The sequence below is a fragment of the Prescottella subtropica genome (genome assembly GCF_005434945.1).
GTDB lineage: Bacteria > Actinomycetota > Actinomycetes > Mycobacteriales > Mycobacteriaceae > Prescottella > Prescottella subtropica.
In genome coordinates this window covers 57672-173014 of record NZ_SKCH01000001.1, presented here as the reverse complement: position 1 = coordinate 173014, position 115343 = coordinate 57672, and the positions used below count along the sequence as shown (strand labels likewise).

Annotated in this window: 110 protein-coding genes and 1 tRNA gene (2 of these 111 cut by a window edge); 52 read left to right on the top strand and 59 right to left on the bottom strand. The window is 68.8% G+C overall.

Features of this window, described 5'->3' with window-relative positions; translation table 11 throughout:
• Positions 1 to 610: the end of a TetR/AcrR family transcriptional regulator gene (locus tag E0497_RS00730; protein WP_241665642.1), read on the top strand. 650 nt of this gene lie to the left of the window's left edge; only the last 610 of its 1260 coding nucleotides appear in the window; the start codon falls outside the window, past its left edge; the stop codon is at positions 608 to 610.
• A 29-nt stretch (positions 611 to 639) separates the two neighbouring features.
• Here the strand turns inward: E0497_RS00730 and E0497_RS20365 are convergent, their stop codons facing one another.
• Positions 640 to 798: a hypothetical protein gene (locus tag E0497_RS20365; protein WP_161987371.1), complete on the bottom strand. Its 159-nt coding sequence runs from the start codon at positions 796 to 798 to the stop codon at positions 640 to 642.
• A 59-nt stretch (positions 799 to 857) separates the two neighbouring features.
• Here E0497_RS20365 and E0497_RS00725 point away from each other — a divergent pair, with 59 nt between their 5' ends.
• Together E0497_RS00725 and E0497_RS00720 are read left to right on the top strand one after the other, a co-directional pair.
• Positions 858 to 1379 carry a peptidylprolyl isomerase gene (locus E0497_RS00725; protein ID WP_137722868.1) on the top strand — a complete coding sequence of 174 codons (522 nt, stop codon included), beginning with the start codon at positions 858 to 860 and terminating at the stop codon, positions 1377 to 1379.
• An 11-nt stretch (positions 1380 to 1390) separates the two neighbouring features.
• Positions 1391 to 2359 (top strand): rhomboid family intramembrane serine protease, encoded by a 969-nt coding sequence (locus tag E0497_RS00720; protein WP_137722867.1) that lies wholly within the window; start codon positions 1391 to 1393, stop codon positions 2357 to 2359.
• A gap of 6 nt (positions 2360 to 2365) precedes the next feature.
• Here E0497_RS00720 and E0497_RS00715 read toward each other — a convergent pair whose 3' ends face one another.
• Both E0497_RS00715 and crgA read right to left on the bottom strand, forming a co-directional pair.
• On the bottom strand, positions 2366 to 2836 hold the full coding sequence (locus tag E0497_RS00715) for a PH domain-containing protein (protein ID WP_137722866.1): 471 nt from the start codon (positions 2834 to 2836) through the stop codon (positions 2366 to 2368).
• 81 nt (positions 2837 to 2917) lie between these two features.
• The gene (crgA, locus tag E0497_RS00710; RefSeq protein ID WP_137722865.1) at positions 2918 to 3181 is read right to left on the bottom strand and encodes a cell division protein CrgA; all 264 of its coding nucleotides are present in this window, start codon (positions 3179 to 3181) and stop codon (positions 2918 to 2920) included.
• Positions 3182 to 3358: 177 nt separating this feature from the next.
• Here crgA and E0497_RS00705 point away from each other — a divergent pair, with 177 nt between their 5' ends.
• A complete protein-coding gene (locus E0497_RS00705) occupies positions 3359 to 4123 on the top strand; it encodes a DUF881 domain-containing protein (protein WP_137722864.1) in 765 nt (254 codons plus the stop codon).
• Positions 4124 to 4146: 23 nt separating this feature from the next.
• A complete protein-coding gene (locus E0497_RS00700; RefSeq protein ID WP_137722863.1) occupies positions 4147 to 4812 on the top strand; it encodes an aminodeoxychorismate/anthranilate synthase component II in 666 nt (221 codons plus the stop codon).
• A 62-nt stretch (positions 4813 to 4874) separates the two neighbouring features.
• On the opposite strand, the gene pknB is transcribed toward E0497_RS00700, so the two are convergent.
• From pknB to E0497_RS00665, 7 genes are all read right to left on the bottom strand, one after another.
• Complete coding sequence (gene pknB / locus E0497_RS00695) at positions 4875 to 6803, bottom strand: Stk1 family PASTA domain-containing Ser/Thr kinase (protein ID WP_137722862.1); 1929 nt, start codon at positions 6801 to 6803, stop codon at positions 4875 to 4877.
• Positions 6800 to 8164, bottom strand: coding sequence for a serine/threonine-protein kinase (locus E0497_RS00690; protein WP_137722861.1), 1365 nt, complete (start codon positions 8162 to 8164; stop codon positions 6800 to 6802). Before E0497_RS00690 ends, pknB begins: the two co-directional genes overlap by 4 nt.
• Before the next feature lie 4 nt (positions 8165 to 8168).
• A complete protein-coding gene (locus tag E0497_RS00685) occupies positions 8169 to 9656 on the bottom strand; it encodes a peptidoglycan D,D-transpeptidase FtsI family protein (RefSeq protein ID WP_137722860.1) in 1488 nt (495 codons plus the stop codon).
• Positions 9653 to 11098 carry an FtsW/RodA/SpoVE family cell cycle protein gene (locus E0497_RS00680; RefSeq protein WP_137722859.1) on the bottom strand — a complete coding sequence of 482 codons (1446 nt, stop codon included), beginning with the start codon at positions 11096 to 11098 and terminating at the stop codon, positions 9653 to 9655. The genes E0497_RS00685 and E0497_RS00680 overlap by 4 nt, the downstream gene beginning before the upstream one ends.
• Positions 11098 to 12543 carry a PP2C family protein-serine/threonine phosphatase gene (locus E0497_RS00675; RefSeq protein WP_137722858.1) on the bottom strand — a complete coding sequence of 482 codons (1446 nt, stop codon included), beginning with the start codon at positions 12541 to 12543 and terminating at the stop codon, positions 11098 to 11100. Before E0497_RS00675 ends, E0497_RS00680 begins: the two co-directional genes overlap by 1 nt.
• A complete protein-coding gene (locus tag E0497_RS00670; RefSeq protein WP_137722857.1) occupies positions 12540 to 13007 on the bottom strand; it encodes an FHA domain-containing protein FhaB/FipA in 468 nt (155 codons plus the stop codon). Before E0497_RS00670 ends, E0497_RS00675 begins: the two co-directional genes overlap by 4 nt.
• Before the next feature lie 163 nt (positions 13008 to 13170).
• Positions 13171 to 14424, bottom strand: a complete 1254-nt coding sequence (locus E0497_RS00665; RefSeq protein WP_137722856.1) for a DUF3662 and FHA domain-containing protein — start codon at positions 14422 to 14424, stop codon at positions 13171 to 13173.
• A gap of 196 nt (positions 14425 to 14620) precedes the next feature.
• On the opposite strand from E0497_RS00665, the gene E0497_RS00660 reads away from it, so the two are divergent.
• The 7 genes from E0497_RS00660 to E0497_RS00625 all read left to right on the top strand — a co-directional run bounded on the left by E0497_RS00660 (position 14621) and on the right by E0497_RS00625 (position 27307).
• Positions 14621 to 14703, top strand: a tRNA-Leu gene (locus tag E0497_RS00660).
• Between the two features lie 332 nt (positions 14704 to 15035).
• Positions 15036 to 15626 carry an MFS transporter gene (locus E0497_RS00650; RefSeq protein WP_137723137.1) on the top strand — a complete coding sequence of 197 codons (591 nt, stop codon included), beginning with the start codon at positions 15036 to 15038 and terminating at the stop codon, positions 15624 to 15626.
• Positions 15627 to 16208: 582 nt separating this feature from the next.
• Positions 16209 to 20795 carry a glutamate synthase large subunit gene (gene gltB, locus E0497_RS00645; protein WP_137722855.1) on the top strand — a complete coding sequence of 1529 codons (4587 nt, stop codon included), beginning with the start codon at positions 16209 to 16211 and terminating at the stop codon, positions 20793 to 20795.
• Positions 20788 to 22254 carry a glutamate synthase subunit beta gene (locus tag E0497_RS00640; RefSeq protein WP_137722854.1) on the top strand — a complete coding sequence of 489 codons (1467 nt, stop codon included), beginning with the start codon at positions 20788 to 20790 and terminating at the stop codon, positions 22252 to 22254. Before gltB ends, E0497_RS00640 begins: the two co-directional genes overlap by 8 nt.
• Before the next feature lie 283 nt (positions 22255 to 22537).
• Positions 22538 to 24361 (top strand): Ig-like domain-containing protein, encoded by a 1824-nt coding sequence (locus tag E0497_RS00635; protein WP_137722853.1) that lies wholly within the window; start codon positions 22538 to 22540, stop codon positions 24359 to 24361.
• A gap of 21 nt (positions 24362 to 24382) precedes the next feature.
• Positions 24383 to 26119: an Ig-like domain-containing protein gene (locus E0497_RS00630; RefSeq protein ID WP_137722852.1), complete on the top strand. Its 1737-nt coding sequence runs from the start codon at positions 24383 to 24385 to the stop codon at positions 26117 to 26119.
• 273 nt (positions 26120 to 26392) lie between these two features.
• Positions 26393 to 27307 (top strand): cutinase family protein, encoded by a 915-nt coding sequence (locus E0497_RS00625; protein WP_137722851.1) that lies wholly within the window; start codon positions 26393 to 26395, stop codon positions 27305 to 27307.
• A gap of 7 nt (positions 27308 to 27314) precedes the next feature.
• Here the strand turns inward: E0497_RS00625 and E0497_RS00620 are convergent, their stop codons facing one another.
• A complete protein-coding gene (locus tag E0497_RS00620) occupies positions 27315 to 27905 on the bottom strand; it encodes a DUF732 domain-containing protein (protein WP_137722850.1) in 591 nt (196 codons plus the stop codon).
• Between the two features lie 336 nt (positions 27906 to 28241).
• Here E0497_RS00620 and E0497_RS00615 point away from each other — a divergent pair, with 336 nt between their 5' ends.
• Positions 28242 to 29135 (top strand): hypothetical protein, encoded by an 894-nt coding sequence (locus E0497_RS00615; protein WP_137722849.1) that lies wholly within the window; start codon positions 28242 to 28244, stop codon positions 29133 to 29135.
• A 56-nt stretch (positions 29136 to 29191) separates the two neighbouring features.
• Here E0497_RS00615 and E0497_RS00610 read toward each other — a convergent pair whose 3' ends face one another.
• The 3 genes from E0497_RS00610 to E0497_RS00600 are packed head-to-tail and all read right to left on the bottom strand — an operon-like array spanning position 29192 to position 32270.
• Positions 29192 to 29995, bottom strand: coding sequence for an SDR family oxidoreductase (locus E0497_RS00610; protein WP_137722848.1), 804 nt, complete (start codon positions 29993 to 29995; stop codon positions 29192 to 29194).
• Positions 29992 to 31653: an FAD-binding dehydrogenase gene (locus tag E0497_RS00605; protein ID WP_137722847.1), complete on the bottom strand. Its 1662-nt coding sequence runs from the start codon at positions 31651 to 31653 to the stop codon at positions 29992 to 29994. Before E0497_RS00605 ends, E0497_RS00610 begins: the two co-directional genes overlap by 4 nt.
• A complete protein-coding gene (locus E0497_RS00600; protein ID WP_137722846.1) occupies positions 31650 to 32270 on the bottom strand; it encodes a TetR/AcrR family transcriptional regulator in 621 nt (206 codons plus the stop codon). Before E0497_RS00600 ends, E0497_RS00605 begins: the two co-directional genes overlap by 4 nt.
• Positions 32271 to 32458: 188 nt before the next feature.
• Here E0497_RS00600 and E0497_RS00595 point away from each other — a divergent pair, with 188 nt between their 5' ends.
• On the top strand, positions 32459 to 32752 hold the full coding sequence (locus E0497_RS00595; RefSeq protein ID WP_137722845.1) for a putative quinol monooxygenase: 294 nt from the start codon (positions 32459 to 32461) through the stop codon (positions 32750 to 32752).
• 91 nt (positions 32753 to 32843) lie between these two features.
• Here the strand turns inward: E0497_RS00595 and E0497_RS00590 are convergent, their stop codons facing one another.
• Together E0497_RS00590 and lysX are read right to left on the bottom strand one after the other, a co-directional pair.
• The gene (locus E0497_RS00590; protein ID WP_137722844.1) at positions 32844 to 33515 is read right to left on the bottom strand and encodes a DUF998 domain-containing protein; all 672 of its coding nucleotides are present in this window, start codon (positions 33513 to 33515) and stop codon (positions 32844 to 32846) included.
• A 1-nt stretch (position 33516) separates the two neighbouring features.
• Positions 33517 to 36864 carry a bifunctional lysylphosphatidylglycerol synthetase/lysine--tRNA ligase LysX gene (gene lysX, locus E0497_RS00585; protein ID WP_137722843.1) on the bottom strand — a complete coding sequence of 1116 codons (3348 nt, stop codon included), beginning with the start codon at positions 36862 to 36864 and terminating at the stop codon, positions 33517 to 33519.
• An 80-nt stretch (positions 36865 to 36944) separates the two neighbouring features.
• Here lysX and E0497_RS00580 point away from each other — a divergent pair, with 80 nt between their 5' ends.
• Positions 36945 to 37166, top strand: a complete 222-nt coding sequence (locus E0497_RS00580) for an RNA-binding S4 domain-containing protein (RefSeq protein WP_137722842.1) — start codon at positions 36945 to 36947, stop codon at positions 37164 to 37166.
• A gap of 30 nt (positions 37167 to 37196) precedes the next feature.
• Here the strand turns inward: E0497_RS00580 and E0497_RS20675 are convergent, their stop codons facing one another.
• From E0497_RS20675 to E0497_RS00560, 5 genes are all read right to left on the bottom strand, one after another.
• Positions 37197 to 37352 carry a hypothetical protein gene (locus E0497_RS20675; RefSeq protein ID WP_206663612.1) on the bottom strand — a complete coding sequence of 52 codons (156 nt, stop codon included), beginning with the start codon at positions 37350 to 37352 and terminating at the stop codon, positions 37197 to 37199.
• Entirely contained in the window at positions 37331 to 37894 is a 564-nt protein-coding gene (locus tag E0497_RS00575) for an alpha/beta fold hydrolase (protein ID WP_194150303.1), read from the bottom strand. Before E0497_RS00575 ends, E0497_RS20675 begins: the two co-directional genes overlap by 22 nt.
• A gap of 23 nt (positions 37895 to 37917) precedes the next feature.
• On the bottom strand, positions 37918 to 38388 hold the full coding sequence (gene rraA / locus E0497_RS00570; protein ID WP_137722841.1) for a ribonuclease E activity regulator RraA: 471 nt from the start codon (positions 38386 to 38388) through the stop codon (positions 37918 to 37920).
• A gap of 54 nt (positions 38389 to 38442) precedes the next feature.
• On the bottom strand, positions 38443 to 38832 hold the full coding sequence (locus E0497_RS00565) for a DUF5313 family protein (protein WP_137722840.1): 390 nt from the start codon (positions 38830 to 38832) through the stop codon (positions 38443 to 38445).
• Positions 38833 to 38913: 81 nt separating this feature from the next.
• On the bottom strand, positions 38914 to 40407 hold the full coding sequence (locus E0497_RS00560) for an MFS transporter (RefSeq protein WP_161987370.1): 1494 nt from the start codon (positions 40405 to 40407) through the stop codon (positions 38914 to 38916).
• A gap of 322 nt (positions 40408 to 40729) precedes the next feature.
• On the opposite strand from E0497_RS00560, the gene E0497_RS00555 reads away from it, so the two are divergent.
• Together E0497_RS00555 and E0497_RS00550 are read left to right on the top strand one after the other, a co-directional pair.
• On the top strand, positions 40730 to 41623 hold the full coding sequence (locus E0497_RS00555) for a transketolase (protein WP_137722838.1): 894 nt from the start codon (positions 40730 to 40732) through the stop codon (positions 41621 to 41623).
• Positions 41620 to 42594, top strand: a complete 975-nt coding sequence (locus E0497_RS00550) for a transketolase family protein (RefSeq protein WP_137722837.1) — start codon at positions 41620 to 41622, stop codon at positions 42592 to 42594. Before E0497_RS00555 ends, E0497_RS00550 begins: the two co-directional genes overlap by 4 nt.
• A 65-nt stretch (positions 42595 to 42659) precedes the next feature.
• Here E0497_RS00550 and E0497_RS00545 read toward each other — a convergent pair whose 3' ends face one another.
• Together E0497_RS00545 and E0497_RS00540 are read right to left on the bottom strand one after the other, a co-directional pair.
• A complete protein-coding gene (locus E0497_RS00545; protein ID WP_137722836.1) occupies positions 42660 to 43697 on the bottom strand; it encodes a phosphotransferase family protein in 1038 nt (345 codons plus the stop codon).
• Between the two features lie 15 nt (positions 43698 to 43712).
• A complete protein-coding gene (locus tag E0497_RS00540; RefSeq protein WP_137722835.1) occupies positions 43713 to 44297 on the bottom strand; it encodes a TetR/AcrR family transcriptional regulator in 585 nt (194 codons plus the stop codon).
• A gap of 136 nt (positions 44298 to 44433) precedes the next feature.
• On the opposite strand from E0497_RS00540, the gene E0497_RS00535 reads away from it, so the two are divergent.
• The 15 genes from E0497_RS00535 to E0497_RS00465 all read left to right on the top strand — a co-directional run bounded on the left by E0497_RS00535 (position 44434) and on the right by E0497_RS00465 (position 58333).
• The gene (locus E0497_RS00535; RefSeq protein ID WP_241665640.1) at positions 44434 to 45264 is read left to right on the top strand and encodes a sugar phosphate isomerase/epimerase family protein; all 831 of its coding nucleotides are present in this window, start codon (positions 44434 to 44436) and stop codon (positions 45262 to 45264) included.
• Positions 45265 to 45339: 75 nt separating this feature from the next.
• Positions 45340 to 46203, top strand: coding sequence for a CoA transferase subunit A (locus E0497_RS00530; protein ID WP_137722834.1), 864 nt, complete (start codon positions 45340 to 45342; stop codon positions 46201 to 46203).
• A complete protein-coding gene (locus tag E0497_RS00525) occupies positions 46200 to 46973 on the top strand; it encodes a CoA-transferase subunit beta (RefSeq protein ID WP_137722833.1) in 774 nt (257 codons plus the stop codon). The genes E0497_RS00530 and E0497_RS00525 overlap by 4 nt, the downstream gene beginning before the upstream one ends.
• The gene (locus E0497_RS00520; protein ID WP_137722832.1) at positions 46970 to 48058 is read left to right on the top strand and encodes an NAD(P)H-dependent flavin oxidoreductase; all 1089 of its coding nucleotides are present in this window, start codon (positions 46970 to 46972) and stop codon (positions 48056 to 48058) included. Before E0497_RS00525 ends, E0497_RS00520 begins: the two co-directional genes overlap by 4 nt.
• Before the next feature lie 41 nt (positions 48059 to 48099).
• Positions 48100 to 48975 (top strand): SDR family oxidoreductase, encoded by an 876-nt coding sequence (locus E0497_RS00515; RefSeq protein ID WP_137722831.1) that lies wholly within the window; start codon positions 48100 to 48102, stop codon positions 48973 to 48975.
• Positions 48976 to 49004: 29 nt separating this feature from the next.
• Positions 49005 to 49454 (top strand): FAS1-like dehydratase domain-containing protein, encoded by a 450-nt coding sequence (locus tag E0497_RS00510; RefSeq protein ID WP_137722830.1) that lies wholly within the window; start codon positions 49005 to 49007, stop codon positions 49452 to 49454.
• Entirely contained in the window at positions 49451 to 49861 is a 411-nt protein-coding gene (locus E0497_RS00505; protein ID WP_137722829.1) for a MaoC/PaaZ C-terminal domain-containing protein, read from the top strand. The genes E0497_RS00510 and E0497_RS00505 overlap by 4 nt, the downstream gene beginning before the upstream one ends.
• Entirely contained in the window at positions 49858 to 50841 is a 984-nt protein-coding gene (locus tag E0497_RS00500; protein WP_137722828.1) for an NADPH:quinone oxidoreductase family protein, read from the top strand. Before E0497_RS00505 ends, E0497_RS00500 begins: the two co-directional genes overlap by 4 nt.
• On the top strand, positions 50841 to 52040 hold the full coding sequence (locus E0497_RS00495) for an acyl-CoA dehydrogenase family protein (RefSeq protein ID WP_137722827.1): 1200 nt from the start codon (positions 50841 to 50843) through the stop codon (positions 52038 to 52040). Before E0497_RS00500 ends, E0497_RS00495 begins: the two co-directional genes overlap by 1 nt.
• 33 nt (positions 52041 to 52073) lie before the next feature.
• Complete coding sequence (locus E0497_RS00490; protein ID WP_137722826.1) at positions 52074 to 53276, top strand: ABC transporter substrate-binding protein; 1203 nt, start codon at positions 52074 to 52076, stop codon at positions 53274 to 53276.
• Complete coding sequence (locus E0497_RS00485) at positions 53273 to 54148, top strand: branched-chain amino acid ABC transporter permease (protein ID WP_137722825.1); 876 nt, start codon at positions 53273 to 53275, stop codon at positions 54146 to 54148. Before E0497_RS00490 ends, E0497_RS00485 begins: the two co-directional genes overlap by 4 nt.
• A gap of 101 nt (positions 54149 to 54249) precedes the next feature.
• Positions 54250 to 55194: a branched-chain amino acid ABC transporter permease gene (locus E0497_RS00480; RefSeq protein ID WP_241665637.1), complete on the top strand. Its 945-nt coding sequence runs from the start codon at positions 54250 to 54252 to the stop codon at positions 55192 to 55194.
• Positions 55191 to 55970, top strand: coding sequence for an ABC transporter ATP-binding protein (locus tag E0497_RS00475; protein ID WP_137722823.1), 780 nt, complete (start codon positions 55191 to 55193; stop codon positions 55968 to 55970). The genes E0497_RS00480 and E0497_RS00475 overlap by 4 nt, the downstream gene beginning before the upstream one ends.
• A 46-nt stretch (positions 55971 to 56016) precedes the next feature.
• Positions 56017 to 56694, top strand: a complete 678-nt coding sequence (locus tag E0497_RS00470; protein WP_241665636.1) for an ABC transporter ATP-binding protein — start codon at positions 56017 to 56019, stop codon at positions 56692 to 56694.
• Positions 56695 to 56701: 7 nt separating this feature from the next.
• The gene (locus E0497_RS00465; RefSeq protein WP_170312822.1) at positions 56702 to 58333 is read left to right on the top strand and encodes a class I adenylate-forming enzyme family protein; all 1632 of its coding nucleotides are present in this window, start codon (positions 56702 to 56704) and stop codon (positions 58331 to 58333) included.
• Here E0497_RS00465 and E0497_RS00460 read toward each other — a convergent pair.
• The 4 genes from E0497_RS00460 to E0497_RS00445 form a co-directional block, all read right to left on the bottom strand.
• Entirely contained in the window at positions 58296 to 60167 is a 1872-nt protein-coding gene (locus E0497_RS00460) for an AMP-dependent synthetase/ligase (RefSeq protein ID WP_137722820.1), read from the bottom strand. The genes E0497_RS00465 and E0497_RS00460 overlap by 38 nt on opposite strands.
• Before the next feature lie 90 nt (positions 60168 to 60257).
• Positions 60258 to 61892 carry an ABC transporter permease gene (locus E0497_RS00455; RefSeq protein WP_137722819.1) on the bottom strand — a complete coding sequence of 545 codons (1635 nt, stop codon included), beginning with the start codon at positions 61890 to 61892 and terminating at the stop codon, positions 60258 to 60260.
• A complete protein-coding gene (locus tag E0497_RS00450) occupies positions 61889 to 62788 on the bottom strand; it encodes an ABC transporter ATP-binding protein (RefSeq protein WP_137722818.1) in 900 nt (299 codons plus the stop codon). The genes E0497_RS00455 and E0497_RS00450 overlap by 4 nt, the downstream gene beginning before the upstream one ends.
• Before the next feature lie 73 nt (positions 62789 to 62861).
• A complete protein-coding gene (locus E0497_RS00445; protein WP_137722817.1) occupies positions 62862 to 63518 on the bottom strand; it encodes a TetR/AcrR family transcriptional regulator in 657 nt (218 codons plus the stop codon).
• A 162-nt stretch (positions 63519 to 63680) separates the two neighbouring features.
• On the opposite strand from E0497_RS00445, the gene E0497_RS00440 reads away from it, so the two are divergent.
• On the top strand, positions 63681 to 65234 hold the full coding sequence (locus E0497_RS00440) for a succinic semialdehyde dehydrogenase (RefSeq protein WP_137722816.1): 1554 nt from the start codon (positions 63681 to 63683) through the stop codon (positions 65232 to 65234).
• A gap of 21 nt (positions 65235 to 65255) precedes the next feature.
• Here E0497_RS00440 and E0497_RS00435 read toward each other — a convergent pair whose 3' ends face one another.
• From E0497_RS00435 to mmsB, 4 genes are all read right to left on the bottom strand, one after another.
• The gene (locus E0497_RS00435) at positions 65256 to 65714 is read right to left on the bottom strand and encodes an SPW repeat protein (RefSeq protein ID WP_137723135.1); all 459 of its coding nucleotides are present in this window, start codon (positions 65712 to 65714) and stop codon (positions 65256 to 65258) included.
• 162 nt (positions 65715 to 65876) lie between these two features.
• Positions 65877 to 67352 (bottom strand): CoA-acylating methylmalonate-semialdehyde dehydrogenase, encoded by a 1476-nt coding sequence (gene mmsA / locus E0497_RS00430; RefSeq protein ID WP_137722815.1) that lies wholly within the window; start codon positions 67350 to 67352, stop codon positions 65877 to 65879.
• 43 nt (positions 67353 to 67395) lie between these two features.
• Positions 67396 to 68769 carry an MFS transporter gene (locus tag E0497_RS00425; RefSeq protein WP_137722814.1) on the bottom strand — a complete coding sequence of 458 codons (1374 nt, stop codon included), beginning with the start codon at positions 68767 to 68769 and terminating at the stop codon, positions 67396 to 67398.
• On the bottom strand, positions 68766 to 69725 hold the full coding sequence (gene mmsB / locus E0497_RS00420) for a 3-hydroxyisobutyrate dehydrogenase (RefSeq protein WP_137722813.1): 960 nt from the start codon (positions 69723 to 69725) through the stop codon (positions 68766 to 68768). The genes E0497_RS00425 and mmsB overlap by 4 nt, the downstream gene beginning before the upstream one ends.
• Positions 69726 to 69813: 88 nt before the next feature.
• Here mmsB and E0497_RS00415 point away from each other — a divergent pair, with 88 nt between their 5' ends.
• On the top strand, positions 69814 to 70710 hold the full coding sequence (locus E0497_RS00415) for a LysR family transcriptional regulator (RefSeq protein ID WP_137722812.1): 897 nt from the start codon (positions 69814 to 69816) through the stop codon (positions 70708 to 70710).
• A gap of 21 nt (positions 70711 to 70731) precedes the next feature.
• Here E0497_RS00415 and E0497_RS00410 read toward each other — a convergent pair whose 3' ends face one another.
• The 8 genes from E0497_RS00410 to E0497_RS00375 form a co-directional block, all read right to left on the bottom strand.
• The gene (locus E0497_RS00410; protein ID WP_137722811.1) at positions 70732 to 71589 is read right to left on the bottom strand and encodes an SDR family NAD(P)-dependent oxidoreductase; all 858 of its coding nucleotides are present in this window, start codon (positions 71587 to 71589) and stop codon (positions 70732 to 70734) included.
• Between the two features lie 52 nt (positions 71590 to 71641).
• On the bottom strand, positions 71642 to 72412 hold the full coding sequence (locus E0497_RS00405) for a hypothetical protein (protein ID WP_137722810.1): 771 nt from the start codon (positions 72410 to 72412) through the stop codon (positions 71642 to 71644).
• The gene (locus tag E0497_RS00400; RefSeq protein WP_137722809.1) at positions 72405 to 73235 is read right to left on the bottom strand and encodes a hypothetical protein; all 831 of its coding nucleotides are present in this window, start codon (positions 73233 to 73235) and stop codon (positions 72405 to 72407) included. The genes E0497_RS00405 and E0497_RS00400 overlap by 8 nt, the downstream gene beginning before the upstream one ends.
• 280 nt (positions 73236 to 73515) lie before the next feature.
• Positions 73516 to 74451, bottom strand: a complete 936-nt coding sequence (locus E0497_RS00395) for a copper resistance D family protein (RefSeq protein ID WP_137722808.1) — start codon at positions 74449 to 74451, stop codon at positions 73516 to 73518.
• A gap of 17 nt (positions 74452 to 74468) precedes the next feature.
• Positions 74469 to 75008 carry a copper resistance CopC family protein gene (locus tag E0497_RS00390; protein ID WP_137722807.1) on the bottom strand — a complete coding sequence of 180 codons (540 nt, stop codon included), beginning with the start codon at positions 75006 to 75008 and terminating at the stop codon, positions 74469 to 74471.
• Positions 75005 to 75640, bottom strand: a complete 636-nt coding sequence (locus E0497_RS00385; protein WP_137722806.1) for a YcnI family copper-binding membrane protein — start codon at positions 75638 to 75640, stop codon at positions 75005 to 75007. The genes E0497_RS00390 and E0497_RS00385 overlap by 4 nt, the downstream gene beginning before the upstream one ends.
• A 35-nt stretch (positions 75641 to 75675) precedes the next feature.
• Complete coding sequence (locus E0497_RS00380; RefSeq protein WP_137722805.1) at positions 75676 to 76200, bottom strand: hypothetical protein; 525 nt, start codon at positions 76198 to 76200, stop codon at positions 75676 to 75678.
• A 13-nt stretch (positions 76201 to 76213) separates the two neighbouring features.
• A complete protein-coding gene (locus E0497_RS00375; protein ID WP_137722804.1) occupies positions 76214 to 76843 on the bottom strand; it encodes a DUF6474 family protein in 630 nt (209 codons plus the stop codon).
• Positions 76844 to 76918: 75 nt separating this feature from the next.
• On the opposite strand from E0497_RS00375, the gene E0497_RS00370 reads away from it, so the two are divergent.
• The gene (locus tag E0497_RS00370; RefSeq protein WP_137722803.1) at positions 76919 to 78520 is read left to right on the top strand and encodes a TM0106 family RecB-like putative nuclease; all 1602 of its coding nucleotides are present in this window, start codon (positions 76919 to 76921) and stop codon (positions 78518 to 78520) included.
• A gap of 424 nt (positions 78521 to 78944) precedes the next feature.
• Here E0497_RS00370 and E0497_RS00365 read toward each other — a convergent pair whose 3' ends face one another.
• Positions 78945 to 79712, bottom strand: coding sequence for an SDR family NAD(P)-dependent oxidoreductase (locus E0497_RS00365; protein ID WP_137722802.1), 768 nt, complete (start codon positions 79710 to 79712; stop codon positions 78945 to 78947).
• Between the two features lie 249 nt (positions 79713 to 79961).
• On the opposite strand from E0497_RS00365, the gene E0497_RS20360 reads away from it, so the two are divergent.
• Genes E0497_RS20360 through E0497_RS00350 form a run of 4 tightly spaced genes read left to right on the top strand, consistent with a single transcriptional unit; the run spans position 79962 to position 84363 of the window.
• A complete protein-coding gene (locus E0497_RS20360) occupies positions 79962 to 80606 on the top strand; it encodes a hypothetical protein (protein ID WP_161987369.1) in 645 nt (214 codons plus the stop codon).
• Positions 80603 to 82108, top strand: a complete 1506-nt coding sequence (locus tag E0497_RS00360) for a DUF4407 domain-containing protein (protein WP_161987368.1) — start codon at positions 80603 to 80605, stop codon at positions 82106 to 82108. The genes E0497_RS20360 and E0497_RS00360 overlap by 4 nt, the downstream gene beginning before the upstream one ends.
• Before the next feature lie 19 nt (positions 82109 to 82127).
• Positions 82128 to 82748, top strand: a complete 621-nt coding sequence (locus tag E0497_RS00355; protein ID WP_137722800.1) for a hypothetical protein — start codon at positions 82128 to 82130, stop codon at positions 82746 to 82748.
• A gap of 31 nt (positions 82749 to 82779) precedes the next feature.
• Positions 82780 to 84363, top strand: a complete 1584-nt coding sequence (locus tag E0497_RS00350) for a hypothetical protein (protein WP_137722799.1) — start codon at positions 82780 to 82782, stop codon at positions 84361 to 84363.
• Here the strand turns inward: E0497_RS00350 and E0497_RS00345 are convergent.
• Genes E0497_RS00345 through E0497_RS00325 form a run of 5 tightly spaced genes read right to left on the bottom strand, consistent with a single transcriptional unit; the run spans position 84318 to position 91519 of the window.
• Positions 84318 to 85520, bottom strand: coding sequence for a VWA domain-containing protein (locus tag E0497_RS00345; protein ID WP_137722798.1), 1203 nt, complete (start codon positions 85518 to 85520; stop codon positions 84318 to 84320). The two genes, E0497_RS00350 and E0497_RS00345, sit on opposite strands and share 46 nt — an antisense overlap.
• On the bottom strand, positions 85517 to 87730 hold the full coding sequence (locus E0497_RS00340) for a DUF5682 family protein (RefSeq protein ID WP_137722797.1): 2214 nt from the start codon (positions 87728 to 87730) through the stop codon (positions 85517 to 85519). Before E0497_RS00340 ends, E0497_RS00345 begins: the two co-directional genes overlap by 4 nt.
• A complete protein-coding gene (locus E0497_RS00335; protein WP_137722796.1) occupies positions 87709 to 88830 on the bottom strand; it encodes an ATP-binding protein in 1122 nt (373 codons plus the stop codon). The genes E0497_RS00340 and E0497_RS00335 overlap by 22 nt, the downstream gene beginning before the upstream one ends.
• Positions 88827 to 90242, bottom strand: coding sequence for a DUF5691 domain-containing protein (locus E0497_RS00330; RefSeq protein WP_137722795.1), 1416 nt, complete (start codon positions 90240 to 90242; stop codon positions 88827 to 88829). The genes E0497_RS00335 and E0497_RS00330 overlap by 4 nt, the downstream gene beginning before the upstream one ends.
• On the bottom strand, positions 90239 to 91519 hold the full coding sequence (locus tag E0497_RS00325; RefSeq protein ID WP_137722794.1) for an SWIM zinc finger family protein: 1281 nt from the start codon (positions 91517 to 91519) through the stop codon (positions 90239 to 90241). The genes E0497_RS00330 and E0497_RS00325 overlap by 4 nt, the downstream gene beginning before the upstream one ends.
• A 151-nt stretch (positions 91520 to 91670) precedes the next feature.
• Here E0497_RS00325 and E0497_RS00320 point away from each other — a divergent pair, with 151 nt between their 5' ends.
• Positions 91671 to 92030, top strand: coding sequence for a RidA family protein (locus E0497_RS00320; protein WP_137722793.1), 360 nt, complete (start codon positions 91671 to 91673; stop codon positions 92028 to 92030).
• A 3-nt stretch (positions 92031 to 92033) separates the two neighbouring features.
• On the opposite strand, the gene E0497_RS00315 is transcribed toward E0497_RS00320, so the two are convergent.
• A complete protein-coding gene (locus E0497_RS00315) occupies positions 92034 to 92405 on the bottom strand; it encodes a hypothetical protein (RefSeq protein WP_137722792.1) in 372 nt (123 codons plus the stop codon).
• A gap of 16 nt (positions 92406 to 92421) precedes the next feature.
• Positions 92422 to 92955, bottom strand: a complete 534-nt coding sequence (locus E0497_RS00310) for a DUF3558 domain-containing protein (protein WP_137722791.1) — start codon at positions 92953 to 92955, stop codon at positions 92422 to 92424.
• A gap of 151 nt (positions 92956 to 93106) precedes the next feature.
• On the opposite strand from E0497_RS00310, the gene E0497_RS00305 reads away from it, so the two are divergent.
• From E0497_RS00305 to E0497_RS00290, 4 genes are all read left to right on the top strand, one after another.
• A complete protein-coding gene (locus tag E0497_RS00305) occupies positions 93107 to 94612 on the top strand; it encodes a flavin-containing monooxygenase (protein WP_137722790.1) in 1506 nt (501 codons plus the stop codon).
• A gap of 30 nt (positions 94613 to 94642) precedes the next feature.
• Positions 94643 to 95224, top strand: coding sequence for a hypothetical protein (locus tag E0497_RS00300; protein ID WP_137722789.1), 582 nt, complete (start codon positions 94643 to 94645; stop codon positions 95222 to 95224).
• A 1-nt stretch (position 95225) separates the two neighbouring features.
• On the top strand, positions 95226 to 95861 hold the full coding sequence (locus tag E0497_RS00295) for a DUF6308 family protein (RefSeq protein ID WP_137722788.1): 636 nt from the start codon (positions 95226 to 95228) through the stop codon (positions 95859 to 95861).
• 125 nt (positions 95862 to 95986) lie between these two features.
• Complete coding sequence (locus tag E0497_RS00290) at positions 95987 to 96619, top strand: PadR family transcriptional regulator (RefSeq protein ID WP_137722787.1); 633 nt, start codon at positions 95987 to 95989, stop codon at positions 96617 to 96619.
• Between the two features lie 3 nt (positions 96620 to 96622).
• Here E0497_RS00290 and E0497_RS00285 read toward each other — a convergent pair whose 3' ends face one another.
• The 5 genes from E0497_RS00285 to E0497_RS00265 all read right to left on the bottom strand — a co-directional run bounded on the left by E0497_RS00285 (position 96623) and on the right by E0497_RS00265 (position 101197).
• The gene (locus E0497_RS00285) at positions 96623 to 98050 is read right to left on the bottom strand and encodes an amidase (protein WP_137722786.1); all 1428 of its coding nucleotides are present in this window, start codon (positions 98048 to 98050) and stop codon (positions 96623 to 96625) included.
• Between the two features lie 53 nt (positions 98051 to 98103).
• Positions 98104 to 98589 (bottom strand): heme-binding beta-barrel domain-containing protein, encoded by a 486-nt coding sequence (locus E0497_RS00280; RefSeq protein WP_137722785.1) that lies wholly within the window; start codon positions 98587 to 98589, stop codon positions 98104 to 98106.
• A 27-nt stretch (positions 98590 to 98616) separates the two neighbouring features.
• Positions 98617 to 99315: a TMEM165/GDT1 family protein gene (locus tag E0497_RS00275; RefSeq protein ID WP_137722784.1), complete on the bottom strand. Its 699-nt coding sequence runs from the start codon at positions 99313 to 99315 to the stop codon at positions 98617 to 98619.
• A gap of 273 nt (positions 99316 to 99588) precedes the next feature.
• A complete protein-coding gene (locus E0497_RS00270) occupies positions 99589 to 100455 on the bottom strand; it encodes an SMP-30/gluconolactonase/LRE family protein (protein WP_137722783.1) in 867 nt (288 codons plus the stop codon).
• Between the two features lie 112 nt (positions 100456 to 100567).
• Complete coding sequence (locus E0497_RS00265; protein ID WP_137722782.1) at positions 100568 to 101197, bottom strand: superoxide dismutase; 630 nt, start codon at positions 101195 to 101197, stop codon at positions 100568 to 100570.
• Positions 101198 to 101476: 279 nt separating this feature from the next.
• On the opposite strand from E0497_RS00265, the gene E0497_RS00260 reads away from it, so the two are divergent.
• Both E0497_RS00260 and msrA read left to right on the top strand, forming a co-directional pair.
• Entirely contained in the window at positions 101477 to 102592 is a 1116-nt protein-coding gene (locus tag E0497_RS00260; protein ID WP_137723134.1) for an acyltransferase family protein, read from the top strand.
• A 9-nt stretch (positions 102593 to 102601) separates the two neighbouring features.
• Positions 102602 to 103261, top strand: a complete 660-nt coding sequence (gene msrA, locus E0497_RS00255) for a peptide-methionine (S)-S-oxide reductase MsrA (RefSeq protein WP_137722781.1) — start codon at positions 102602 to 102604, stop codon at positions 103259 to 103261.
• 36 nt (positions 103262 to 103297) lie between these two features.
• Here msrA and E0497_RS00250 read toward each other — a convergent pair whose 3' ends face one another.
• A complete protein-coding gene (locus E0497_RS00250; protein WP_137722780.1) occupies positions 103298 to 104182 on the bottom strand; it encodes an Ig-like domain-containing protein in 885 nt (294 codons plus the stop codon).
• A 162-nt stretch (positions 104183 to 104344) separates the two neighbouring features.
• On the bottom strand, positions 104345 to 105271 hold the full coding sequence (locus E0497_RS00245) for an LLM class F420-dependent oxidoreductase (protein ID WP_137722779.1): 927 nt from the start codon (positions 105269 to 105271) through the stop codon (positions 104345 to 104347).
• Positions 105272 to 105605: 334 nt separating this feature from the next.
• Here E0497_RS00245 and E0497_RS00240 point away from each other — a divergent pair, with 334 nt between their 5' ends.
• Genes E0497_RS00240 through E0497_RS00225 form a run of 4 tightly spaced genes read left to right on the top strand, consistent with a single transcriptional unit; the run spans position 105606 to position 108606 of the window.
• Positions 105606 to 105953: a rhodanese-like domain-containing protein gene (locus tag E0497_RS00240; RefSeq protein WP_241665634.1), complete on the top strand. Its 348-nt coding sequence runs from the start codon at positions 105606 to 105608 to the stop codon at positions 105951 to 105953.
• On the top strand, positions 105953 to 106897 hold the full coding sequence (locus tag E0497_RS00235) for a DUF4328 domain-containing protein (protein WP_137722778.1): 945 nt from the start codon (positions 105953 to 105955) through the stop codon (positions 106895 to 106897). Before E0497_RS00240 ends, E0497_RS00235 begins: the two co-directional genes overlap by 1 nt.
• Positions 106894 to 107658: a glycerophosphodiester phosphodiesterase gene (locus E0497_RS00230; RefSeq protein WP_137722777.1), complete on the top strand. Its 765-nt coding sequence runs from the start codon at positions 106894 to 106896 to the stop codon at positions 107656 to 107658. Before E0497_RS00235 ends, E0497_RS00230 begins: the two co-directional genes overlap by 4 nt.
• Before the next feature lie 33 nt (positions 107659 to 107691).
• Entirely contained in the window at positions 107692 to 108606 is a 915-nt protein-coding gene (locus tag E0497_RS00225; RefSeq protein ID WP_137722776.1) for a DUF5926 family protein, read from the top strand.
• Positions 108607 to 108688: 82 nt separating this feature from the next.
• On the opposite strand, the gene E0497_RS00220 is transcribed toward E0497_RS00225, so the two are convergent.
• The 5 genes from E0497_RS00220 to E0497_RS00200 form a co-directional block, all read right to left on the bottom strand.
• Entirely contained in the window at positions 108689 to 109240 is a 552-nt protein-coding gene (locus E0497_RS00220; RefSeq protein ID WP_137722775.1) for a ferritin, read from the bottom strand.
• Between the two features lie 169 nt (positions 109241 to 109409).
• Positions 109410 to 109940 (bottom strand): ferritin, encoded by a 531-nt coding sequence (locus E0497_RS00215; RefSeq protein WP_137722774.1) that lies wholly within the window; start codon positions 109938 to 109940, stop codon positions 109410 to 109412.
• Positions 109941 to 110003: 63 nt separating this feature from the next.
• Positions 110004 to 111332: an LCP family protein gene (locus tag E0497_RS00210; protein WP_137722773.1), complete on the bottom strand. Its 1329-nt coding sequence runs from the start codon at positions 111330 to 111332 to the stop codon at positions 110004 to 110006.
• A gap of 37 nt (positions 111333 to 111369) precedes the next feature.
• On the bottom strand, positions 111370 to 112182 hold the full coding sequence (locus tag E0497_RS00205; RefSeq protein ID WP_137722772.1) for a CPBP family intramembrane glutamic endopeptidase: 813 nt from the start codon (positions 112180 to 112182) through the stop codon (positions 111370 to 111372).
• A gap of 26 nt (positions 112183 to 112208) precedes the next feature.
• Positions 112209 to 113435: a serine hydrolase domain-containing protein gene (locus tag E0497_RS00200; RefSeq protein WP_137722771.1), complete on the bottom strand. Its 1227-nt coding sequence runs from the start codon at positions 113433 to 113435 to the stop codon at positions 112209 to 112211.
• A 238-nt stretch (positions 113436 to 113673) separates the two neighbouring features.
• Here E0497_RS00200 and E0497_RS00195 point away from each other — a divergent pair, with 238 nt between their 5' ends.
• Both E0497_RS00195 and pheA read left to right on the top strand, forming a co-directional pair.
• Positions 113674 to 114393: a hypothetical protein gene (locus E0497_RS00195; protein WP_137722770.1), complete on the top strand. Its 720-nt coding sequence runs from the start codon at positions 113674 to 113676 to the stop codon at positions 114391 to 114393.
• Positions 114394 to 114438: 45 nt separating this feature from the next.
• Positions 114439 to 115343, top strand: partial view of a prephenate dehydratase gene (gene pheA / locus E0497_RS00190; protein ID WP_137722769.1) — the 5' portion only. Its footprint extends 10 nt past the window's final position; 905 of the gene's 915 nt are visible here — the first part of the coding sequence; it begins with the start codon at positions 114439 to 114441; the stop codon falls past the right edge of the window.

Sequence of the window (115343 nt, the reverse complement as noted above, 5' to 3'; positions counted from 1 at the left end):
GGACGTGATCGCGTCGTGGGATCGCGACGACGAGGCCGGGACGATCGGGGTGTCCGACAAGCAGGACCACATCCTCGACGCCGCCCGCTACGTGTTCGCCGAACGTGGTTTCGATGCGACCACCACCCGGGACATCGCCAACTCCGTCGGATTGACGCAGGGCAGCCTGTACCACCATTTCGAGTCGCGGGAGGCGATCCTCGTCGCGATCGTCCGGAGTTTCTCGGCGCGGATGCGGGAGGCGCACGAGGCGATCGGTGCGGCCGGTGGCACCCCGCTCGAAACCCTGGACGCGCTGATCCGGATGCGCACGGCCGCCGGGAAACGGTTCGAACCGGAGGTGATGATCCTCAAGTCGTGGGCGATGCTCGTCGACAGCGGCAACTTCGACTTCCTGCTGCGCGACGGCCGCAAGGTCCTCAAGGTGTGGGAGCGCGCGTTCAGTGCCGGTGTCCGCGACGGCAGCGTCGCGATGCCCGGGTCGGCGCGACTGGTGTTCCAGTGCCTGGGATCGATCCTGTGGTCCACGCACGGGCTGCCGCGGGTGTCCGTCGACCGACTCACCCGCTACAACCTCGAGACGGTGCTGTGGGGTGCGTCGCCCAAGTAGTGCGGTGGAGGACGGTGGTGGGGCGCCGGTCAGTGCGGCCGAGGATCGGACAGCGACGGCGGCCGCGGCGCGACCGGCGGCATCTCCGGGCGGCGGGTGGCGGCGACTGCGGCGGCACCCGCCGCGGCGATCGCGGCACCGATCCCGATCAGGACTCGACGGGAAGCCGTCTTGCTCGTACGCGTCATGGCCTCCACTCTTGCACAGGACGTGCACACCCGGCCGACGGCAATGGCACGATAGGGGAGTGACTTCACAGACTGCTACCGCCACGCTGCACACCAATCGCGGCGACATCACGATCGCGCTGTTCGGCAACCATGCGCCGAAGACCGTCGAGAACTTCGTCGGCCTCGCGAACGGCTCCAAGGAGTACTCGACGCAGAACGCACAGGGCGGTGCCACCGGCCCGTTCTACGACGGCGCCGTCTTCCACCGCGTCATCGACGGCTTCATGATCCAGGGCGGCGACCCGACCGGTACCGGTCGTGGCGGCCCGGGCTACAAGTTCGGTGACGAGTTCCACCCCGAACTGCAGTTCGACCGCGGCTACCTGCTGGCCATGGCGAACGCCGGCCCGGGCACCAACGGTTCGCAGTTCTTCATCACCGTGGGCCCCACCCCGCACCTGAACCGTCGCCACACCATCTTCGGTGAGGTGCTGGACGAGGAGTCGAAGAAGGTCGTCGACGCCATCGCCACCACCGCGGTCGACCGCGGCGACCGCCCGGTCGACGACGTCGTCATCAACAGCATCACCGTCGCGTAAGGAACTCTCGAATGACGAACCCCGGCTGGGGTGGTGCGGCGAGCGAGGGCACCCCGCCACCTCAGCCGAGGTGCGTCCGCCACCCCGCTCGTCCCACCGCGCTGTCCTGTACCCGCTGCGGCCGCCCGGCCTGCCCGGACTGTCTGCGTTCGGCGTCCGTCGGCCACCAGTGCGTCGACTGCGTCGCCGCCGGGCAGCGCGACGTGCCGCAGGCCCGTACCGTCGCGGGCGCCCCGATCCGGTCGCAGCTGCCCACCCCGATCGTCACGTACGTGCTGATCGCACTCAACGTGGTGATCTTCGCGGTCACCGCGTTGCAGGCCGGCTCGCTCATGGACAACGGCGCCGGCCGGATCAACCTGCGTACCGGTGCCGCCGTCTTCGACTCGCCGGTGTTCGGGTGGCTGGTCCTGGACCCGAACGCGGTCGCGCAGGGGGACTGGTTCCGGATCCTCGGCAGTGGCTTCCTGCACTTCGGCCTGATCCACCTGGCCGTGAACATGTTCGCGCTGTGGATCCTCGGCCGTGACACCGAGATCGTGCTCGGCCGCAGCCGCTATCTCGCGGTCTACCTGATCGCGCTGCTCGGCGGGTCCGCGTCGGCCCTGACGTTCGAATCGCTGAACTCGTTCACCGCGGGCGCGTCCGGTGCCATCTTCGGCATCATGGGCGCCCAGGCGGTTCTGCTCCTCCGGATGCGACGCAGTCCCGGCCCGATCCTCGCAGTCATCGGTCTCAACGTCGTCATCAGCGTCACCGTGCCCGGCATCTCACTGTGGGGGCACATCGGTGGTCTCGTCGCCGGTGCCGCCGCCACCGCCGTCCTCGTGTACGCGCCGGTCGGTGACCGCACCCCGGCGTCGGTCGCGCGGGCTCGGCAACTCGGCTGGGCCGGGCTCGGGGCCGTCACCGTCCTCGTCGTCGGGCTGATCGCACTGCGCGTCGTCGGCCTGCGGGAGCAGATTCCCGGTCTCGTCTGAGCCCGGTCACTCCGGTGCGGGAGTCAGCCCCCGCACCGCGAGTGCGTCGAACACGATCGTCGGGTCGGCACCGAGATCCCACCGACCGAAGATCAGCAGGCGTTCGGTGCCGTCGGGGTCGACGGCGTCGATCTCGAGCATCGGCACCCGCCGGCCCATCCGCGGATATGCCACGATCCGAACACGGGTCAGATCGTCGCGCCGGTAGACGCGCCGCCCCCGCAACCGGGTCGCCGCGAGCGCCGGAATCCCGTCGACGTCCACGACGGCGAGCCGGGGCCGCTGCCGTGCCCCGAGACCGGCGAGCACCAGCATCGCGACCGCCGCCAGGGTCACCAGGAACAGCCCCGCGGCGTCGATCCCCAGGAGCAGTGCCGCCACGATCAACGCGACCCCGCCGACCGTCAGCGCGACCACCGCGCCGAGCGGTGTCGACCAGGAAAGTGGCGACTCCGGCCGGTATCCGTCCTCAGGCATGTGCACGAACCCCCGAGTTGTCCACAGGGGTTATCCACAATGGGGATGAATAACACGTGTGTAATTGGACGTGCGGGCCGGTCAACGCCATTTCATGGTCATGACGAGGCCGACGACCATGAAACCGAAACCGATCAGGAAGTTGTACGCCCCCAGATCGTTCATCCAGGTGAGGTTCTCGGCGGCCAGGTAGTACACGATCAGCCAGGCCAGACCGACGAGCATGAACCCGAGCATCACCGACACGTACAGCGCACTCGACGGCCCGGCCTTCACCTTCACCGGGGTGCGGTTCGCAGGATTGATCGTGTAATCGGTCTTCTTCCGGACCTTCGACTTCGGCATGACGTCCTTGTTTCGTGTGGATGCTTCGTACGGGTGGAGAACACGTTCGGGTGCCCGGACCGAACCGGACGGACAGGGTAGATTCGCTCTACCTGTTGTGCAGTACACGCTAGCCGAAACGAGCGCGACCAGGACCGGTCACGCACCGAATGTCCGTGGTGGGAGTGGGGATCGAGGGTGCCGGACGTCGACGAACGGCCGCCGGGCAGCCGTCCGCGGTTCGGATTCTGGCCCATCGCGGTCCTGGTGGTGTGCCTCGTCGCCGGACTGCTGCTGGCGACCACCCGCGAGGTGTCCCACGGCAACGAACTGCGCGCCGCCGACTCGACCCGGCTGTCCGACCTGGTGCGCCGCGCCCAGGTCGACGTCGATCGGGCCGCCGCCGCCCGCGACGACCTCGCTGCCCGCGTGCAGCACTTCCAGGAGGCGGCGGCCGGTGTCGACACCCGGGTCGCGGAGATCCTCGACCGGTCCGGCGGTCTCGCCGACGCCGCCGGACTGACCCCGCTCACCGGGCCCGGTATCGTCGTCACCCTCACCGACGCACCCCGCGACGCCGACGGCCGCTACCCGGCCGGCGCGTCCCCCGACGACCTCGTCGTGCACCAGCAGGACGTGCAGAGCGTCCTCAACGCGCTGTGGGCCGGGGGTGCCGAGGCGATCGCCATGCAGGACCAGCGGATCGTGAACACGTCCGCGCCCCGCTGTATCGGCAACACCCTGCTGCTGCACGGCCGCACCTACAGCCCGCCGTACGTGGTCACCGCGATCGGCGACCCGGCCCGGCTCGCGGCGACCCTCGCGAACGAACCCGGCATCAAGATGTTCAAGCAGTACGCCGTCCGATACGGACTCGGCTACACCCAGCAGGAATCCGGGCAGCTCACCGTGCCCGGCTACACCGGGCAGTTGCACACCGAGTACGCGCACCCCGTCACCTGACAGGTACGGGTTACCCTGCTCCCATGCGCATCCTCGTCGTCGACAACTACGACAGCTTCGTGTTCAACCTGGTCCAGTACCTGGGCCAGCTCGGAACGCAGGCCGAGGTGTGGCGCAACGACGACCCCCGGTTGACCGGGGACGACGCGATCGAGGCCGCGGCCGCCGACTTCGACGGCATCCTGCTCAGCCCCGGCCCCGGCACCCCGCAGCGGGCCGGTGCGACGATGCCGCTCGTCGGCGCGTGTGCGGCCGCGAAGACCCCGCTGCTCGGTGTGTGCTTGGGCCATCAGGCGATCGGTGCCGCGTTCGGCGCCACGGTCGACCGCGCCCCGGAACTGCTGCACGGCAAGACCAGCACCGTCCACCACAACGATCGAGGTGTCCTGGCCGGGCTCCCGGACCCGTTCACCGCCACCCGCTACCACTCGCTGACCGTCCTCGAAGACACCGTCCCCACGGAACTGGAGGTCACCGCCCGCACCGACAGCGGCATCGTGATGGCGATGCGGCACCGGGAACTGCCCATCCACGGCGTGCAGTTCCATCCCGAGTCGGTGCTCACCCAGGGCGGGCACCGGATGCTCGCGAACTGGCTCGGGGTGTGCGGGCAGGCGCCCGCCGAGACGCTCGTCGCGACCCTCGAGGACGAGGTCGCCCGCTCGCTCGGCGACGCCCTCGCCCGCTGACCGGCGGAACACGACAGGAGCGGCCCCCGTTTCACGGGGGCCGCTCCTGTGTTCCGGGGCTGCTATCGGGGGATACCGAGTTCCCCGACGAGCACCGTCAGCTGCTCGTTCTTCGCGACGTCGCTGCCCGGCGCCTGCTGCTGCCCGACGATCTTGCCGACCAGGGCGGTGTCCAGAGTGGGCTGCTTCTTCTGCGACAGCTGGTTCGACGATCCGGTCCAGCCGGCGCGGCGCAGCGCGTCCACCGCCTGCGACAGCGACATCTGCGTCAGATCCGGCATCGTGAACAGTTTGCCGTTCGACACCTGCAGACGGATCGTGTCCCCCTTCGCGGCGGCCGACCCGCCGGTCGGGGTCATCGCGACCACCTGGCCCTCCGGTTTCCCGGAGTCGACCTTCTCGACCTCCACCGTGAAGCCGGCACCCTCGATGTTCGGCTGCGCCACGTCGACGGTCTGACCGACGACGTTCGGCACCCGCACCTGCTCGGGTCCGGACCCCAGGGTGATCGCCACCGTCGAATCCAGATTCACCTTCGCACCCGTCGACGGCTCCTGACCGGTGACCTTGTCGAGCTGCTTCGGGTCCGACGGGGCCCGGTCGACGGCCGCGTCGAGTCGCAGACCGGCCGCGGCGAGGGCCGCGGCCGCATCGTCCTGGCTCAGACCCGTCAGCTTCGGCACCTGCACCTGCTCGGGACCCGACGACACCTGCAGCGTGACCTTGCTGTTCTCGTCGACCGACGTACCCGCCGACGGGGTGGTGCCGATGGCATTGCCGACCGCGACGACCGCATCCGGCCGGGACTGGATCGTCGAATCGAGTTTCGCGTCGCGCAGCATCGCGGCGGCCTCCGCCTGACTGCGGCCCGCCACGTTCGGCACCGTCACCTTCGACGGAGCGGACAGCACCGAGAACGTGAACGCGCCGATGATGCCGACCACGATCAGCGCCGCGACCGCCAGCAGCACGGTGCGGGTGGTGTTCGACTTCTTCGCCGGCTTCGACGGCGCGATCACCTGCGGGGTGGCCGTCACGGGCGCCGGACGGGCCGGTTCCGGGGTGTATCCGGAACTGGTGTCGCCGTCGGCGGCGGCTCCGAACATCGTGGTCCGTTCCTCGTCGGTGAGGACCATCGGTGCGCTCGGACGCTGCCCGCCGAGCACCCGCACCAGATCGCTGCGCATCTCCGCGGCACTCTGGTAGCGGTTGGCCGGGTTCTTGCTCATCGCCTTGAGAATCACCGAATCGAGCACCGTCGGAATCGACGGGTTCACCAGCGACGGGGTCTTCGGATCCTCCCGCACATGCTGGTAGGCGACCGCGACCGGGGAATCACCCGTGAACGGCGGCCCACCGGTGAGCAGTTCGTACAGCACACAGCCGAGCGCGTAGACGTCCGAGCGGGCGTCGACCTGCTCGCCGCGGGCCTGTTCCGGCGACAGGTACTGTGCCGTCCCGATCACCGCGGCCGTCTGCGTCATCGTGCTGGCACCGTCCGCGATGGCGCGGGCGATACCGAAATCCATCACCTTCACCGCGCCGGCACGGTTGATCATGATGTTGGCGGGCTTGATGTCCCGGTGCACGATGCCGTTGCGGTGACTGAAATCGAGTGCCGCGCACACGTCGGCGATGATCTCCATCGCCCGCCGCGGCGCCAGCGGGCCCTCGGCGCGCAGGATGTCGCGCAGCGTGTCGCCCTCGACGTACTCCATCACGATGTACGGCAGCGGACCGCTGTCCGTCTCGGCCTCACCGGTGTCGTAGACGGCGACGATCGCCGGATGGTTCAGGGCTGCCGCGTTCTGCGCCTCACGACGGAACCGCAGGTAGAACGTGGGATCACGGGCGAGATCGGCGCGCAGCACCTTCACCGCGACATCCCGGCTCAACCGCAGATCGCGGCCGCGATGCACCTCCGACATGCCACCGAAGCCCAGGGTCTCGCCCAGTTCGTACCGGGAGGAGAGATTGCGCGGCGTCGTCATTGCTGTCCTTGAGTGGCCGTGGTCGTCTCGGCCGTCGTGGTTTCGGTCGGGGTCGTCGTCGTGGTGGTTTTCGCGGTGGTCGTCGTCGTGGTCGGCGGCGGCGTGGTGGTCGTGGTTTTCGCGGTGGTCGTCGTCGTGGTCGGCGGCGGCGTGGTCGTGGTGGTGGGCTCGGCCGTCGTGGTCGTGGGCGGCGGTGTGGTGGTCGTCGTCCGCGGTGTCGTGGTGGTCGTCGTCGGCTTCGCGGTGGTGGTCGTCGAGGTCACCGCCGGTGGTGTGGACGGTCGATCCGATCCGCCACCGAAGAACAACAACCCCAACGCCACCAACGCGGCCAGGGTGAGCAGCCCGCCCCCGGCCCACGCGAGCGCCTTCTGCCCGGGCGTCCACCCGGCGGCGGCGTCCGGTGCAGGTGCCGGTTCCGGGACCTGACTGTGCTGCTGCGACGCGATCATCGCGGTCGGTGCGGCCGTCGGAACGGGGGCCACCACCCGGGTCGCGGCCGTCGGCACCCGACCGGGCGGCGGCCGGTGCCCGGACCGCACCGCGGCGACCGCGTCGGCGAACTCGCCGCCGCTCCCGTACCGGTGCGCCGGATCCTTCGTCAGCGTGATGTCGATCAGTTCCCGGATCGGGGCCGGCAGATCGACGGGCATCGGCTCCGGCGGTTCCTGCACGTGCTTCATCGCGACCGTCAGGGTGCTGCCCCCGCCGAACGGGCGCCGACCCGACAGGGCCTCGTAGCCGACGACACCGAGCGAGTACACGTCGCTCGCCGACGTCGCCTCCTGGCCGAGGGCCTGCTCCGGGGCGATGTACTGGGCGGTGCCCATCACCATGCCGGTGCGGGTGACCGGGGAGGCGTCCACGGCCTTCGCGATCCCGAAGTCGGTGATCTTCACCTGCCCCGACGGGGTGATGAGGATGTTGCCGGGCTTGACGTCCCGGTGCACCACCCCGGCCGAATGCGCGACCTGCAGGGCCCGCCCGGTCTGCTCGAGCATGTCCAGGGCGTGCGGAATCGACAGTCGCCCCACCCGCGCGAGGACCGCGTTGAGCGGTTCCCCCGCCACCAGCTCCATCACCAGGTAGGCGAGGCCGGCACCGGCGTCGTCGTGGGTCTCCCCGTAGTCGTAGACGCCGGCGATGCCGGGATGGTTGAGCTGCGCGGTGGTGCGGGCCTCCACCCGGAACCGTTCGAGGAACTCCGGATCCGACGAGAACTCGGCCTTGAGTACCTTCACCGCGACCCGGCGGTCGAGACGGCCGTCGGTGGCCTCCCACACCTGGCCCATACCGCCGGTCGCGATCAACCGTTGCAGGCGGTAGCGGCCGCCGATCACCGATCCGTTCGTCAACGACACTGCCTCATCCCCTCTGCAAACCGGCCGCGATGACGGCACGTCCGATCGGTGCGGCCACCGACCCACCCGTCGCCGCGAGCGCCCGGTCCCCGCCGTCCTCGACGATGACGGCGATCGCGACGGTCGGATTCTGGGCCGGGGCGAACGCGATGTACCAGGCGTGCGGCGGCGTGTTCCGCGGATCGGTGCCGTGCTCGGCGGTGCCGGTCTTGGACGCGATCTGCACACCCGGGATCTTGCCGCCACCGGCAGTGTTGTTCTCCGAGCCGATCATCAACTGCGTCAACGTCTCCGCGACCTGCGGCGACACGGCCCGGCCCACCGATTTGGGGCTGGTGGTCGCCAGGTCGGACAGGTCCGGGGCCTGCAGTTGCGACACCAGATGCGTCTCCATCCGCATGCCGCCGTTGGCGATGGTCGCGGCGATCTCCGCGTTCTGCAGCGGTGTCAGTGCGACGTCCCGCTGCCCGATGCTGGACTGGCCGAGCGCCGCGGTGTCGGGAATCGAGCCGATCGTGCTGTCGGCGACCGGGATCGGGACCCCGGGCGTGTTCGGGCCGATCCCGAACGCCTTCGACTGCTCGGCGAGCGCGTCGGTGCCGGTCTTGATACCCAACTCCACGAACGCGGTGTTGCAGGAGCGGGCGAACGCTTCCCGCAGCGACGCCGTCGGACCGCCCCCGCACGTGGTGCCGTTGTAGTTCTCCAGCGTCGTCGACGTGCCCGGCAGTGTGATGTTCGGTGCCGCGGTGAGCTGCTCGTCCGGGTTGGCGCCGTTCTCGAGCGCGGCCGCCGTGACGACCACCTTGAACGTCGACCCCGGCGGGTACGTCGCGGACACCGCCCGGTTGAGCATCGGCCTGTCCGGGTCGGCGTTCAGTTCGTCCCAGGCGTCGGACGTCTGCGCGCCGTCGTGCCCGGACAGCCGGTTCGGATCGTAGCTGGGGGTGCTGGCCATGGCCAGGATGTTGCCGGTGCTCGGCTCGATCGCGACGACCGAACCGGTGTAACCCTTCGCGGTCAGTTCGTCGTACGCGACCTGCTGCATCACCGGGTCGATGGTGCTGACGACGTTGCCGCCGCGCGGGTCCCGACCCGACACCAGATCGAAGAACCGCTTGCTGAACAGTCGGTTGTCGGAGCCGTTGAGGACCGGGTCCTCGGCCCGCTCCAACCCGGCGCTGCCGTACTGCATCGAGTAGAAGCCGGTGACCGGGGCGTTCGCGAGCGGACTGGACGGTGCCGCCTGGTTCGGTGGGTACACGCGCAGATACTTGTACCGGTCGTCGGTGGGCACCGACGCGGCCAGCACCTGACCGCCGGCGGAGATCTGGCCGCGCTGCCGGGAGTACTCGTCGAGCAGCACCCGCGAGTTGCGGGGATCGTTCCGCAGGTCGTCGGCCTTGATGACCTGCACGTAGGTGGCGTTGGCGAGTAGCGCCACCACCATCACCATGACGGCGAGCGCGACCCGGCGCAGTGGTGTGTTCATTTCCGGCCCAGCATTTCGGTGGGGGCGTCCGCGATGGGGGCGGGCCCCTTCTTCTTCGGGGCCGCGGGGGTGCGGGCGGCGTCGGAGATCTTCATGAGCAGCGCCAACAGCAGATAGTTCGCGAGCAGGGACGACCCACCGTACGACATGAACGGGGTGGTCAGTCCGGTGAGGGGAATCAGTTTCGTGACACCGCCGACGACGACGAACAACTGGATCGCGATCGTGAACGACAGGCCGGCCGCGAGGAGCTTGCCGAAACTGTCGCGGACCGCCAGGGCCGTCCGCAGCCCACGGACCACCAGGATCAGGAACAGCATCAGGATCGCGGCTAGGCCGATCAGGCCCAGTTCCTCACCGATCGCGGCGACGATGAAGTCGGTCTTGGCGAACGGCACCTGCGACGGGCGTCCGCTGCCCAGTCCGGTACCGGCGACACCGCCGGTCGCCAGCCCGAACAGCGACTGCGAGATCTGGTAGCCGGTGTTCTGGTAGTCGCCGAGCGGATCGATCCACGTGTCCACCCGCACCCGGACGTGCCCGAACATCTGGTACGCGAAGAAGAACCCGACGAGCAGCAGACCGGCACCGATCAGCAGCCAGCCGACCCGTTCGGTCGCGATGTACAGCATCACCAGCACGGTGCCGAAGATCAGCAGCGACGTGCCCAGATCCTTCTCGAACACCATGATCGCGACCGAGACGATCCACGCCACCAGGATCGGGCCCAGATCACGGGCCCGCGGCAGGTCCATGCCGAGGAAATGCCGGCCCGCGGTGGTGAACAGGTCACGCTTGGCGACCAGGACCGCCGCGAAGAAGATGATCAGCAGGATCTTCGCGAACTCGCCCGGTTGGATACTGAACCCGGGCAGCTTGATCCAGATCTTGGCGCCGTTGACCTCGGAGAACTGCGACGGCAGCAGCGCCGGGATCGCGAGCAGCACCAGACCGGCCAGGCCGACGGTGTACCCGTAGCGGGCCAGCAGTCGGTAGTCGCGGAGCAGCACGAGGACCGCGATGAACCCGCCCAGGGCGAGTGCCGTCCACAGCACCTGCTGGTTCGCGTCCGGCGACGGGATCGGCAACCCCTGATAGACCGCGGAATCGGCGTCCGCGAGATCCAACCGGTGGATGATGACCAGGCCCAGCCCGTTGAGCAGCGCCACGATCGGCAGCAACAGTGGGTCTGCGTGCGGTGCGAACCGGCGCACCGCGAGATGCGCGACGAGGAACATGACCGCGTACGCGAGACCGTACTTGGCCAGATCCCACGTGAGCGACTGCTCCTGGCTGGCCTCGACCAGGATCAGCGACACCGTCGTGATCGCGATCGAACCGCACAGCAGGAACAGCTCGGTGCTCCGCCGGTTCGACCGGGCGGGCGCGGCCGCGAAACCGCCGGCCGGGCTCGGGAAGGGGGCGTCGGACGTCGTGGACATCAGCTACCGGCCCTGCAGTTCTGGCCGGGAATCTGTTCGACGGGCGGCGGCGCCGGCACCGTTTCGGCCGGGGCGGGTTCCGGCGCGGCTGCCGGGGCGGGCACCGGTTCGGCCGGCGCGGGGGGTGCCGGTGCGGGTGGCACCGGGGCGGGTGCCGGTGCCGGTAGGGGTTCCGGTTCCGGCGGGGTGCACACCGGCAGCAGATCGTTCGCGGCGAGCCGGCGCATCTGGTCGGTCGCGTCGGTCTCGGTGCCCGACGGCAGACCGGCCCGCACCTGTTCCCGTGCGGACGGCTGCAGATCGTCGACCATCAGCATCCGGCAGTCGCCGGGCAGCGCGTTCGGGTCGGCGGCGGTGAGTGTCCCGTCGTCGGCGACGCAGCCGACCAGGGCGCTCTCCTGCAGCGAGAACCCCAGCACGGAACCGGGGATGCCGCGCAGCACTGTGACCCGATCCGCGGCCGCCCCCACGTAGTAGTAGCTGCGGATCATCGCGCGACCCACCACGAGACCGCCCGCGAGCAACGCGATCAGCGTGACGGCGAGCAGCGTCCACCGCAGTTTGTGGGACTTCTTCGGCGTCTCCTCGGCCGGCGGAGTGACCCGTTTCGGTGCGGCCCGCGGCGGCCGTATCGCCGCCGCCCGGCCCGCGGCCGTGTTCGGCGGGGGAGCGTCGTCCTCCTCGTCGTCGGACGCGGCGCCCCCGACGATCGGATGCCGCTGCCCGTAGCCGTAGTCGATGACGTCGGCGACGATCACCGTCACGTTGTCGGGGCCGCCGCTGCGCAGCGCCAACTCGATGAGCCGGTCCGCGCACTCGTCGTGCGTGCCCTCGCGCATGGTGTTCGCGATCGTCTCGTCGCTGACCGGGTCGGACAGGCCGTCCGAGCACAGCAGGTAGCGGTCGCCGGCACGGGCCTCCCGCATCGTCAGCGTCGGCTCCACCTCGTTACCGGTGAGCGCCCGCATGATCAGCGACCGCTGCGGATGGGTGTGCGCCTGTTCGGCGGTGATCCTGCCCTCGTCGACGAGGGACTGCACGAACGTGTCGTCGCGGGTGATCTGGGTGAGCTGATCGTCGCGCAGCAGGTAGGCGCGGGAATCACCGATGTGGACGAGACCCAGCCGGCTGCCCGTGAACAGCATCGCGGTCAGCGTCGTGCCCATGCCCTCGAGTTCGGGATCCTCCTCGACCTGGTCGGCGATCGTCGCGTTGCCCTCGCGGGTGGCGGCGTCGAGCTTGCCGAGCAGGTCCTCACCGGGTTCGTCGTCGTCGAGATGTGCCAGCGCCGCGATCATCAGCTGCGACGCGACCTCCCCGGCCGCGTGACCGCCCATACCGTCGGCGAGCGCCAGCAGGCGCGCACCCGCATAGACGGAGTCTTCGTTGTTGGCGCGGACCAGGCCGCGGTCGCTACGGGCCGCGTAGCGCAGAACCAGGGTCACGGGCGCAGCTCGATCACGGTCTTACCGACCCGCACCGGGGTGCCGAGGGGCACCCGGACAGCCGTCGTGACCTTGGCGCGGTCCATGTAGGTGCCGTTGGTGGAGCCGAGATCCTCGACGTACCAGTCGGTACCACGCTGTGACAGGCGGGCATGCCGGGTGGACGCGTAGTCGTCGGTGAGGACCAGCGTCGAATCGTCGGCCCGGCCGATCAGCACCGGCTGACTGCCCAGCGTGATCCGGGTACCGGCCAGCGCGCCCTGCGTGACCACCAGGAACTTCGCGACCTTCTGCTTACCGAGCGACGGCAGCACCGCCGGGCGGCGCACCGGCCGTGTACCGACCCGCGCACCACCGGCACCGGCATAGATGTCGCTGCGGAGTGTCCGGATCACCGCCCACACGAAGAGCCAGAGCAACAGCAGAAAGCCAGCTCGCGTCAGTTGGAGTATCAGTCCCTGCACTGCTCGACACCTCCTTCGGGGGCACGGCTACGCGGACGCGCGGCCGGGGCAATCTCGGTTGGCTGCATCATATGTGGAAGCCACCGACAGTGATCATGATCCGACGCCGCACCCGATGTCCCGGGGCGCGGCGCCTGTCGGTGCGGCGCAGCGTCTGCCGTGGTCAGAGGATGCGCACCAGGATCTCGGAATGTCCGGCACGCACCACGTCGCCGTCGGCGAGCTGCCAGTCCTGCACGGGCGCGCCGTTGACGGTGGTGCCGTTGGTGGACCCGAGATCCGACAGCATCGCGACCTGCCCGTCCCAGCGGATGTCGAAGTGCCGCCGGGAGACGCCGGTGTCGGGGAGCCGGAACTGGGCGTCCTGGCCGCGGCCGACGATGTTGTTGCCCTCACGCAGTTGGTGGAAGCGGCCGCTGCCGTCCTCGAGTTGCAGGGTCGCGGTGAACGTGCGGCCCGCCTCGGGTGCGTACCCGGCCTGATAGCCCTGGTCGTAGCCCTGCTGGGCGTACGCCTGGTTGTAGCCGGCCTGCTCGTACTCCTGCTGGTAGCCGGCCTGGTTGTACCCGGCCTGCTGGTAGTCGCCCTGCTGGTAGTCGTAGTCGGCGTAGCCCTGCTGGCCGTAGCCGCCCTGGTGGTTCGGGTCGTACCCCTGGTCCTGGTAACCCTGACCCTGGTAGTTCGGGTCCTGATACCCCGGCTGGTGGTAGCCCGGGTACTGGCCGGGATACGGCTGCTGGGCGTCGTAGTTCTGCTGGTCGTAGTTCTGCTGGTAGTCGCCCTGCTGGCCGTAGCCGCCCTGGTGCGCCGCGCCGTACCCCTGCCCCTGGTCGTAGTACGGCTGCTGGTAGCCCTGCGGCGGGTGGTCCTGCCCCTGATCGGGTCCCGGATGCGCGCTGCCGTTGCGGGACTGCTCACGATCCTTCGGGTCGCGACCGGGCTCGTGTCCGGAGTTCTGCGTCATGGGGCCTGCTCCTGGGGTCGGGGAAACGGGGGATTGTCCCGCGCGGGGGTCGGGTCCGGGCGCACCGCCGGTGCGGTGCGCGTCCGGATCGACCGACCCCGCCGTGCGGAACTGACCGGTGTGCAGCGTCGAGGACGGCTCGAAACGGACATCGATGTCACCGTACGTCTGCCAACCCTGTTCGCGGATGTATCCCTCGAGATGTTTTGCGAAAGATGTCACTGTCAGTTCGTGATCCGACGCCAGCTTCCGGTGATCCGATTCGTTGATCGTGATCACGTAGCGGTTGGGGGCCAGATAGTGGCCGCCGTCGAGTTGCTGGACGTGGTCGGTGGCTTCGCGTTGCAGCGCGGCTTCCACTTCCTGGGGTACGACGCCGCCACCGAAGACGCGGGCGAAGGCGTCGCCGACGGCCCCCTGAAGCTTGCGCTCGAAACGTTGAACGATCCCCACGGCATGAACCTTGCTGTTGTCTGTTCGCGGTCAGTCTGCGTGTCGCGGCGGCAGGAGTCCGTACCGCTGCTCCTGCATGATATCCGGACACTCCGTCCGAACGGTTCCGGTCGCGTCCATTGAGTCCATTTTATGGTCACTACCTGCACGAATCGTCGTTTTCGAAAGTGGCATGCTACTGTTTTCAGCGTCGCTCGGGCGAGTGGCGGAATGGCAGACGCGCTGGCTTCAGGTGCCAGTGTCCTTCGGGACGTGGGGGTTCAAGTCCCCCTTCGCCCACAACGGAAAGCCGCGAGTTCTTCGGAACTCGCGGCTTTCGTCGTTTCCGGGGCCCTACGCGTGGTGTCACACCCCTTTTGCCGGCGCCACACGTGTATTCGACGCCGGAAACGTGTGTGCACTCGGGAGAAGGTGTGTGGCTTCGCCGGGCGCCGCAGTCACGGCCGCGGCCAGGGCCGTCCGTCGAGCCGTTCGATGTCGATGTTGAACCGTTTCAGGTAGCCGGCGAACGTGGCGACGTCGTCGGGGCTCCACTCGGTGAGGACTCGGTCGAGGCCGTCGAGGGTGGCGTCGTCGCGGTGCTGGCAGTGGCCGGCATCGTGGCCGCCCTCATGCAGACGCTGGTGGTGCCGCTCATCGGCGACCTGCCCCGCATCCTGGACACCACCGCGTCCGACGCGTCGTGGGTCATCACGATCACGCTGCTGGTGGGTGCCGTCGCGACACCGGTCACCGGCCGGCTCGCTGACCTGCTGGGCAAGCGGAAGATGTTGCTGTTCTGTGCGGTGCCGCTCGTCGTGGGTTCGGTGCTGTGCGCGCTCGCGTCGTCCCTGCTGCCGATGATCGTCGGACGTGGCCTGCAGGGCCTGGGTATGGGCATGGTGCCGTTGGGGATCAGTGCCCTGCGGGAGCTGGTGCCGCCGTCGGAGACCGGGTCGGCGAACAGCTTCAACACCCTGATGCGGTCGGTCGGCACGTTGGTGGCGGCGGCCGTGGTGGGTGTGGTGCTGGCGCAGATGAGCATGGACATCGGGGGCGGTCACACCGTTCCGACCGAGGCGGGTTTCCGGACCGGCATGCTCATCGGCTGCGCGGTGGCGCTCGTCGCCGCGGCGGTCGCGCTGGCGATCCCCGGGCGGGGGTCCGCGGCGACGCGGGCGGTACCGTCCGAGCCCGTCGAATCCGTTCCGGCGAGGGTGTGACCTGGGGTTCTTCCTGTCGGGACGGTGCCTGCGGCGAGATTTGCCGATCCGCATGAGTCAAACGTTCAACTGGTGCTAATGTTCGTCCTGCACTGGCCGCAGCTGTCCACTCGCTGCGGCCAGTAGCTATTTTCGCACCCGGTTGCCCCACGGCCCGGGTTTCCCGGGAAACCGATTCCGAGACCGCCGCGTCACCGCGCTGTCATCGCGCCGTCGGCGGATCGTGCGAAGGCTGCAATCAGACGCTCTGCCGGCACCCGAATTCGCGCTCTAGGCTGTGACGTGGATTGCAGTCGCTCGATCACCGGTCGCAAATCCGCAGGTCATCTGGCGGAAAGGGGAACCTTGCTTGCGTTTCCGCCGGGTGCGTGAATTAACCTTTTCTCAACACGGTGGACTCGTCGACGTATGAAACCCCCTGAGCAACGTCGCCAGGGCGGACGTCAGTCCCGTGTCGAGGCTCAACGAGGAGCCCTTCTCGGTCGGTACCGAACACAGCGTCGTGGCGGTACATGCTCTGCAGTTGGATGGCCATCAGCGCCGCTGGTCGTCGATGCATTCACGCATACGAAGGCAGTTGGTATGAAGCATCTTCCCGGGCCCCAGGGGCTCTATCACCCGTCGAACGAGCACGACGCGTGCGGCGTCGCGTTCGTCGTCGACATGCACGGTCGCCGCAGTCGGGACATCGTCGAGAAGGCGATCACCGCGCTGGTCAACCTCGAGCACCGTGGTGCCGCGGGTTCCGAGCCCAACACCGGTGACGGTGCCGGCATCCTGCTCCAGGTCCCGGACCGCTTCCTGCGTGCTGTCGTCGACTTCGACCTGCCCGCCGCGGGCGCGTACGCCACCGGTATCGCGTTCCTGCCACAGGGCGACGCCGCCGCCGACACCGCTGCCGCGGGCGTCGAGAAGATCGTCGCCGAGGAGGGTCTGACGGTTCTCGGCTGGCGCGCGGTCCCCACCGACGACTCGTCGCTCGGCACGCTGGCCCGCGCCGCGATGCCGACGTTCCGTCAGGTGTTCGTCGGGTCCGCCGGTGATGCGGTCACCGACATGGACCTCGAGCGCCGCGCCTACGTGATCCGCAAGCGCGTCGAGCACGAACTCGGCACCGCCGGGGCCGGCGAGGACGGTCCGGGACACGAGTCGGTGTACTTCCCGAGCCTGTCCGGGCAGACGTTCGTCTACAAGGGCATGCTCACCACGCCGCAGCTCAAGGGCTTCTACCTGGATCTGCAGGACGACCGGCTCGAGAGTGCGCTGGGTCTGGTGCACTCGCGCTTCTCCACCAACACGTTCCCGTCGTGGCCGCTGGCGCACCCGTTCCGCCGGGTCGCCCACAACGGTGAGATCAACACGGTCAGCGGCAACGAGAACTGGATGCGGGCCCGTGAGGCGCTCATCCGTTCCGAGGTTTTCGGTGAGGGCGCGCTCGAGAAGATCTTCCCGGTCTGCACGCCGGGCGCCTCGGACACCGCCCGGTTCGACGAGGTCCTCGAACTGCTGCACCTCGGTGGCCGCAGCCTGCCGCACGCGGTGCTGATGATGATCCCGGAGGCGTGGGAGCGGCACGAGTCCATGGACCCGGCCCGCCGCGCGTTCTACGAGTACCACTCGACGCTCATGGAGCCGTGGGACGGTCCGGCGTCGGTGTGCTTCACCGACGGCACCGTCGTCGGCGCCGTCCTCGACCGCAACGGTCTGCGCCCGTCGCGGGTGTGGGTCACCGACGACGGTCTGGTCGTCATGGCGTCCGAGGTCGGTGTCCTCGACATCGCACCGGAGAAGATCGTGCGCCGCATGCGGATGCAGCCGGGACGGATGTTCCTGGTCGACACCGCGCAGGGCCGCATCATCTCCGACGACGAGATCAAGTCGGAGCTCGCCGCCGCGCAGCCGTACCAGCAGTGGATCGACGACAGCCTGGTCCACATCGACGACCTGCCCGAGCACAAGTACACGTACATGACGCACGACCGGGTCGTGTTGCGCCAGCAGATCTTCGGCTACACCAACGAGGAGGTGAACCTGCTCGTCAAGCCGATGGCCGTCTCCGGTGTCGAGGCGCTGGGTTCGATGGGCACCGACACCCCGATCGCGGTCCTCTCGGCCCGGCCGCGGATGCTGTTCGACTACTTCCAGCAGCTGTTCGCGCAGGTGACGAACCCGCCGCTCGACGCGATCCGCGAGGAGATCGTCACCAGCCTCGGTGGCACCATCGGCCCCGAGGCGGATCTGCTGAACCCGTCGCCGCTGTCGTGCCGGCAGATCCTGGTGCCGCAGCCGATCCTGCACAACGACGACCTGTCGAAGCTGATCCACCTCAACGACAACGGCGAGTTCCCGCGCTTCCGCAGCGTCGTGGTCCGCGGCGTGTACCCGGTCGCCGAGGGTGGCGAGGGCCTGCGCCGCGCCCTGGACACGGTGCGGGACAAGGTGTCCGAAGCCGTCGCCGGCGGCGCCCGTCTGGTCGTGCTGTCGGACCGCGAGTCCAACGAGAAGTACGCGCCGATCCCGTCGCTGTTGCTCACCGCGGCGGTGCACCACCATCTGGTGCGGGAGAAGACCCGCACCAAGGTTGGGCTGATCGTCGAGTCCGGTGACGCCCGCGAGGTGCACCACATGGCGGCGTTGCTCGGCTGCGGTGCGGCCGCGGTCAATCCGTACATGGCGTTCGAGACCATCGACGAGCTGATGCAGTCCGAGCAGCTGCCGGGCCTGACCCGGGACAAGGCCGTCGCGAACTACATCAAGGCCGCCGGCAAGGGCGTGCTGAAGGTGATGTCGAAGATGGGCATCTCGACGCTCGCGTCGTACACCGGTGCCCAGCTGTTCCAGGTGATCGGCCTGTCGCAGGAACTCGTCGACGAGTACTTCACCGGCCTGCACTCGAATCTCGGTGGTATCGGCCTCGACGAGATCGCGTCGGATGTCGCTGTGCGCCATGCTGATGCGTACCTGGATCGTCCGGAGCTGCGGGCGCACCGCGAGCTCGAGGTGGGCGGCGAGTACCAGTGGCGTCGGGAGGGCGAGTACCACCTGTTCAACCCGGACACGGTGTTCAAGCTGCAGCACGCGACCCGCACCGGCCAGTACTCGATCTTCAAGGAGTACACGACCCTGGTCAACGACCAGTCGGAGCGGCTGGCGTCGCTGCGCGGCCTGATCACGTTCAAGGACGGTGTGCGCGAGCCGATCTCGATCGACGAGGTCGAACCCGCCAGCGAGATCGTCACGCGCTTCTCGACGGGCGCCATGAGCTACGGCTCCATCTCGGCGGAAGCCCACGAGACGCTCGCCATCGCGATGAACCGTCTCGGTGCTCGCTCGAATTCCGGTGAGGGCGGCGAGGATCCGCGTCGTTTCGAGGCCGACGAGAACGGTGATCGGCGTCGGTCGGCGATCAAGCAGGTCGCGTCGGGTCGCTTCGGTGTCACGGCGCACTACCTGACCAACTGCACCGACATCCAGATCAAGATGGCGCAGGGCGCCAAGCCCGGTGAGGGCGGACAGCTGCCGCCGCACAAGGTGTACCCGTGGATCGCCGAGGTCCGTGGCTCCACCCCGGGCGTCGGCCTCATCTCGCCGCCGCCGCACCACGACATCTACTCGATCGAGGATCTGGCACAGCTGATCCACGACCTGAAGAACGCCAACCCGGCGGCCCGGATCCACGTCAAGCTGGTCTCGGAGATCGGTGTCGGCACCGTCGCCGCGGGTGTGTCCAAGGCGCACGCCGACGTCGTGCTCATCTCGGGTCACGACGGTGGCACGGGTGCGTCGCCGCTGACGTCGCTCAAGCATGCCGGCGCACCGTGGGAGCTCGGCCTGGCCGAGACCCAGCAGACGCTGCTGCTCAACGGACTGCGTGACCGGATCGTCGTCCAGGTGGACGGTCAGATGAAGACCGGCCGCGACGTGATGATCGCGGCGCTGCTCGGCGGTGAGGAGTTCGGTTTCGCGACCGCACCGCTGGTGGTGTCGGGTTGCATCATGATGCGCGTGTGCCACCTCGACACCTGCCCGGTGGGGGTGGCGACGCAGAACCCGGTGCTGCGCAAGCGTTTCGCGGGACGTCCGGAGTTCGTGGAGAACTTCTTCCTGTTCATCGCCGAGGAGGTGCGTGAACTGCTCGCCGAGTTGGGCTTCCGCACCCTGCAGGAGGCGGTCGGCCAGGTCGACGCCCTCGACACCACCGCGGCCGTCGAGCACTGGAAGGCGTCCAAGCTGGACCTGACGCCGATCCTGCACAAGGTCGAATCCGCGTTCGCGGATCAAGACCTGTACTGCTCGGGCACGCAGGAACACGGCCTGGAGAAGGCGCTCGACCAGCAGCTGATCGAGCAGGCGCGTCCGGCGCTCGACAAGGGTGAGGCCGTCGCGTTCGCGTCGGAGATCACCAACGTCAACCGCACGGTCGGCACCATGCTCGGGCACGAGCTGACCAAGGCCTACGGCGCGGAAGGCTTGCCGGAGAACACGATCGACATCACGTTCACCGGGTCGGCCGGCAACAGCTTCGGTGCGTTCGTGCCGAAGGGCATGACGCTGCGACTGCACGGCGACGCCAACGACTTCGTCGGCAAGGGTCTGTCGGGTGGACGCATCGTGGTGCGGCCGCCGCTGCGCACGGCCGACGGCTTCGTCGCCGAGGAGAACGTCATCGGCGGCAACGTGATCCTGTTCGGTGCCACCGGCGGCGAGATCCTCGTCCGCGGCATCGTCGGGGAACGTTTCGCGGTCCGCAACTCCGGCGCCACCGCTGTCGTCGAGGGGGTGGGCGATCACGGGTGCGAGTACATGACCGGCGGCAAGGTGGTCGTCCTCGGCAGGACCGGACGCAACTTCGGTGCCGGCATGTCCGGTGGCGTCGCGTTCGTCTACAACCCGGACCGTGATTTCCGGACCGACCTCAACACCGAGTTGGTCGATCTCGAGGACCTCAGCGTCGCGGACTTCGAGTGGCTGCAGGGCGCGATCGAGCGCCACCGTGACGAGACCGGATCCGAGGTTGCGGCCCGGATCATCGCCGACTGGGCGCACCAGAAGGCGCATTTCGCGAAGGTCATGCCACGCGACTACAAGAAGGTCCTCGTCGCGATCGAGACCGCGAAGAAGAACGGAACCAACGTGGACGACGCAATCATGGAGGCAGCTCGTGGGTGATCCGAACGGCTTTCTGAAGCACACGTCGCGGGAACTGCCGCTGCGCCGACCGGTGCCGCTGCGCCTGATGGACTGGAAGGAGGTCTACGAGGATTTCGACCCCTCGACCCTCCGGAAGCAGGCCAGCCGGTGCATGGACTGCGGTATCCCGTTCTGCCACAACGGTTGCCCGCTCGGTAACCTCATCCCCGAGTGGAACGACCTGGTCCACAAGGACCGGTGGCACGACGGCATCGACCGGCTGCACGCGACCAACAACTTCCCCGAGTTCACCGGCCGGCTGTGCCCGGCACCGTGTGAGGCGTCGTGCGTGCTCGGCATCAACCAGGATCCGGTGACCATCAAGCAGGTCGAGGTCGAGCTCATCGACCGCGCCTTCGACGAGGGCTGGGTGCAGGCGGTGCGCGCGTCGCACATCACCGGTAAGAAGGTGGCCGTCGTCGGGTCCGGTCCTGCGGGTCTGGCTGCGGCACAGCAGCTCACGCGTGCCGGGCATTCGGTGACGGTGTTCGAGCGGGCGGACCGCATCGGCGGTCTGCTGCGCTACGGCATCCCCGAGTTCAAGATGGAGAAGCGGCACATCGACCGCCGGTTGGCGCAGATGGAGGCCGAGGGCACGGTGTTCCGCGCCGGCGTGAACGTCGGCGTCGACATCACCGCCGAGCAGTTGCGTGAGCAGTTCGACGCGGTCGTCCTCGCGGGCGGGTCCACCGTGGCCCGCGACCTGCCGATCCCGGGCCGTGAACTCGACGGCATCCACCAGGCGATGGAGTTCCTGCCGATCGCCAACCGCGTCCAGCTCGGTGATCCGATTCTCGATGCCGCAGGGGAGCCTCCCATCTCTGCGAAGGGCAAGAAGGTCGTCATCATCGGCGGCGGCGACACCGGAGCCGACTGCCTCGGCACCAGCCACCGGCAGGGCGCCGAGAGCGTGCACCAGTTCGAGATCATGCCGCGGCCGCCGGAGTCCCGCGCCGACCAGACCCCGTGGCCGACATACCCGCTCGTGTACCGCGTGTCGTCCGCCCACGAGGAGGGCGGCGAGCGGGTGTTCTCGGTCAACACCGAGAAGTTCGTCGGTCGTGACGGCAAGGTGACCGCGCTGAAGGCGCACGAGGTCGCGATGGTGAACGGCCGCTTCGAGAAGGTCGAGGGCTCGGACTTCGAGATCGACGCCGACATCGTGTTCCTCGCGATGGGTTTCGTCGGACCCGAGAAGTCGGGCCTGCTCACCGATCTCGGTGTCGACCTCGACGCGCGCGGCAATGTCGCCCGCTCGTCGGACTGGGAGACCAGCGTCCCCGGTGTGTTCGTCGCCGGTGACATGGGTCGTGGTCAGTCGCTCATCGTGTGGGCCATCGCCGAGGGCCGCTCGTGCGCGTCCGCGGTCGACGCCTTCCTCGAAGGCGCGACGTCGCTGCCGTCGCCGATCCGCACCACCAGCGCACCCCAGCGCTGATCCCCGGCGGGGGCCGGCGTCGTCCCCGCAATCAGGGCTCGAAGGCCCCGTTCCACGCATCGCCTCGCGTGGGACGGGGCCTTCGTCTGTTTCATCCGGTCTCACGCCGAAATCTTTTGCGAGAGAAACTTCCTGAACTGCGTCAACGACGCCACCGAGCCATTTCTGTCGAAACGGGGACGGAACCGAATGCCGTGGGCCATAGTGATCCGGATCGCATCTGTACAACTGTCCAACAGCAACGGTGTCGGGGGTTGTTGAGGACGTCTTTCAAGGAGAATCCATGGCAACTCGCGTGTCCAAGCGACTCGCAGCGCCGCTCGTGACCCTGGTCAGCGCCCTCGCGTTGGTCTGGGGCACGGCCGGTGCGGCGACCGCAACTCCCACCGACCCGCCGCCGCCGCCTCCGGCGTGGTCGGGTGACAAATCGGCCGACAACCTCGGGTGGAACCTGAGCCTGGCCAAGGTGAACGGTGTCGACGTCAACCGTGCCGAGGCGGGCGTCAACGTCGTCGATCCCGGAGACACCATCACCTACCGGGCCAAGATCTGGAACAAGGGCGGCAGCGATCGCACGGCGACCGCTATCCGACTGATCGGTCCGTCCGGCCTGGAATATGTTTCCTCGTCCACGAGTAAGTCTGCGAACGTCTCCAACGAGGGCGCTGCCGGCGTCAAGGCCGTCTGTTCCGGAGGAGGCTGCGGCACGATCTGGGGCCTGGGTAGCGGCTTCAAGAACGACGTGACCTTCGATGTCACCTACAAGATCCCCGCGACCTTCGCACCCGGTGACTACGACGCGGGTTTTGTGTTCGACGTGTACTCGTTCAACACCGGGCAGGGAAGCAACCCGGCCGGTGCGTGGATCCGGGTCAACGACAACCGTGCCGCGACCACCACCACGGTGACCGCCCCGGCCACGGTCGGCAAGGGCAGCGAGACGACGCTGACGGCCACGATCACGCCGTCCGACGCGACGGGTGAGGTGCAGTTCTACGAGGGCACGAACCCGATCGGCACGCCGGTCACGGTCAGCGGCGGAACCGCCACGCTGGCACACACGTTCGCCGAGATGGGCACGTACAACATCTCCGCGAAGTACACGGCCACGGGCCTGTTCCACGATTCCGAGGGTGCGGCGACGCAGGTCGAGGTCGGCAACGTCGTGACCCAGACGTCCCTGAACGTCCCGGCCACGGCCGAGGCGGGTACGACGGCGCCGCTCGAAGCAACCGTCACCCCGGCCGACGCGTCGGGCACGGTGCAGTTCGTCGTCAACGGCGCCAACGTCGGTAACCCGGTGCAGGTCGTCGGCGGCAAGGCCACGCTGAACCACCGTTTCGACGATCCGGGCACCTTCTCGGTGGCCGCGAACTTCGCCGGAAGCTACGGCTACGCCAACTCGGATGCCACCGCGCAGCAGGTCGCTGTCGACTACGGCGCCTGGCAGACCACCACCGTCGTCGTCGAACCGGTGAACGCCGAGGCCGGCAGCCCCACCAACCTGATGGCCACCGTCCGCCCGATCCCGACCGGTGGTGACATCGTCTTCCGTGTCGAGGGCACCGAGGTCGGACGCGTCGCGATCGGCACCGCCGACGGTGTCGCTGTTCTCGAGCACACGTTCGCTACCGCCGGCAGCTACCCCGTCGTCGCGGCCTTCGAAGGTACCCAGGGCTTCTCGACGTCGACGTCCGCGGAGTTCACCGCCACGGTCGCCCCGACCGCACCGGTTCTCACCGCGGTCGACGCGAACCTGAGCATCCAGGGCCTGTCGGTCGCGGGCCAGACGGTCACGCTGATCGCCACCGTGAATCCGGCCGGCGCCGCCGGCACCGTGCAGTTCTACCGCGGCACCGAGGCGATCGGTACGCCCGTCGCGGTGGTCGACGGCAAGGCGACCGTCACCACGACCCTCGACTTCGAGGGCACCCAGCTGCTCAGCGCCAAGTTCCTCGGCGGTGACGGCTACCGCGACACCGTCTCGAACACGGTGGTGCTCAACGTGTCCGCGGCCCCGACCGCTCCTGAGGGCGGCGCCGGCAGCCTCGGCTCGCTGCTGGAAGGCCCGATGGCCGGGCTGCTCGCCGGATCGCTGGGGGGCTGACCCATGAGTGCAGGAGGATCGATGAGTTCCAAGCTGTACCGCACCATCGCGCCGCTCGCGGTGGGCGCCATGGTCGCCTCGGGTGCGGCACTGTTCGCGGCCCCCGCGTCGGCGGACACGACCACGACGACGTTCAAGAACGCGTGCCGGGCCACCCCGTCGATCGGTGGCGGGGCGCAGGACCAGGTGCAGGAGGCGTCGGTGACGGTCGACGCCCCGGCGACGGTGGTACCCGGTGAAGAGTTCGTGGTGACCATCAGTCCGCCGCCGATCTCGGTGCCGAACGATCTGGGATCCGGGGCATCCCTGAACAACGTGTCCCGTTTGAAGATCGACGTGGCGATGCCGGAGAACGCCCAGTTCCTCGGTGGTGAGATCGTTCCGGGTACCAGCTCGGGCCTCACCGGTGTGGCACCCAACGTGCTCGTCGTCAACGAGCAGGGCAACGTGGATCCGAACGGCACGATCATCCGGTTGTCGGGCAACAACCAGATCATCGGCAACGGCCCGAGCACTTCGAAGAGCTCCGAGGGCGGTATCCGGGCGAACGCGGTCGGCGGTGCGAACACGACCTTCCAGCTACCGCAGGTCAAGGCTCGACTCAAGGCCGGCGCCACGGGTGAGATCCACATGAAGCTGCGTACCGCCGGTGCCGCGGGCAACTTCGCCAACGACGCCAACTTCCTCACCTTCCTGCCCCGGGCGAACGCGCCGCTGGGGATCACGGCGTGGGCACCGACCCAGTGCACCCCGCGGGACACCACGGGTGGACCTCTCAACACCGGCGGTGGCCCTATCGCGACCGTGCAGATCAAGCGTGCCGTCGTCGACACCGTCACGCATCTGGACGGTCCGAGTGCGGTGACCAACGGCGGCGAGTTCACGCTCAACGCGACGGTGGTGCCGACGCCGGACAGCGGTCAGGTGCAGTTCACGCTGGCCGGTGAGGATGTCGGTGCGCCGGTGGATCTGGTGAACGGCAAGGCGTCGCTGACGCAGACGCTGACCACCGACGGCGACTACGCGTACGGGGTGAAGTTCCTGGGTGCGGAGTTCTCGAACGCGTCGGCGGGTACGAAGACGGTGACGGTGACGTCGCAGGACATCGCGACCACGACGTCGGTGACGGGTCCAGCTCAGGACGCCTACCGGGGTGAGCCGGTGAACCTGACGGCGAAGGTGGAGCCGGGTGTCTCGGGCGGCACGGTGACGTTCGAGGTGAACGGCAGCGCGGTCGGTACGGCGGATGTGAAGGACGACGGTGCCGCGGTGCTGCCGCACACGTTCGACGTGAACGGCACGCATCGGGTGATCGCCCGTTACTCGGGTGCCGACGGTGTCTCGCCGTCGGTGTCGGCGCAGTACCCGGTCAGTGTGACGGAGGCGCCGGCCGCGGATGTGGCCACCACGATCACGGTCGACGCGGTTCCGTCGACCGCGAAGGGCCAGCAGGTGACGCTCACTGCCCGCCTCGCTCCGGGTGATGCCCGCGGCACGGTGCAGTTCAAGCTCGGTGACGTGCTGCTCGGTGGTCCGGTGCGGGTGGATCAGAACGGTGTCGCGACTCTGGCGACGTTCTTCCAGAACCCGGGTGAGTTCGTGGTCTCCGCGCAGTTCGCGGCCGATGCCGGCTTCATCGACTCGGCGGCCGATCCGGTGAACGTCACGGTGACCGGTGATCCGGACACGGTTCCGACGCCCGGTGGCCAGGGCGGCCTCGGCAGTCTCGGTGACCTGTTCGGGGGCTTCGGTTCCTGACGGGCGGTAGCTGCCACCGGCAGTGCTGAACACGGGCGGGGTGTCGTCGCGCATGCGGCGGCACCCCGCTTTGTCACCCAGCGGAACAAGACCCCCACATTCGCGCGGCACTCCGGTAGCGTGCGTTTACCGACCGTGCATCGGGCCGCAATGTGGACCTGTCAAGATCTATCCGGCGCGTTCACCGGACACGAATGCGCGCTCGGGGGCGTCGAAGCAGGTGGTCGCGGGAGCCGTGGCCACTCGGAAGTGGATGAGTGGGGTGCGGTACCGATGGGCGTGAAGAAGTCGCTGACGGTTCTGGGAGCATGCGCTGCAACGATTTTCGGATCGATCGTCAGTGTGGGGGCGGGGACGGCGCAGGCCGCACCGGAATGCCCGAACCTGCAGGTCGTCGCGATCCCCGGAACATGGGAGACCACCACTGATCCCGGTGAGCACCGTGGCCCGGGCATGCTGGCGGCCGTCACGAACCCGTTGCCGTCGTCGGTGGGGGTCACGTACGTGCCGTACGCGGCCACGGCGTTCCCGTGGGAGACCGAGGTGTACGGCGCGTCCAAGCGTCAGGCCGTCGACAACGCGCGCGGTGTCATCGCCGACGTCGCGCAGCGCTGTGGCAACACCCGCTTTGCGATCGTCGGCTACAGCCAGGGCGCCGACGCGGCCGGCGATCTCGCCGCCGAGATCGGCACGGGTACCGGGGTGGTGTCGCCGACGCGGCTCGCCGCGGTCGGTCTGCTGTCGGATCCGCGCCGGTCGGAGACCGACATCCTGGTGGGTCCGTCGGTGGTCGGCAACGGTGCGGGCGGTCCTCGTGTCGGCGGCTTCGGTTGGGCCACCCCGCAGACCCGCACGTTCTGCGTCGTCGGCGACCTCTACTGCTCCACCCCCAAGGACGATTTCGTCACCCGACTCGCCGGGTTCCTGGCGCAGAACTCGTCGCCGCAGGCGCAGCAGTCCGGACGCTACATCCAGGAGGCGGTCTCGATCGTGCAGGACCTCATGGCCGCCGGCGGTATGCCGACGCTGCAGGCCGAGTCGTCCGACACCGCCCAGGAGGATCGCGCCGAGAAACTCGACCGGTTCTACCGCTCGCAGGCACACCAGGACTACGCGAACTACGTCGTCGACCGCAACGGCGCCACCGCGACGTCGTGGCTGACGAACTGGCTGCGTTCGATGGCCTGATCGGCCGTCAGCAGTACGTCTGTTCCGCGGTGGAGACATAGATTTCGGCGACCCGATCCGCGGTGATCGGCAGGAACTGCGCGTACGCCCTTCCGACGGAATCGAATTCGGCGAGCACACTCGCGCGCGAATCACCGCGCGCGAGTGCGTCGCACGTGCCCTGCGCGTACAGCACCTCCGCGGAGTCCATACCGGTCGGTGGAAGCCCGGCCACCCGGAGCGCCGCGAGATAGCGTCGGCCGCGCTCACCGGAGTCGGCCACGACCTGCTCGGGGGAGCGGGCGTCGATGCCGGCGGCGGGTGCCGCGGCACGTGACGTCGGCGGCGGCATCGTCGTGACCGATGCTTCCACCGTCGTGGACGGTGCCGGGGGCGCAGCGGATTCGATCACGGGTGCGGACGCCGGTGCTGCCACCCCGGTCGCGACCGCCGGAGGGGTTGCCGCGGTCGAGGTGGGCGTCGTGGACGGCGCTGTGGCCCCGGTCGACGTGGTCTCGAATGCGGCAGTTGCGGTGTCGGAATCCGGACTCCCGCACGCCGTCAACAGCAGCGCTCCGGCTGCGACGACGGTGGCGGCAGCGACACGTGTTCTCGACATGGTGCATCAGTGTGGCACGGGAGACTGCCGACCGGTAGGGCATCGGGACGTGTCGGATCCATGTCGCGATTCCCCCATATCCCGCCGGACTCCCGTGATATAAACCGTTCGTCTGTTACCGAACGTAACAGTGGGTTACGTGCCGAACCGGATCTCGGAAGCGTTGATGCAAGCCCGCTTTCGATTCGAGTTCACGTATGCCGTGGAGCATCCACCGCGACCTCGGCATGCCGCTTCACCGTGGTTCGCGGCGAGCGCGAGCGCCCGCCGCTGTTCATCGAACAGTGCGCACGAACAGTCCTGCGCACAACGAGGTTTCGACAACCGAGGAGTACAGTGAACAACGATTCGAACAATTCCTGGCGACGCCGCGGTCGGCGTTCCGCCGTGGTGGGAGGCGTCGCCGGCGCCTCGATGCTCCTGTTGGCGCCGCTGGCGTCGGCGGCACCGCAGCCGATTCCCGGTGGTGGCGTGTGTGATCCGAACCTGACCGAGGGGTGCCTGACCGTGCAGGTCAACAGCGGCACATTCGACAACAACGGATTCACACTGCCCATCGGTGACGGCGACATGATCATCGCCGGGAACTCCGGCTTGGAGGGTTTCATCCCCCGCGACGACGGTCACCACGGCGTCTACAGCAAACCGATCACCGTTCCCGGCGGCGTGCTCGGGGTGGATCTTCCGTTCGGGAATCTCTTCGGGTTGGCCGGAGTGACGGCCACGGTCGAGGCCGTGGACGTGCCGGTGTTCAACGGAGACCTCTTCGAATTCGACATGACGTTGCCGGTGCGGATGAAGATCGACAATCCGTTCCTCGGAGACCGGTGCTACATCGGCACCGAGTCGGCCCCGGTCGAGTTGAACCTGCACAAGTCGAATCCGGTCGACGATCCGTCGGACATCGCTATGGGCACCGGTGACCCGTGGCCCGCCGATACCGCTGTGGCGTCCAACATTCAGAACACGGCCACCGATTTCGCGTTGCCGGGGGCCACCGGGTGCGGCCCGTTCGGTGTCCTGAACCCGATCGTCAACTGGCGCGCCAAGGTGCCGAACAGCACCGGCACGTCACTGACGACGAAGTCGACCGGTTTCATTTCCCCGACTGTCAACGGCGGTACCGATCCTCTCGACGGCGCGGACGAGGGGACGGGCGGGTCCAGCGGCTCGAGTGGCTCCTCCGGCTCGAGCGGTTCGAGCAGTTCGAGTGGTTCCAGCGGTAGCTGATCGACTCGGGGTGTTCTGCCGGTCCTGCGGGGTACCGGCAGAACACCCCGGCCCGCTCACCTCAGCCCGTGGAAGCGGGCCGTCATGGCCTCGGTGACGGCACGCGGCGCGAGTCGTCGGACGGTGAACACGAGCGGTGCCATGTTGCCGCGGGCGTACAGCGGTTTCGGCTTGTCGGCTTCGATCGCGGTCACCACCAGGTCGGCCACCTTCTCGGCGCTGATGCCGCGGTGCTCGTTGCGGGACATCGCCTTCGACACGGTCTCGTAGTCGCCGGCGTAGGGGGAGCGGTCGGCGAGGTAGCGGGTGCGGCGGTCGCCGATGCCGGTGGCGACGGTGCCGGGTTCGACGGTCGTCAGCCACACCCCGAACGGACGCAGTTCGCGTCGGGCGGCCGTTGCGAAGCCCTTCAGTGCGCACTTGGCGGCCACGTACGACGACCGGAACGCGAGCGGGAAACTCGCGAGCATCGACCCGACCATGACGATCCGTCCGTAGCCGCGGTCCCGCATGCCGGGCAGTACCAGCTGCGTCAGCTGGATCGCGCCCAGCACGTTCACCTGGAACAGTCGGTCGATCGCCGAGAGGGGCAGTTCCTCGAGCGGCCCCATCTGACTCTCCCCGGCGTTGTTGACCAGGACGTCCACCGCGCCGACGGTTCGGGCGCAGTCCTCGATGCTCGCCCGGTCCTCGAGATCGAGGCGCACGTATTCGACGCCCGGGATTCGTGAACCCTCCGGCAGTGCAGCGGGATTGCGGGTGGTGCCGTAGACGCGGTAGCCGCGGGACACCAGCGCCCGCGCCACCTCGAGGCCGATCCCCGACGACGCCCCCGTCACCAGTGCGGTGCGGCGGCTCATCCGAGGCTCCGTCCGAGTGCGCGGCCGGCGGCGCGTCCGGAGAAGATGCAGCCGCCCAGGAACGTGCCCTCGAGGGCGTTGTAGCCGTGCACGCCGCCGCCACCGAAACCGGCGACCTCCCCGGCCGCGTACAGGCCGTCGAACACGGTGCCGTCGGGGCGGATCACCTGCGCGTCCAGGTTCGTCTCGAGCCCGCCGAGGGTCTTGCGGGTGAGTAGGTTCAGGCGCACCGCGATGAGCGGTCCGTGTGCCGGGTCGAGCAGTCGGTGCGGTTTCGCGACACGGATCACCTTGTCCGGCAGATAGGTTCGCGCATTACGGATAGCCATCACCTGCATGTCCTTGGAGAAGGTGTTGTCCGTCTCGCGGTCGCGGGCGATGACCTCGCGCTCGACCTGCTCGTACGTCACGGGTGCGTCGGGGGTGAGCGCGTTCATGCCCTCGACGAGATCGCGCAGGTTGTCGCGGACCACGAAGTCGACGCCGTGACGTTTGAACGCCTCCACGGGTCCGGGTGCACCCTTCTTCACCCGTCCGAGAAGGAGTTTCATGTCCTTGCCGGTGAGGTCGGGGTTCTGTTCGGAGCCCGACAGCGCGAACTCCTTCTCGATGATCGACTGGGTGAGCACGAACCACGTGTGGTCGTGCCCGGTCCCGAGGATGTGCTTCAGGGTGGCGAGGGTGTCGAAGCCGGGGAACAGCGGGACCGGCAGCCGCTTGCCGGTGGCGTCGAGCCACAGCGACGACGGTCCGGGAATGATCCGGATGGCATGGTCGGGCCAGATCGGATCCCAGTTGACGATGCCCTCGGTGTAGTGCCACATCCGATCCCGGTTGACGATGTTGCCACCCGCGTTCTCGGTGATCTCGAGCATCCGGCCGTCGACGTGCGCCGGCACCCCGGTGATCATCTTCTCGGGGGCGCGCCCCAACCGGTCGACGGGCCAGTTCTTGCGCACCAGTGCGGGATTGCCGCCGATGCCGCCGGATGTCACCACCACGGCCTGCGCGCGCAACTCGAAGTCGCCGGTGGGGGTGCGGGACGACTGCACGCCACGCGGTGTGGTGGACGGCTCGAGGATCGTGCCGCGGACACCGACGACGGCGCCGCCCTCGACGATCAGCTCGTCCACCTGGTGCCGGTAGCGGAAGGTGACCTGCCCGCGGGCGACGGCGTCGAGGACGGGTTCGCGGAACACGCGCACCACCTCGGGTCCGGTGCCCCACGCGATGTGGAAGCGGGGCACCGAGTTTCCGTGCCCGGTGGCCAGTCCGCCGCCGCGTTCGGCCCAGCCGACGTTGGGCATCACCCGCAGCCCCAGATCGTGCAGGTAGGTACGCTTCTCACCGGCCGCGAAGTCGACGTACGCCTCGGCCCACTGCCGCGGCCAGTGGTCCTCGCGGTCCCGGTCGAAGCCGGCGCTGCCCAGCCAGTCCTGCAGGGCCAGGTCGCGGGAGTCCTTGATACCCATCCGTCGCTGCTCGGGGCTGTCGACGAGGAACAGTCCACCGAGCGACCAGAATGCCTGCCCGCCCAGGTTTTCCGCGTTCTCCTGGTCGACGACGAGGACGCGTCGGCCCGCCTTCACCAGTTCGTGGGCCGCGACCAGACCCGCCAGACCTGCTCCGACGACGATGACATCGGCTTGTTCCGTCACGACCTGTCTCCTGTCCGTTGCGTGCTGTAGTTGCTGACGACGGTGACGAACAGGCTCCGACGAGCCTGCCGGACCACCGTGCTGTCGGGTTCCATGAGGACCTGGACTGCGGTGCCGTCGTGGACCGCGACGAGGGCCCGACCCAGTCCGTCGCGGTCGGTGATGCGGCGTCCGGTGGCGGCGAGTGCGTCCTCGACGATCGGCAGGATCGCCGCCTGGATCGCGTCCTCGCGGGCGGCCATGACGCGCCGCAGTGCCGGGTTGCGCAGCGCGTGTGCGGTGAATTCGGCGGTGATCCGGTACCAGGCGTCGTCGACGGGGATCGCGGCGAGGACGCGGTCGACGGCATCCTCGAGGCCGGTCGGGGCGGTGCGATCGGCGTCGGCGAGGGCGGCGGCGATGCCGTCCAGCATCGCCGCCGACCGCTGCTCCCACATCGCGAGGAACAACTCGTCGAGGGAGGTGAAGTTCGAGTAGAAGGCGCCGCGGGTGAAACCGGCGCGTTCGCACACCTGCTCCACGCTGGCCCGTCCGAAGCCCTCCTCGGCGAACACCTCGCCGGCGGCGTCGAGAAGTCGGCGACGGGTCTCGGCGCGGCGCGGGCTGATGGTGGGCATCGTTGCTGGTCACCCCCTGTATCGGGCGCATCGGCCCATTCGATACAGGACTGTATCGAACGGTGGGTGCAGTCGTGGCGGAAACGAGTGGATCCCGGGGGCGGGAGCAATTGCGGCATTCGCGACCGTGGCCGGGGTACGGTCGGGGTCGTCGCGCACTGTGGCGGCACTCACAGAAGAGGAAGTCGATGTCGAATCTGCATGTCGTAGCCACCCTGCCGGCCAAGTCCGGTTCCGAGAACACGGTGCGCGCCGCGCTCTCCACGCTGGCCGAGGCCAGCCGCAAGGAGGACGGGTGCGTCTCCTACGACCTGTACGAATCCGCGGCGGCCCCGGGCACGTTCGTCGTCGTCGAGGTGTGGCAGGACCAGCACGCCCTCGACGCCCACATGAAGTCCGATCACATGCGGGAGGCGGCCGGCGCGTTCGGTGCCCACCTCGCCGCGGCCCCCGGCATCCACCCGCTGCGCCCGGTGGCCTGACGCCCCTGCCGCACCACTGGCTCCCCGCGTTTCGCGCACTTGCCGCGACTTCGAAGGCTCGAAGTGCCGCGACAAGTGCGCGAAACGTGTTTCACGTGGAACCGGGCATCCCGTGCAGATCCCGCCACGCTCGGTTGTTCAGAAGCGTCGCCGCGACGAGCACCATCCATCCGCTCATCGACAGCAATTCGATGCGCTGCGCGAACCCGAGCCATACGTGGCTGCCCGAGGTTTCGTCGACGCCGACGAGCATCCACACCGTGCCGATCACGAACAGCACCACGACGGTCACGCCGGCGGCGCGCATCCCGGCCGGCGCCCGGTACACGTAGAGCGCGGCGATGAACGCGAGGGCCGACACCACCGCCGCGGTCACCGACACCGTGCTGGTGAGCGCATGCCACTGGTGGGCCAGCGGTTCCTGTGTCTCCTCACACACGGTCGTCGAACACCGCAGTGGCAGACGAGAATCGGCGATCGTGCCGAACCCGAACACGCCGAGCGCGAGCCAGCCGACGGTGGTGAGCATGCGCCGCGGCGTGAACGTCAGTGCCACCGCCGCGGCGACCACCAGCACGATCCCGGTGAGCAGATCCCCGGTGCGGTAGACGATCCCGTACCGCTGGTCGGTCGCGGCGAGCTGGCTGGCGAACCCGTCGAACGGTCCCTCACCGGAGTTCAGGACGACCGCCAGCACCCACGACGAGTACAGCAGCGCGCCCGCGATCAACAGTGCCGCAACGGTGTACCGGCGTATCGGCATGTCAGCTTCTCGGCTTGGCGAACGGGAACGCCAGCGATTCGCGGATACTGCCACCGGTGACGAGCATGACGACCCGGTCGACACCCATCCCGAGGCCACCGGTGGGCGGCATCGCGTGTTCGAGGGCCTGCAGGAAGTCCTCGTCGAGTTCCATCGCCTCGGCGTCGCCGCCGGCCGCGAGCATCGACTGCTCGGTGAGCCGTTGCCGCTGGTCGATCGGGTCGGTCAGCTCGCTGTACGCGGTGCCCAGTTCCATGCCCCACGCCACCAGGTCCCACTTCGCGGCCACCCCGGGGATCGTCGGGTGCGGCCGGGTCAACGGCGACATCGACGTCGGGAAATTGGTGTAGAAGGTGGGGAACTCGGTCTGTCCCTCCACCAGATGTTCGTACATCTCCTGTGCGAGAGCACCTGCGTCCCAGCTCTTCTGATAGTCGATCCCGTGGTCGTCGCACAGTGTCTGCAGCACCGCGAGCGGGGTCTCGGGGGTGACGTCCACGCCGAGGGCCTCGGCGACGGCGCCGTGCATGGTCTTGACGGGCCACTCGCCGGAGATGTCGACGGCGACGAGGTCACCGTCGGGGCCGGGACGCATGATCGTCGGACTGCCGTGTGCGGCGATCGCCGCGTTCTGGATCAGTTCGCGGCACAGCACCATCATCTGCTCGTAGTCGCTGTGCGCCTCGTACGCCTCGAGGATCGTGAACTCCGGGTTGTGCTTGAAGCTGACGCCCTCGTTGCGGAACACCCGCCCGATCTCGAACACCTTCTCCATGCCGGCCACACACAGCCGTTTGAGGAACAACTCCGGCGCGATCCGCAGATACAGGTCGAGGTCGTACGCGTTGATGTGGGTGACGAACGGGGCCGCGTTGGCGCCGCCGTGGATGCGCTGCAGGATCGGCGTCTCCACCTCGAGATAGTCGCGTCCGGACAGGGTGTCGCGCAACGACTTCACGATCGCGGTACGGGCCGTGAGCAGACGTCGCGCGTCCGGGTCGATCGCGAGGTCGACGTACCGTTGCCGCACCTTCGCCTCGGCGTCGGTCAGACCCTTCCACTTGTCGGGCAGCGGGTGCAGGCACTTGCCGGTCATCCGCCAGTCCGTTGCCAGCAGCGACAACTCGCCCTTGCGGCTGCGTCCCACGACGCCGGTGACCTCCATCAGGTCACCGAGGTCGAAGTCGGCGGCGAACTCGTCGAGACGGTCACCGACGGCGCCGCGGTCGATGAGGACCTGGATATCACCGGACCAGTCCCGCAGCACCGCGAACGCGACACCGCCGTACGTGCGGATCCGCAACAGCCGTCCCGCGACTCGCACCTCGGCACCCTCCGACGCCGTCGCCGCGGCGATCGTGTGCGTCGGGGGGCAGGCCACCGGGTAGGCGTCGACACCGTCGTCGGTGAGCCGGGCCAGCTTGTCCATCCGCACCCGCACCTGCTCGGGCCGGCGCGGACCGGACGCCTCGAGCGCCGGGGACGGCTCGGAGGCGGCGTCGGGAAGAGGGACGGTGTCCGGGGCGCTGCCGTCGGCGTGCAGGACACCGGAACCGACCAGTGCGTCGGGGACGGCGGTGTGCACGCCGGTGTGGGTGGGGGCGCTCGCACGATGCCGGAACGACGGCAGCGTCAGGAAGCCCTCCGCGACGGCCGACGCGATACCGACCCGCGGCAGGTGCCGGTTGTCGTCGAAGCACAGGTAGCGCGGCGCCCACTCCGGCTGATACTTCACGTTGGACCGGTACAGGGCCTCGAGCTGCCACCAGCGGGAGAAGAACAGCAGCAGGCCACGCCACATCCGCAGGATCGGGCCGGCGCCGATGCGGGCACCCTCCTCGAACGTGGACCGGAACACCGCGAAGTTCAACGAGATCCGTGTGACACCGACCTCGTCGGCGCGGGTCGCGAGCTCGGTGACCATCAGTTCGACGACGCCGTTGGGGGCCTGCGGGTTGCGGCGCATCAGGTCGAGGGACACGCCGCTGCGGCCCCACGGCACGAACGACAGCATGCCCAGCACCTCGCCGTCCGGGCCGATCGCCTCGACGAGCAGACAGTCGCCGTCGAGACCGTCACCGAGCCGACCGAGCGCCATCGAGAAGCCGCGTTCGGTTTCGGTGTCCCGCCAGTCGTCGGCGTGGGTGACGGCGTCGGCCATCTCCTGGTCGGTGAGGTCGCGGTGCCGGCGCATCCGGACGGTCACCGCCTGTTTGCGGACCCGGTTGACGGCCTGCCGCACCTGCCGCATCTCGCGGCCGTTCAAGGTGAAGTCGCGGGTGTTCAGGATCGCCTCGTCGCCGAGTTGCAGCACCGTCAGCCCGGCCCGATGGTAGGCCGTCGCACCGGTTTCGCTCGCCCCCATCACGGCGGGCGCCCACCCGTACTTCGCGCACAACGTCAGCCAGGCGTCGATCGCGTGCGGCCACGCCTCCGGATTGCCGATCGGGTCGCCGCTGGCCAGGCACACCCCGATTTCGACGCGGTAGGTCACCGCGGCCTTCCCGCTCGGCGCGAACACGACCGCCTTGTCGCGGCGCGTCGCGAAGTAGCCGAGGGAATCGTTGCCGCCGAAGTCGTCGAGCAGGCCGCGCAGCGCGGATTCGTCGTTGCCGGTCAACGCGTTCGACGCGCGCTGCGACCGGAACAGGGTGATCACCGCGGCCAGCAGTGCGAGGGCACCGAGCAGACCGAGAAGTGTGTTGACGAAGGCGCGCGGATGGCCGTCGAACTGTTCGTTCTCGACGACGACGAGGGCGGTGACCCGGTTGAGTGCCCACAGGAAACGCTCGTTCGACGGCAGAGTACCGGGGAACAGTTCCACCAGGCCCCAGCCGAGCAGGGTGCCGGCGGTCAGTCCGGCGACCAGTACCCCGAGGGCTTTCCAGCCGGCGCCGCGTCGCACCCGCGTGTAGAACTCGCCGCGGGACGCGACCAGGATTCCCGCCACCGCGACGTGCACGACGAAAGCGACTGCGGCACTGAGATCCCGATCCGCGACGGCCATGACCGCGTTGATGATCGCGAAGAGGACCATATACGTGGTCAGCAACCACCACGCGATCCGTTTCCGGCTCGCGAGCGCGGCCGCCACCAGGGCCACGACCAGGGCCCACGACAAGCTCGTGTCGGGGGCGTCGAAGTAGTAGTTCGCAACGTACCCGCGCGGGGTGTGGACGAGATGCCGCAGCGACGGAGACAGGCTCCACAAGAAGACCAGTACGGAGAACACCCCGAGGACCAGTCCCGCGACGTGCGGAACCTCCGACAGCCGACCGCGTTTCGTCGGCGTCCCGTGCGGCTTCCGTTCGTCGACCGCGTCCTCCGGTCTCCCGGTACTCGTGACCATGCCCATCCCTTCACCGTGTCGTGTGTCACTCCAGTGTGCGGCGTCGAGGCTACGTCCGGGGAATGGAGGAAGATATCGGTATGTCTGATTCTGTGGACGAGGTCCCCATCCGTGACGAGACGATCCGGCTGGGCCAGTTCCTCAAGCTCGCGAACCTCATCGAATCCGGTGCCGAGGCGAAGGAAGTGATCGCCGACGGCCTGGTCAGCGTCAACGGCGAGACCGAGACCCGCCGCGGGCGCCAACTCCGCGCCGGCGACGTCGTCGAGATCGGCGGCACGAAGGCACGCGTAGGCGCCTGATGCACCTGTGCGCCTTTTTGGTAGCAGTTACTACCAAAAAGGCGCACAGGTGTGCAGCGCCTCCCGGGACACGCTGCGGTCACCGGCGGTTCCGGTGAGCGTGTACAGCCGCCACCGGTCGGGGACACCCTTGAGGTCGTGCTCGCCGCAGTCGTCGAACACGCTCAGGGTGCCGTCACCGGCCACGTTGACCAGCAGCCCGCGCTCGTCCTCGACGGCGTTGCGGACCTGACGTTCGTGGGTGGCCCGCAGGTCCCGATAGCGGGCGTCACCGATGCGGGCGAGGGTTTCGGTGGACGCGACCCCTCCCGGAGCGCGCCCTCGACGAACGGTTGGTGGAGCACCAGACCGGTCGCCCGGTCGGGGTTCCGGGCCGCGATCAATACCAGCGCCCCGCACGTGCTGCCGATCCGGACGAGCGTGGCGCGACGCATCCCGACGGCGTCCATCACCGCCCACACGTCGTCGGCCTGCTCCTCGAGCGTCGGCACGTGATCGACCGGATCGGACAGGCCGAAGCCGCGGCGCTGGAAGTACACCATCCGGCAGAATGTCGCGGCCCGCTCGAACACGTAGTGGATGTGCGGATCGGTCCACAACAGGTCCGGGTGCAGGCCGATCTCGAGGAACACGACCACATCGACCGCGTGGTCACCGCCGTCCCCGACGACCTGGTAGGCGAGGGCGTGACCGTCACGCTCGACGTACCGCGTTCCCGGCGGGTACATGCCCTCGATTTTAGGCGCGGACGCTACCGCACGACGATGCCGTCGTCGTCGCTGTAGACCGTTTCACCCGGATTGAAGGTGACGCCGCCGAAGCTGACCGGCACGTTCTTCTCCCCGGACCCGGTCTGCGTGCTCTTGCGCGGATTGGTGCCCAGCGCCTTGACGCCGATGGCGAGGGTGCGCAGGATCGCCGAATCGCGGACCGCACCGTTGACGATGACGCCGGCCCAACCGTTGGAGACGCCGCGCCCGGCGATGATGTCGCCGACGAGGGCAGTGTGCACGCTCGCATCGCCGTCGACGACGAGGACACCGCCGTGGCCCGGCTCGCTCAATGCCTGCTTGACCAGCAGATTGTCCTGGAAGCAGCGGATCGTGGTGATCGGCCCGGAGAATGCGGCGCGGGCGCCGAACTGGATGAACTGGGTGTCGCAGCTGCGGATGTCCGGGCCGATCTCGTCGGCCAGATCGGCGGTCGCCACCGGTTCGCTCATGATGTGCCTCCTGTCGTCGGTTCGCCCGCTCACGATAGTTGACCGACGGGTAACTTAGCTGCGTCCGTGTCGGCGTTCGTAGTCGTCGCGGACCTGATCGGCCCGGCGCTGCACCTTCTCCGCAACCAGGTCCGGATCCAGCCCGTGACCGTGCAGCCGATGCCGCCGATACACCTGCATGAGCGCCACCGCGAAGTACACCAGCGGCAGGAACAACAGCGCCATCATCGCCAACGGCACCCACACCGGACCCGGAATGAGCAGGAACAGCGCCAGCAACGGCACGACCGGCAGCGTGAACCGGATCAGATACCGCACCGACGCACCCGGACCCACCAGATCGCGGCGCACCCAGTCCCGCAACGACTCCGGCAACGTCCGCCCGAACTGATAGCCCACGTACTGCCCGAACGTGGGACGCGGCAGTTTCTGCGATTCCGGCATGGGGCCAGGGTAGGCGCTCCGCACCTGTGCGCCTTTTTGGTAGTAGCAGCTACCGAAAAGGCGCACGGGTGGCGCAGCCGCCTAGCACACCGGCACGGGGGAGGCGTCGTCGAACTTCTGTCCGGACGCGAGGCCGCCGGTGGCGGGGGTGCGTCCGTGTTTCATGGTCAGGGTGACGGCGATGCCGACGGCGACCGCGGCAGCGCAGATGAAGTAGGCGTAGTGGTAGCCCTGCATCGACGGGATCGGTTGCCCGGTGGTCGGATCGACCATGAGGGTGTAGTTGCCGATGATCACGCCGAGGAAGGCGCTCGACAGGGCGCCGGCGACCTGTTCGGACGTGAACTTCATGGAGCCGGTGACGGCCTGGGTGTCGGCGGGGACGGCTTCGATGAGCAGGTTCTGGGACGACGCGTAGTAGAAGCCGTTCGCAACGCCCATGAAGAAGCCCAGCAGGATCGTGGTTCCGGTGGCGTCGACGATGTCGAACGCGACGAGCAGGGATCCGACGAGCGCGCCGGTCATGCCGACGAGCATCGACAGTCGAGGCGAGTACCGGCGTGCGACCCAGCCGGCGAGTAGGCCGCACACGGCGGCGGCCACGCCCTGTGGGAGTCCGAACTGCATGGCGTATCCGAGTGCGGACAGGCCCAGGCCGGAGTCGGGGTCGCCGGGGATCGCCGGGGCCCGCAGCATCTGGGGGAGCAGGGCGCCGTTGGCGCCGTTGAGGATGCCGTACGCTCCGGCGATCGCGAGGGTCATCCACACGCCGGGCCGGGCGAGCAGGGTCATCGAGATCAGCGGCTGCGCGATCCGCCGTTCGGTGAGGACGAAGGCGACGAGCAGGAGAGCGCCGGCGGCGAACGCGACGGTCCGGAGGTCTTCGTTGTTCGCGCCGAGGATGAGTGCGCTGGCGCCGAGCCCGAGCAGGAGGGCACCGAGGTAGTCGACGCGGTGCGCGATCCGGACGGTGGTTTCGGGGACGAGTAGGGCGATCGCGACGATGACGACCGCGGAGTAGGCGAACAGGAACCAGAAGGCGCTGCGGAAGCCGAAGGAGTCGATGAGCCAGCCGCCGAGGATGGGGCCGATGAGCGCGGACGCGCCGATGCCGACCCCGATGCCGCCGACGCCGAGAGGCACCCATCGGGCCGGGATCAGGTCCCGGATCAGGCCGTAGCAGACGACGGCCGACGCGAGGCCGCACGCCTGGAGTCCGCGTCCGACGAGGAACAGTGGGTAGGAGGCGACGGTGGCGCACAGTGCCGTGCCGACGAGGAAGGTGACGCCCGCGGCGAGCAGGATCTTCTTCTTGCCGTAGACGTCGGCGAGTTTGCCGATGATGGGGACGACGACACCGCCCACGAGGAGCGGGATCGTCATCACCAGGGTGATGTTGGTGGTTCGGAAGTCGACGGCCATGTCGGTGAGGCCGGGGCTGACGAGAGTGAACTCGAAGGCCACGATCTCGGTCATCAGTGCGATCAGCACGATGATGAGGATCGACTGCCCCTTGGAGCGGTTCTCGGTGTCCGAGGATGTCCGACTGGACGTCGGTGGAATGAAACCAGCCATGTCGGGGAGTTCCCATCTGCGTGGAGGCGATTCGGTGGCCTCGGGAGGGAGTGGCGAAAGTGTATGAGCGTCAGCATTGTTGGACTCGGCGGTCCGGTTGTGCGCCGTGGTGGTCCGGCCGATTCGGGGACGGTACCAAGCCGGTGGCGGGCGGGGAAGGGATGAACCGTGATTGCCCATTCAGTGGGAGGTCTCTGGAGTTGTCCTGTCGGTTCGGATATTCGGTGCGGCAACAGATTTCATCGGCCAGATCCGTAGCAAATGTTTGATTCTTGGAGTACTCTGACGCCGAGTTGCACAGATCGAGGGAAGGACTGGACGGATGTCGACCGTGGATTCCCGGCCGCAGGAGGTGCGGCTCGAACGCGACAGACCGGCGTCGACCGCGGAACTGCAGGTGCGCGCCGACCGGTTGCGCCTCGAGGTGATCGAGATGATCGACAAGGCAGGACTGGGGCACTACTCGAGCACATTCTCATGTGCGGAGTTGCTCGCGGTCCTCTACTACCGGGCGTTGCGGATCGATCCGGCGCGGCCGGACTGGGCGGAGCGGGACCGGTTCCTGCTCGGCAAGGGGCATGCCGCAGTCGGGCTGTGGCCGATCCTGGCCGATCTCGGCTACTTCCCTCGCGCCGAACTCGACCGCTTCGGCTACCTCGGCAGCCGGCTCGGCGACCATCCGGACATGCGCAAGGCTCCCGGGGTCGACTTCAGCTCGGGATCGTTGGGGCACAACCTGTCCGTCGGCCTCGGCATGGCGTTGGCGGGCCGGTTGCGCGGCTCCGACCACCGCACGTTCGTCCTCACCGGCGACGGCGAACTCCACGAGGGGCAGGTGTGGGAGGCGGCGATGGCAGCATCGCACTACCGGGTGGGCAGCCTCGTGGCGATCATCGACGCCAACGGCTACATCGGCAGCGGGCCGACGTCGGAGCTGATGGGGGTCGAACCGCTCACCACGCGCTTCGAGGCGTTCGGCTGGCACACGATCGAGATCGACGGCCACGACGTCGCGGCGATTGTCGACACGTTCGACGGTTTGCCCGCACCGGAGTCGGATCGCCCCGTCTGCATCATCGCCCGCACCGTCAAGGGCAAGGGTGTCTCCCTCATGGAGGCGGCGCCGCGGGCCTGGCACGTGGGGTGCCTGACGCCCGACCAGCGGGCCGCCGCCGTCGCCGAGATCACCGCCCGCCTGCAGGAGGCCACCGCATGAGCACCACCGTCGACCGTTCGGCTGCCATGGAGGACGTGTTCTCCGACGAGGGGCAGGCGTCGTCGCTCAATCTGCTGGGGAAGGCGCTGGCGGACCTCGCTGACCGGCACCCGGACGTCGTCGTTCTGTCCGCGGATCTCGGTTCGGCGCTGACCGAACTGCGGGACCGTCATCCACAGCGGTACTTCGAGATGGGAATCGCCGAGAACAACACGATCTCGGTGGCCGCAGGGATGGCGGCCTCCGGGTTCCGGCCGTACGTTCTCGCGTTCGCCCCGTTCGGAATGATCAAGTGCGCGGAGCAGATTCGCACCGATCTGGCGTCGACGATGCTGCCCGTGACCCTGGTGACCCGACTGTCCGGGCTGGCGATGGGGTACTTCGGGGCGAGCCATCACGCCGTCGAGGATCTGGCGATCGCGCGGGTGATCACGAATCTGACGGTGATGACCCCCGCCGACAACGCCGCGACGGTCGCGCTGCTCGAGCGGAGCCACGACGAGCCGGGGCCGGTGCTGCTGCGCGTCAGCGAGGCCACCGCCCCGGTGTACGCGTCCCCGCCCGCCCTCGAGCGGGGACGGTTCTCTCGCGTCCGGGAGGGCCGGGATCTGACGATCGTCGGGACCGGGACGGGCGTGGGGTGCGCCGTCGGGGCCGCGGACGCGTTGTGGGAGCACGGTATCGACGCGGGTGTTCTGGACGCCGCCTATCTCAAACCGCTCGACGAGACGGCGATCCTGGCCGCCGCCACGGCCGGCCCGGTCCTCACCGTCGAGGAGCACAGTGTGATCGGCGGACTCGGGGCCGCGGTGGCCGAGGTCCTCGGCCGTCACGGCATCGCCGCGAAATTTGCCTCCGTCGCCCTCCCCGACGAGGATCTCGAGGTCGGGGTGCCGGCGGATCTGTTGGCGCACTACGGGATCAGCGTGGAGGGTGTGGTGGCGAAAGCGGTCGATCTGCTGTCGCGCTGAGCACCGTGCACGAACACCTACCGGCCCCATACGGACAGTATGAGGCCGGCAGGGTTCGCGATGGATCACAGCCGTTGCGCGTACTTCCATGCCTGCGCGGCGAGTCGCTGCGCCTGGGCGCCGAAAGATTCGGGGGTGCGGTCGGACTCACCCATCGCGCCGCGCAGGGTGCGGGTGTAGACGCCCTCGACGATGCACGCGATCTTCCACCAGTTGTAGGCGATGTAGAAGTCGATGTCCGGGACCGAATCCGGTTGCGTTGCAGCGATGTACTGCTCAATCAGATCGTCACGTGTCGGGAAGCCTGGGGCGACGGTGGGCGGGTTCTCGAGGGCGCGGACGTCGTCGTCGGGCTGTGCCCAGTAGACGAGGAGTTGACCGAGGTCGGCGAGCGGATCGCCGACCGTGGTGAGTTCCCAGTCCAGGACGCCGGCAATCGTGGCGTCGGGGGTGAACAGGCAGTTGTCGAGCCGGAAGTCGCCGTGCACGATCCGGGCGACGCCCTGCCGGGGGATACGTTCGGCGAGCCGGTCGTGGGTGCGGCCGATGTCACCCAGCACTCGGACCCGGTCCTGCGCCCAGTTCGTCGACCAGCGTCGCAGCTGGCGGGCGATGTAGTCGTCGCGGCCTGCCAGACCGCCCCATCCAACCTCGCGCGGGTCGACCGCGTGCAGGTCGGTGAGGGCGGTCACCAGTGCGGCGGCCAGGGCCGGACGCTGTTCGGGGGTCGTCGTCGCCGCCACGGTCTCGGGGTCGCGCAGCACGACACCGTCCAGATGCTCCATCACGAAGAACGGTGCCCCCGTGACGGTGTCGTCGTCGCAGGTTCCGATGACCCGGGGGACCGGAACACGCGTCGGTGTCAGCCGATCGAGTACGTCCGCCTCGCGGAGCACATTGTGGGCCCGCGCGTGTGCCATGCCGAGCGGGGGCCGGCGCAGCACCCAGCGGGTGTCGTCGTCGCCGGTGACCAGATAGGTCAGATTGGAGCGCCCGCCGGCGATGCGCTCGAACCGTAGCGGCCCGGCGGCGCCGCCGACGTGCGTCGCGAACCAGGCGGTGACGGCATCGTCGCGGATACCGGTGTCGAGGAGACTGCTCATGGGATGCCTTTCTCGTCAGGGGCGTGCCCGAACTCCGTCCAGGAACACCGACACCACCGACTCGGCGAGTTGGTCGATACCGAAGTCCCGGGTGGGGGTGAACCAGCGCAGCGACAGCCAGACGGCGTCACGGATGAGGCCGTACAGCAGATCCGCGGGCAGATCCGACCGGAACTCGCCGTCCGCCATGCCCTTCTCGATGACCGTCGTCCACACCGACTTGGTGGTGCGGGCGGCCGTACGGATCTTCGACGCGGACGGCAGCGTACGCAGATACGTGCCGTTGTTCTGGTAGATCTCCGACGCGTGCGGATGCGCCCGGCTGACCCGGAACGACGCCTTGACCAGCTCGTCGAGCCGTCCGCGCGGATCGTCGACGGTGTCGAGGACGCTCTCGTACTCGCGGGTGAGGTCGTCGAGGTAACCGGTGACGATCAGGTCCGCCATCGCGTCCTTCGACGGAAAGTAGTGGTAGAGACTGCCCGACAGGATGCCGACGCCGTCGGCGATGTCCCGCACTTTCGTTCCCGCGATGCCCTTGGTCGCGAAGAGTGCCGCGGCCTGCTCGAGGATCAGCGTGTGGCGTTCGGACCACTCCATCGGTTACCTCCATGTCGCTGGATACCTGCATGAAACGCCGGTCTGACCGGAAGCCTATACGGCGCACCAAACATTTGCTACATTGCGATGGCGAGCCGAGAGAGCGATCGTCACCTGCACTGCGACAGGAGAATTCGTGCCTAGTTCGACCACAGATGTTTCGTCCGACACCGACCTGAGTGTGTGCCTCGCGGCCACCGCGTCCTGGCCGGTGGCCGACTCCCTGGACATGCTCACCCGTATCGGGTGCGCGCGTTTCGGGATCCTGGCGGCCACGATGGAGCGGCAGGGATGGGACGACGCGATCGCGGAGATCCGGGAGAGCGGGCTGCGCCCGGTGTTCGTCGCGGGCGGCTGCCACGCCGCGCACGGCGACGATCACGGGTGGGATCGGACCCTGTCCGTGCTCACCCGATCGATCGATGCCGCGGCCGAGATCGACGCTCCCACTGTGACGTTCACGTCCGGTGGATCGGGCGCACTGTCGTGGGAGGAAGCCGCGGACGCGGCGGCCGACCGGTTCGCGCCGCTCGTCTCGTACGCGGCGGCGCGGGGGATCGGACTCGCGCTCGAGAACACCATGTCGATCCGGTCCGCGATCAGCTTCACGCACAGTGTCGCCGACACTGCGGAGTTGGCCCGGCGGCTCGGCGTCGGACTCATGGTCGATCTGTACTCGGCATGGCAGGAGCGCGGGCTGATGACCACGATCGCCGACAACCTCGGCGCGATCCGCGTCGTGCAGATCGGTGACCACCGCACGTCGGCCACGTCGGTACCGAACCGCTGGGTGCCCGGCGACGGCGACATCCCGCTGGATCGTCTGGTCCGGGAGGTCCGGGAGGTGCGGGACGCCGGCTACCGCGGCCCGATCGACCTGGAACTACTGGGTCCGGCGATCGACGACGAGGGTCCGGAATCCGCGCTCGGTCGCGGCTGGAAATGGATGTGCGCGCACGTGCCGTGACGGCCGTGCGGTGCGTAGCAAATGTTTGATGCGATACGGGCGGAGCGCCCGCCACGACGAACGACAGGAGGCACGATGTCGGACAAGACGATGTCGGAAGCCGACGTCATCGCCCGGTTCGAGTCCGGGATGACGATCGGGATCGGTGGATGGGGATCGCGACGCAAGCCGATGTCGTTGGTCCGGGAGATCCTGCGCTCGGACCTGACGGACCTGACGGTCGTGTCCTACGGCGGACCCGACGTGGGCCTGCTGTGCGCCGCCGGCAAGGTCCGCAAGGTGATCTTCGGATTCGTGTCCCTGGACTCGATCCCCCTCGACCCACACTTCCGGGCCGCCCGGCAGTCCGGTGCCGTCGAGGTCGAGGAGTACGACGAGGGCATGTTCCAGTGGGGGCTGTACGCCGCCGGGATCCGGCTGCCGTACCTGCCGACCCGCGCGGGACTCGGCTCGGACGTGATGACCGTCAACCCGGGACTGCGGACCGTCACCGACCCGTACGGCGACGAGACCCTCGTCGCGATGCCGGCGATCCGCCTCGACGCGGCCCTCGTGCACATGAACCGGGCCGACATGCACGGCAACGCCCAGTATCTCGGACCGGATCTGTACTTCGACGACCTGTTCTGCCTCGCCGCGGACCACGCGTACGTCTCCTGCGAGAAGATCGTGTCCACCGCCGAACTCACTGCGAACGCGCACCCGTCGACGCTGCGCATCCCGCGACTGCTGGTCAGCGGTGTCGTCGAGGCCCCGCTCGGCGCGCACTTCACGTCGTGCGTCCCCGACTACGACCGCGACGAGGCGTTCCAACGCGACTACGTCGCCGCCGCCAAGGACCCGGACCGGTGGAAGCAGTTCGCGGCCCACTACCTGTCCGGCACCGAGGACGACTACCGCCGGGCAACCCAGGGCACCCGAGAGGCGGTGTCGGCATGACCAGCACCGTCGGCATCGATGCCACCAGGGCCGAGGTCTGCGCCGTCGCGTGCGCCGAGGCGTACCGCGGCAACGGTGAGGTGATCGCCAGCGCGTTCGGCACGATCCCCGCGATCGGGGTCCGGCTGGCCCGGCACACCTTCTCACCCGATCTCGTCGTCTCCGACGGGGAGGCCACCGCGGTGCGCGGCACGTGGGCGGTCGGTGGTCCCGCCGAGGGTGACGTCGAGGCATGGCTGCCGTTCAACCAGATCTTCACCTTGGTGTGGAACGGCAAGCGGCACATCATGATGATCCCGACGCAGCTCGACGCGCACGGCAACTGCAACATCTCCGCGATCGGCGACCACGCCCGTCCCGCCGTGCAGTTGCTCGGGGTCCGCGGGGCGCCCGGCAACACCGTCTACCATCCGACCAGCTACTGGGTGCCCAGGCACAGCACGCGGGTGTTCGTGCCGAAGGTCGACATGGTGTCCGGGGTCGGGACCGACAACGCCCGCAAGGCCGGGCCGGCGGCGTCCCGCTACCACGAGTTGCGCACGGTCGTCACCGATCTCGCGGTCCTCGACTTCACTACGGACACCGGCCGGCTCCGGCTCGTGTCGGTACATCCCGGTGTCACCGTCGACGACGTCGCCGCGGCCACCGGCTTCGAGTTGGTGATCCCCGACGACGTGCCGGAGACCCGGATGCCCACGGCCGAGGAACTCGAACTGATCCGCACCGTGATCGATCCGAAGAACCTGCGGGACAAGGAGGTCCAGGGATGACGGCCGTGACAGACGACCGGGTGACGCATCCGGCACTGCACACCCGGCTGTGTGACCTGTTCGGGGTGCGCTACCCGATCGTGCAGACCGGCATGGGCTACGTCTCCGATGCGAAGCTCACCGCCGCCACCGCGGCGGCCGGCGGGCTCGGCATCATCGCGGGCGGCATGCTCACCTACGAGGAACTCGAGCAGGCGATCGACTACGTCAAGGACCGCACCGATGCCCCGTTCGGGGTGAACGTGCGTGCCAACCAGGAGGACGTCGACCGGCGGCTCGACCTGATGATCCGGTCCGGGGTGAAGGTGGCGTCGTTCGCACTGGCCCCCAAACGGGATCTGATCGCGAAACTCAAGGACGCCGGACTGGTGGTGGTGCCGTCGATCGGGGCCCGCCGGCACGCCGAGAAGGTCGCCGAATGGGGTGTCGACGCGGTCGTCGTGCAGGGCGGGGAGGGCGGCGGCCACACCGGCGCCGTCCCCACCAGCCTGCTGCTGCCGCAGGTCGTCGACGCCGTCGACATCCCGGTGATCGCCGCCGGCGGCTACTTCGACGGCCGCGGCCTGGTCTCCGCGCTCGCGTACGGCGCCGACGGCATCGCGATGGGCACCCGCTTCATGCTCACCAGCGACTCCCCGGTCGCGCAGCAGGTCAAGGACGTGTACCTGTCGAAGTCGGTGAACGACACCGTCGTCACCCTCGAGATCGACGGCGTCCCGCAGCGGGTACTGCGCGCCGGCACCATCGACCAGCTCGAATCCACCCGTGGACCGCAGCGCATGCTGCGCGCGGTCCGGAACGCCGTCGCGTTCCAGCGCCTCTCGGGCACCCCGTGGAAGGACATGATCCGCGAGGGCCTGGAGATGAAGAAGAGCCACGACCTCGGCTGGCGACAGGTGGTCATGGCCGCCAACGCCCCCATGCTGTACCGCTCCGCCCTCGTCGACGGCAACGCGGACGTCGGCGTCATGGCCACCGGGCAGGTCGTCGGCCTCATCGACGACGTCCCCAGTTGCGCCGAACTGATCGACCGCATCGTCGCGGAGGCCGAGACGGCCCTGAACCGCCTGACCGGACCGCGCTAGTACCCGCCACCATCCCCTTTGGGCAGCAAGGAGACACAGTCATGAACCAGTTGCAGGATCGCGTGATCGTCGTGACCGGAGCGGGCCGCGGCATCGGACGCGAACACACGCTGCTCGCCGCCGCCGAGGGCGCGAAGGTCGTCGTCGACGACAACGGTGCAGGCCCGGACGGTGCCGGCACCGACCCGTCCCTGGCCGCCGCGGTCGCCGCCGAGATCACCGCCGCCGGAGGGCAGGCCGTTGCCAGCAGCGCCGACGTCACCACGATCGCCGGAGCCCAGGAACTGCTGGACCTCGCCCTCGACACGTTCGGTCGCGTCGACGGACTCGTCAACAACGCCGGCGTCCTGCGGGACCGCATGTTCGTCAACATGAGCGAGGACGAGTGGGACGACGTCATCACCGGACAGCTGCGCGGCACGTTCGCCCCGTGCCGGGTGTTCGGTGCGCACTGGCGGGACCGCTCCAAGGCAGGTGACACGGTGAAGGCGTCGATCGTGAACGTGTCCAGCACGTCCGGGCTCCTCGGTGCCGTCGGGCAGAGCAACTACGGTGCCGCCAAGGCCGGAATCGCTTCGCTCACCGTCATTCTCGCGCAGGAACTCGACCGGTACGGGGTGCGGGCCAACGCCATCACTCCGGTCGCCCGCACCCGGATGACCGAGAACGTGCCCGGCATCAAGGAGATGGTCGCGAAGCCGGCCGACCCGGACACGTTCGACGTCTACCACCCCGGCAACGTATCCCCGGTCGTCGCCTACCTGCTCACCGAGGCGTGCCCGGCCAACGGATCGGTGTTCTACGCCAAGGGCGGCGAGATCCGCCAGTTCCTCGGCTGGCAGTACGGCAAGACCATCGACAAGGGCGCCCGCTGGACCGTCGACGAACTCGTCCACGAGATGAGCGGACTCGTCTGAGCCGCACCGGATCACGAGCAGGAGCAACCATGGCAAACGCAGACGCCGTCGGAGTCGAGGGTATCCCCTTCGATCTCGATGTCGAGCGCGGCAAGATCCGTGAGTTCGCAAGGGCCACCGGATCGTCCAACCCCGACTACCTCGAGCGGGAGGATGCGGTGTCCCCGCCGACATTCCTCACTACCACCCTGCACTGGCAGCCGCCCGAGGGAAACCCGTGGAAGGCCGTCGAACTCGACCAGAAGCGAGGCCTGCACGCCGAGCAGCAGTACGAGTTCTTCGGCCCGCCGCCGAAGGCCGGCACCCGGCTGCGGTGCACGTCCCGCATCGCCGACGTCTACACCAAGCAGGGACGCCGCGGCGGCGAGATGACGTTCGCGGTCATGGTCACCGATTTCGTGGACGACACCGGCACCCTGGTGGCCCGCGCCACCATGACCGGCGTCGAAACCGCCCGTCCCGCAACGGAGGAGGCATGACCGTGATGCTGCAGGTACCCGCGCCCCGGACTGTCGGACCCGTCACCCGCACCGACTTCGTCCGCTATCAGGGGGCGTCGGGAGACATGAACCCGATCCACCACGACCAGACGTTCGCGGAGGCCGCCGGCTACCGGAGCCCGTTCTCGGTGGGCATGTACCAGGCCGGTCTGCTCGCCGCCTACGCCACCGACTGGCTCGGGGCCGAGAATATCCGGTCGTTCCGGGTCCGGTTCCTCGAACAGGTGTGGCCCGACGACGTGCTCACCTGCTCGGCGACGATCCTGCGCGAGTACCGGGACGCCGACGGCACCGCCAAGGTCGACCTCGAACTCGACTGTGCCCGGCAAACCGGGGGACTCGCGGTCAAGGCGTGGGCGACGTTCGTGACGGGAGCCGGCGCGTGAAGGCCCAACTGTGCGAGGTGCTCGGTACCCCGGAGGTGCTGCGGTACACCGAGATGGACGACCCGGAGGTAGGTGTCGACGACGTGCTCGTCGAGGTGTGTGCGTCCGGGGTGAACTTCCCCGACGGACTCATCGTGTCCGGCAACTACCAGACCAAACCGGCCCTGCCGTTCGTACCCGGATCCGAGGCCGCCGGTGTGGTCCGTGCGGTCGGGGCGAACGTCACCGGAATCGAGTCCGGGGCACGGGTCCTCGCATTCTGCGGCATGGGCGGCTACGCCGAACTCGTGGCCGTCCCCGCGACGATGGTGTTCCCCATCCCCGACTCCATGTCGTACGTCGACGCCGCCGGCTTCGCCGTCACCTACGGCACGTCGTACCACGGTCTCGTCGACCGGGCCGGCCTGGCGGCGGGGGAGACCCTGCTGGTGCTCGGTGCGTCCGGCGGGGTCGGCCTCACGGCCGTCGAGATCGGAAAAGCACTGGGGGCGAGGGTGATCGCGGCCGCATCGAGCACCGACAAGCTGACACTGTGCCGCGAACACGGCGCCGACGAGGTGATCGACTACACCGCCGAGGATCTGCGGACCCGTCTGGCGGAACTGGCGCCCGGCGGTGTCGACGTCGTGTACGACCCCGTCGGCGGCGACCACGCGCAGACCGCGGTGCGTGCATTGAGGTGGGGTGGACGGTATCTCACCGTCGGCTACGCGTCCGGGGACATCCCGAAAGTGGGACTGAACCGACTGCTCGTCACCGAAGGCTCCGTCCACGGTGTGCTGTGGGGGGCGTGGGCGCGGCGCCACCCGGACCGCAACGCGGAGAACATGCGCAGCCTGTTCGACTGGTACGACCGCGGCGCGCTGCACCCGCACGTCGACGGCACCTACCCCCTCACGGAGGCGTCGGCAGCCCTGGACGTGGTGATGAACCGCAAGGCCCGCGGCAAGGTCATTCTCACCAGCGGAAGGAACCAGTGATGGATCTGGCACCCAGCCCGGAAGCCCGGGACATCATCGAACGCCTCGAGGCGTTCATGGACGAGCACGTGTACCCGGCCGAACCGGTGTACGCGCAGCAACTCGAGGCGTCCGGTCCGCACAGCCACGTGCTGCCGCCCGTCGTCGAAGATCTCAAGGCCGAAGCCCGCCGGCAGGGCATGTGGAATCTGTTCCTGCCCGCCCTGTCCGGGCTCACCCACCTCGACTACGCGCACATCGCGGAGGTCACCGGACGGTCGCCGTACATCGCGCCGGAGGCCCTCAACTGTTCGGCGCCGTCCACCGGGAACATGGAGATCCTGCACATGTTCGGCACCGACGGCCAGAAACAGCGCTGGCTCGACCCGTTGCTGGACGGAAAGATCCGCTCCGGCTTCTCCATGACCGAACCCGATGTCGCATCGTCCGACGCCCGCAACATCTCCACCTCCATCGTCCGAGACGGCGACGAGTACGTCATCAACGGCCGCAAATGGTGGACCACCGGCGCCGCCGACCCGCGCTGCGAAATCCTCGTCGTCATGGGCAAGACCGACCCCGATGCCGCGCCCTACCGCCAGCAGTCGATGATCCTCGTCCCCGTCGACACCCCCGGCGTCGACATCGTCCGCTCGCTACCGATCTTCGGCTACCACGACCAGCAGGGGCACGCCGAGATCCAGTACACCGACGTCCGGGTTCCGGTCACCAACATGCTCGCCGGCGAGGGCGACGGCTTCGCGATCGCGCAGGCCCGCCTCGGCCCCGGCCGCATCCACCACGCGATGCGCTGCATCGGCATGGCCGAACGTGGCCTCGAACTGATGGTACGACGCGTCATGAGCCGCAACGCCTTCGACGGACCGCTCTCCGACCAGGGCGTGATCCGCACCTGGATCGCCGAGTCCCGCATGGAGATCGAACAGGCCCGACTCCTCGTCCTCAAAACCGCGTGGATGATCGACAAGGTCGGCGCGAAGGGCGCACAGATCGAGATCGCCGCCGTCAAGGTCATCGGCCCCCGCGTCGCCCGCTCCGTCCTCAACCGGGCCATCCAATGCCACGGCGGCGGCGGCGTCACCGACGACTACCCCATCGCCCGCATGTGGGCCAGCGCCCGCATCCTCGGCATCGCCGACGGCCCCGACGAGGTCCACATCCGCAGTGTGGCGCGACAGGAGTTGCGGAAGTACCGATAACCCACCCATGTACTGCCTTTCGAAAGGTCGAGTATGCGGAAGAAGCGTGGTGTACAGCTCGGAATATTGACGGCGGCAGCAGTTCTCGTCACAGGATGCTCGGCGGTCTCGGAACCGGCCCCGGACACGATCGTCATCGGTATGGACGAGGATTCGACCGGACCGGGTGCCTCGTACAGCGTCATCGTGGGCGACACCGTCCGGGCGGCCGTGGCCGACATCAATGCGAACGGCGGTGTGAACGGTCGGCGGATCGTCCTCGAAGTCGGCAACGACGAGAGCGATCCGACGAAGACGCCGTCGGTGATCCGTCGCATGATCGACAAAGGTGCCAGTGCCGTCATTCTCGCGACCGGCAGTGGGTCGGTGATGCAGGCGAAGTCGGTACTGCAACGCTCCGGAATCCCCGGCATCTCACCGAACGTACTGGTGGACAGTTTCGCCAAGGCTCCGGACGAGCAGTACTCGTTCATGGTCGCGAATTCGCTGTCGCAGTACGCCGAGGTCTACTGCGGGGCGTTCACTGCCGAGAAGTACCGCACGATCGCGGTTCTGGCCGATTCCAGCGCCGCGATCGACGGGGTCATGGCGACGCTCGCGCCGCCGCTGCGCGACTGCGTCGACATCACCACCACGGAGAAGGTCGACGTCGACGCCGCCGATCTGACCGCGCAGGTGTCGCGACTGCTCGAGACGAAGCCGGACGCCGTTCTGGTGGCCAGCGTCGGTGGGCACGTCGAGGTCCTCGCCCACGACACCTTGCACAAGCTGGCCCCGAACCTGCCGCGGTTCTCGTTGGCGTCCATCGGTAATCAGCCCAAGTCGTGGGCGCTCGCCGACCGGGGTGCCCTGGACGGAATGGTGTTCATGGGGAGCCTGACGAACGAGAATCCACGAACCGGTGAACTTGCCGAGCTCGTGAAGTCGGTGAAGGGCCCGGAGTACGAGCCCACCGCATACGACGCGCAGGCGCTCGACACGGTCCGCCTTCTGCAGACGGCACTCGGCTCCGTGGACGATCCCCACGATCGTGCGGCGGTGCGCGACGCGCTCGAGAACGTCCGAGATTTGCCGGCGTCGTTCGGGCAGTCGGCACTGACCCTGTCGTACGGCCCCACCGATCATCTTGCGGCGGACAGCCTGTGCGGACTCGTTCTGATGGAGTTCGGTCCGGAGAACACCCCGCAGGGTCCGTGGAGTTCCTACCAACCGCCGTGCGCAGGGGAGGTCCAGTGAACAATGCACAACTGTGGATAGCGGCCGTCGAGATCGGCGCGTTCTTCGCGCTCATCGCGTTGGCGATGTATCTCGTCGTGATCGGTACCGATTTCTTCAACTTCGCGATGGGGCCGTACGCGATGGTAGCGGCGATCGCAACGAGTTGGCTCGTCGTCGAGCAGGGCGCCGGCTTGTGGATCGCTGTTGCCGCTGGTGTCGCTCTGGCCGTGGTTCTGTCGCTCGCCACCGAACTGTTGGTCGTCCGGCCGGTGCAACGCCGATCCGGGCGTGGTGAACTACCCGCACTCGTAGCCGTTACTGCGGTGCTCTTCGCGGTACAGCAGTTGGCGGGCACCGTCTTCGGGCGAACTCCGCTGCCCGGCGTCAGCCTGTTCGACATCGGACCGTTCGAGGTGTCCGGGGTGACCGTGAGTGGTACGACGGTGACCCTGGTGGTGGGGTCGGTGATCGTGTTCGCCGCGACGACCTGGTGGCTGCATTCCTCAGCTGCGGGTCGACTGTTACGTGCGGTCGGGGACAATCCGGAAGCTGCCAGGATTCTCGGCCTGCCCGTATCGCGGATTCGGGTGGTGGCCTTCGTGGTTGCGGGCATCATCGCAGCGGTGGCCGGAATACTGTTCGCACCCAAGTCCGGTGTCCAGTTCACCAGTGGCCTGTCGTGGACACTCACCGCCTTCCTCGCCTTAGTGATCGGGGGAACCGGTCGAGCATGGGCGCCTCTCGTGGGTGGCCTGGTGCTCGGATTCGCGCAGGTTTTCGCCCCCTACTACTTCGGCGCAAGTGCGGCACAGACCGCGATCCTGGTCATCGCGCTCGTGTTCTTCGCCTTCCGACCGGAAGGCCTGATCACTCGAAAGGTGCGTGTGTGATGGCTGTTTCGATGGATAAAGGCGTACTCGATCCTCCTCAGACGCAACAACGCGGCCGTCGAGGTAGGCGTACCACGCGGGAACTGGCCGTCACCGTGGTCGTGGTTGCGGCAGTTCTGATCTGGGTGGGGCCGAGCCTGTACCGTCAGGACCTCGTGTTCCTCGCCGCGATGTACGGGCTGGTGGCGCTGGGCATGTACGTGCCGTTCGTGCTCGCCGGATCGATGTCCATGGCCTACAGTGCCTACGCTGCGATCGGCGCGTACGCGGTGGCCCTTGTCGTCAAACACACCGACTGGTCGATGTGGTGGGGATGGATCGCCGGCGCGATCGTCGCGGCGATGGTTGCGCTGTTGCTGGGGTTGGTCACCCAGCGTCTGTCCGGCTTCTATCTTGCCGCGGTCACCCTGCTCTTCAGCATCGCCTTCAAATACTGGGTCATCGACGCGCGCTCGATCACCGGTGGTGCCGGTGGGATCACCCGGATTCCCCCGGTGTCGGTGTTCGGCTGGGAACCATCCGGGTCGATCCTCGTCGCCGCGGCCGTAGTGTTCGTGTGCGTGATCGCGGTTCTGGTCGACCGGTTGCGGAAATCCGTGTGGGGCATCACCTTGCAGGCCTCACGGGAGAGTGACGACGCAGTCCGTGTCGGTGGTGTGAAACCGGCGCATCTGCGGATGGTCGCGCTCGGGATCGGTGCTGCGATCGCGGCGTTCGGTGGATCGCTCTTCGTCGGTTCGGTACAGGCGGTGACCCCGGAGACACTCACCCTCAATCTCGTCTTCCTGGCGATCTTCATGCCGATCATCGGTGGACGCGCGACGGCGTGGGGCGCACCGCTGGGAGCGGTCGTGGTCGTTGCGGTGACGCTGAACATGCCCGGCTACAGGGGCAGCGGTGAACTCCTCCTTGCGTTGGCCGTGCTGCTGATCATCATCGTTGCTCCGGGCGGCTTGATCGGGTATGCGCAATGGTGCTGGACCCGACTGCGTTCCATGGTCGCGTCGCGGCGGGAGACTCCGATCGGAGAAGAGGGAAACTCATGACGGTTCCTACAGTTTCGGCACCGCTGCTCGAGGTGTGTGGCCTGTCGAAGTCCTACGGCGGTGTCAAAGCCGTCCAGAATGTTTCGTTCACCGTCGGACCCGGGGAGGTCGTAGCCCTCGTCGGCCCGAACGGTGCCGGCAAGACGACTCTGATCGACATCATCTTCGGTACCCAGCGGGCCGACGCGGGGGAGGTTCGCCTTCTCGGACGTACCTTGACCGGGCCGGCAGAACGCCGTGCGCGGCAGGGACTGGCAAGGACGTTCCAGCATCCACAGGTGGCCTTGGAGTTGACCGCCTTCGAGAACATCGTGCCCGGACTGTACGGTCGCTCGATCGGGTCGTTCCCGGCCGCGTGGAAATGGGCATGGCTGGGTCTGTTCCAACGACCGGATTCTGCGATCGACCGGGCGGCGAAGGTTGCTGCCCGGTACGGAATCGACGATGGGACGGCACCGTGTGGCGACATGAGCCTCGGTACCCGACGCCTGGTCGAGGTGGCTCGTGCCATGGCGAGCGAGCCGGCAGTCCTTCTTCTCGACGAGCCGTTCGCCAGCGGTGACCCGGAGAGTATCGAGGCGATCACCGGTGCCGTCCGCACCATCCAGGAGGGCGGTAACGGGGTCGTCCTCGTCGACCACAACGTCGATCTGATTCGTGAACTCGCGACGAGCGTCGTACTGCTGAACTTCGGCGAGGTTGCGTTCGAAGGACCTCCGGACGCGTGCATGAGCAGTCCGGCTATGCGTGAGGTGTACTTCGGGGAAGAGGTGTGACGCAATGTTGCAGGTACGTGATCTGACGGTTCGGTACGGTTCCGCGATGGCTGTCTCCTCGGTGTCGATAACCGTCGAACCATGTTGTGTGACAGCTATTGTCGGTCCAAACGGGGCTGGGAAAAGCAGCCTCTTCTCCGGGGTGTACGGCGCGATCAAGGCGACGGGGACCGTTCGCCTCGACGACGTGGACATCAGTGGAGAGTCGGCGATGTCTCGGGGTCGACGAGGATTCGCCTACGTCCCGCAGGGGCGCCAGTTGTTCATGAAGATGTCGGTTGCCGAGAACTTGATGGTCGGAGCCGATCTGCTCGGCCTCCCGAAGTCCTCGGTCGATACCGCGATGGACCGATTCCCGGTCCTCCGGGAACGTGCCGGTCGATTCGCGGGTGTTCTCAGCGGTGGTGAACAGCAGATGCTCGTCCTGGCACGAGCGTTGCTCGCTGATCCGCAGGTACTACTTCTGGATGAGATGACCACCGGCCTCGCCCCGAAGATCGTCGCCGGCCTCCGCGAGACCGTCCGCGAACTGGCCGCATCGGGCGTGGCCGTCCTGATCGCTGAACCATCGCTCACGGCACTGAAATCGATTGTGGACCGTGGGTATGTGATGCAGCGAGGGCGGATCGCCGCGGAGTGCGCGAGCGCCGACGAACTGGACAAGGCATATCGCCGATCGATGGGTATCACCGAGGCGATCATCGATGCCGCAGCACACGAGTGAGGTGACCATGACAATCGACAGTGACACGACGCCCGACTTCCTCACCCCCGGTACCTTCGCGACCGCACCCGAGTCCTACGCCGACGTTTCCGTCAGTGATGTGGTGCGGGCGTGGGCGCGACGGATCCCGGAGCGTCCGGCATTCGTCGGCAGTGCCGGCACGACCACGTGGCGTGGATACGACGAGCTGGCCGATGCTGTCGCCGTCGAGTTGCGGTGGACGGCAGCAGGTCCGGGTGACCGGGTGGCGGTACTGCTGCCGGACACTGCGGGTGTGCATGCGGCGCTGTGTGGATGTTTCCGGGCCGGCCGGATCGCGACTGCCATCGGGGTGCGGTCGGGGGTGCGGGAGATCTCGCACATCATGCGCCGCACCGATGCCACGGTTCTGGTGACCGCGGCATCGATTCGGGGCCGTACATGGCAGGAACTCGTCGACGAACTACGCGGGTACGACGTGTCCCCGACTGAAGTGGTGATCGTCGACGAGAGCAGCGGGTCGGTGGTCCGGCAGCATCTCGGCAGTGCGGGTGATGTCGGTGCCACCGGCACATTCACCACATCGGATGTGACACTGCTCAATTCGACGTCCGGCACCACCGGGTTGCCGAAGGTGGTGGCGCACACCGAACGCAAGTGGGTGGAGTTCGCCCGGGAGGCGATGTGGGGCGCCGACATCGGGCCTGGCGACGTCATCTGCTCGGTGGTGCCGGCACCGTTCGGGTTCGGGTTGTGGTCGGCGCACTTCCTGCCGGCACTGCTCGGGGTCCCGACCGTGGTGACCGCGCGATTCGACGTGGACGAGACCGCGATGCTCATCGAACGCGAACGGGTGACCGTGCTGTGTTGTGTCAGTACCCAGTTCAAGATGTTGTTGCGGTCCGATGCGGCCCGACATCGTGACTTGTCGAGCCTGAGGATCCTGTACACCGGTGGTGAGCCCGTCCCGTACGACGCGGCCCGCGAGTTCGAGGAACGGACCGGTGCCACCGTCCTGCAGTTCTACGGGTCGAACGAGGCGGGCGGGGTGAGCCGCACGACCCTGGCCGACGATGTAGACACCCGGCTGCGCACGTGCGGGCACCTGCTCGAGTCGATGCGGGTACGGGTGCTCGACGATACCGGGACACCGTGCACCGGCGGGCTCCGTCGTGGACAGCCGGCGGTATCGGGTCCCCTGGTGTCCGCCGGATACTGGGACGACCCGGCGGCGAACGCCGAGCTGTACACCGACGACGGCGCGATGCTGCTCGGTGATGTGGTGGAGATCGACGGCGCCGGCCGGTTGCGGGTGGTGGGCCGCACGGCGGACTTCGTCATCCGGGGCGGGAAGAACATTTCCGTCGTGGAGATCGAGGACCTCGTCCACGGCCATCCGGCGGTGTCGGATGTCGCGGTCGTCGGGGTGCCCGACGAGATCTTCGGTGAACGCGTGTGTGCCGTCGTGGTTCTCGCGGACAACGACACCCTCGATACCGGCGCGCTCGCCGCGTGGCTGCGGTCGCGGGGCACGACCGCCGAATACCTGCCCGAGTACGTCGTCACCGTCGACCGGCTCGAACTCGGTCCGGGCGGCAAGACGGACCGTCGGGCCGCCCGTGCTACCGCGATGGTCCTGCTGGGCCGTACAGTTCGCTGATCTTCTCGGAGAAGTGGTCGACCACCTTCGTGCGTTTGAGTTTCATGCTCGGGGTGATCTCGCCGTTCTCGACGCTCAGTTCGCGTTCGAGGATCGTGAACCGTTTGATCTGCTCCCAGCGGTTCAGGCCGGCGTTCAGTCGGTCGACGTAGGAGCTCATCATCGCGACGGTCGCTCCGGCCGAGGCGATCTCGCGCAGCGGACGGTCGGCCATGCCGTTCTCGGCGGCCCACTCGATGATCGCTTCCCCGTCGAGGCTGATCAGGGCTACGCAGTACGACTTGCCCTCGCCGTGCACGATGATCTCCCCGGCATACGGGCACAACCCCTTGAACATGGCGGCGATCGCCGACGGCGCCACGTACTTGCCGTTGGACGTCTTGAACATGTCCTTCTTGCGGTCGGTGATGCGCAGGAAGCCGTCGGTGTCGATCGTGCCGATGTCGCCGGTGCGGAACCAGCCGTCGGTGTCGAGAGCGTCAGCGGTCGCGTCGGGATTGTGGTGGTAGCCGCTCATCACCCCGGGGCCCCGGACGAGAATCTCGCCGTCGTCCGCGATCGCCACCTCGGTTCCGGGAAGGGGCCGGCCGACGGTGCCGAACCGGTATGCGTACGGGCGGTTGACGAGGGACGCGGCGCTGGTCTCGGTCAGCCCGTAGCCCTCGAGGATCACGATGCCGACCGCGTCGAACCATTGCGCTACATCACGATCCAGTGCGGCCGACCCGGAGATGAAGAACTTCAACCGGCCTCCGAACCGTTCCCGGATCGTCCGGAACACCAACCGGTCCGCCAGCGTATTCTCGAGGGACAGCCGGCGTGACACCGGTTTCCCGGACTGGCGCGCCTTCGACACCGCCCGCCCCACCCGCATCGCCCAGTCGAAGATCCGCTTCTTCACGCCGCTTTCGTCTTCCACCGTTCCGACGATGCGGGCGTGCGCCTTCTCGAAGATCCGGGGCGCCGCACCCATGAACGTCGGCCGCACCACGGCGAGATTGTCGACGATCCGGTCGACGCGGCCGTCGACGGCCGTCGCGAACCCGATCTGCAGCGGCAGCGTCAACAGCACCTTCCCGAACACGTGGGACAGTGGCAGCCACAGATATTGCAGGTCGGCGGCGTCGAGGATGCCGACCGCGTCGATCGCGGCCGCCTCGTACGTCCACGCCGCATGCGTCAGCCGCACTCCCTTCGGACGGCCCGTCGTGCCGGACGTGTAGATCAGCGTCGCCAGGTCGTCGGATGCGATCCCGGCGATCCGCTCCGCGACACAGTCCGGTCGATCGGCGAGCAACCGGTCGCCGCGCTGCTCGAGGTCGTCCCACCCGATCACCCAGCCGTCGTCGGGCGCGGTGCCGTCGACGAGGACGACGTACCGCACGTCCGGCAGGTCGGCACGATGCTCCCGGAGTTTCGCGAGCTGAGTGTCGTTCTCGGCGAAGACGACCCGGCTACCGGAGTTCGCGACGATGTATGCCACGTCGGACGCGGTCGTGGTCGGGTAGACGGTGGTGGTCGCGGCGCCGGCACACATGACCGCGAGATCGGCCAGTACCCACTCGTACCGGGTGGCCGACGCGACCGCGACCCGCTGCTCGGGCTCGACCCCGAGCGCGATCAGCCCGGCCGCGAGCCGTCGGACCCGGTCCCCGACCTCCGACCACGTGACACTCGCCCAGCCGCCGTCGGGGCTGTCGCCGTAGGGGAAACGGAAGGCCTCCGCCCGCGGGGTCGACGCCACCCGCTCGACGAACAGGTGCGCCACCGACGACGCCCGCTCCTCGATCCTGGACCAGTTCACGGCCTCGTCCGCCGCACGTGTTGCAGACATGCCCCGAGTCTAGGAACGGGCGATGCCGCCGAACGGGAAACGGCGTCACGGTTCCGACGCGAAAGCGTGACGCCGTGTCCCGGTCGTGGCCTACCGGAGATCGCGGCGGCGCACCGCGGTCAGTCCGACGGCGACGAGTGCGGCCGCGATCAGCAGCAGCCAGACGATCGGCGACCACTGGAATTCGCCGCCCGGCAGTCGCGGCAGATGCAGGAACGGCACCAGGTCGAGTACCGGCCCGGGCAGGTCGGCGACCATCCCGAACACGTACAGGGCGAGTATCGCCGCGAATACCGCCCACGCCGCCGACGCGAGTCGCGGCAGCGTGCCGAACAGTGCGACGGTGACACCTGTCAGCAGCCACACCGCCGGCAACTGCACCAGCGCCGCGGCGAGCATGCGCGGGACCTGTGCGCTGATGTCGCCGATCGACATCCCGTACGCGACACCGGTGACCAGTCCGGCGACCGTCAGGGCGACGGCCGGCCCGGTGAGTGCGAACACCAGATGCCCCAGTGCCCACTGTGGCCGCCCGATCGCGGTCGCGAGCACGTTCTCCGCACGCCCGGACTCCTCCTCGTCGTGCAGTTGCAGGGTCGCCGACACGGTGTAGGCGCCGGCAGCGAGACCGAGCAGGGTGAAACCCATTGCGAGGAACGAGTCCTCGAGTGCGCGGGCCCCGCCGAGACGGGCGAGGGCCTGCAGGATCAGCTCGTTGTCGCCGAGTTGGTCACCGACACCGTGTGCGGCGCCGCCGATCACGAGCGCGAACACCGTCATGCCGATCGTCCATGCGAGCATCGGTCCACGCTGCGTCCGCCACGCGAGACCGGTAGGCCCGGACAGTGTCGCCGGGGATCGGGCCGGTCCACGTCGTTCGGCGACGAGACCGGACCCGAGATCACGGTGCGCCAGAAGTGAATACGCGACGGCGACGAGTGCGACGGCGGTGACCGCGGGCAGCAGCAGCACCCACCAGCGTTCGTCGGCGAACGGGCGCACCTGTTGTGCCCATCCGATCGGCGACACCCACGACAGCATCCCGGACCCGGCATCGCCGACGGCCCGCAGCGCGAACGCAGCGGCCAGTACCGCGAATCCGATACCGCGGGCCGTGCGTGCCCCGGTACTCACCTGGGCGGCCACCGCGGCCACCCCGATGAACACCGCGCCCGCACCGAACGCCGCGGACCCGTATGCGATCGCCCCCGCGCCTCCCATTCCGAGCGACGCCAGCGCTGCGGCACCGATCAGCGAGCCGGCGGCCACCCCGATCCCCGCGGCGAGGACCGCCGCGGTCAGGCCGGCATACCGGCCCGCCGCGGTCGACCCGAGCAGTTCGGTGCGCCCCGCCTCCTCCTCCGCCCGGGTGTGCCGGACGACGGTGAGGATCGCGGCGATCGCCAGGAACGTGAACAGATACCCGGCGCGCCACGTCGTCAGTGCCCCCGCACTCGACCCGAAAATCGGCCCCACGAGCGCGATCTCGGACTTGACGACGGCCGTCGACGCCGCGAACGCGGCCCGCTGCGCATCCGTGGTGTACAGGCCGGCGATCGCCTTGCCGTAGACCAGGGGCAGCAGTCCGAGCACGATCGACCACGCGGGCAGGATCACCCGGTCGCGGCGCAGATTCAGCCGCAGCAGCAGCCCGGTCCCGGTGAACGGTGACGGGGCTGCGGCCGCTTCCGGTCGGGTCGACCGTGTCGCGGTGACGGCAGTCATGACCGCACCTCCTCGGCGAGTTGGTAGTGCTGCAGGAACAGTTGTTCGAGTGTCGGCGGGGTGCTCACCAGGCTCCGCACCCCGGTGTCGCCGAGCGTGCGGACCAGGGCGCCGAGGGCGTCGGCGTCGACCTGACAGTGCAGCGTCCGCCCGTCGAATCGCACGTCGTCGACGCCGACGATCCGGCCGAGATCGCCGGGGTCCCCGGTGAGTTCGGCGGTGATCGACGTCCGACTCAGGTGCCGCATCGACTCGAGCGACCCGCTCTCGACGGCACGCCCCGCCCGGATGAGCGTCACGTTCTGGCACAGCGCCTCCACCTCCGAGAGGATGTGACTCGACAGCAACACCGTCACACCCCGGCCGTGCGCCTCCGCAACACAATCCCGGAACACCTTCTCCATCAACGGATCCAGGCCGGACGTCGGCTCGTCCAACAGCAGCAGACGCGCGTTCGACGAGAACGCCGACACCACCGCCACCTTCTGCCGATTGCCCTTCGAATACGAGCGGGCCTTCTTCCGCGGATCCAGATCGAACCGCTCCACCAGATCCGCGCGGCGCCGCTCGTCCAGGCCACCCCGCATCCGGGCCAGCAGATCGATGATCTCCCCACCGGTCAGCGTCGGCCACAACGTCACATCACCCGGCACATAGGCGACCTCCCGGTGCAGATCCACCGCGTCGTGCCAGGCGTCGCGGCCGAACACCGACACACCGCCCCCGTCCGCACGCAACAGACCCAGCAACACCCGGATCGTCGTCGACTTCCCGGCACCGTTCGGCCCCAGGAAGCCGTGCACCTCACCCTCCCCGACCGTCAGATCCAACCCGTCCAACGCCCGCGTCGACCCGAACGACTTCTCCAGCTTCGCGACTTCGATGATCGTGGTCATGGTGACTCCTGAGGGTGGTTCCCCTGTCAGCTGAAGGGACCCTTTGTTCGCCTGTAGCGACCGAAGGGACCCTTCAGCTGAAACGGGAGGAGGGATGGGGGTAGGCATCGAGCAGGGTCGAGTCGGTGAACAGTCCCTCGGTGAACACCTCGAGGGCGGGGAACATGATCGCGTCGGTCATGGTGCGGAGGACCGCGGCGAAGTCGACGGTGCCGTCGGGGTCGCTGTGCATCTGCAGGTACAGGAGGGTGGAGCCGAGGCTGTTCATGGTGAGGTAGCGGGCGCGGGCGGCGGGGTCGCGGCTGGGGCGGATACGGCCTTCGGTGACGGCGGCGTCGAGGTAGGTCTCGACGGCGACGACCATGTGTTCGAGCAGGGTGGCGGCGAGTTCGCCGCCGGCCTGGAAGGACCGCACGAGGTAGGCGACGAGCGGTGCGTAGCGGTCGATTTCGGCGAGGGACGCGAGCATCGGGCCGGGTCCGGGGGCGGTGAGGATGTCACGTTTCTCGGCGGTGATGATGCCGAGGACGTGGTCGTCGCAGACGGCGCGCAGGCCCTGTTTGGAGCCGAAGTGGTGGTTGACGAGTCCGGGGGAGACGCCGGCGTCGGCGGCGACGGCGCGGATGCCGGCGGCGAATCCCTGGTGCCCGAAGACGCGGATCGCGGCGTCGCGGATCCGGGCCCGGGTGGTGAGGTCCGCATCGAGTCGATCCGTACTCGTTGAACGCATGTTCAAAGCATTGCTCGTCCGTTCAACGGTGGGCAACCGTATGCCCGTGGTCCTGACGGAATTTTGACGGCCGGGTCTCGCTCCCGGGTTACCTGTGACGGCGGCCACGGACCGGGTAGGTTGGGGACACTTCGAAATCTACTCACCAGTAGGGGCCCGATCATGTCTGCACCGTCCGCGGCGACTTTCGCCCGACTCGCCGCTCTCATCGCCATCCCGGATGCCGCGGACCGGCCGACGCGCCCGGTCGTCGAGGCGTTCACCGGACGCGAACTCGCCACCGTTCCCGTCGGCACGGCGGCCGACGCGCTCGCCGCGATCGAGCGGGCGCGGACGGCGCAGCAGGCGTGGGCGCAGCGCACCCCGGCCGAGCGGGCCGAGGTGTTCCTCCGCTACCGCGATCTCGTCCTCGAGCACAAGGACGCGCTGATGGACATGGCGCAGGCCGAGACCGGCAAGTCGCGGGCGTCGGCGCAGGAGGAGGTCCTCGACATCGCGATGACGTCCCGCTACTACGCGCGGCTGGCGCCGAAGCTGCTGCGTCCCAGCCGGGTCCAGGGGATGCTGCCGGGCCTGACGAAGACCGTCGTCCGGCACCACCCGAAGGGTGTCGTCGGTGTCATCTCGCCGTGGAACTACCCCATGACGCTCGCGGTGTCCGACGCCATCGCCGCCCTGCTCGCCGGCAACGCCGTCGTCATCAAACCGGACAGCCAGACGCCGTACTGTGCGCTCGCGTGCGCCGAACTGCTGTACCAGGCGGGGCTGCCGCGGGCACTGTTCGCGGTCGTGCCGGGTCCCGGCTCGGTGGTGGGCACCGCGCTCGTGGAGAACACCGACTACCTGATGTTCACCGGGTCCACCGCCACCGGACGGCTCCTCGCCGAGCAGGCCGGACGCCGGCTGATCGGGTTCTCCGCGGAACTGGGCGGCAAGAACCCGATGATCGTCACGAAGGGTGCGGACCTGCGGAAGGTCACCGACGCCGCGGTACGTGCGTGCTTCTCGAACTCGGGACAGCTGTGCATCTCCGTCGAACGGATCTACGTCGAGGAGGAGATCGCCCCCGAGTTCATCCGCCAGTTCGGGGAGCGGGTGCAGAACATGACCGTCGCCCCCGGCTACGAGTTCGGGATCGAGATGGGTTCCCTCGTCTCCGAAGCGCAGGTCAAGACGGTGTCCGGGCATGTCGCCGACGCGGTCGCCAAGGGTGCCACCGTCGTCGCCGGCGGCAGCGCCCGCCCCGACCTCGGGCCGCTGTTCTTCGAACCGACGGTTCTGACCGGCGTCACCGCGGACATGGAGTGCTACGCCGACGAGACGTTCGGCCCGCTCGTGTCGATCTACCCGGTCGCCGACGTCGAAGAGGCGATCGCCCGCGCCAACGACACGGAGTACGGACTCAACGCGAGCGTGTGGGCCGCCGGCCACGCCGACGGCGAGGCCATCGCGGCCCGCATCCTGGCGGGCACCGTCAACGTCGACGAGGGCTACGGTCCGACGTGGGGCAGCACCGCCGCACCGATGGGCGGCATGGGCGTCTCCGGGGTGGGCCGGCGGCACGGCGCCGAGGGCCTGCTCAAGTACACCGAGGCACAGACCGTCGCCACCACCCGCGTCGTCAATCTCGGTGGGCCGCGGTGGCTTCCGGCCAAGGTGTGGGCCACGCTGATGCCGCCGTTCATCAAGGCGATGAAGTTGCTGCCGGGGCGCTGACGGGCACCGACATGGGCGGCGTCAGTACGACGGATGCCGCCTGTGCCGGCTCTCCTCCCAGCGGGCCATGCCGAGTCCCATCGTGCCCGCGCCGAGCACGAGCGCGACGATGCCGACCGCGATGTTCGACCAGAGCACCGAGCCGGTGGTGGTGACCCCGGCGACCAGCCACGGCGACGCGATCAGCCAGATCCCCAGCAGCGGGGCGACGAACGCGATGCCGTGGGTGCGGCCGTACGTGGTGGCGTGTCCGACGGCGAGCAGGCTGATTGCGAGCCCCGCGAACACGTTGCACATTGCCAGTGCGGTCTGCCCGGCGAACCCGACGATCCACGGCGACGCCGCCGCGTACAGCCCGGCCAGCACCATCAGCCCCTCGGCGAGCTGCGGCACCGGGCCCTCCCCGAACTCGTCGTAGCGGGCCCGCAGTTCGGCGATGTCGGGGTGGGTTTCCAGGGACCGGTCCGGTGTAACGGACATGCCTGATGAAGTCGACATGACGGATCATCTCCTCGGCCAAGTGCGACATCTGTGTACTTCGAGGCTAGGCCCGGAAACGGTCGGCGTACAGGGCCGGGCGGGCGGCACCGGAATCGGTGCCGCCCGCCCGAACGGTCGTTCGTCAGGATGTCGGTCGGATCGTCAGTTCGGACGGAAACCGAAGTCCGTTCCGGTGACGCTGTCCCAGCGCGACGTGACGTACTTGGGGCGGGTGTAGAAGCTCCACGACGCGTTGTTCAGGCCGGTGTCGCCGAACGCGGAGTCCTTCCATCCCTGCACCGCGTACGCAGCCACCGGGACCGGGATCGCGACGTTGACGCCGATCATGCCGGCCGAGGCGCGGCGCTCGAACTCGTTGGCAGCGGCCCCGTCCCGCGTGAAGATCGACGCACCGTTGCCGTAGCGGTGGTTGCGGATCAGTTCGATGCCGTCGTCGAGGGTGTCGACACGCAGCACCACCAGGATCGGGCCGAACAGTTCCTCCCGGTAGGCGGGGGAGTCGGTGTCGACGTCGGCGAGGATCGTCGGGCCGACGAAGTAGCCGCTCTCGAAGCCTGGGACGTCCTCGGTGCTGCGGTCGACGACGGCGCGGGCACCGGCCGCGATCGCCTCCTTGACGGTGGCGCGGATGCGTTCCTGCGACTGTCGGTTGACCACGGGGCCCACCTCGGTGCCCGGTGTCGACCCGGCGCCGAGCTGCACCTGCTCGGCGCGTGCCTTCAGCTTCCCGAGCAGCGGCTCGGCATCGTCGCCGACGACGACCGCCACCGAGATCGCCATGCAGCGCTGACCGGCCGCACCGAAGCACGACGACGTGAGCTGGTCGGCGACGACGTCCAGGTCGGCGTCCGGCATGACGATCATGTGGTTCTTGGCGCCGCCGAACGCCTGCACCCGCTTGCCGGCCGCGGCGGCCCGCGAGTAGACGGCATGTGCGACGGCGCTGGAGCCGACGAACGCGACGGCCTCGGTGTCCGGGGAGTCGATCAGCTGTGCGGCGCAGTCCTGGCGGCCGTGGAGCACGTTGAGGACGCCGTCGGGCAGCCCGGCTTCCTGGAAGAGTTCGGCGATCCGCACGCACACGCTCGGATCCTGTTCGCTGGGCTTCCATACGAACGTGTTGCCCGACGCCAGCGCGACGGAGACCATCATCATGCCCATCATGGCGGGGAAGTTGAACGGGGTGATGCCGACGCAGACGCCGAGCGGATGCAGGACCGACTTGGTGTCGATGTTCGGCCCGGTCTGCAGTGACGTGCTGCCGTGTGCGAGTGCCGGTCCGCCGCAGGCGAGTTCCACCGAGTCCGCGGCCCGGGAGATCTCCCCGACGGCATCGTCGAGGGTCTTGCCGTGCTCCTCGGTGATGAGGGCGGCGAGCTCGGACCGGTTGGCCAGCAGCAGCTCCCGGAAACGGTAGAGCACCTGGGCGCGCTTGGACAGCGACGTCGCCGACCACCCGTCGAACGCGGCACGAGCGGCGGCGACCGCGGCGTCGACGGTGGCGGCGTCGGCCATCGGCACGGTGGCGACCGGACGGTCGGTTGCGGGGTCGAGGACGTCGATCGTGTCGCGGCCGGTGACTGCAGCTCCGTCGATCCAGTGGGAAATCGTGCGCATGAGTGAACCTTTCAGTACGAGAAGGGAAATCGGAGGTCTGTTGTCACAGGGAGGTGCCGAAACGGGCGCGGTGCTCGTCGTCGAGGGTCGACAGCGACAGGCCCTTCGTCTCCCGCATGAACAGGACGGCGACGATCGAGATCAGTCCGGCGACCGCGACGTAGATCGCGATCGGCACCCAGGAATCGAAGGCGCGCAGCAGCATCGTGGCGATCACCGGGGCCAGCGACCCGGCGAAGATCGCGGTGACCTGCGCGCCGAGGGAGACGCCGATGTAACGTATGTGCGTCGGGAACATCTCGGACAGCAGTGCCGGCTGCGGCGCGTACATGATCGCGTGGATGATCAGGCCGATCGTGATGGCGCACAGGATCAGAGCGTCGGAGCGACTGTCCATCAACGGGAACGCCACGAAGCAGTAGACGGTGGCCAGGGCCGCGCCGACGAGGTAGACGGGGCGACGGCCGACCTTGTCGGACATCCACCCGAACACCAGGATCATGCCGGCGTGCACGATGTGCGAGATCAGCATGAGCAGCAGGATCGTCGACGTGTCGATGCCCAACTGCACCTTCAGGTACGTCAGCGAGAACGTGACCACCATGTAGTAGAGGATGTTCTCGATGACGCGGGCGCCCATCGCGGTCAGCACCTCGCGGGGCCGTGCCCGGAACACGCGCCGGACGGCTTGCCACGTGCTCTCCGCCTGCGGCTGTTCCTGTTTCGCCTCTGCGAAGATCGGCGAGTCCTCGACCTTGGTGCGGATGAACCAGCCGATCAGCACGATGAACGCGGAGAAGAAGAACGCCAGCCGCCACCCCCACGACAGGAACGCGGCCTCGGGCAGCGCGAAGGACAGCACCAGCAGCACGATCGTGGCCAGGACGTTGCCGAGGGGCGCCCCCACCTGCGGGAAGCTCGCCCAGAATCCGCGCTTGTCGTCGGGGCTCTGCTCGGCGACCAGCAGCACCGCGCCGCCCCATTCGCCGCCGATCGCGATGCCCTGCAGGAAGCGCAGCAGCACCAGGATGATCGGGGCCGCGTACCCGATCGTGGCGAAGCTCGGGATGGCGCCGATGAGGAACGTCGACACGCCGATCATCAGCAGCGACACCTGCAGCAGCTTCTTGCGGCCGAACTTGTCCCCGAAGTGCCCGAATATGATGCCGCCGATCGGGCGGGCCACGAAGCCGATCGCATATGTCAGCAGGGCGGCGATCACGCCGTCGAGGGGATTGCCGGTGGAGTGGAAGAACACGTCCCCGAAGACGAGGGCGGCGGCCATGCCGTAGAGGAAGAACTCGTACCACTCGGCGACCGTGCCGGCCATCGACGCGGCGACGATGCGACGGAATCCGGCCGGAGTCCCGGTCTTTCGATCCGGGCTGGGTGCCGGGTCGACCAGCTGCGCGGTCATCGGGCGTCCCCGCCTACCGTGCCGTCGACGAGACGGATCAGCGCCGAGAAGTCGAGGCCGCCGAAGCCGCTGTCGGCCAGCACGTCCAGACGGCGGGCCACCTCCGCGGTGGCGGCCGCGTCGACACCGTGCGCGGTGGCCGCGTCGAGGGCGAGACCGAGATCCTTGCGCATCAACGTGACGGCGAACCCTCCGGTGAAATCGCGACTCGACGGCGCCGACTCGACGGCGCCCCCGACCGGGTAGTACTGGCGCAGCGCCCAACTGTCGCCGGTGGACACGCCCGCGATGTCGATGACGGTCTTCGGCGCAACTCCCAGACGCTCCGCGAGCACCGCCGCCTCGCACGTGCTCTGCATGTTCATCGCGAGCATCATGTTGTTGAGCATCTTGGCGCTCTGCCCGGCGCCGGTGTCGCCGGCGTGGAAGATGCGCGCCCCCATCGCGTCCAGCAGCGGACAGACCGCGCCGAGGTCGGCGTCGGCGCCGCCGACCATGAACGTCAGCGTCGCGTTCTGCGCGCCCGCGGTGCCGCCGGAGACCGGGGCGTCGAGGAAGCGTCGGCCCGCCCCGGTGACGGCCGTCGACAGTGCGACCGCGTCGGCGGTGCCGATCGTGGAACAGTCGACCACCAGTGCGCCCGGAGCGGCGACGGCGAGCGCACCGGCGTCGAGCAGCACCGACCGCACGTGCTCGCCCTTGGGCAGCATCGTGAACAGCACGTCGGCGCCGGTCGCGGCGTCGGCCACGGACTCGGCGGTCGGAACACCCTGTGCGGATGCGGCTTCCCGTGCGTCGGGGGAGAGATCGAACCCGACGACCGTGAAACCTGCGGTGCGACCTGCGCTGTGCAGATTTGCGGCCATCGGCAACCCCATGTTGCCCAGACCGATCCAACCGACCTTCATGCTGGTGCCCTTCCGTCCGGTGCCGAGCTGTGGATCTGCCGCGGCCATGACGGCAAGAGTGACCTGGATTACAGTTTGGGAAAAGCCCTGTTTCGGTACATGAGTTGTGCAGAACTGCACAGGAAGGGGAGTGGGCGTGCGCGCCGACGACCTGGTGGTGCTGCTGGAGATCGCCCGCTGCGGGTCGCTGGTCGGGGCCGCGTCCGCCCTCGGCCTCAACCACGCGACGGTGTCCCGGCGGATGTCGGCGCTCGAGGCGGAACTGCACGCGCCGGTCCTGGTGCGCGGCGTGCAGGGCTGCGAGCTCACCGACCTCGGGCATCGGCTGCTGGCGTCGTGCGAACAGATCGAATCGGCCCTCACCGACGTCCGGGACCTGGTGAGCACGACGCCACGGGAGCGGCAACTGTCCGGGCTGGTGCGGATCGCGACCACCGAGGCGTTCGGATCCTGTTTCGTCGCGCCACTGCTCGCCGACCTGCACCGCATCAACTCGGATCTGACGGTGGAGATCGTGACGCAGACCCGGCTCAGCGCGTTCGGTGCCGGCGCGGACATCGAGATCGGGGTGGGGGAGCCGGTGTCGGGACGGCCCGGCGCGGAGAAGCTCACCGACTACCGGATGGGCCTGTACGCGTCCGACGAGTACAGGGCCGAGCGCGGTCTGCCCACCACGATCGACGAACTGGCCGAGCATTCCCTCGTCTACTACATCGAAAGCCTGCTGCGGGTCGAGGATCTGGATGTCCTCACTCGGCTTACCGGCAGCCATCGGGTGACGTTCGGATCGACCAGTGTGCAGGCGCAGACCGCGGCCACGCTCGCCGGGGCCGGAATCGGTCTGTTGCCCGCGTTCGTCGCCGAACGCGAGCCGACGCTGCGGCGGGTGCTGCCGTCGGACGTGAACGTCACCCTCGAGTTCAGTGCCTGCCTCGGCCCGCGGCGTCTGCGCCGGCCCGCCGCCGCGACCGTCCTGCAGGCGATCCGGGAAATGGTCGCCGACCGGCAGGACGAACTCATGCCGCGGTGGTGAGTGGGATTGTGGTGGCGGGCGTCAGATCCCGGACGTGAACAGGCGGTGCCGCCGCACGTCGGCCCGGTCGACGGCGACGGCGTCGAGGACGCGGGTGAGTCGCCCGGCGAGCGGGCCGACACGGCGTGGGCGGCGGGCGATCGCGTCGCACAGCACGTGCCCGCCCTGCTCGGCGGTGAGGGCGGCCGCGGCGCGGTACGCCTCGTTGGGGGCGATCATCGCGGTCCTCACCAGCGGCATGTACACCGACGTGAATGTGACGTTCTCGCCGAGGGTTTCGGCTTGGAACGACGTGCACACCTCGTCGAGTGCGGCCTTCGACGCCACGTAGGCGGCGTAGCCGGGGCCGCCGAACAGGTTGGCCGCGGACAGCACGTTGACCACTCGGCCGTCGCGGCGTTCCCGCATCCCCGGCAGCACCGCGAGCATGAGTCGCACGGCCGCAACATAGTTGAGGGTCATGGTGCGTTCGAAGTCGTGGGTGCGGTCGTAGGACCGGTCGAGGGTGCGGCGGATGGAGCGGCCCGCATTGTTGACGAGGACGTCGACGCCGCCGTGTTCGTCTTGGACCCGTCGGGTCATCGTGTCCGACGCGTCCGCGTCGTTCAGGTCGCACGGGTACGCGAACGCCGATCCGCCGGACGCCGTGATCTCCTCGGCGACCGCACGCAACTCGGGTTCGCGGCGGGCGACGAGCAGCACCGTGGCCCCGGCTGCCCCCAGCTCGATCGCCGCGGCCCGCCCGATCCCCGACGACGCCCCCGTGATCAGGACTCGCCTGCCCGACACGGCCTCGCGCAGCGGACGCCCGCGACGAGGGAACGGGCCGCGGGTGTCGAGCGCATGCCTGACCTGGAACCACCAGTTCGTCGAGTCCATGAAAGTCGAGGATAGGGAAGTCGGTCTGTGTACCAAGTCTTTTCGAATATACTCAGTGGTCCGGGTCGGCGACATGGCGACGGATGAGGGCAGCCAGACGGGCCGGCGCAATGGTCGTACCGTCTATCGGATGAAGTCTGTCGATCATCGCTACCAGCTCGTAGAGGGCGCGAGCGGCATCGCCTCGTGAACCCTTGCGGACAGTGTCCAATCGCCATCCGGTGATGGTGTCCCGGTGCTCGAACACGATGGCCATCAACGAACACAGGTCGGCGATGTCTTTTGCGGCGAGACGACTGCGCCAGGCGAGCGCTTTGAGAACGACAGCCGATTCGACATCGGGAACGGATACGCCGAAGACCTGTATCTCCCCGGTGGTCAGGTGTGCGTGGACCGTGACGTCCAAAGGTGCGGAGTTCAGTGCCAATTGCAGTCCGGGGACAGCATCGAATCCGCGACCGTTGTGCACGACCATCTCCCAGCGCCGACCGCTGGTACTGGGCACGAGGAGATCCACAGCGAGGGGCGTGTCGTATCCGGACGGAGCCTGATAGTGGTTGCCGTGGACTTGTCGATAGCCTCGCTCGAGGAGTCGGCGGTGCAGACCGGGCCCGGCAGCGACCGCGACATCCATTCCGTCATCGGCATCGACAGTGACACGGGCGAGGGCTTCGGTCGTGGGATAAATGTGCCCGAGGATGTGCACCATGTGGCCACCGACGATCCGGTAATCGTTACCGTCGACTGCGGTCGCAAGATCGGCTAGAGCCCGCAGGCCGAGGTCGGCGGCGTTCGATGCTGCGATGATGTGAACCTCAGGCACGGTAGGTGCGCTCCTCGATTGCGGTACGTAGATGCTCGACTGCTTCACCCACGTCGGTGCCAGTGCTGCGTGCGACGTCGTGCAGCGCGATGACTGGATCGACGACGGCAGTAGGCCTGTCGTCGATATCGACGAGGGTCGACGTCTGCCAGAGCGTCGTGTCGGCGGGCACCGTGATCTCGAGGGTGTGCGAGTCTTCGGTTGCCGGAGTGAATCCTGCCGGAGCGAGGTCGACGAAGGTTCGGGTGTAGATGACGGCCCGTGTGGGCAGTCTCCACGGCGCGTATACGTCGGCGGCCACGTCACCGCTTTGTAGTGTCGCCACCCCTGTTCGGGCGCAGAACTCGGATGCGGTGGTGGATTGAAGAGCGATCGGGTCGAGTTCGTACCAGTACGTCGAGGCGCCTTCGGGCCCCGGATACTCAGCCAGATAACCGTCGAGTAGTTCCGATCGTGGATCACCGACCCATCCGTCTGGTGTCTTGCGTATGTGTCTGCTGCGTTGCAGTACCAGTGACACGGCCTGCTGCGTGACGCCGAGGCGGGTGGCGATGTCTTTCTGAGGTAGTGCCCGCTCGGACAGCAGAAGCAGGCGTTCGACGGCCCAGCGCGTCCAAGGTCTACGGCCGCGAGCCTGGTGCTGCTTCGGGGTAGGGATATTGCCGACGGCGTTCGGGGCACGGTACGCGATACCGGAGAGGAACACGACCTCGTCGTCGATCACGGCTATGTCGACGGTCCCGTCGACGGCGAGATCGTGTAGGTACGGGGTGAGCCGAGAAGTCGCGACGAGAACTCGGGATTCCGGGTGCTTGCTGAGCATCGCAGTGAGCAGATGAGGTGTCGGTGGCTGGCTCCGTGCCAGGACCAGGGCCGTCGCATGCCGGCCATCGGGGGTCGCTAACTCCAGCTTGCTCAGTGACCCGGAGATGACATGAACACCGACGCGACGAAGCAGTGTCAACGCCGCCGACAGAACCGGAGAAGATTCGTGCATAGTCGGCTCACGCCTCCCTCGTCTAGGGATACAAGCATAAACATCAATTAGTATTTTAGCTTGTATTTGCAGGTAGTGGGGATGCGTGTAAGGTCTCCGCAGCCCCTCACCCCGTCGTCGCGAGTCCCGCCGCGAGTCCGAATGCGACGGCCATGGCGGCGACCTCGCCGACCGCTCGGCGCAGGGACGCGTCTGCGCTCATCCGGTGTGCGGCCGCGGGGACGACCCAGGTGCGGCGCAGCCACCAAGCGGCCGTGAGCAGGACCGCGAGTGCCGCGATCTTGGCGAGCACCACCCGCCCGTAGCCGGTGGCGATCAGGGGTGTGATGCCGCCGAGCCGGACCGCGGCGTTGACGACACCGGTCGCGGCGAGCACCGCGACGCACCGCCACGCGACCGTCGAATAGCGGGGCAACAGTGCCGCCCACGCACCGCGCCCCCGGGCGGTCAGGGCGAGCGCGGTCAGCATCCCGAACCAGGTGGCCGCCGCCAGTACGTGGACGGCGTCCAGCAGAGATCCCAGCACTTGCTGCGACATGTGCCCGCTGACCGGGCGGGCGATCAGTGCCAGCCCCGACACCGCCAGCACCGGGCCGGCCGGCCAGGGCAGTGCGCGTCGGAACGCCACCACCGCCAGTCCGGTCACCAGTGTCGTGCACACGATCGTGGCCGCTCCGATCCGTCCGGTGTCGACGATCCGCACGAAGTCGACGACCGTGCCCGGCGGCACCGCGACCACCGGCCGTCCCGCGATCTCGGCGGCCTCGACCACCACCAGCACGATCTCGGTGACCGTCCACGCCCCGGCGACGGCCGCCGTCGTCCGCCATACCGTCCCGGCGTCGAGGGCGGGCCGTCGTTCGTCGCGCAGCAGCCACAACCAGCCGGCCGACCCGAACACCGTCGCACCGCACCCCAGTGCGAGCACCCGCACGGAGGCCACGGGCGACGGATCGGCCAGCAGCCAGGCGACACCGACCCCGAGAAAGGCAGTGAGGACGGCGGACACCAGCCATCCGCGGCCGATGCCCACCGTCCTCACCCGTGACGTCCGAGCAGTCAGCTGCGCGGCTTGCGCAGCGCGAACCACAGTCCGCCCGCGAACACCACGACACCGACACCGACGAACACCCAGATCAGCAGGTTGCTGCCAGACTCGCCGGATTCGCTGTCCGAGGACTGGCCGCCCGCCTTCGGGCCCGGCGTGCCGGTGCCCTCCTGCGTGAGCGTGAACGTGCGGGTGCCGCTGACGGGATGACCGTCGGCGGACGTGACGCGGAACGCGATCGTGTACTCGCCGACCGGGCCGAGACCCTCGAGCGGCACGCTGATCGCATCGCCCGCGACCGTCGGCTCACCCTTGGCCCACAGGTTGCCGTCCGGTCCGACGACGGTCAGCGACGCGAACTTCTCCTGCAGGGCCTCGTTGAACTGCAGGCTCACCCGGTCGGGGGCGGACGCGATCTCGGCGCCGTTCTCGGGGGTGCTGCCGATCACCGCGGAATGCGCGGCCGCCGTCCCCACCCCGAGCATCGTGGCGAGCATCGCGACGAAACCGATCACGACGACCCGCAGGCCGGTGAGAGTGTGTCGGGTCATGAGCGTCGGCTCCTCATCGTCGCGCCCAGGCCCAGTGCGGCGCCCAGTGCGCCGAGCACCAGGCCGATGCCGCCGAGCCAGCGGGCAGTGGTGTCGGTGGACACGGAAGTTGCGGTGGCTGCGTCCGTGGTCGTGCTCTCGGCGGCGAGGGCCAGCGACGGGGCCGGCTTGTCCGGTTCGCTGCCGTCCGGTCCGGGCTGCTGATTCCACTGCACGACGGTGCCGTCGCTGTACGTCTGGGTGGCGGGGAACTCCACCTGCTCGCGTTCGGGCAGCGGCCCGGCGGAGAGCACGAACTGCTGGAACTGGCCGGGGCCGACGCTCACGCCGGGGTCCGCGGTCCACGTCACCGCGGTCGCCGTCTTCGACGTCTCGTCCTTGACGACGGTCGACGTCCAGCCCGGCAGTGGCTCGGTGCGCGCCGACGTCAGGTTCGGCAACTGCACCGTCACCGCCGTCGTGCCGGCGGTGTCGGATTCGGTGGGGACGCGGAAGGTGAGGACGGAGTAGCCGCCCTGCTCGGCGCCGGGTGCGGCGACCGAGACGTGCGCCGACGCCACACCGGCGGCCAGCAGCACGACGCCACCGGCCGCGCCTGCCGTGGCCAGGACGCGGGAAATCGTTTTCTTCATGTTGTCTTCCTGTGCGGAGGTACCGGAACGCGAGGTCAGGCGACCTGCGGCGGACCTCTCCGGGACCAGCCGGATGCGAGCACGGGAAGACGGATCGGATGCGGATCCCAGGGGATCGGCACCCGTGACGGCGTCGGCGGAGTGGGCGTCGGCGGTGCGAACACCGCCCGCAGGACGCGGGTGATCGGCCCGTGCAGCCGTTCCGCCGTGGAGATCAGGAGTGCGCAGACCAGCGCGGCGACGGCATGCGCGGCGACCATCACGGTCGCGGGCACACCGTCGTGGGCGTGGGTGCCGGACGTGATCGTCAACGAGAGATGCCCGGCCGCCTGCCCACCCGCGAGGGCCGCGAGCAGCGCCCACCGGCTGCGCGCGAACACCGGCGCCCCACCGGTCAGCGCGCCGACCGCGACCGCGACGGCCAGCAGCAGCGTCAGCCCCGTCGCGTCGGGCCATCCACCGCCGCCGACACCGTGCGCGGCGACGGCCAGCGACGCGACCGTCGCCCCGACCGCGCCACCGCGGAGCGCGGCGGTCGGGGCGGGGCGACGGGCAGACATGAGCGAAGGGGCGTCAGCGGACGCCGAGACGGGCCAGGATGTCGGCCTCGACACCGTCGAGTTCCGACGCGATCGCGTGATGCGCCTGCTTGCGGCGGGCCGGCGGCATCTGCTCGGCGGCCCGGACCGCGGTGTCCAGGTCCGTCAGACGGGCGCGGATCGCGGTCGCGAACTGCTGCGTCTCGGTGTCGTTCGGGTGCTTAGTGACGATCTCGGTGACCGACTTGTCGGCGCCGGCGATCCGGGCGCTGAGCTTGGCGCCGTGCCCGGTGTACTCGCCGAGCTGGTCGACGGCGATCCCCATCCGCTGCGCCCGCTGGGCGTCGAGCTGGGCGCGCAGCACCGTCGCACCGCGGTACGCGATCGGCACCACGACCGGCGCCAGCATCCGGGCCACCCCGAGGTAGCGGCGCAGCTGCGCCACCGTCAGACCCTTCTGCGCAGCCTTGTCGGCAGCCTTCTTCTGGGCCTCGAACGTCGCGATCTGCGCCTTGTCGACCTTCTTCTGCGCCTTCGCGTCGGTCCGATGCTTCCTGCGGTCGTTCTTGGCGCCGAGCTTGGCCTCGAGCGCGGCTTTGTGCTTGAGCGCCTTCGCTTCGGCCTTGCGCGTGGCGCGCCGCTTACGTTTCTTGAACAACCCCACGGAAAGGCCCTTCCATCTGGTGCTTCGATCGCCGCTTTCGGCTCAACCCTAGGCGAGCACATAATCTTGCACATCGTGTGTTCCCCGAACGGTCCCCGAGATCCTGCCCCCGTACTCCTCGAGCCGGGTGCGCTGACGCGGTGCCGGCATCGGGTCCACCTCGATGCCGCCTTCCCCGAGCAGCTGGCCGTCGCGCCGGAGAACACCGGCGTCAAGCAACGGCAGGAGGCGGCCGCCGCGCAACGCGAGTCGGTGCGGGTGCGGCTGACGGAGGCCGACCCCGACGGCTGGGTGCGGATCGCCCCCGACGGACCGGCCGCGCAGCGCGCCCGCGACACCCTCGCGGCGTGCCGGGCCGGCGCCGACAAGATCTGGGGTGCGGTGCTGCCGCACGAACGCGACACCGGACGGCGCGGACGCGTCGAGATCCTGCTGCGCGACGCCGACCGCGGCGGCTACATTCCCGTCATCGTCGTCAACCACAAGGTCACCGACCCGGGCAGCGGGGCGACCACGTCCGGGCTGTTCGCGTGGGAACCGGCGCTCGACGCCACCCGCAAGGTGCGGGCCCAGCTGCGTGACCAGATCCGGCTCGCCCACGTGTACCGGATGCTCGAACGGCACGGCCAGGCGAGCCCGTCCAAGGTGGGCGGCGCGATCGGCTACGGCGCCGACTGCATCCTCGTGCACGATCTGACGGCCGTCCTCGACGAGTACGACGCACGCTTCGCCGACCGGATCGCCGTCGCCCGCGGCGACCTCGGGACGGTGCCGTCGCAGATCGGGGAGTGCCGCGCCTGCCCGTGGTGGTCGCGGTGCCACGGTGAACTCGAGGAGGCGCACGACGTGTCGTTGGTGGCGTCCGGCACCCGCGCCGACGTGCTGCGTGCGCACGGGGTGACCACCGTCGACCAGCTCGCCGCGTGGGAGGGGGACCCGCCCGAGGACTGGCCGCAGGGCCCCTTCGCGGACGCCGTCGTCACCGCGCAGGCGTGGCTCGCCGGTACCCCGCTGGTGCGCCGCCACGACACCGTCACCGTCGTCCGCGCCGACGTCGAGGTGGACGTCGACATGGAGAGCTACCAGGAGCACGGCGCCTACCTGTGGGGCACGCTGCTCAACGTCGCCGGCACGTCGACCTACCGGCCGTTCGTGACGTGGGATCCGGTGCCGACCGGCGACGAGGCCCGGTCGTTCGGTGAGTTCTGGACATGGCTCATGACCGAACGCGCCGCTGCCGCAGCGTCCGGGAAAACCTTTGCCGCCTACTGCTATTCGCGGTCCGCGGAGGACAAGTGGCTGCTCGGGTCGGCGCGCCGGTTCGCCGGTGCCGCGGGGGTGCCGACGGTCGCCGAGGTGCGCGAGTTCATCGACAGCCCGCAGTGGGTGGACATCTACCAGGCGGTCGGGGAGAACTTCGTGTGCCCGAACGGCAAGGGACTCAAGAAGATCGCACCCATCGCCGGATTCCACTGGCGCGACGACGAGGCCGGCGGCGAGGCGTCGATGAGCTGGTACCGGGAGGCGGTCGGCTACGACGGCGATCCCGACGTATCCCAGCGGCAGCGGCTGCTCGAGTACAACGAGGACGACGTCAACGCGACGAAGGTGCTGCGTGAGTGGATGAGCGACGGTGCACTCGACGAGATCCCGCATGCTCGGGACCTACGTCCCTAGTCGGGCATAGTTCGCAATTTGGGTTGTAAACCAACCGGAAGTTATGGTGTTTCCGTTCCTGCATGTCAAACGTTTGTTGGGGAGGTGAATACGCATGCTTCTCGGTTCTCTCGGAGTTACCCTGGGCGGCCTGGTTACCGGTCTGCTCGGTGGGCTCGGCAGCCTGCTCGGCATCTGATTCCGTCGACTCGACGAGTCGACATCTGAACACGTGAAACGCACCCCGACCCCCGACGCTCGGGGTGCGTTTCGCGCACTTATCGCCTGAATCCTGTGGCGCTCCTCGCGTTTCGCGCACTTAGCGCGGGGGATCAGGGGGTGTGGGTCGCGACAAGTGCGCAAAACGCGGGAGGGCGGGGCGTTCCGGGGCGCACAGACGACGACGCCCCGACTCGGGGAGCCGGGGCATCGACGAGCGGAGTGTCTACCGCGGCGCCATGCGCAGGGCACCGTCCATGCGGATGGTCTCGCCGTTGAGGTAGTCGTGCTCGACGAGGAACTGCGCCAGCTGGGCGTACTCGTCCGGCTTGCCGAGGCGTGACGGGAACGGGATCCCGGCCTCGAGGTTCTTGCGGTACTCGTCGGTGACGCCCGCGAGCATCGGGGTGTCGATGGTGCCGGGGGCGATCGTGTTGACACGGATACCGACCTGCGCGAGATCGCGGGCCGCGGTGATCGTCATGGCGTGCACACCGCCCTTGGACGCGGTGTACGCGATCTGCCCCACCTGCCCCTCGAACGCCGCCACCGACGCCGTGTTGACGATGACGCCACGCTGGCCCGCATCGTCCACCGTCGGAAGATGCTGCATCGCATCGGCGGCCAGCCGCATCACGTTGAACGTGCCCAGCAGGTTGACGGTGATGACGGTGCGGAACAACTCCAGATCGTGCGGCCCGTTCTTCGACAGGATCCGGCCCGCCCAGCCGACACCCGCACAGTTGACGACGGTGCGCAGCGGCACCCCCGACCCGCCGATCGTGTCGATCGCCGCCTGCACCTCGGACTCGCTCGTGACATCGGTGGGCAGGAACGTCACCCCCGCGGGCACCTTGTCGCCGGCCCGCTCGATGGACTGCGCCAGATCCAACCCGAACACGGTGGCACCCGCATCGGCGAAACGCTTCGCGGTCGCGGCACCGAGTCCCGACGCCGCCCCCGTGACCAGTGCCGCGGTTCCCTGAATATCCACTGCTGCTCCCCTTCGCTCCGGGTCGACCCCCGCGGCCGGCCGTGGTGATCTGCACCATAACGCGGGCGTGACGGTTCCGCGGGGCTGTGCGGGAAGACCGGCGAAGCCGAGCCGGTAGAGTGCTGTACTCGGCGTGGGGGTCTCTATCGGTACGGCACAGGTTCGGGCACTCCTGCTGTTCACCGACTGTCGGCCGATTACCTGGGAGGGACCATCGCTGTGCGTGACGTGTTCCGGGGAGCGCGGTGGGTGAGTCTCCAGCGACGCCTGGGGGATTCCTTCGATATCTGCCTGATGGTCGTCGCCGGGATGCCGGTGGTGTCCGCGGTGGCGGCAGCGAGTGTGACCTGGTGGCCGCTCGGATACCTCGCAGGAGTTGCGGGGGCCGTGATGTACCGGCGGATTCTCCGCACTGTGCGTCGGAGGTTCGTGCCGCCGGATCCTGATGCGGGTGTGCGGGCGGTACGGCAGCCGAAACTGTGGTGGTACGTGCGGTTGGCGCTGCTGGCGGCTGTCCTCTCGGTACCCGTCGCGCAGGTGTTCTTCCGCGGGGACCTACACGCCATGGCGACACCGTTCGTCGCGGCCGAGGCGTCCGGGCAGCCACTGTTGCTGGCCGGGATTCCGGAGTCGATCTACGGTCCGTCCCCGGGGATACCGTCGTACACGACGTGTCAATGGATCCAAGGGGTCGTAGGAACGGCCGTGTCGGAGCCCTGTTATTCCGTCGTCGGCTATCTGCGGCTGTGGCAGATGCCGACAGCGCTGCCGACGATGCTCTGTATTGCACTGCTGTACATCGGGATTCCGATCGCAGTTGCACTGTATTCCCCGCAGTCCGCTGTGCGACGCGCGCAGCCCCGGGTCGTCGGCCCCTCGAAAGGATCGAAATGAATTACCTCCTCGCGCGCATCGCGGGCGCCCGCGTGGACGTCCTGAAACACGTTCCGGGATCGGTTGCGAAGCAGACCGCGATGGGTGCGGTCCTGTTGACGACCGCAGGTTTCGCGGCGATGTCGGCGGCGTACGCGTTGTCGATCACCGGTGTGGCGAGTGGGTTCGTCTGTGTGCTGGCAGGTTTGGTGTGGGGTGTGGCGATCCTCAACCTGGACCGTCTGCTCGTGATCGGTCTCGCGAAGGAGAAGGGCTGGCGTGCGATCGCGATGGCCCTGCCCCGAGTGGCACTGGCGTTCGTCATCGGTGCGGTCATCTCGACTCCACTGATGCTCAAGGTGTTCGACACCGAGATCTCGGCGCAGCTGAACAAGAACATCCTGGTGGCGCAGGAGGAACTGCGGTCGTCGATCAACGAGTCGACGGCAAACGAGGATCTGGCGACCGCGGAGACGCGGATGTACGAGCTCCGCAGCATGATCAACACCGGTCCCACCGCCGATCCGTCGGCCAACCCGCGGGTCAAGGCGATCGCTGCCGATGTCGAGAAGCTCGAGGCGCGGGCGGACACGGAGAAGGCGAAAGCGGACGAACTCCGTGCCGGTGCGGTTGCGGAAGAAGAGGGTACGGCTGGAACCGGTGTCGCGGGCTGCGCCGCGATGTGTGTCGAGAAGAAACGGCTGGCGTCGGACGCCGAGCAGCGTTTCGAGGCCACGCGAGGCGAGATCGCCGCGAAGCAGCAGGAGTCGGTCGATTACGTCCACAGCATCGAAGGCTCTCTTCTCGAGGAGAGCAAGAAGGCCATCGCCGATGCGGAGGTGGAGCTTCCGATCGTGGAGCGCAAGGTGGACCAGTTGCGCGACCAGATCCGCAGCGCACAGGACAGCAGCTGGGAACTGGAGCAGGCGAACACCGGCATCATCTCGCGGCTGAAGGCGCTCGGTGACCTGACGGCGGGCAACGCGACCGCCGCCAACGCCCATCTGATGGTGATGCTGCTGTTCATGTGCTTGGAGATCCTCCCGGTTCTGTTCAAGGTGATGTCCAACTTCGGGACGCCCACCTCCTACGACATCGCGGTCGAACAGTTCGACACCGAGGAAGCGCGGGAGGCCACCGAGGAAGTCGAGAAGCGCAGGCAGGTCGACGATCTGCGCAGGCAGGCCGAACTCGACGCCGAGAAGTCACGGATCGAGCAGCAGCACGCGACGATCCTCAAGATCAACGACACGGTCGTCGAGCATCAGGCAGAGCTGGTCGAGGAAGCCCTCGTGGAGTGGTCGGCGCACGCCAAGCGGGTGTCCGCAGAGCGGATGCGTGAGTGGTCGAGGTCGTTGCGGGACGAGGCGACCGCGCCCGCCGGCGTCCGGTTGGCGAAGCCCGGTGACCGGGCGCACGCCACGGGAACATCGGCACCTACCGGGGCGGTCGGCCCCGTGTGGCTGTCGGGTGCCGACGACGGCCGTGTGACGGCTCCTGTCGACCGGACGACCTTCAATTGACGGCGGCTCGGCTGTGCAGATGACGAAGTTCGAGATCGACGTCGAACCGATCGAACGGTTCGTACTGTTACTGCACCTACCGCTGAAGGATTCCGGCGCTGACGGTTCCGCAGTGGGGTCCGCCGTGCCCGTGCTCCGGTGGCTGGGGGACCAATTCCTGGTCAGCCCACGGTTGGAGAGCCTGCTCAGGGTTGTCGTCGAAGGTGCCGGCCGGCAGTCGGTCGTCGACAGTGCGCGAGACGGTGTGACGGTCCTCGGCAAGCCGGAGACGATGCTTGCGGGTATCGGGGCCGCCGACGCAGGGGGACCGACGGTCGTGTCCGAACACGGTGTGCGGGTCGTCCTGGTGGACGGTGCCGGAGACGACGGTGTCCCACCAGTGGACGAGTCGGGTCCGGGCTGGGTGACGATCGTGTTCGCGATCGGGTCCGACGCGGCCGAGGGCCTGCCTCGTCTGCATACCGCGTGGCACGCCGCGCGCACGGTGGCGATCGACGGTAGCGATTCGGATCCTGTTCGGCTGTTGTGCGATTCGCTTCTCGGACACGTCGTCACCGGCGCCGACTTCACTGCGCGGGAGTGGGCCGAGTCGGATCGGTTGACCGCACATATCGGGGAGGTGAACTATGCCGTCGGGTAGAGCCGGCGGTGGCCGTGGAGGAAGGCAGACGGTGTCGATCGACCGTTCGCAGTTGACGTTCGTGCGTGAGTGGAACCAGGGCCCGTTCGGGACGGTCCACGAGATCAGGACACCGGCAGCGCTCACCGGTACACCCGCATGTGCATACAACGATCTGCAGGTTGCGGGCTCGGGGTCGGTGGCGAATCTGGAGGCGCTCATCGATTTTCGCCGGAAACTGTCCGACAGTGACCGGCGGCTGCTCGATTCCCTCGCGGCATGGCCGTTGGCGATCGTGGAGGACGAAGGAGCGCCGGTCGGATACGTGACGACCGCGATACCTGATCGATTCGTCGAGGGTGCGATCGTCCAGTCCACAGGCCCCGTGTCGACGTTGCGGACCGTGGACTGGCTTGTCGAACCGGACCGTGCCAGACGGGCGGGTGCCGGCTCGGTGGTCGATGCAGCGGACGTACGTACCCGCATGGCGGTGTGCGCGGGTATCGCTCGTGTGGTGGATTTCCTGCATGCTCGGGGTGTCGTCGTCGGTGCTGTCGATCAGGTCGGGATGGTGCACTGCACGGCGCCGTCGCAGGCGATGTTGACCGGGGTGGAGTCGGTGCGGGTGGAATCGTCACCGACGTTCGAGCAACCGCATGCGCCGGGAACCCGGCCGCCCGAGTGTCGGCACGGGCAAGTTCCGCAGACGTCTGCCACCGATCGGTTCAAGATGGGGATTCTGTTCCACGACATCCTCACGTCCGGTGCTTCGGTCGACGAGAAGCTGTCCGGGCTGACCGGGCGTCTCGACGACGCCGGAATCGGCATGGTGGCAGCGGCACTGGGGTCGGACGTGTCCGCTCGACCGACCGCGGACGCCTGGTACCAGTACTTCCACGGGCGAGTGCAGGCGTTGTCACGGCCACCGTCCATCGGCTCGTTCGTGGTGAACCCGATCCGGGGGATGCGTGGGCAGACAGTCGAGATCTCATGGGAGGTGACGGGGCGCCGGTCCCTGACCCTCGAGACCCCGTGGGGCGAGACCCGTACGTTCGGTATCGGTGCGGGTAACTTCGTACAGCTGCAACTGAGGCAGTCCGGGCAGTTCCGTTTGATCGCAGCGAACCAGCACGGCACCGACGAGCAGGAGAGTGAGATCGTACTGGTCTTCGACGCGCCGGCGGTGCAGTTCGTCGACGTGCCGGATCTAGGGTCGGTGTCGAGGTGCGTGACGGGCCTCGATGTGCAGAAGCTTCAGGACACGGTCCTCGGTGATCGATCGCATTCGTGGGTCGACAGCCTGCTGGCGCTGTCCGGGGCGGAGCAGTTCAGGTCGATGGACGGGCTGCTCGATCGGGTCGTTCTGCCGCCGATCGACGTGAACGGTCTGTTCGGCAGTGTGGACGCGGCACTGGGCCAGGCGCAACGGCGAGCGCGTCGACGGGAGCAGCTCGAGCGGCTCGAGCACTGGACGATATGGCTTCGCGCACGCATCCCTCGCCGACGGGCCGCACCGAAACCGGGGCCACTCGCCGGGGCCGCGTCGTCGCGGCCCGAGCCGGTGTGGGGGGAACCTCACTGGCCGAGCGATCAGGGACGCACCGAGCGTGGTTCCGAGGACTGGTCGAGTCGCTGATCGCTGCGGTGCGCCCACGCACCCACATCGCCGCGTTCGAGGGCGAGTGCCAGGAGTTCCGGGAACCGGTCCGGGGTGCAGGCGAACGCCGGAACTCCCAGTGCGGCAAGCGAGGCCGCGTTGTCGCGGTCGTAGGCGGGGGCGCCGTCGTCGGACAGGGCCAGCAGCACCACCACCTGGACGCCGGCGGCCTGCATCGCGGCGACGCGGGACAGCATCTCGGCGCGGATCCCGCCCTCGTACAGGTCGGAGATGAGCACGAACAGCGAGTCGGTGGGTCGGGTGATCAGTGACTGGCTGTAGGCGATGGCCCGGTTGATGTCGGTGCCGCCGCCGAGTTGGGTGCCGAACAGCACGTCGACCGGGTCGGCCAGTTTGTCGGTCAGGTCGACCACCGCGGTGTCGAACACGACCAGTGACGTGCGCAGCGCCCGCATCGATGCGAGGACCGCACCGAACACGGACGCGTACACGACGCTCGACGCCATCGACCCGGACTGGTCGATCGCGAGGACCACGTCCCGCTGCACGGCTTGCGAGCGGCGCCCGTAGCCGATCAGCTTCTCCGGCACCACCGTCCGGTACTCGGGCAGGTAGTGCTGCAGGTTGGCGCGGATGGTGCGGTGGAAGTCGAGGTCCCGCAGTTTCGGGTTGGTGGTGCGGGACGCCCGGTTCAGGGCCCCGGTCACCGCGGACCGGGTGGCACGGGCCAGGCGTTCCTCGAGCTGCCGGACGACGGTCTCCACCACCGTCCGGGCCGTCGCCTTGGTGGCCTCGGGCATCACCCGGTTCAGGCTCAGCAGCGTCCCCACCAGGTGCACGTCCGGTTCGACGGCCTCGAGCAGTTCCGGCTCGAGCAGCAGTTGGGTGAGCCCGAGCCGGTCCATCGCGTCGCGTTGCATCACCTGCACCACCGACACCGGGAAGTAGGTGCGGATGTCGCCGAGCCAGCGCGCCACCCGCGGCGCCGACCCGCCGAGCCCGGCGGAGCGCCCGGTCTTCCCGTCGACGGTCCCGCGGTCGTCGTACAGCGCGGACAGGGCCGCGTCCATCGCGGTGTCCGATGCCGACGCCAGCGTGCCCGTCGACTCCTCGGCGGCGTCCCCGAGGAGCAGTCGCCAGCGGCGCAGGCGTTCGTCGTCGACCGGTGTGCTCATGCCGGAACCCCCAGGATCAGGGCGGTGGCGGCGAGGGCCCGCCTGCCGCGGTCGGTGTCGAGGGCGAGATCGCCGGTGGCGGCACGGGTCCCGCCGCGGACGATGTCGCCGAGGGTGCGGCGTTCCGCCGGGCCGAACCCGCCGAACGTGCGTCGCAGCGCCGGCAGTGCGTCGAGGAACTCGTCGGCGTGCAGTCCGGACACCCACGCGTCGACGAGCCCGAGCAGTTCCCGGTCGTGGACCAACAGCAGGCCGCTGCCGCCGGCGAACCCGTCGATCCAGCGGGCCTTCGCGGCCGCGGCGACACCCGCCGACAGTGCCCGCCCCACCCGGACGGTGGTGGCGGCCGTGTCGAGTCGGCCCACGTCGCGCAGCAGGCGCACGGTGCGGCCGGTGAGCAGGCCGTCGACGTCGTCGCGCCGCGACAGCGTCTCGAGCGTGCCCAGCCAGCGCCTCGTGGACGCCGGATCGTCGCGCAGTGTCACGGCGGCGTGCACGTCGTCGAGGGCGGCGCGCAGGGCGTCCGCGGCGTCGGTGTCGAGGCCGGTGACGGCGGCGGGCAGGCCCGCGCAGATCCGCACCAGCAGCGCATCGACCACCGCGTCGAGGGCGGACAGGTCGGTGCCGCGCACGTCGCCGTAGCGCAGCGTCCGCACCAGCGGGGGCAGGGCCGCCATCAGGTGCGCGACGTCGTGGTCGAGGGCGGCGGCCGCGTCCACAGCGGCCAGCAGGTCGGTGACGGCGTCGCGCAGATCCGCGAGCAGTGACTGTTCGAGCAGTGCGGTGACCTCGCCGAGGGTGACGTCCGGTCGCGCGGCCCGGTCCCGGACCACCGTGTCCGCGGCGGACTCGACGGTGGTTCCCCAGCGGGCCGCCTCGACGACGGCGACCGCGAGTTCCGGCTCCCACCGCAGCTTCCACGTCTCCCGGAACGTGCCGGCCGACCGCACCGTCGATCGGGCGGGTTCCGCCCAGTCCACGTCGAGCAGTCGCAGCCGGTGCAGCAGCTGCGACCGCTGCCGGTCGAGGTCGGTCCGCAGATCCAGGTTCAGTTCCTTCGCAGCGGCGGAACGCTTGAGCCGCAACGACTTCGACCTGGCCTGCAGATCGGTGTCGAGGGGGACGGTCGGTGCGGATGCGGGAACGTCGCCGAGCGCCTCGCCGACGACGAGCCGCCGGGTCACCAGGTCGAGCAGCAGGTCGTCGCCGTCGCACAGCACCGCCCGGGTGGCCTCGGTAACCTCCTCGAGGCCGGGCAGCGGTCGATCCCGCAGTGCCGCAAGCGTGTCCGCGAGCCGGACGGCCTCGATGACGTGCGCACTGGACACCGGCAGGTCCTCGTTGCGCAGTACCCGCGCCACCGTCGTGAACCAGCGGGCCGTCGGGTGGTCGCCGGCGGTGAACAGGTGCTCGTACCAGCCGGGGGAGACGATGCCCGCACCGTAGCCGGACGCCACCGACAGCCGGGAATGCGTCCACGGCACCCATGTGAGTGACGCCTTCACCTTCGGTAGTCCGCGCAGCAGCCGGGCGTCCGGCGCGGCCGGGCCGAGCTTGCCGGCGAGTGCGGGTGCGTGCATGGCCCCGCACACCACCGCGACCTTCAGCGCCCCGGCCTTGATCGTGGCCCGCAGCACCTGCCGCATGTGGGCCTCGCGGCGGGCGGTGTGCTCGTCGAGGTCGTGGCCCTCACGCAGCACCGCCATCGCGTCGGTGATCGCGCCGAAGGCCTCCGATGGATCGGCATCCTCACCGGGGCAGCGGGATTCGACGACGGTGTCCCACCACTGTTCGAAGTCGTCGTAGCCGGCCGCGGCGGCCAGCGCGGTCAACGGATCCGGCCGGTCGGCGTCGGGGGCACGGTCCGCGGCCAGCGCGAGTGCCGCCGGCAGATCGCAGAAGCGGACGTCGGCGTCGTGGTGCAGAGCCCAGCGCAGCGCCTGCCACTCCGGGGAGAACCCGGCCAACGGCCAGAACGCCGCCCGCGCAGGCTCGTTCGCCGCATACCCGAGCAGTGCCACCGGTGGGCGCAGGTCGTCGTCGAGGGCGAGCGGGGCGAGGGCGTCGGCGTCGGACGGGCCCTCGATGAGGACGGTATCCGGCTCGAACGCGTCCAACGCCCGCAGCACCGCCCGCGCCGACCCCGGCCCGTGGTGCCGGACGCCGAACACCCGGACCTGCACTGTGGTCACCCGGTCACCTCGCGGCACGCCCGGTAGAAGTCGTCCCAGTCGCTGCGGTGCCGCACGACGGCCTCGAGATATTCGGTCCACACCACGCGGTCGGCGACCGGATCCTTGAGGACCGAGCCGAGGATCCCGGCCGCGACGTCCCCCGCACGCAGGGTGCCGTCCCCGAAGTGCGCGGCCAACGCGAGACCGTTGGTGACCACCGAGATGGCCTCCGCCGTCGACAGCGTGCCCGACGGCGACTTCACCCTGGTGCGGCCGTCGACGGTCACCCCGTCACGCAACTCCCGGAACACGGTGACGACGCGGCGGATCTCCTCCGCGGCCGCCGGGACGGGCGGTAGTTCCAGTGCGCCGCCGAGCTGTTCGACACGGCGCGCCACGATCGCGACCTCGTCGTCCGCGGACGCGGGCAGTGGCAGCACGACGGTGTTGAAGCGGCGGCGCAGCGCCGACGACAGCTCGTTGACGCCGCGGTCCCGGTCGTTGGCGGTGGCGATGACGTTGAAGCCCTTCGCCGCCTGCACCTCGGTGCCGAGCTCGGGCACCGGCAGCGTCTTCTCCGACAGGATCGTGATGAGCGCGTCCTGCACGTCGGCGGGCATGCGGGTCAGTTCCTCGACGCGGGCGATCGCACCGTCCCGCATCGCGGTCAGCACCGGCGACGGCACCACCGCGGCCTCCGACGGACCTTCCGCGAGCAGGCGCGCATAGTTCCAGCCGTACCGGACGGCCTCCTCCGCGGTGCCCGCGGTGCCCTGCACGAGCCGCGTCGACTCCCCGGAGATTGCCGCCGCCAGATGCTCGGACACCCACGTCTTCGCGGTGCCCGGCACCCCGAGCAGCAGCAGCGCCCGGTCGGTGGCGAGAGTCGCGACCGCGACCTCCATCAGCCGGCGCGGGCCGATGTACTTCGGGGAGATCACGGTGCCGTCGGGCAGAGTCCCCCCGAGCAGATACGTCACCACCGCCTGCGGCGACAGCCGCCACGACGGCGGCCGGGGCCGGTCGTCGGCCGCGGCGAGTGCCGCCAGCTCACCGGCGTACTGCTGCTCGGCGTGCGGGCGCAGCAGGGCGGGTTCGGCAGGCTCGGCGGTCTCGACGGAAACGGTGTCGGTCATGTCAGCTCCTGATGCAGGTGTCGGCGGTGGGTGAGGATGTCGGCGGCGGCCGCGAACAAGGCGAGCCGATCGAGGTGCCCGGCGCGGGTGGCGGCCTCGGACAGGGCGTCCTGGAACTCGAACGGCGCCCGATGTCCGAGCAGATCGATGGGATACCGCAACTCGGCGAGCGGGGCCCGCGCCGCGTACACCGCGCCGAGGACGGCGGCGGCCACGTGATGCGGCCACGGCGCGGGCAGCGCCTCGAGCAGGTTCGCGTCGGGTACCGCGCCGTCCGGGGTGGCGAGCAGACGTGCCACGACGACGTCCCGCGGCAGGTGCCGGGCGACGGGGGCGGTGACGGTGCCGTCCCGGCGCAGCAGTGCGAGCGCCCAGTCGGTGTCGCCCTGCACGGCGACGGCCGTCGACCACGCGATCTCGGTGGCGGTGGTGAACGGTTCGGCAACGGTGATGTGCGGCAACGACTCCGTGGAGACCCCGAGATCCGCCCACACCGACAGCGGCGCCGCCTGCACGGCCGCGGTGAGCAGTGCGTCCGGACGGCGGGCGGTCCGCTCGTCGAGACCGTCGCGGCGGGCGGCGTCGTCCTGGACGTCGGGCAGCGTGACGGTCACGACGGTGCCGGAGACCGACACCCAGTCCCGCAGCCGCTGCGCCATCCGCTGTCCGAAAGCGGACCCCGGCAGGCGTGCCAGCAGTCCGACCGCTGTCTGCCGGACCCGCTGGCCGCGGTCGTCGAGGGCCCGCTCGAGCAGGGATTCGTCGCCGGCACCGAGGCCGTCCGCGAGCGCCGCCAGGAGAGTGGCCCGCATGTCTGCTTTCTCGGACGTCCATGCGGTAGCGAGGAGCGCGGTGGCGGCGGCCGGGTCGGTACGCCGCAGCGCCGCGAACCAGAGCAACCGGACGGCGGGGGTGCCGTGTCGCCAGTCCTCGTCGTCCGACGGGTCGGGCAGACGCAGCGGCGCCCAGTCCGGGTTGCGGGCGGCGAGCCACTGCCCACGCGGTCCGGCCAACTCCACCAGCCGGTCCCGGCGCGCGGTGCGGCGCAGGGCGGCCTCGAGCACCTCCACCAGCAGATGCGTCGAGGGACGGAAACCGGCTGCCGCCGAAAACCATTCGGGAATCAACGACGAATCCACGACGAGCAGCGAGCGTAGCCGTTCGACCGCCGCATCCGGCAGGGCCGGCCGCGGATCGGTCGGGGCGGGCGCCGGAACCGGCACCGTGGTGGGGACGGCGGCACCGGACAGGAAAGCCGACTCGAGCGCCGCGGCCGCGAGCAGTGTCGTCGCGGGATCGGCGTCCAGCACCTCTGCCGCCGACGCGGTGTGCAGTTCGGTCAGGGGTAGCGTCGAGCGTGCGGTGCCGAGAAGGGCTGCCGCAGCGAGTTTTTCCGGATAGGGGCGGTTCATGCCGCGACCACCGCCCCCGCATCGAACACGGAGACCGGGATCAGGGTGGAGCCGTCCCAGTCGCCGCACACCGTCACCGGATGCCCACCGGACACCGCCAGCAGCCGCCAACGGGACGCGTCGCCGCCGCCGACCGGGAGGGCGCGTCCGGCCGTGTCGACGACGTGCCAGACGCCTGCGGTGACGGTGGGGGTGACGTCGGCGAGCAGCATCGGCCATGCTCGCAGCCACGGGTCGGCGGCCAGGGCGGCAGTGTAGCCGTCGAGGGCGGTGTCGAGGTCGGTGGCCGGTGGCGCGGGGCACGGTCTCGGGGCGTCGTGCCGGGTACCCAGGAGCGCGCGCAGCGGTGCCGCACCGGGATAGTAGTGCAGGTCGGCGTCCACAACGGTCCCGGGAATCGGTGCTGCCGTGGAGAATTGGGCGCTACCGTGTGCGAAATCGAGGAGCAGTGCCCAGCGTCGCGTGTCGCGTCCGAGCAGCCACGTCCGGCGGGCGATCAACCGGCCCTCCTCGGTGGTGCGAACCGCCAGCACCCGCCAGTGGTCCCGGATCGCTGGTGCAGCGCGGACGTCGTCGGCGCGCACCGGCACGCCGAGATGTGTTGCGACGGTGTGGTTCAACGCGTCGGGCAGCCGGTCACGGTCCCGGAACGCACGGATCAGCAGGTGCAGGCGTGCGTACGCGGCCAGCAGCGGCGCCGGCCAGTCCGAGTCGGACGCGACCAGCGCGGGCAGGGACCGCAGCGTGGCGGCGACACCGGGGGCCTGCGCGTCGACCATACGGGCGGCGATCGCGTCGTAGGCTGCGGCGTCGTGGGAGACCGAGCCGAGACCGGCGACGATCCGGTCCGTCAGCCAGCGGTCCAACTCGTCGAGACCCGCGGCGATCCGGTCGGTGCGACGCTCGGCCGTGGCGGGATCCGGGGCGGCGTCGGCGACGGGTGTCGCGGCGGCCCGCGCGGCCCGTCCGGTGAGCCAGTCGGTGACGAACTCGGGGGCCGTCCCGGCCGGGATCCGGCCTTCCGACCAGCACAGCAGCAGGCCGAGCGCATGTTTGCACGGGAACTTGCGGCTCGGGCACGAACACCGGTACGCGGGTCCCGTCAGATCGACCGCAGCCCGGTACGGCGTCTTCCCGCTGCCCCGGCACGACCCCCACAGGGCGACGTCGTCGCCACCCAGGTCCGACCACTTCGATGCCAGCGACCGCGCCGCCGCCAGCGACGCCGCATCGGGTGCCGCGGCCGCGACCTGCGCGGGAGACCAGGGTTCCATCACTCGGCAGAAAGTACGGCAGGGGGCCGACAAGTTGCCAAGTGTGCAGGTCGATCGTGGGGATCGTCACGGTGACGTGTCCGTATCGCTGGAGGCCCACCCGCGGGCTATGGTCGGACACACTCGCTGCTGCCTACTACTCGAGGGAATCCCGATGTCGATGACCGAGGTGTCCGCCGACCACCCGTACAGCCCGGCCTTCGTCGCCGGTGGATTCGTGTTCGTGTCCGGGGCGCTGTCCGTCACCGCCGACGGTGTCGCCGTGCCCGGTCGGACGGAGGCACTCGACGCCGCGATCGACCGTATGGTCGACCGACTCGCAACCGTCGGCGGTGAACTGAAAGACGTTGTGAAACTCACCTATTTCGTGACCGACCTGTCGCTGCGCGACGAAGCGAACCAGCAGTTCGAGCGCATCTTCGACGCCCCACGCCCCGCCCGCACCTTCGTCGGTGTCAGCGGACTTCCCTACGGGGCGACGGTCGAGATCGATGCCGTCGCCGTCCACCGCTGACTATCAGTTTCCGGTATCGAACACGTTGAGCGCCTGCGTGTTCGACTCCTCTGCGGTGTTGTAGTCGGCGGCGATCTTCTCGAACACCGCCCGCATCTGCTTCACGACGGAAATATTGTCGTCGAGCGCCTGATCGAGTGAATACTCGCCGCCGGACGCCTTCTGTTCGAACTTGCGGGCCAACGCGATACCGGACGGGAGATGTCCCAGCCCGTCGATGCGGGTGAGTTCACCGGACTGGATCTTGATGGCCTGGAGTTGTTCGATGAACCGGGTGCAGCGGGCCGCGCACTGCTCGGCGGTACCGGGTTCCATGGTGAGCTGACCGGCATCGACGAGCGCACCGATCTCGGGCCAGGACAGGTTGTCGGTCATCGAGGATGCCTTCCGGTCAGCGGGAGAGATGCGGGGTGAGGACCTCGGCGGTGCGGACGGCCCGTGGACACGGGCTGCCCGCAGGGGGCAGTCCCTCGAGTAGCGTGGTTTTGACCATGACGGTGTCGGTACCGGTGGTGAACACGACGTCGCAGTATTCGTTGCGGGTGTCGTTGGATTCGCGAACCGTCACCGCGTCACGGCCGTCCACCGCGACGGGGGTGACGTCGGTGAAGCGGTCGTTCGCGAGAATGTCGTCGAGGGGACGTCCCGTCGCGAAGATCGTGACGAAGTAATCCGGCCCCCGCCACCGGCACAGGCTCCAGCCGGGCTGTTTGACGCCCATGATGTCGCGGGACTCGGTGGCCGGGTCGACGCCGGCGGCGCGGAGGGCGTCGTCGGGGACGGTGCACGGATCGAGGGCGGGTTCCCCGTCCGCGGGCGTCGGCGTCCCGGCCTGTCCGGCGACGGTGGTGCCGGAGCAGCCGGTGAGGGCCAGCAGTCCGGCCGCGAGCCCGATCGCGAGTCCGTGCCGATACGTCGTCCTCATCGCGTCTCCCTCGATCGTGCAGCAGTACCCATGAGAACAGACGCACCGGTCGCGTTCCCGGTTCCAGGCGTCGGATCGGGTCGAAACCCTGGCCGCCCACGTCCATGTGAGTGATACTGACAGTGACATATACCTGGGGAAGGGTGAACCCGTGGAGCGGAACACGCAGTACGACGCAGTGATCGTCGGTGCCGGCTTCGGCGGGATGGGTGCCGCGATCGCCCTGAACCGGCTCGGTCTGGAGAACCTGGCGATCCTCGAACGCGAGGACGACCTCGGCGGCACCTGGCACGTCAACCGCTATCCGGGCCTGGCGGTGGACATCGCGTCGGTCACCTACTCGTACTCGTTCGAACCGAACCCGCACTGGTCGCGGCTGTTCGCGCCGGGCGCCGAACTCAAGCGGTACGCCGAGCACGTCGCCGACAAATACCGTCTGCGCCGCCACATGCGGTTCGGGACCGTCGTCACCGGTGCCCGCTGGGACGACGACGCCCGGCACTGGGTGGTGTCGACCGAGAGCGGTGAGCAGGTGACCGGCCGCTACCTGCTCACCGCGACCGGGTTCCTGTCGCAGCCGCAACTACCGGCCATCGACGGCATCGACACGTTCGCCGGACGCATTCTGCACACCACGGCGTGGGAGGACGGGATCGAGTTGGCCGGGTCGCGGGCCGCGATCATCGGCACCGGTGCCACCGCCGTCCAGTTGATCCCGGAGGTGGCCCGGCAGGCCGCGGACCTCACCGTTTACCAGCGCACCCCGATCTGGGTGGTGCCGAAGGCGGATGTGCCGATTCCCGCTGTGGCGCAACGGGTTTTCGCGCGGGTTCCGGTGACGCAGCGGGTGGCGCGTTTCGTCAGCGACACGATCCTCGAGGGCATCATGGTGAGCGCGGTGCTGCACTACCGGCAGGCGAAGTTCCTCAACAAGGGCGCCGCCGCAGCATCGAAGTTGTTCCTGCGGGCGCAGGTGCGGGACGCGGATCTGCGTCGGAAACTGACCCCCGACTACGACTTCGGCTGCAAACGGCCCACCTTCTCCAACAGTTACTACCGCACGTTCACCCAGGAGCACGTGCACCTCGAGACGACGTCGATCGATCTGATCGAACCGGACGCGATCGTCACCGCCGACGGCCGCCGCACCGAGATCGACACCCTGATCCTGGCGACCGGCTTCAACCTGTGGGACGTGAACTTCCCCGCCATCGAGGTCATCGGACGCGACGGCCGCAACCTCGGGAAGTGGTGGCGGGACAACCGATTCCAAGCATACGAGGGGATGGCGGTGCCGAAGTTCCCGAACTTCCTCAGCCTCGCCAGCCCCTACTCGTACAGCGGACTGTCCTACTTCACCACCATCGAATCGCAGATGGCGCACATGAGCAGGCTGCTCACCGAGATGCGGCGCCGCGGCACCGACGTCTTCGAGGTCACCGAGGACGCCAACACCCGCTTCCTCGACCGCATGACAGCGAACCTCGACGACTCCGTCTTCTACGGCGGCAGCTGTGGCACGGCCCGCTCCTACTACTTCAACCAACACGGCGAGGCCGCACTGCTGCGTCCGACGTCCACAGCCAACGCATTCTCGGAAGCGCAACGGTTCCCGCTCGACGACTACCGGATGGAGTCCGCGGTTCCAGTAGATTGAGTGCACCACTCGTCTACCTGAGGACCTCTCGTGACCGACATCGACCCTGCCGCCACTGAAGCCAATTTCTCGAAGCTGCAACAAGATCCGTTCTTCGACGTGGTCGTCGACCTCATCGCCGGCTATCTTGCGTCGGCGTTCGAGGATCCGGCGTCCGACGAGGTGGACCGGTGGACGATCACCTGCCTGCCGTCGAACAAGACCGACGAACGCGAACGGCTGTTCACGCTCGCCGTCGGCCCGATGGAGGTGCTCTACGTGGAGCGATACCTCGAGAACGGGGAAACCGTCGACTACCGCACCGTGCTCGTCACGTCCCTGTCCGCGCTGCAGCGCAGCACCGGATACAGTCTCGACGGCCTCGCCCTCGCCAACCCCATGCTGCGTCTGAAGAAAATCGATCACGAGGCCGCCGACGGCGACGGTGTGCTCATCGACTGGTTCCTCTCCGACGAGGGCGCCGACGACCAGTTCTTCACCCTGCCCCTCGACGAAACCACCATCGCCCCGCTCGCCGAGAAACTCGCGAGCAAGGGGCGCGGCCCCTACGCGCAGCAGCACAACCGGTCGTTCGCGCAGCACATCCTCGATGTGATCGACGAGGAAGAGTGACATGACGATTCGGCTCCCCAAGATCCTCACCGCGGGTGACGATGCCGCGGCCGTCGACGTCCTGCACGACTACTTCCGCCGCCCCTGGATCAAGACCGGACGCCTCCGCAGCGGCGCCCTGTGGGACGGCTGGGACACCACCGGGACCCGCGGCGCCGACGCGGACGTGTTCACCGCCGACGACCTCGTCGCCGTGACCTGCCTGTCCGTCGACGTGTCCCCGGACGGCGCCGACATCCTGCTCCGGCAGCGCCGCGACGAATTCACCGCCCTGCTGCGCGCCGTCGGCCCCGACCGTGATCTCGTCGACGAGCCCGACGAACTGACCCCCGACTGGCCGGCATGGCAGCTCGAGACCGCGCTGTGGACCATCCCGAGCATCGGGCGCACCGTCGCCTCCAAGCTCATCGCCCGCAAACGCCCGCGGCTCTACCCGATCTACGACCGCGTCGTCGGTGAAGTCCTCGGCACCAAGCAGGCACACCTCGAACCCGTCCGGCAGGCCCTGCGCGCCGACGACCGCGCCCTGCACCGGCGCCTCGTCGCACTCCACGACCAGGCCGGACTCCCCGACACGATCCCGGCCCTCCGCATCCTCGACGTCCTCGCCTGGATGCAACTCAAGGCGCCGCGGTAGGTCCTGTGCGCCTTTTTGGTAGTTGTAGCTACCAGAAAGGCGCACGGGTGCCGCAGGCGCCTCTTTTTAAAAACACAGTCACGATATATCGTGATCGTATCGGTTGCTGATGGAAGGAGAAACCGATGAGGAACACGAACCACCGGCGAGGGCCGGAACGCATGCACGGACACCCCGCGTGGGGCGAGGAAATGCACCGCCGTCGCCGCCATCACCGCCCGTTCGACGCCGAGGATCCACGTGGTCCCGGTATGCGGGGCGGTCGGGGACACGGTGGACCGGGAGGTCGCGGCCGCGGCGGTCCGCGCCGCGCCGGACGAGGCGATGTCCGTGCCGCGGTTCTCCTGCTGCTGCAGGAGGATTCGATGTACGGCTACCAGTTGATGCAGACGATCGCGGACCGCACCAACGGCGGTTGGCGGCCCAGTGCCGGTGCCATCTATCCCACCCTCCAGCAGTTGGAGGACGAGGGTCTGGTGCACACCACCGCGGAGGGCGGACGCAAACTCGTCACCCTCACCGCCGCGGGACGCGAACACGTCGAGGGCAACGCCGCATCGTGGGGCGACCCGTTCGCCTTCGCCGGCGCCGGAGTCGACCTGCGCGGACCGTTGCACGACCTGCACGGTGCCGCCCGTCAGGTGCAGATGTCCGGCACCCCCGCCCAGGTCGCGGCCGCCGAGAAGATCCTCACCGAGGCCCGGCGTGCCCTGTATCTGATCCTGGCCGGCGAGAATGCCGACCCGGACGGCCGGTGACGGTCAGTCCGGGTCCTGGATCCGCGCCCACGGCGCCGCCGCCTCCAACTCGTACGCGAGTTCGAGGAGGGTGCGTTCGTCGCCGTGGGCGGCGGAGAAGTGCACGCCCAGTGGCAGTCCCGTCGACGTCCGGTGCAGCGGCAGTGAGATCGCGGGCCCGCCGGCCACGTTGTTGAGCGGCGTGAACGACGCGTAGTTGGTCAGCCGTTCGAACAGGGTCTCGAAATCGAGTGCGGCGGAAAGGTATCCGATCTTCGGGGTGGTGTGGCCGAGGGTGGGGGAGAGGATCACGTCGTACGACTGGGACAGGCGCGCATACAGCCGGGTGGTGCGCTGCAGTCGGTACAGCATCCGTGGCGTCTCGACCATGTGCTTGCGGTACATCGCGGCCAGACCGCGGCTGAGGTTGTCGGTCTTCGCGGCGTCGAACGTCGGACCGAACATCTTCTTGCCGCCGGTGAGGAGCGCGAACGACAGGAAACCCCAGTACATCTGGAAGTCGTGCAGGAACTCGATGCCGACCGGCAGGGGCGCCTCCTCGACCCGGTGGCCGAGCGACTCGAGCAGATCCGCGGTGGCGTGCACGGCCTTGCGGGTCTCGTCGTCGGTGGGCACCGACGTCACCGAGTCGACGATCATCCCGACCCGCAGCCGCGTCGATCCCGGCCCCTCGACCAGCCGGACCGGCGCCAACTTCGGGTTGCGGTAGTAGGTTTCGGCGGCCGCGTAGAAGCGAGCGCTGTCGCGCACCGAGCGAGTCACCACGCCCTGGCCGATGATCCGGATCGGCATCGTCTTGTCCGTCGCGTCCGCCACCGTCCGGCCGCGGGTCGGCTTCAACCCGACCAGACCGCAGGCGGCCGCGGGGATCCGAATCGAGCCGCCACCGTCGTTGGCGTGCGCGAACGGCAACGCCCCCGACGCCACCAGGGCGGCCGCGCCACCCGACGACGCCCCCGACGAGTACTCCGGATTCCACGGATTGCGGACGGGATCGTCGCTCGGGTACTCGGTGGACGCACTGAACCCGAACTCCGGCAGCCGGCTCTTACCGATCGACACCGCACCCGTCGACAGCAACTGGTCGACGAACGCGCTGTTGCGGGGCGCCGGGGACGGGGTGAACGCGTGACTGCCCTGACCGGTGGGCAGGCCGGCGACGTCGACGTTGTCCTTCACGATCGTCGGCACCCCGGAGAACACGCCGGGACGCGGCATGTCCGCGGACCGCAGCGCCCGCTCGAAGTCTCGTGCCTGGATGCCGTTCAACGGCCCCTGCACGGATTCGGCGCGCTCGATCGCGGCCTCCATCACTTCCCGCGCCGACACCTCCCCGGACGCGATGCGGGCGGCCACCCCGGTGGCGTCGAACTCGCCGAGGGCGTCGTCACGGAAGGCATGAACACGGGTGCTGCGCGGATCGTCGGCCATTCCCGCGAGTGTAGGAGCCGCGGACACGGCTGTGGCCGGTTCACGCGGATTGCTCAGTTGGCCCGGCGCAGTTCCGCCCGCAGATGATGCGTCATGGGGACGTCGTCGAACGCCATCCACATGTCGTACGCGAGTGTCCGCCCGTCTGCGCTCAGCTCCCACCGGCGTCGGATCCCGTGGACCGGCTTCGCGTCCGGCGACAGGCCTAGCGTGTGCTGCGTGAAATCGAGGACACCGCCGACCGACTCCGCGCGCTGGATCTCCACGAAACCGGTCGGTTGCGTCACGAGCAGTTCGACGCTGCTGCCCGCCGGCCGCAGATAGCCGGTCTCGGTGTGCATCGGCTGACCGCCACCGGGCTTGCGGGTCCGGGAACGGTAGAACAGGAACGGTTTGCCGCTCGGCTCGAACTCGATCACCTCGTCGTAGGTGAAGTCGTCGATCGTCGGATAGTGACCGGCGCCGCCGCCGACCCAGCGTCCGGCGAACACGGCGAGATCACCGAGGGGTGCGAGCAGGTCGGGCTGCGTCTGATCCATGCGACCAGTCTGGTCCATGGAGTCCGTCTACGACGTGTGCGGCGCGTCGACCGGATCTTCCGAGACACGGGACCGGGTCACGATCCGCCGTGCGAGCGCGGCCACCGCCGCGGCGACGACGATCACGCCGGCGGCGATCACCCCGGCCGGGCTGCCCGGTACCAGGCCCTCGAGCAGCAACCAGGCACCGAACGCGAAGAACAGCACCGCCGCCCCGATCCGGACGACGGCCTCCGGCAGATGCTTGCCGAGCAGAGCGCCGACGACGATCGCGAGGGCGTCCGCGGCGACCATGCCGATCGTCGACCCGATCCACACGCCCACCCAGTCGTGGTCGGCGGCCAGGGTGACGGTGGCGAGCATCGTCTTGTCGCCGAGTTCGGCGAGGAAGAACGCCGACGCCACCGCCAGGAACGCCGACCCGGTCACCTTGCGGGCCTTCTGCTCCTCCTCGTCGGAGAGGGAATCGCCGCGCAGCGTCCACAGACCGAAGATCACGAACGCGATGCCGCCGAGGATCGACATCGCGGTGGTGGGGATCGCGGCCCCCAGGAAATGGCCGACACCGACGGACACCAGGTGGACGACGGTGGTTGCGACGGTGATGCCGGCGATCACCACCCACCAGCGGTAGCGCAGTGCGAATGTCATCGCCATGAGCTGGGACTTGTCGCCCAGTTCGGCGACGAAGATGACGCCGAAACTCAGCAGGATCGCGGCCAGCATGTCGATCGAACCTCCGGATGTCTCGTTCTCGGAGGATGTCGGGAAACCTTCCTCCGGCCCCGAACGCGCGGATGCGTTCACGGCCGAAGGTCTCGCCCACCGGATCACGTCCGGTCCGCTGCGCCGGGCGGACACCGTACAGGTGCCGGCCAGTATGTCGACGCAGCGATTGGAGGCTACTCCCCTTCGCTGCGTCGACCATAGTTGTGCTTTCATGAAAACGCAAAGGGCACAATAAGTTTGGAGTACCGAACGGGTGAAGTTCGGGAAGGCTCACGAATGTGGCAGCGCCGCCGGAATCGTCACGCGCACCCGCCGAATCGCGCCGCTGCGCAACCGCAACGCCTCGTCCGGCATCCACGTGTCCGCGGTGCACACGAACAGATCCCGACCGTCCGGGCCACCGAGCGCCACCGCATACGGATACGGCACCGCGATCCGGTCGGTGACCGTGCCGCCGGCGTCGACGCGGATCACCTCGCCGCTGAACGGCGACGCCACCCACACCCCGGATTCGGCGTCCACAGCGATCCCGTCCGGCATGACGTGCGGATCGTCGAACGTGGCGAACACCCTGCGGTCCACCAGACTGCCGTCCGACTCGATCCGGAACGCCGACAGCCGGCCCGGCGTCGACCGTGTCTCCGCCACGATCAGCGTCGACCCGTCCGGCGTGATCGCCATCCCGTTCGCGAACAGCATCTGCTCCGCCACCACGTGCGCGGTACCGTCCGGTTCCACCATCGCCAGATCCGCCGGCCGCGGCGGCGTCGGAGGAGCACTGTCGTCACCGTAGTTGCCGACGTACGCACGGCCGCGGTGATCGACCGTCATGTCGTTGAGATGCCACGACGCGATCGCATGCAGATCCGCGTGCACGGTCGACGATCCGTCGTCCTCGAGGCGGTACAGCTTCCGCTCCTGCCCGGACGCCACCAGCAGACGCCCGTCGGGCAGGAAACCCAGCCCGGCCGGATGCCCGGGCACCTCCACGACCTGCTCGACGTCGCCGGTCGCCGGATCCAGGCGCAACACCAGCCCGCGGTAGACGTCCGAGAACCACAACCGGCCGCCGTGCCACCGCGGGCACTCCGGGAAGGCCAGACCCGACACGATCGTCTCGACTGTGGTGTCCGTCATGACGCCGACGCTACCGAGTGGGCGGACGAGGGGTGACGAAACACGCGACGCCGCGCCCGGACATGCCGGGCGCGGCGTCGACGGATACTCCTGACGGAGTCACACCTGAAAATCAGGCGGGAACGATCAGACCGGCGGTCTGGGTGCGAGCCTTGGTGAAGCGCTCGGTGACGTCCGCCCAGTTGACGATGTTCCAGAAAGCCTTGACGTAGTCGCCCTTGACGTTCTGGTAGTCGAGGTAGAAGGCGTGCTCCCACATGTCGAGCATGAGCAGCGGGACCAGGCCGATGGAGATGTTGCCCTGCTGATCGTAGAGCTGGACGATCTGCAGGCGCTGGCCGATCGAATCCCAGGCCAGGATGGACCAGCCGGAGCCCTGGATCGAGTTGGCGTTCGCCGAGAAGTGGTCGCGGAACGCGTCGAACGAACCGAACGCGTCGGCGATGGCGGCGGCCAGCTCGCCCTCGGGCTTGTCGCCACCCTCGGGGGACAGGTTGTTCCAGAACACCGAGTGGTTGGTGTGGCCACCGAGGTGGAACGCCAGGTCCTTCTCCAGCTTGGTGGCCTGCGCGGCCATCGTGCCGTTCTCGCGGGCCTCGGCCATCTTCTCGAGGGCGGTGTTGGCGCCGGCGACGTACGCGGCGTGGTGCTTGCTGTGGTGGAGCTCCATGATCTTGCCGGAGATGTGGGGCTCGAGAGCGGCGTAGTCGTAGGGGAGATCGGGCAGCGTGTAAACAGACACGAGTTTCCCTTCCTCAGGGGCGTGGCGCCCTGACGTGTGTGTTCGATGGGTCGTACTGATGATCAACCCAATCTCATTGGTACACCCTCCGCAACTGCCCCGCCGATGAGGGAATGGCCGCACAAAAAAGTTTGGGTATCCTTAAACTGCTGTGAAATCCGGCTCCCGGACATCCCGGACTCGACGCGAAATTGGGCCGGACGGTGAACGGAACCTTAATATTGCGGGGTGCCCTCCGTGACGCCCGCTCCAAATCCGCGGGCCGAGGTGGCGCCTCGAGTGGAACTGACCGGCGCGAACCTGCTCCGCGCGATCGCGGTCCTCGCCGTCCTCTACTCGCACATATCCTTCTATCTCATCGACGACCTCGGCTCCGGCTGGTGGGCGATCGACGCCGTCTACGCCGTGTTCGTCGACGGACTGAACCTCAACCAGCACCTGTCGTTCGTGGGTGTCGCGATCTTCATGACGCTCACCGGTGCGGTCATCACCCGCTCCGCGATGCGGCACCACCCCGGACGGTTCCTGCTCGACCGGATCGGACGGTTGCTGCCGGCGCTCTGGGTCGCGATCGCCGCCGCGATCCTGCTGGTCCGTCTCGGCATCAACGGCATGTTCAGCGGGCAGACCGGGATCTCCGACTCCGAAGCCGCCCTGAGCTTCGTGCTCGGCGGTTTCTTCCTCAAGCCCGAGGTCGCCGTGCTCGGGGTGACGTGGACCCTCGTCGTGCAGGTCCTCTTCTACTTCTACTGCGTCGCCGTCCGCCCGATCCTGCGCACCCGGCCGATCGTCGTCCCTCTCCTCGGCGCAGCCCTGTGCGCGCTGGTCATCGCCTACAACCTGTTCGCACCGCAGCCCTACACGGTGCCGATGCTGTCGAAGGTCGCCGCGACCCTGCCGACCGTGTTCCTCGGACAGCTCATCTACCTGTGGCTCGCACGCCTCGTCGACTGGCGCTGGACGCTCGTCGGTGTCCTCGCCCAGATCGAGGTCGTCCGCCTGGCCACCGAATACCGCGTCTACTGGGCCGGCGACCGCTACCTGTGGACCATCACCGTCGTGACCGCGCTCGTCCTGGTGCTCGGACGCTACCGGGGCCGGCCCACCCGCTGGGCCGTCGTCCGCTGGATCGCGACCCGCAGTTACGCGATCTACCTCGTGCACACCCTGATCCTCTACCGGGTCTACGAGAACACCGTGGACGTCCTGGGCCGCACCGGTGCGATCGTCGCGTTCCTGATCGTCACCGCTGCCGTGTCGGACGCGGTCCACCGGTGGATCGAGATGCCCGCCGCCCGCTGGATCGGTGCCCGCACCCGCAACATCGGACGGGACCGCGAGCCCGCCGAGCCGGAGCCGGATCGGCCCCCGGTGCAGGCGCGGGACCGCGCGTAGCATCGGTCTATGTCCTGGTTCGATGAACTGCTCGACGGCCGGATCGTCCGCCCCACGGCGGACATGGTGACGGCCGAGCAGGCCCTCCCCGGCCGTGCGACGCCCCTGCCGGTACCCGACACCCACTACGTCACCGGGCATCGGTTGCAGCCACCGTTCCCGGACGGCCTGCAGACCGCGGTGATCGGCATGGGCTGCTTCTGGGGTGCCGAGAAGGAGTTCTGGCAACTCGACGGCGTGCACTCGACCGCCGCCGGATATGCGGGCGGCTACACCCCGAACCCCACGTACGAGGAAGTGTGCTCGGGCCGTACCGGACACACCGAGGTGGTGCTCGTCGTGTTCGACCCCACCGTCCTGACCTACGCGGACCTGCTCGCACGGTTCTGGGAGAACCACGACCCCACCCAGGGCATGCGTCAGGGCAACGACCACGGCACCCAGTACCGGTCCGCGATCTACACGAACTCCGAGGAGCAGGCGGCCGTCGCCGAGGCCACCGCCGACACGTTCGGCAGCAGGCTGGCCGACGCCGGCTACGGCGTCGTCACCACCGAGATCGCACCCCTGACCACGTTCTACTACGCCGAGGACTACCACCAGCAGTACCTCGCGAAGAACCCGAACGGCTACTGCCCCGTCCACGCCACCGGCGTCCGCTGCGGGTAGTCACCGCGCAGCGGACGCCGGGAACGGCCCGGGTGTCTAGCGGGTCCCGAACACCGAGAACAGCGAACCGAACAGTCCCGACAGGGAGCCGAGGGAGCCGAGCGACCCGGTGCCGCCGGCCGGTGCGACGGTGCCGGTCAGCGGGTCGGAGACGGACCCCTCGTGGCTCGCGTCACCGCGGTATGCGGCGGTGATCGAGTACAGCCGGTCGGCGTCCGCGGCCGCCGGGGTCCACACGACGGTGGCAGTGCCGTCGACGACGGTGGCGGTGCCCAGGACGATGCCGTCGTTCGAGAACTCGACGTCGCCGGTGGCGCCCGCCGAGACGGTGGCCGTCAGGGTCGAGGCCGCACCGGCCTGCGGGGCCGGGGTGGCCGTGACGGTCGTGGCAGTCGCCGCCTTCGTGACCTGGAACGTCGGGCCGACCGTGGTGGGCGTGGTGCTGAGGCTCAGGTTCGCCGCGACGTGGACGGACGAGAGCAGGTCGACGCCGACCGCGCAGTTCGGGGTGACGTCGTACTGGACCTCGTAGCTGAGCGACTTCGTGATCCAGGATCCGGTCATGCGGACGGAGTCGGCCTCGGACTCGGTGCCGACACCCTTGCCGTTGATCCGGGAACTGTCCGTCACGTAGGTCAGGCACGGATCGTGCACATCCTTGACGGCGGTGACGGTCGGAGGCAGCACGTTGTCGGTGCCGAGGGTGGCGCTCACCTTGATCCGGCTGCCGATCTCCGGCCGGGTGCCGGTGCCGGCCGGTACGTCCTCGATGGTCCGATCGATGGTCCAGCGGCCGCCGATGCCCTCGTTCGTGTTCACCGAGAACGCATTCGCCGTCGCGGCACCGAACGACGTCGCGACACCCACCGCCAGCACCGCGGTACCCGCACCCGCCACCATCCGACGCATGTTCTTCTTCACAGACTTCCCACTCCTTCTCGAGCCCTACCCCGACCCCGAACAGTTGAACTAACGTTCAACCAAATTGACGGAGTGACGGTACTGCGTCGGGTCGGCGCTGCGCACCCGTGCGCCTTTTTGGTAGTAGCAGCTACCAAAAAGACGCACGGGCAGCGCAGCTGCCTACAGTTGCGGCATCACGTCCGACGCCACCAGCTCGAGGTGGTCGAGGTCCGCGAGGTCGAGGGTCTGCAGATAGATTCGCTGCGTGCCGGCCTCGCGGTAGCGGCCGATCTTGTCGACCAGTTCGGCCGGTGAGCCGGCGAGACCGTTCTCGCGGAGTTCGGTGACGTCGCGTCCGATCCGTTCGGCCCGGCGGGCGATCTCGGCGTCGGTGCGGCCGCAGCACAGGACCAGCGCGCTCGAGTAGGTGAGCGACTCCGGGTCGCGGCCGATCGCCCGGCACGCTTGCCGGACCCGCTCGAACTGGGTGACGGTCGTGTCGAGCGACACGAACGGCAGATTGAATTCGTCAGCGTAGCGTGCCGTCATCGCCGGGGTGCGCTTCTTGCCCATGCCGCCCATCACGATCGGCGGCCGCGGTGACTGCACCGGCTTCGGCAGCGCGGGGGAGTCCACGATCGGGTAGTGGGTGCCGTCGTGGCTGAACGTCTGCCCGACCGGCGTCTCCCACAGTCCGGTGATCACGGCGAGCGACTCCTCGAGGCGGTCGAACCGTTCCCCGATCGACGGGAACGGAATGCCGTACGCGCGATGCTCCTCCTCGAACCAGCCAGCACCGATACCGAATTCGACGCGTCCGCCGCTCATCGCGTCGACCTGGGCGACCGCGACGGCGAGCGGACCCGGGTAGCGGAACGTCGCCGACGTCACGAGCGTGCCGAGACGGATCGTGGACGTGTCGCGGGCCAGCCCCGCCAGGGTGATCCAGGCGTCGGTGGGGCCGGGCAGTCCCTCGACGTTCATCGCGAGGTAGTGGTCGGACCGGAAGAACGCGTCGTAGCCGAGCTGTTCGGCGGTCCGTGCCACCGTGAGGAGATCGTCGTAGGTGGCGCCCTGCTGGGGTTCGGTGAAGATTCTCAGGTCCATGCGGTCCACTGTGCCGCACCGTCTGCTGTGACGTGCATCCGATCGCCGGCTGCGCACGGCCTGTGGATCGCTGTGGAAAACGGGCGGTGCACAGTTGTCAACGGATCGCGGGCAGCAGCCCCTGACCTGTGAACAAACCGCCGCAAAGTTGTTCAGAGCTGTGGATGACCCTGTGGATACTGTGGATAACTCGACTCGAATAGTGACCCGGATCACAATTTGAGTGTCATTTGTGAGAATTTCACTGCACATGGTCTCGACCGGATCACGATCGACAACGCGTCGGGACAGGAGATCGTCTGCCACCGAACGGGTCCCGTGCCAGAATCGTGTCGTGAGCTCCCCGCACGTTCCCACCGTGTCCGTGACCGAACTTCCGGCCGAATCGTCGGAGGCGGTCGTCCTGTTGGACGTGCGCGAGGACGACGAATGGGCCCTCGGGCGCGCACCCGGCGCCCAGCACATCCCGCTCGTCGACATCCCGGCCCGCGCCGACGAGATCGACATCGACGCCGAGGTGTACGTCGTGTGCCGTCAGGGCGGACGCTCGATCCTCGCGGTCGAATACCTCAACAACATCGGGTACGACGCCTACAACGTCTCCGGCGGCATGGTCGCCTGGCAGCAGGCGGGTCTGCCGTTGACCTCCGACGGCGACCCCGGGTCCGCGAAGATCTACTAGTGAGCGTCGTCCAGGCCTGCACCCGCTGCGCGTCCCGGTGGCCCGTGCACGGGGTCCCCGCGCAGTGGTGCCCGCGCTGCCACAGCGCGCTGCAGGCCCCCACCGACGTCTCCGCCCCGACCTCCCGACGCCACTTCCGATGGGTCGCCCGCAGCCCGTACCCGCCGATCGGCCGCAGTCGGCCCGTGGCCCGCCCCCTCGGTCCCACGCCCCGGTACACGCAGACACCGCGGTGGGGGCTGCTCGACCCGCCGCCCGCCGAACCCGACGACCGGTTCACCCGCACCGAGGTCGCCGCCGACCTCGCCCCCACCCTCCTCGCGTGCACCGCGATCGTGTTCGGGCTCGCCGCCGTCGCCGAGGCCTTCCGGTACGGGCTGCTCCTGTTCAACCGGGTCCGACTCGTCGACCCGATCACCCTCGCCGTGTCCGACGCCCTGGTGTGGGCCACCCAACTGTCGGCGCCCCTCGTCGCGGTCGCCGCAGCCGTCGCCGCAGCATGCCGCCTCGTCGTCACCCGCCGGGACGTCCTCGGCGCCCGCGGCCTCGCCGACCCGCGCTCCCCCCGCGTCCTCGCCGCCGGGGTGCTCGTCCCGATCGTCAACCTCGTGATGCCCGGCGTGTACCTCACCGAGATCGCCGGCGACCGCCGCACCGTCGTCGCCGTCCGACTCTGGTGGGTCGCCTGGGTGACCAACGGCGTCCTCGTCGCCGCCGGCCTGCTCTGGCGTGGCCGAAACACCCTCCAAGCCCAGGCCGACGGCGTACTCCTCGCCGCCGTCACCGCCGCCGTCGCCGCCGCGACCGCACTGCTCACGCTGCACGTCATCCGCCGATTCGACGGCCGCGACCTGCTCGGACGGCCCCGCCGCGGCCACCGCTGGATCAACATGCCCCGCAGCGGCGCATCCGCCGCCCCACCCGAGGAGGCGACCGCCGCATGAAACCCGACCGCCGCGAACCCCACGTGGTGGCCCACCGCGGCGCATCCGCCGCGAAAGCCGAACACACCCTCGCCGCCTACGACCTCGCCCTCGAGGAAGGCGCCGACGGACTCGAATGCGACGTCCGGCTCACCCGCGACGGGCACCTCGTGTGCGTCCACGACCGCAGCGTCGACCGCACCTCGTCCGGCACCGGCATCGTCAGCGAGATGACCCTCGAATCGCTCGGCGAACTCGACTACGGCACCGACGGCGAACCCGCCGGCCTGCTGACCCTGTCGCAACTCGTCGAACTCACCCTCGACTGGACGTCCCGGCCCACCAAACTGTTCATCGAAACCAAGCATCCTGTTCGCTACGGCGGACTCGTCGAATCCAAAGTGCTCGCCGAACTCGCCCGCTACGGACTCGCCGCCCCCGCCTCCGCCGACCACTCGCGGGCCGTCGTCATGTCGTTCGCCGCGTCCGCCGTGTGGCGGATCCGCCGCGCCGCCCCGCTCCTGCCGACCGTCCTGCTCGGCGACGCGTCCCGCTACCTCGGCGGCGGGGCCGCCACCACCGTCGGCGCCACCGCCATCGGACCGTCCGTCAAAACCCTGCGGGAACACCCCGAACTCGTCGACAAGGCCGCCGCCGCCGGCCGCGCCACCTACTGCTGGACCGTCGACGACCCCGCCGACGTCGCCCTCTGTAAGGAACTCGGCGTGGACTGGGTGGCCACCAACCATCCCGGACGCACCAAGAAACTGCTGGGCGGCTGATATACCGCGGGTGTCCGTGTAGGTTTTGGCTTCGTGGCTAAGAAGAGCAAGAGAAACAGTGGTCCCAAGCCGGGCAGCAACCGCGCCGCGAAGCTCGAACAGCGCCGCCTCGACCGGGAAGCCGAGTCCACCGCACCGACCCGGCCGTTCGCCGGCCTGGCCGCCGAATGCGACCTCGTCGCCCTGCGCGAATTCGTGCCGTCCGCGCTCGTCGAACTGCCCGTCCGCGACACCGGCAAGCCCGTCACCGCGGCAACCGTCCTCCCCGGCGCCGTCGCCGCCCTCGTCCGCGACGAGAACACCGCCGCCGGACGCTACGTCGGACTGCAGGTGCAGGCCCACACCGCCGACCCCGGCGCCGACCTCGGCGCCGCCGTCACCTGGGCCCAGACCGCCGCACCCGGCACCTCACTGACCTTCGCCGACCCGCAGGCCGACAGCCCGCGCCTGAACGACGTCCTCGACGCCGACACCCTCCCCCGGGTCACCGTCCACCAGAACTTCGACTGGTGGATCCCCGAGGGCGTCCGGCCAGCCCCCGAGGTCGCCGCCACCGTCGCACAGGCCAACGCCGCGATCATGCCGTCCGCACGACTCACCGCCGACGGCGTCGTCGCCGCCTGGTGGGTCGACGCCGGAGAACGCGCCCACCTGCGCTGGGTCCGCCCCGAAGACGAGGATGCGCTCATGCTCGCCCTCGCCCGCGTCCACGCCGCCGGTGGCCTCCACCTCGGTGAAGGCTCCCGCTTCGCCGGATCCTTCCGCACCCACGGCCTGCTCGTCCCCGTCTTCGACCTCGACCGCGAGAAGCACCCCGACGAATGGGCCGCCCCCACCGTCGAACTCGGCAAGCGCCTCGACGACGCCCTCGCCGTCGACACCCCCCTCACCGCCGCCGAAGTCCGCGCCCGCGACGGCCTGCGCGGCCGCCAGGTCACCCTGCGTTGACGTCCCTGTTCTACAGCTGAAGGGACCCTTCGTTCGCTCGCAGCGCACGAAGGGTCCCTTCAGCTGTTTCGGGAGGGTGGCCTCAGATCTTGCCGCCGGCGACGGGGGGTGCACCGGCGGCGGCGTCGTCGGCGCTGTCCATTTCGCGGGCGACGAATGTTTCGAGGTCGAACAGGTTGGTGCCGGCGCGGTCGGCGACGGTGAGCAGGGTCGTCATGCGGGCGACCTCGTCGACCTGTTCCTTGAGGAACCACTGCATGAACTGTTCGCCGAGGTAGTCGCCGTCGTCGCGGGCGGTGCGGGCGAGTTGGACGATCTGTTCGGTGACCGCCTTCTCCTGGGTGAGGGCCAGCGCGATGGGTTCGCGGGCGTCCTCGAAGTGGGTTGTCGCGGCGTCCACGCCGGTGAGTTCGACGGTGATGTCCCGATCCAGGAAGTACTGGATGATCATCATGGCGTGGTTGCGTTCCTCGTTGGCCTGCTTGTAGAAGTGGGACGCCAACTGGGGGAGATCCGCATTGTCGAAATAGACCGCGGTCGCGAGGTACTGGTGCGACGCGTTGAACTCGTTGCGAATCTGGTCGTGGAGAAGTGCGTGAAATTTCGTCCGGTGCGAATCATCTGCGGCACTCATGTGTCGAAGATATCGCTGCCCGGGCGGGATTGTCACCCAAGTGGAACCTCACCCAGGCTAGTGTTCCCTTATTTAGTGCTACCTCAATGAGGTTGGGCTTTCCATAATTGCGCCGTGCCGCAATTGTCGGGAAATGGCAATTGCGGCACGGTGGAGGGGTTGCGGTCGGTCAGGCGCCGGCGACGCGCGGGGCGGTCGAATCGGCCGTCACCGCCGAACTCATCTCGCGGGCGACGAAGTCTTCGACGTTGAAGAGGTTGCCGCCGGCCCGGTCGACGATGGTCAGCAGTGTCGTCATACTCGCGACCTCCTCGACCTGCTCCTTGAGGAACCACTGCACGAACTGTTCGCCCAGGTAATCGCCGGTGTCGCGGGCGGTGCGGGCCAGGCGGGTGATCTGATCGGTGACGGTCTTCTCCTGCGCGACGGCCAGTGCGACCGGTTCGCGGACCGACGTGAACTCGGTGACGACGGCGTCGATGCCGGGCACCGTGATCGGCTGGTCGTTGTCGAGCAGGTACTGGATCATCATCATCGCGTGGTCGCGTTCCTCGGCGGCCTGCTGGTAGAAGCGCCCGGCGAGTTGGGGCAGGTCCTGCGAATCGAAGTAGACGGCGACGGCAATGTACTGCTGTGAGGCCGTGAATTCGTTGCGGATCTGTTCCTGCAGCAGTCGGTGGAAGTCGCTCGTTTCAGTCATGAATGGAACACTACCGTCACCATTGCCGTGGTGGTGCCGGGAAAGTTACGGCAGCGACGAGTGTCACGGTGTGCCGGTGAGAAGGCCTTCCGGAACGGGTCGGTCGTGTGCCAGTGCATCGAAGAATTCACCGGCCTTCTCCCGATCCCACAACAGCACGTCGCCGGAACCGGGAACGTAGTCGAATCCGCCGACGGGGACGGTGGTGGTGATCGTCTTGCCGTGCAGACCCCACGCCAACCCCGCCAGGTTCCACAGGTGATCGCCCTCGTCCACCTGCAGCGACCCGGCCGCGTGGGACAGCGTCGGCCACAGTCGCAACGGGTTGAGCAGTGTCGTCGCGGACGTGGCCCGCTCGAGCAGGGCACTCATGAATGCCCGCTGGTTGTTCATCCGGTCCAGGTCGGCGAGTGCGGTGGCGCGGGTGCGGACGAACCCGAGTGCGTTGCGTCCGTCGAGTTTCTGGCAGCCGGCCTGCAGATCGATGCCGGCGAGGGGATCGTCGATCGGGTACGGCACGCACATGGTGACGCCGCCGAGGGCGTCGACGATGCCGGCGAATCCGCCGAACCCGATCTCGGCGTAGTGGTCCATCCGCAGCCCGGTGGCCTCCTCGACGGTCTGCACCAGCAGTGGTGCGCCGCCGATCGCGAACGCCGCGTTGATCTTGTCCCGGCCGTAGCCGGGGATCGGGACGTACGAGTCGCGGGGGAGTGACACCATCGTCGTGGGGCCGCTCTTCGGGACGTGCACGACGATGATCGTGTCGGTGCGCTGGCCGCCCTCGTCACCGCCTGTGGACAGTTCCCGCTCCTGCTCGGGGGTCAGGCCGGCCCGGCTGTCCGACCCGACGAGCAGCCAGTTGGTGCCGGGGGTGTCCGCGATGCGGCCCGGGTAGTCGACGAGGGCGTCGATGCGGTTCACCTTGGTGTCCAGATAGAAGATGCCGCCGACGGATGCGACCAGCAGCACGATCAGCGTCAGTGCGATGCGGCGCAGCCACCGTCCCGGTCGGCGGGGGCCGGACCGTTCCGGCCGCTTCGACGGTTTCGGTGGGCCGGGAGTGGGACGCGGTCCGCGTGGCGGTGCGGGCGGGACGCGACGCGGTTCGGTGTACGGCCGGGGCCGCTGCGGCGGCGCGTGGTTGCCGGCGGGCACCGGTGACCGGGTCCGGGACCAGGCCTGCGGTCCCGGTGCCTGCGACCACGCCTGCTGCGGGGGTGCGGGGGGGCGGCCGTCGCGGCGGATGACCTGGGTGCCCTCCGGGGCCGGGGGGCGTCGTGGTGGTGGTGTCCCGGCCCGGCGGGGCGGCGGCGGGACGGGACGCGACTGCGGGGGCCGGCCGCGATACGGCGGGCCCGGCTGCCGTCGGTCGGGGGACTCACCGTTCACGATTACCGAGAATACGCACGAACCCGACAAGCCCTGGTCACGGCAGCCACGACACGTGCCCGCGGAGCAGGGCGTATCCGACGAACGCGATGCTGTCGATAAGGGCGTGTGCGATCACCAGCGGCCACAGCTTGCCGGTGCGCTGCCAGTACCGCCCGAACACCAGCCCCATCAGCACGTTGCCGAGGCCGCCGCCGAAGCCCTGGTAGAGGTGGTAGCTGCCGCGCAGCAGAGCCGATGCCAGCAGCGACGAGTTCTCGCTCCAGCCGAGCCGACGCAGTCGCGAGATCAGGTACGCGACCACCAGGATCTCCTCGGCACCGGAGTTCGCGATCGCCCACAGCACCAGCACCGGCAGCCGCCACCAGTGGTCGTCGATGGTGCTGGGCATGACGGTCAGGTTCGCGTTCAGCGCGACCGCGGCCAGGTAGAACGCGAGCCCCGGCAGGCCGATCAGGGCGGCGAGCCCGACACCGGGCCGGACACCGTCGCGGACCCGGCCGAGACCGATCCGGCGCGGCCCCAGCCCGCTGCGCCACAGCAGGTACAGGCCCAGCGCCGCCCACGCGGCCAGTCTCACGACGCCGAGCAGTTGGCGGGCCAGGTCGATCCACGACTGCGTCGAACGGGACGGATTCAGCGCGACCGCCTGATCGGACAGCCCGCCCGGTTGCAGGGCCGACTCGAGCAGCGACAGGGCGCTGGAGATGCCGCTGAGGCCGAACGTGACGAGCAGGACGATCGTGATCTCGAACCACAGGGCCCGCCGCTCGCGGGCGTCGAGCGACGGCGGGGACGGTTCCGGCGGGGCGGGCCGGAGCCACGAGTCGACGGTGGTGCGGGTGATCACCGTGCCGACGCTAGACGGTGCCGGCGTCAGGCGTGCCGGGCGATCGACTCGGCCTTGGCGCCCAGGGTGGCCAGGCGCAGGTCCGCGAACGGGGTCAGGGCGTTGCCGAGCCGGTTCGTCACGAACGCCACCGACAGCCCGGTGTCGGGGTCGGCGAACGCGCCGGACCCGCCGACGCCGTAGTGGCCGAACGCGCCGGAATTCTGGGTGCGGGCCGCGACCAGGGCCGCGTGGTAGCCGAGCCGCCAGTTCATGTGGATGCCGAGCACGTAGTCGCGGGAGTGGGTCTGCACCTCGCTCGCCTGTGCGACCGTCGCGGGGTCGAGGAACCGGATGCCGTCGACTACGCCGCCGTTCGCGAACGCGGCGTACATGCGGGCCAGTGCGCGGGCACTGAACACGCCGTTCCAGCCGGGCATGACGTAGTCGTGGATCGACGGGTCGCGCACGAGGGTGTCGAATCCCTCCGGCATGCCGGCGTCGGCGATGTTCTTGACGTGCGGGACCAGTGACAGCGCCGTCGACGTCAGTCCCCACGGCATCCCGAACGGGTTGATGTGCGGGAACACCTTCGCGATGCGGTACTTCTCGGAGTCGGGCACCTGGAACCAGAAGGCGGGGATCCCGAGCGGTTCGGCGATCTCGGTGCGCACCAGGTCGGTGAACGACATCCCGGACACGCGTTCGGTGAGTTCCGCGACGAGGGTGCCGTACGTGACCGCGTGGTAGCCACTCATCCGGGTCCGGCGCGGATCGGGGACGGCGGCGGCGAGTGCGGCCGCGACACCGTCGTGGTCGAGCAGGGCGTGCGGCCCGTGGACGAGACCGCGGATGCGGTGCAGACCCGCCCGGTGGCTGAGCAGTTCGCGGACGGTGATCGTTTCCTTGCCGGCCTCCCCGAACTCCGGCCAGTACGCGGCGACGGGTGCGTCGTAGTCGATCAGTCCGCGTTGCGCGAGCCGGTGCAGCACGGTACTCGCGACACCCTTACCGGTCGAGAACGACATCGCGACCGTCCCGGAATCCCACTTGCGGGTGGGGGACGCCCAGCCGGCCCACACGTCCAGCACCGGTGTCCCGTACAGGTACACGGCGAGGCCGCCGCCGCCGTCGCGGGGGCGTCGGAACAGGTGGAAGAACTGGGTGGCGAGGGCCTCGAACCGCGGGTCCACGAGCATCGTCGTGGGCGGCCGGTACGCCGCCGGACGACGGGAGACCCCGCTCGGGGCACGACGCGGGGCTGCCGCGGTCATGTCGAGCGCGCCTTTCGGAATCCGTTCGAGAACGCCCGGATGCGCTCTCGATCTCATCGGTACAACGCCCCGTCAGGGGCGGGGATTCCTGGTGGTGCTGCGGGGCATGGCGGTTTCCTCCGGGTCGAACGGACACGAGGCTGTAATCAGGTAAACCTAAGCTTATTATCGGCGGCGGTCGAGGCGGCCCCCGGACGCGGGCGAGTCGTCCCGATCCGATCCGGGCTAACGTGTGGGTGTGTCGATTCCCGTGTCACTGTCGATGCCGACCCTTCCCGCGTCCTCCGACCGGACGCCGCAACCGCTCGTCGCGAGGCTTCTCCTCGGGCCGCGGGAGTCCGTCGCCCCCATCGCACCCCGGCCCGCCGTGACGACCGGGCCGCCGATCGTCGCCGCATCCACGCTCGTCGAGTCCACCGGTGGCGACATCGATGCCGGTGCCGTCGTCGTCGAACTCGACATCGACCCGGACCGGCTCTCCGAGGCCGTCGAGCATCGGGCGCTGCGGTACCACGTGCATTGCACCACCACCGACCTCGACGACGCGATCGCGCTGCGCCTGCCCGCGCCCGTCACCGTGTTCGTCACCCCGGACGGTCCCGACGCCGTCACCCTCGCCGAATCCGCGCAGATCCTGGCCGACGCCGGCCACAGCCCCGGCCTGATCGCCCGGCAGCCCGTCGGCGCGGTCGCCGACTTCCTGGCGGTCCTCGCCCACACGTCCGTCGGCTTCGTCGCCCGTGCCCGGGACGGTGCCGAGGTGCTGTCCCTGCTCGCCGGCACCGTCGCCGCGTTGCGGGGCGACGACGTCCGGGCGGCGCTCACGAACCCCGATCCGGTGGCGCTGACGCAGCTGAACCCGGACGCCGCGGAGGCGGTGCGCGGGGTGCTGCTCGGCATCGAGGTCGACGATCTCGCCCAGGTCGAGCAGGTGCTCGCCGCCGCCGGGCTGCTGTAGCCGATCCCGGTCGGCGGCCGACGACGATTGCGTAACCTCGTAGACGTGCCTCGTATCGCGTACTTCGGACCCACCGGAACCTTCACCGAGATGGCTCTCGCCCGACTCGAGGAGGCGGGCACGTTCGACGGAACCGTCGAACGCGTCGCCGCCGGCAGCCAGGCCGCCGCACTCGAACTGGTGCGCAGCGGCGACGTCGAGGGCGCGGTGGTCCCGATCGAGAGTTCCGTCGAGGGCTCGATCCGCCCCACCATGGACGCCCTCGCACTCGGGGACCGGCTGCAGATCATGGCCGAGACGGAACTCGAGGTCGCCTTCACGATCGTCGGACGCCCCGGCACCACCCTGGCCGACGTCCGGACCGTCCGCGCCTACCCGGTCGCGACCGCGCAGGTCCAGGGCTGGCTGGCGACGCATCTGCCGTACGCCCGGGTCGAACCGGCGTCGTCGAATGCCGGTGCGGCAGAAGATGTCGCGGCGGGCCTGGCCGACGCCGGCGTCTCCACCGCCCTCGCGGGCGAGCGACTCGGACTGACCGCGCTGGCGTCGTCGGTCGCCGACTACGAGGGTGCCCGCACCCGGTTCGTGCTGGCCACCCGCCCCGGACCCGCGCCCGCCCGCACCGGCAACGACCGCACCGGTGTCGTCCTGCACCTCGACAACGTGCCCGGCTCCCTGGTCCGGGCGATGACCGAATTCGCGACCCGGGGAATCGACCTCACCCGCATCGAATCTCGGCCCACCCGTAAGGAATTCGGCACCTACCTGTTTCATCTCGACTGCATCGGACACATCGACGACGGACTGGTCGCCGAGGCGCTCAAGGCGCTGCACCGGTTCAGCGACGTCCGGTTCCTCGGATCGTGGCCGTCGACCGTCCCGGACGGTGGCGCCCCGGTACCCGACGCCGACGACGTCGCCTGGCTCGAACGCCTGCGCCGCGGAGAGGA

Coding starts and splice junctions, on each gene's coding strand:
- E0497_RS20365 (WP_161987371.1), bottom strand. CDS start 798: ATGACGCGTACGAGCAAGACGGCTTCCCGTCGAGTCCTGATCGGGATC.
- E0497_RS00720 (WP_137722867.1), top strand. CDS start 1,391: ATGACGAACCCCGGCTGGGGTGGTGCGGCGAGCGAGGGCACCCCGCCA.
- E0497_RS00715 (WP_137722866.1), bottom strand. CDS start 2,836: ATGCCTGAGGACGGATACCGGCCGGAGTCGCCACTTTCCTGGTCGACA.
- crgA (WP_137722865.1), bottom strand. CDS start 3,181: ATGCCGAAGTCGAAGGTCCGGAAGAAGACCGATTACACGATCAATCCT.
- E0497_RS00700 (WP_137722863.1), top strand. CDS start 4,147: ATGCGCATCCTCGTCGTCGACAACTACGACAGCTTCGTGTTCAACCTG.
- pknB (WP_137722862.1), bottom strand. CDS start 6,803: ATGACGACGCCGCGCAATCTCTCCTCCCGGTACGAACTGGGCGAGACC.
- E0497_RS00685 (WP_137722860.1), bottom strand. CDS start 9,656: ATGAACACACCACTGCGCCGGGTCGCGCTCGCCGTCATGGTGATGGTG.
- E0497_RS00680 (WP_137722859.1), bottom strand. CDS start 11,098: ATGTCCACGACGTCCGACGCCCCCTTCCCGAGCCCGGCCGGCGGTTTC.
- E0497_RS00650 (WP_137723137.1), top strand. CDS start 15,036: ATGCAGACGCTGGTGGTGCCGCTCATCGGCGACCTGCCCCGCATCCTG.
- gltB (WP_137722855.1), top strand. CDS start 16,209: ATGAAGCATCTTCCCGGGCCCCAGGGGCTCTATCACCCGTCGAACGAG.
- E0497_RS00635 (WP_137722853.1), top strand. CDS start 22,538: ATGGCAACTCGCGTGTCCAAGCGACTCGCAGCGCCGCTCGTGACCCTG.
- E0497_RS00630 (WP_137722852.1), top strand. CDS start 24,383: ATGAGTTCCAAGCTGTACCGCACCATCGCGCCGCTCGCGGTGGGCGCC.
- E0497_RS00625 (WP_137722851.1), top strand. CDS start 26,393: ATGGGCGTGAAGAAGTCGCTGACGGTTCTGGGAGCATGCGCTGCAACG.
- E0497_RS00620 (WP_137722850.1), bottom strand. CDS start 27,905: ATGTCGAGAACACGTGTCGCTGCCGCCACCGTCGTCGCAGCCGGAGCG.
- E0497_RS00610 (WP_137722848.1), bottom strand. CDS start 29,995: ATGAGCCGCCGCACCGCACTGGTGACGGGGGCGTCGTCGGGGATCGGC.
- E0497_RS00600 (WP_137722846.1), bottom strand. CDS start 32,270: ATGCCCACCATCAGCCCGCGCCGCGCCGAGACCCGTCGCCGACTTCTC.
- E0497_RS00595 (WP_137722845.1), top strand. CDS start 32,459: ATGTCGAATCTGCATGTCGTAGCCACCCTGCCGGCCAAGTCCGGTTCC.
- E0497_RS00590 (WP_137722844.1), bottom strand. CDS start 33,515: ATGCCGATACGCCGGTACACCGTTGCGGCACTGTTGATCGCGGGCGCG.
- lysX (WP_137722843.1), bottom strand. CDS start 36,864: ATGGTCACGAGTACCGGGAGACCGGAGGACGCGGTCGACGAACGGAAG.
- E0497_RS00580 (WP_137722842.1), top strand. CDS start 36,945: ATGTCTGATTCTGTGGACGAGGTCCCCATCCGTGACGAGACGATCCGG.
- E0497_RS00575 (WP_194150303.1), bottom strand. CDS start 37,894: ATGTACCCGCCGGGAACGCGGTACGTCGAGCGTGACGGTCACGCCCTC.
- rraA (WP_137722841.1), bottom strand. CDS start 38,388: ATGAGCGAACCGGTGGCGACCGCCGATCTGGCCGACGAGATCGGCCCG.
- E0497_RS00565 (WP_137722840.1), bottom strand. CDS start 38,832: ATGCCGGAATCGCAGAAACTGCCGCGTCCCACGTTCGGGCAGTACGTG.
- E0497_RS00560 (WP_161987370.1), bottom strand. CDS start 40,407: ATGGCTGGTTTCATTCCACCGACGTCCAGTCGGACATCCTCGGACACC.
- E0497_RS00555 (WP_137722838.1), top strand. CDS start 40,730: ATGTCGACCGTGGATTCCCGGCCGCAGGAGGTGCGGCTCGAACGCGAC.
- E0497_RS00550 (WP_137722837.1), top strand. CDS start 41,620: ATGAGCACCACCGTCGACCGTTCGGCTGCCATGGAGGACGTGTTCTCC.
- E0497_RS00545 (WP_137722836.1), bottom strand. CDS start 43,697: ATGAGCAGTCTCCTCGACACCGGTATCCGCGACGATGCCGTCACCGCC.
- E0497_RS00540 (WP_137722835.1), bottom strand. CDS start 44,297: ATGGAGTGGTCCGAACGCCACACGCTGATCCTCGAGCAGGCCGCGGCA.
- E0497_RS00530 (WP_137722834.1), top strand. CDS start 45,340: ATGTCGGACAAGACGATGTCGGAAGCCGACGTCATCGCCCGGTTCGAG.
- E0497_RS00525 (WP_137722833.1), top strand. CDS start 46,200: ATGACCAGCACCGTCGGCATCGATGCCACCAGGGCCGAGGTCTGCGCC.
- E0497_RS00520 (WP_137722832.1), top strand. CDS start 46,970: ATGACGGCCGTGACAGACGACCGGGTGACGCATCCGGCACTGCACACC.
- E0497_RS00515 (WP_137722831.1), top strand. CDS start 48,100: ATGAACCAGTTGCAGGATCGCGTGATCGTCGTGACCGGAGCGGGCCGC.
- E0497_RS00510 (WP_137722830.1), top strand. CDS start 49,005: ATGGCAAACGCAGACGCCGTCGGAGTCGAGGGTATCCCCTTCGATCTC.
- E0497_RS00505 (WP_137722829.1), top strand. CDS start 49,451: ATGACCGTGATGCTGCAGGTACCCGCGCCCCGGACTGTCGGACCCGTC.
- E0497_RS00495 (WP_137722827.1), top strand. CDS start 50,841: ATGGATCTGGCACCCAGCCCGGAAGCCCGGGACATCATCGAACGCCTC.
- E0497_RS00490 (WP_137722826.1), top strand. CDS start 52,074: ATGCGGAAGAAGCGTGGTGTACAGCTCGGAATATTGACGGCGGCAGCA.
- E0497_RS00475 (WP_137722823.1), top strand. CDS start 55,191: ATGACGGTTCCTACAGTTTCGGCACCGCTGCTCGAGGTGTGTGGCCTG.
- E0497_RS00470 (WP_241665636.1), top strand. CDS start 56,017: ATGGCTGTCTCCTCGGTGTCGATAACCGTCGAACCATGTTGTGTGACA.
- E0497_RS00465 (WP_170312822.1), top strand. CDS start 56,702: ATGACAATCGACAGTGACACGACGCCCGACTTCCTCACCCCCGGTACC.
- E0497_RS00460 (WP_137722820.1), bottom strand. CDS start 60,167: ATGTCTGCAACACGTGCGGCGGACGAGGCCGTGAACTGGTCCAGGATC.
- E0497_RS00455 (WP_137722819.1), bottom strand. CDS start 61,892: ATGACTGCCGTCACCGCGACACGGTCGACCCGACCGGAAGCGGCCGCA.
- E0497_RS00450 (WP_137722818.1), bottom strand. CDS start 62,788: ATGACCACGATCATCGAAGTCGCGAAGCTGGAGAAGTCGTTCGGGTCG.
- E0497_RS00445 (WP_137722817.1), bottom strand. CDS start 63,518: ATGCGTTCAACGAGTACGGATCGACTCGATGCGGACCTCACCACCCGG.
- E0497_RS00440 (WP_137722816.1), top strand. CDS start 63,681: ATGTCTGCACCGTCCGCGGCGACTTTCGCCCGACTCGCCGCTCTCATC.
- E0497_RS00435 (WP_137723135.1), bottom strand. CDS start 65,714: ATGTCCGTTACACCGGACCGGTCCCTGGAAACCCACCCCGACATCGCC.
- mmsA (WP_137722815.1), bottom strand. CDS start 67,352: ATGCGCACGATTTCCCACTGGATCGACGGAGCTGCAGTCACCGGCCGC.
- E0497_RS00425 (WP_137722814.1), bottom strand. CDS start 68,769: ATGACCGCGCAGCTGGTCGACCCGGCACCCAGCCCGGATCGAAAGACC.
- mmsB (WP_137722813.1), bottom strand. CDS start 69,725: ATGGCCGCGGCAGATCCACAGCTCGGCACCGGACGGAAGGGCACCAGC.
- E0497_RS00410 (WP_137722811.1), bottom strand. CDS start 71,589: ATGGACTCGACGAACTGGTGGTTCCAGGTCAGGCATGCGCTCGACACC.
- E0497_RS00400 (WP_137722809.1), bottom strand. CDS start 73,235: ATGCTCAGCAAGCACCCGGAATCCCGAGTTCTCGTCGCGACTTCTCGG.
- E0497_RS00390 (WP_137722807.1), bottom strand. CDS start 75,008: ATGACCCGACACACTCTCACCGGCCTGCGGGTCGTCGTGATCGGTTTC.
- E0497_RS00385 (WP_137722806.1), bottom strand. CDS start 75,640: ATGAAGAAAACGATTTCCCGCGTCCTGGCCACGGCAGGCGCGGCCGGT.
- E0497_RS00380 (WP_137722805.1), bottom strand. CDS start 76,200: ATGTCTGCCCGTCGCCCCGCCCCGACCGCCGCGCTCCGCGGTGGCGCG.
- E0497_RS00360 (WP_161987368.1), top strand. CDS start 80,603: ATGAATTACCTCCTCGCGCGCATCGCGGGCGCCCGCGTGGACGTCCTG.
- E0497_RS00355 (WP_137722800.1), top strand. CDS start 82,128: ATGACGAAGTTCGAGATCGACGTCGAACCGATCGAACGGTTCGTACTG.
- E0497_RS00345 (WP_137722798.1), bottom strand. CDS start 85,520: ATGAGCACACCGGTCGACGACGAACGCCTGCGCCGCTGGCGACTGCTC.
- E0497_RS00335 (WP_137722796.1), bottom strand. CDS start 88,830: ATGACCGACACCGTTTCCGTCGAGACCGCCGAGCCTGCCGAACCCGCC.
- E0497_RS00330 (WP_137722795.1), bottom strand. CDS start 90,242: ATGAACCGCCCCTATCCGGAAAAACTCGCTGCGGCAGCCCTTCTCGGC.
- E0497_RS00320 (WP_137722793.1), top strand. CDS start 91,671: ATGTCGATGACCGAGGTGTCCGCCGACCACCCGTACAGCCCGGCCTTC.
- E0497_RS00315 (WP_137722792.1), bottom strand. CDS start 92,405: ATGACCGACAACCTGTCCTGGCCCGAGATCGGTGCGCTCGTCGATGCC.
- E0497_RS00310 (WP_137722791.1), bottom strand. CDS start 92,955: ATGAGGACGACGTATCGGCACGGACTCGCGATCGGGCTCGCGGCCGGA.
- E0497_RS00295 (WP_137722788.1), top strand. CDS start 95,226: ATGACGATTCGGCTCCCCAAGATCCTCACCGCGGGTGACGATGCCGCG.
- E0497_RS00290 (WP_137722787.1), top strand. CDS start 95,987: ATGAGGAACACGAACCACCGGCGAGGGCCGGAACGCATGCACGGACAC.
- E0497_RS00285 (WP_137722786.1), bottom strand. CDS start 98,050: ATGGCCGACGATCCGCGCAGCACCCGTGTTCATGCCTTCCGTGACGAC.
- E0497_RS00280 (WP_137722785.1), bottom strand. CDS start 98,589: ATGGATCAGACGCAGCCCGACCTGCTCGCACCCCTCGGTGATCTCGCC.
- E0497_RS00275 (WP_137722784.1), bottom strand. CDS start 99,315: ATGCTGGCCGCGATCCTGCTGAGTTTCGGCGTCATCTTCGTCGCCGAA.
- E0497_RS00270 (WP_137722783.1), bottom strand. CDS start 100,455: ATGACGGACACCACAGTCGAGACGATCGTGTCGGGTCTGGCCTTCCCG.
- msrA (WP_137722781.1), top strand. CDS start 102,602: ATGTCCTGGTTCGATGAACTGCTCGACGGCCGGATCGTCCGCCCCACG.
- E0497_RS00245 (WP_137722779.1), bottom strand. CDS start 105,271: ATGGACCTGAGAATCTTCACCGAACCCCAGCAGGGCGCCACCTACGAC.
- E0497_RS00230 (WP_137722777.1), top strand. CDS start 106,894: ATGAAACCCGACCGCCGCGAACCCCACGTGGTGGCCCACCGCGGCGCA.
- E0497_RS00220 (WP_137722775.1), bottom strand. CDS start 109,240: ATGAGTGCCGCAGATGATTCGCACCGGACGAAATTTCACGCACTTCTC.
- E0497_RS00215 (WP_137722774.1), bottom strand. CDS start 109,940: ATGACTGAAACGAGCGACTTCCACCGACTGCTGCAGGAACAGATCCGC.
- E0497_RS00200 (WP_137722771.1), bottom strand. CDS start 113,435: ATGACCGCGGCAGCCCCGCGTCGTGCCCCGAGCGGGGTCTCCCGTCGT.